The organism is Vibrio lentus (genome assembly GCF_002875945.1).
Lineage (GTDB): Bacteria > Pseudomonadota > Gammaproteobacteria > Enterobacterales > Vibrionaceae > Vibrio > Vibrio apostichopi.
Genome location: NZ_MCZK01000172.1, coordinates 57,672 through 145,769 on the forward strand (window position 1 = coordinate 57,672; position 88,098 = coordinate 145,769).

At 45.4% G+C, this 88,098-nt stretch carries 82 protein-coding genes and 1 pseudogene (1 of these 83 cut by a window edge); 49 read left to right on the plus strand and 34 right to left on the minus strand.

What is annotated here, in order from left to right:
• Positions 1-959, minus strand: a pseudogene (locus BCT49_RS22985) (anaerobic C4-dicarboxylate transporter) (it extends 348 nt beyond the left edge of the window).
• A 180-nt stretch (positions 960-1,139) separates the two neighbouring features.
• On the minus strand, positions 1,140-2,591 hold the full coding sequence (aspA, locus tag BCT49_RS22990) for an aspartate ammonia-lyase (RefSeq protein WP_017083812.1): 1,452 nt from the start codon (positions 2,589-2,591) through the stop codon (positions 1,140-1,142).
• 284 nt (positions 2,592-2,875) lie between these two features.
• Between aspA and BCT49_RS22995 the strand changes: the two genes are divergently transcribed.
• Positions 2,876-3,400: an FxsA family protein gene (locus BCT49_RS22995; RefSeq protein ID WP_017077583.1), complete on the plus strand. Its 525-nt coding sequence runs from the start codon at positions 2,876-2,878 to the stop codon at positions 3,398-3,400.
• A 173-nt stretch (positions 3,401-3,573) separates the two neighbouring features.
• Here BCT49_RS22995 and trmL read toward each other — a convergent pair whose 3' ends face one another.
• From trmL to BCT49_RS23015, 4 genes are all read right to left on the minus strand, one after another.
• Positions 3,574-4,053 carry a tRNA (uridine(34)/cytosine(34)/5-carboxymethylaminomethyluridine(34)-2'-O)-methyltransferase TrmL gene (gene trmL, locus BCT49_RS23000; RefSeq protein ID WP_009844716.1) on the minus strand — a complete coding sequence of 160 codons (480 nt, stop codon included), beginning with the start codon at positions 4,051-4,053 and terminating at the stop codon, positions 3,574-3,576.
• Positions 4,054-4,188: 135 nt separating this feature from the next.
• Positions 4,189-4,800 carry a superoxide dismutase gene (locus BCT49_RS23005; protein WP_102438448.1) on the minus strand — a complete coding sequence of 204 codons (612 nt, stop codon included), beginning with the start codon at positions 4,798-4,800 and terminating at the stop codon, positions 4,189-4,191.
• Between the two features lie 76 nt (positions 4,801-4,876).
• Complete coding sequence (gene cpxA, locus BCT49_RS23010) at positions 4,877-6,256, minus strand: envelope stress sensor histidine kinase CpxA (RefSeq protein WP_102438450.1); 1,380 nt, start codon at positions 6,254-6,256, stop codon at positions 4,877-4,879.
• Positions 6,256-6,945, minus strand: coding sequence for a response regulator (locus tag BCT49_RS23015; protein WP_102438452.1), 690 nt, complete (start codon positions 6,943-6,945; stop codon positions 6,256-6,258). Before BCT49_RS23015 ends, cpxA begins: the two co-directional genes overlap by 1 nt.
• Before the next feature lie 180 nt (positions 6,946-7,125).
• Between BCT49_RS23015 and BCT49_RS23020 the strand changes: the two genes are divergently transcribed.
• The 3 genes from BCT49_RS23020 to pfkA all read left to right on the plus strand — a co-directional run bounded on the left by BCT49_RS23020 (position 7,126) and on the right by pfkA (position 9,986).
• Positions 7,126-7,635 carry a CpxP family protein gene (locus tag BCT49_RS23020; protein WP_065113633.1) on the plus strand — a complete coding sequence of 170 codons (510 nt, stop codon included), beginning with the start codon at positions 7,126-7,128 and terminating at the stop codon, positions 7,633-7,635.
• Positions 7,636-7,799: 164 nt separating this feature from the next.
• Positions 7,800-8,708, plus strand: a complete 909-nt coding sequence (fieF, locus tag BCT49_RS23025; RefSeq protein ID WP_065113634.1) for a CDF family cation-efflux transporter FieF — start codon at positions 7,800-7,802, stop codon at positions 8,706-8,708.
• A 315-nt stretch (positions 8,709-9,023) separates the two neighbouring features.
• Positions 9,024-9,986 (plus strand): 6-phosphofructokinase, encoded by a 963-nt coding sequence (pfkA, locus tag BCT49_RS23030; protein ID WP_029223212.1) that lies wholly within the window; start codon positions 9,024-9,026, stop codon positions 9,984-9,986.
• A 160-nt stretch (positions 9,987-10,146) separates the two neighbouring features.
• Here pfkA and tpiA read toward each other — a convergent pair whose 3' ends face one another.
• On the minus strand, positions 10,147-10,917 hold the full coding sequence (tpiA, locus tag BCT49_RS23035; RefSeq protein ID WP_012604968.1) for a triose-phosphate isomerase: 771 nt from the start codon (positions 10,915-10,917) through the stop codon (positions 10,147-10,149).
• 249 nt (positions 10,918-11,166) lie between these two features.
• Here tpiA and BCT49_RS23040 point away from each other — a divergent pair, with 249 nt between their 5' ends.
• Both BCT49_RS23040 and BCT49_RS23045 read left to right on the plus strand, forming a co-directional pair.
• Entirely contained in the window at positions 11,167-11,514 is a 348-nt protein-coding gene (locus BCT49_RS23040) for a 5-carboxymethyl-2-hydroxymuconate Delta-isomerase (protein WP_102438454.1), read from the plus strand.
• 86 nt (positions 11,515-11,600) lie between these two features.
• Positions 11,601-12,023 (plus strand): DUF805 domain-containing protein, encoded by a 423-nt coding sequence (locus BCT49_RS23045; RefSeq protein WP_102438456.1) that lies wholly within the window; start codon positions 11,601-11,603, stop codon positions 12,021-12,023.
• A 91-nt stretch (positions 12,024-12,114) separates the two neighbouring features.
• Here BCT49_RS23045 and BCT49_RS23050 read toward each other — a convergent pair whose 3' ends face one another.
• The 3 genes from BCT49_RS23050 to glpX all read right to left on the minus strand — a co-directional run bounded on the left by BCT49_RS23050 (position 12,115) and on the right by glpX (position 14,355).
• Positions 12,115-12,462: a DUF3135 domain-containing protein gene (locus BCT49_RS23050; protein ID WP_102438458.1), complete on the minus strand. Its 348-nt coding sequence runs from the start codon at positions 12,460-12,462 to the stop codon at positions 12,115-12,117.
• Positions 12,463-12,564: 102 nt separating this feature from the next.
• On the minus strand, positions 12,565-13,185 hold the full coding sequence (locus BCT49_RS23055; RefSeq protein ID WP_102438460.1) for a helix-turn-helix transcriptional regulator: 621 nt from the start codon (positions 13,183-13,185) through the stop codon (positions 12,565-12,567).
• A gap of 162 nt (positions 13,186-13,347) precedes the next feature.
• The gene (glpX, locus tag BCT49_RS23060; protein WP_102438462.1) at positions 13,348-14,355 is read right to left on the minus strand and encodes a class II fructose-bisphosphatase; all 1,008 of its coding nucleotides are present in this window, start codon (positions 14,353-14,355) and stop codon (positions 13,348-13,350) included.
• 324 nt (positions 14,356-14,679) lie between these two features.
• On the opposite strand from glpX, the gene zapB reads away from it, so the two are divergent.
• Positions 14,680-14,922 carry a cell division protein ZapB gene (gene zapB / locus BCT49_RS23065; RefSeq protein WP_017104626.1) on the plus strand — a complete coding sequence of 81 codons (243 nt, stop codon included), beginning with the start codon at positions 14,680-14,682 and terminating at the stop codon, positions 14,920-14,922.
• A 148-nt stretch (positions 14,923-15,070) separates the two neighbouring features.
• Here zapB and rraA read toward each other — a convergent pair whose 3' ends face one another.
• From rraA to priA, 7 genes are all read right to left on the minus strand, one after another.
• Entirely contained in the window at positions 15,071-15,589 is a 519-nt protein-coding gene (rraA, locus tag BCT49_RS23070; protein WP_017108581.1) for a ribonuclease E activity regulator RraA, read from the minus strand.
• A 73-nt stretch (positions 15,590-15,662) separates the two neighbouring features.
• The gene (locus BCT49_RS23075; protein ID WP_017104628.1) at positions 15,663-16,580 is read right to left on the minus strand and encodes a 1,4-dihydroxy-2-naphthoate polyprenyltransferase; all 918 of its coding nucleotides are present in this window, start codon (positions 16,578-16,580) and stop codon (positions 15,663-15,665) included.
• A gap of 155 nt (positions 16,581-16,735) precedes the next feature.
• Positions 16,736-18,076 carry an HslU--HslV peptidase ATPase subunit gene (gene hslU / locus BCT49_RS23080; RefSeq protein WP_017104629.1) on the minus strand — a complete coding sequence of 447 codons (1,341 nt, stop codon included), beginning with the start codon at positions 18,074-18,076 and terminating at the stop codon, positions 16,736-16,738.
• A 58-nt stretch (positions 18,077-18,134) separates the two neighbouring features.
• On the minus strand, positions 18,135-18,683 hold the full coding sequence (gene hslV, locus BCT49_RS23085) for an ATP-dependent protease subunit HslV (RefSeq protein WP_004729692.1): 549 nt from the start codon (positions 18,681-18,683) through the stop codon (positions 18,135-18,137).
• A gap of 230 nt (positions 18,684-18,913) precedes the next feature.
• Positions 18,914-19,453: an SPOR domain-containing protein gene (locus BCT49_RS23090; protein ID WP_065104139.1), complete on the minus strand. Its 540-nt coding sequence runs from the start codon at positions 19,451-19,453 to the stop codon at positions 18,914-18,916.
• A 122-nt stretch (positions 19,454-19,575) separates the two neighbouring features.
• Positions 19,576-20,580, minus strand: a complete 1,005-nt coding sequence (gene cytR, locus BCT49_RS23095) for a DNA-binding transcriptional regulator CytR (protein WP_017104632.1) — start codon at positions 20,578-20,580, stop codon at positions 19,576-19,578.
• Positions 20,581-20,820: 240 nt separating this feature from the next.
• Positions 20,821-23,022: a primosomal protein N' gene (priA, locus tag BCT49_RS23100; RefSeq protein ID WP_102438464.1), complete on the minus strand. Its 2,202-nt coding sequence runs from the start codon at positions 23,020-23,022 to the stop codon at positions 20,821-20,823.
• A 331-nt stretch (positions 23,023-23,353) separates the two neighbouring features.
• Between priA and rpmE the strand changes: the two genes are divergently transcribed.
• Positions 23,354-23,572 (plus strand): 50S ribosomal protein L31, encoded by a 219-nt coding sequence (rpmE, locus tag BCT49_RS23105; RefSeq protein ID WP_017055855.1) that lies wholly within the window; start codon positions 23,354-23,356, stop codon positions 23,570-23,572.
• A gap of 334 nt (positions 23,573-23,906) precedes the next feature.
• Complete coding sequence (locus BCT49_RS23110; RefSeq protein ID WP_102438466.1) at positions 23,907-25,196, plus strand: malic enzyme-like NAD(P)-binding protein; 1,290 nt, start codon at positions 23,907-23,909, stop codon at positions 25,194-25,196.
• Positions 25,197-25,431: 235 nt separating this feature from the next.
• Here BCT49_RS23110 and metJ read toward each other — a convergent pair whose 3' ends face one another.
• Positions 25,432-25,752: a met regulon transcriptional regulator MetJ gene (metJ, locus tag BCT49_RS23115; RefSeq protein ID WP_004729686.1), complete on the minus strand. Its 321-nt coding sequence runs from the start codon at positions 25,750-25,752 to the stop codon at positions 25,432-25,434.
• Positions 25,753-25,960: 208 nt separating this feature from the next.
• Here metJ and BCT49_RS23125 point away from each other — a divergent pair, with 208 nt between their 5' ends.
• The 3 genes from BCT49_RS23125 to metF all read left to right on the plus strand — a co-directional run bounded on the left by BCT49_RS23125 (position 25,961) and on the right by metF (position 30,776).
• On the plus strand, positions 25,961-27,142 hold the full coding sequence (locus tag BCT49_RS23125; RefSeq protein ID WP_102306776.1) for an O-succinylhomoserine (thiol)-lyase: 1,182 nt from the start codon (positions 25,961-25,963) through the stop codon (positions 27,140-27,142).
• Between the two features lie 2 nt (positions 27,143-27,144).
• Complete coding sequence (locus tag BCT49_RS23130; RefSeq protein WP_102438468.1) at positions 27,145-29,556, plus strand: bifunctional aspartate kinase/homoserine dehydrogenase II; 2,412 nt, start codon at positions 27,145-27,147, stop codon at positions 29,554-29,556.
• Positions 29,557-29,876: 320 nt separating this feature from the next.
• Complete coding sequence (metF, locus tag BCT49_RS23135) at positions 29,877-30,776, plus strand: methylenetetrahydrofolate reductase (protein WP_029223209.1); 900 nt, start codon at positions 29,877-29,879, stop codon at positions 30,774-30,776.
• Positions 30,777-30,896: 120 nt separating this feature from the next.
• Here metF and BCT49_RS23140 read toward each other — a convergent pair whose 3' ends face one another.
• The 3 genes from BCT49_RS23140 to argE form a co-directional block, all read right to left on the minus strand.
• Positions 30,897-31,436 (minus strand): PadR family transcriptional regulator, encoded by a 540-nt coding sequence (locus tag BCT49_RS23140; protein ID WP_017104637.1) that lies wholly within the window; start codon positions 31,434-31,436, stop codon positions 30,897-30,899.
• Positions 31,437-31,809: 373 nt separating this feature from the next.
• Entirely contained in the window at positions 31,810-34,446 is a 2,637-nt protein-coding gene (ppc, locus tag BCT49_RS23145) for a phosphoenolpyruvate carboxylase (protein WP_198595896.1), read from the minus strand.
• Positions 34,447-34,698: 252 nt separating this feature from the next.
• On the minus strand, positions 34,699-35,835 hold the full coding sequence (gene argE, locus BCT49_RS23150) for an acetylornithine deacetylase (RefSeq protein ID WP_009848891.1): 1,137 nt from the start codon (positions 35,833-35,835) through the stop codon (positions 34,699-34,701).
• Between the two features lie 153 nt (positions 35,836-35,988).
• On the opposite strand from argE, the gene argC reads away from it, so the two are divergent.
• From argC to argH, 4 genes are all read left to right on the plus strand, one after another.
• Complete coding sequence (argC, locus tag BCT49_RS23155; RefSeq protein ID WP_017063685.1) at positions 35,989-36,993, plus strand: N-acetyl-gamma-glutamyl-phosphate reductase; 1,005 nt, start codon at positions 35,989-35,991, stop codon at positions 36,991-36,993.
• A 12-nt stretch (positions 36,994-37,005) separates the two neighbouring features.
• Entirely contained in the window at positions 37,006-37,794 is a 789-nt protein-coding gene (gene argB, locus BCT49_RS23160) for an acetylglutamate kinase (protein WP_102438470.1), read from the plus strand.
• 113 nt (positions 37,795-37,907) lie between these two features.
• Positions 37,908-39,119 (plus strand): argininosuccinate synthase, encoded by a 1,212-nt coding sequence (locus tag BCT49_RS23165; protein ID WP_102438472.1) that lies wholly within the window; start codon positions 37,908-37,910, stop codon positions 39,117-39,119.
• A 347-nt stretch (positions 39,120-39,466) separates the two neighbouring features.
• Positions 39,467-41,341, plus strand: a complete 1,875-nt coding sequence (gene argH, locus BCT49_RS23170; RefSeq protein ID WP_017086009.1) for an argininosuccinate lyase — start codon at positions 39,467-39,469, stop codon at positions 41,339-41,341.
• 253 nt (positions 41,342-41,594) lie between these two features.
• On the opposite strand, the gene BCT49_RS23175 is transcribed toward argH, so the two are convergent.
• Positions 41,595-41,843, minus strand: a complete 249-nt coding sequence (locus tag BCT49_RS23175; protein ID WP_102314086.1) for a DUF3624 domain-containing protein — start codon at positions 41,841-41,843, stop codon at positions 41,595-41,597.
• Between the two features lie 87 nt (positions 41,844-41,930).
• Here BCT49_RS23175 and BCT49_RS23180 point away from each other — a divergent pair, with 87 nt between their 5' ends.
• Complete coding sequence (locus BCT49_RS23180; RefSeq protein ID WP_004729674.1) at positions 41,931-42,278, plus strand: RidA family protein; 348 nt, start codon at positions 41,931-41,933, stop codon at positions 42,276-42,278.
• A gap of 97 nt (positions 42,279-42,375) precedes the next feature.
• Here BCT49_RS23180 and BCT49_RS23185 read toward each other — a convergent pair whose 3' ends face one another.
• Positions 42,376-43,842 carry a dihydrolipoyl dehydrogenase gene (locus BCT49_RS23185; RefSeq protein ID WP_102438474.1) on the minus strand — a complete coding sequence of 489 codons (1,467 nt, stop codon included), beginning with the start codon at positions 43,840-43,842 and terminating at the stop codon, positions 42,376-42,378.
• Between the two features lie 308 nt (positions 43,843-44,150).
• Entirely contained in the window at positions 44,151-44,879 is a 729-nt protein-coding gene (locus tag BCT49_RS23190) for a glutathione peroxidase (protein WP_017073712.1), read from the minus strand.
• A 204-nt stretch (positions 44,880-45,083) separates the two neighbouring features.
• Between BCT49_RS23190 and oxyR the strand changes: the two genes are divergently transcribed.
• Complete coding sequence (oxyR, locus tag BCT49_RS23195) at positions 45,084-45,977, plus strand: DNA-binding transcriptional regulator OxyR (RefSeq protein ID WP_017108572.1); 894 nt, start codon at positions 45,084-45,086, stop codon at positions 45,975-45,977.
• Between the two features lie 95 nt (positions 45,978-46,072).
• Here the strand turns inward: oxyR and BCT49_RS23200 are convergent, their stop codons facing one another.
• Positions 46,073-48,631 (minus strand): penicillin-binding protein 1A, encoded by a 2,559-nt coding sequence (locus BCT49_RS23200; protein WP_198595897.1) that lies wholly within the window; start codon positions 48,629-48,631, stop codon positions 46,073-46,075.
• A 151-nt stretch (positions 48,632-48,782) separates the two neighbouring features.
• Here BCT49_RS23200 and pilM point away from each other — a divergent pair, with 151 nt between their 5' ends.
• The 18 genes from pilM to BCT49_RS23290 all read left to right on the plus strand — a co-directional run bounded on the left by pilM (position 48,783) and on the right by BCT49_RS23290 (position 69,579).
• Complete coding sequence (gene pilM, locus BCT49_RS23205) at positions 48,783-49,808, plus strand: type IV pilus assembly protein PilM (protein WP_102438478.1); 1,026 nt, start codon at positions 48,783-48,785, stop codon at positions 49,806-49,808.
• On the plus strand, positions 49,792-50,406 hold the full coding sequence (locus BCT49_RS23210) for a PilN domain-containing protein (protein WP_102438480.1): 615 nt from the start codon (positions 49,792-49,794) through the stop codon (positions 50,404-50,406). Before pilM ends, BCT49_RS23210 begins: the two co-directional genes overlap by 17 nt.
• Positions 50,399-51,010, plus strand: a complete 612-nt coding sequence (locus BCT49_RS23215; protein WP_102438482.1) for a type 4a pilus biogenesis protein PilO — start codon at positions 50,399-50,401, stop codon at positions 51,008-51,010. Before BCT49_RS23210 ends, BCT49_RS23215 begins: the two co-directional genes overlap by 8 nt.
• Positions 50,997-51,515: a pilus assembly protein PilP gene (locus BCT49_RS23220; RefSeq protein ID WP_102438484.1), complete on the plus strand. Its 519-nt coding sequence runs from the start codon at positions 50,997-50,999 to the stop codon at positions 51,513-51,515. The genes BCT49_RS23215 and BCT49_RS23220 overlap by 14 nt, the downstream gene beginning before the upstream one ends.
• A gap of 59 nt (positions 51,516-51,574) precedes the next feature.
• Complete coding sequence (locus BCT49_RS23225) at positions 51,575-53,269, plus strand: type IV pilus secretin PilQ (protein WP_102438486.1); 1,695 nt, start codon at positions 51,575-51,577, stop codon at positions 53,267-53,269.
• Positions 53,270-53,445: 176 nt separating this feature from the next.
• Positions 53,446-53,964 (plus strand): shikimate kinase AroK, encoded by a 519-nt coding sequence (gene aroK / locus BCT49_RS23230; protein ID WP_004729664.1) that lies wholly within the window; start codon positions 53,446-53,448, stop codon positions 53,962-53,964.
• Positions 53,965-53,989: 25 nt separating this feature from the next.
• Positions 53,990-55,078, plus strand: coding sequence for a 3-dehydroquinate synthase (aroB, locus tag BCT49_RS23235; protein ID WP_102438487.1), 1,089 nt, complete (start codon positions 53,990-53,992; stop codon positions 55,076-55,078).
• Positions 55,079-55,157: 79 nt separating this feature from the next.
• A complete protein-coding gene (locus BCT49_RS23240) occupies positions 55,158-56,675 on the plus strand; it encodes an SPOR domain-containing protein (protein ID WP_102438489.1) in 1,518 nt (505 codons plus the stop codon).
• A gap of 69 nt (positions 56,676-56,744) precedes the next feature.
• Positions 56,745-57,593 (plus strand): Dam family site-specific DNA-(adenine-N6)-methyltransferase, encoded by an 849-nt coding sequence (locus BCT49_RS23245; RefSeq protein WP_102438491.1) that lies wholly within the window; start codon positions 56,745-56,747, stop codon positions 57,591-57,593.
• A 200-nt stretch (positions 57,594-57,793) separates the two neighbouring features.
• Positions 57,794-58,468 (plus strand): ribulose-phosphate 3-epimerase, encoded by a 675-nt coding sequence (gene rpe / locus BCT49_RS23250; RefSeq protein WP_029222055.1) that lies wholly within the window; start codon positions 57,794-57,796, stop codon positions 58,466-58,468.
• A 119-nt stretch (positions 58,469-58,587) separates the two neighbouring features.
• A complete protein-coding gene (locus BCT49_RS23255) occupies positions 58,588-59,274 on the plus strand; it encodes a phosphoglycolate phosphatase (protein ID WP_102438493.1) in 687 nt (228 codons plus the stop codon).
• A gap of 176 nt (positions 59,275-59,450) precedes the next feature.
• Positions 59,451-60,467: a tryptophan--tRNA ligase gene (gene trpS / locus BCT49_RS23260; RefSeq protein WP_017103608.1), complete on the plus strand. Its 1,017-nt coding sequence runs from the start codon at positions 59,451-59,453 to the stop codon at positions 60,465-60,467.
• A gap of 384 nt (positions 60,468-60,851) precedes the next feature.
• Entirely contained in the window at positions 60,852-63,446 is a 2,595-nt protein-coding gene (locus BCT49_RS23265; RefSeq protein ID WP_102438495.1) for an ExeM/NucH family extracellular endonuclease, read from the plus strand.
• A gap of 188 nt (positions 63,447-63,634) precedes the next feature.
• Positions 63,635-64,213: an aminodeoxychorismate/anthranilate synthase component II gene (locus tag BCT49_RS23270; protein WP_009848915.1), complete on the plus strand. Its 579-nt coding sequence runs from the start codon at positions 63,635-63,637 to the stop codon at positions 64,211-64,213.
• Positions 64,214-64,678: 465 nt separating this feature from the next.
• Positions 64,679-65,890, plus strand: a complete 1,212-nt coding sequence (locus BCT49_RS23275; protein WP_012604934.1) for an aspartate aminotransferase family protein — start codon at positions 64,679-64,681, stop codon at positions 65,888-65,890.
• A gap of 107 nt (positions 65,891-65,997) precedes the next feature.
• Positions 65,998-67,017, plus strand: a complete 1,020-nt coding sequence (gene astA, locus BCT49_RS23280) for an arginine N-succinyltransferase (RefSeq protein ID WP_009848917.1) — start codon at positions 65,998-66,000, stop codon at positions 67,015-67,017.
• 39 nt (positions 67,018-67,056) lie between these two features.
• Positions 67,057-68,514, plus strand: a complete 1,458-nt coding sequence (gene astD, locus BCT49_RS23285; RefSeq protein WP_102438497.1) for a succinylglutamate-semialdehyde dehydrogenase — start codon at positions 67,057-67,059, stop codon at positions 68,512-68,514.
• A 273-nt stretch (positions 68,515-68,787) separates the two neighbouring features.
• Entirely contained in the window at positions 68,788-69,579 is a 792-nt protein-coding gene (locus BCT49_RS23290; RefSeq protein ID WP_102438499.1) for a DUF1338 domain-containing protein, read from the plus strand.
• A gap of 184 nt (positions 69,580-69,763) precedes the next feature.
• Here BCT49_RS23290 and crp read toward each other — a convergent pair whose 3' ends face one another.
• The 6 genes from crp to BCT49_RS23320 all read right to left on the minus strand — a co-directional run bounded on the left by crp (position 69,764) and on the right by BCT49_RS23320 (position 75,494).
• A complete protein-coding gene (gene crp, locus BCT49_RS23295; RefSeq protein WP_004729651.1) occupies positions 69,764-70,396 on the minus strand; it encodes a cAMP-activated global transcriptional regulator CRP in 633 nt (210 codons plus the stop codon).
• 241 nt (positions 70,397-70,637) lie between these two features.
• Positions 70,638-71,507 carry a phosphoribulokinase gene (locus tag BCT49_RS23300; RefSeq protein ID WP_004729650.1) on the minus strand — a complete coding sequence of 290 codons (870 nt, stop codon included), beginning with the start codon at positions 71,505-71,507 and terminating at the stop codon, positions 70,638-70,640.
• A gap of 77 nt (positions 71,508-71,584) precedes the next feature.
• Positions 71,585-71,797 carry a YheU family protein gene (locus BCT49_RS23305; protein WP_102438501.1) on the minus strand — a complete coding sequence of 71 codons (213 nt, stop codon included), beginning with the start codon at positions 71,795-71,797 and terminating at the stop codon, positions 71,585-71,587.
• Positions 71,798-71,907: 110 nt separating this feature from the next.
• Positions 71,908-72,900 (minus strand): hydrolase, encoded by a 993-nt coding sequence (locus tag BCT49_RS23310; RefSeq protein WP_102438503.1) that lies wholly within the window; start codon positions 72,898-72,900, stop codon positions 71,908-71,910.
• A gap of 204 nt (positions 72,901-73,104) precedes the next feature.
• Entirely contained in the window at positions 73,105-73,575 is a 471-nt protein-coding gene (locus BCT49_RS23315) for a TIGR02444 family protein (protein ID WP_065104118.1), read from the minus strand.
• Positions 73,572-75,494, minus strand: a complete 1,923-nt coding sequence (locus BCT49_RS23320; protein ID WP_065104117.1) for an ABC transporter ATP-binding protein — start codon at positions 75,492-75,494, stop codon at positions 73,572-73,574. Before BCT49_RS23320 ends, BCT49_RS23315 begins: the two co-directional genes overlap by 4 nt.
• 173 nt (positions 75,495-75,667) lie before the next feature.
• Here BCT49_RS23320 and kefG point away from each other — a divergent pair, with 173 nt between their 5' ends.
• The 5 genes from kefG (at position 75,668) to BCT49_RS23345 (ending at position 80,274) form a co-directional block, all read left to right on the plus strand.
• Positions 75,668-76,252: a glutathione-regulated potassium-efflux system ancillary protein KefG gene (gene kefG / locus BCT49_RS23325; protein ID WP_102438505.1), complete on the plus strand. Its 585-nt coding sequence runs from the start codon at positions 75,668-75,670 to the stop codon at positions 76,250-76,252.
• On the plus strand, positions 76,239-78,035 hold the full coding sequence (gene kefB / locus BCT49_RS23330; protein WP_029225383.1) for a glutathione-regulated potassium-efflux system protein KefB: 1,797 nt from the start codon (positions 76,239-76,241) through the stop codon (positions 78,033-78,035). The genes kefG and kefB overlap by 14 nt, the downstream gene beginning before the upstream one ends.
• Before the next feature lie 146 nt (positions 78,036-78,181).
• Complete coding sequence (locus tag BCT49_RS23335) at positions 78,182-78,382, plus strand: YheV family putative zinc ribbon protein (RefSeq protein WP_020477226.1); 201 nt, start codon at positions 78,182-78,184, stop codon at positions 78,380-78,382.
• 94 nt (positions 78,383-78,476) lie between these two features.
• Positions 78,477-79,073 carry a peptidylprolyl isomerase gene (gene slyD / locus BCT49_RS23340; protein WP_017104666.1) on the plus strand — a complete coding sequence of 199 codons (597 nt, stop codon included), beginning with the start codon at positions 78,477-78,479 and terminating at the stop codon, positions 79,071-79,073.
• A 235-nt stretch (positions 79,074-79,308) separates the two neighbouring features.
• The gene (locus tag BCT49_RS23345; RefSeq protein WP_102438507.1) at positions 79,309-80,274 is read left to right on the plus strand and encodes an isoaspartyl peptidase/L-asparaginase family protein; all 966 of its coding nucleotides are present in this window, start codon (positions 79,309-79,311) and stop codon (positions 80,272-80,274) included.
• A 181-nt stretch (positions 80,275-80,455) separates the two neighbouring features.
• Here the strand turns inward: BCT49_RS23345 and BCT49_RS23350 are convergent, their stop codons facing one another.
• The gene (locus BCT49_RS23350) at positions 80,456-80,683 is read right to left on the minus strand and encodes a SlyX family protein (protein WP_004729640.1); all 228 of its coding nucleotides are present in this window, start codon (positions 80,681-80,683) and stop codon (positions 80,456-80,458) included.
• 5 nt (positions 80,684-80,688) lie between these two features.
• The gene (locus BCT49_RS23355) at positions 80,689-81,666 is read right to left on the minus strand and encodes a WD40 repeat domain-containing protein (RefSeq protein WP_029223204.1); all 978 of its coding nucleotides are present in this window, start codon (positions 81,664-81,666) and stop codon (positions 80,689-80,691) included.
• A 131-nt stretch (positions 81,667-81,797) separates the two neighbouring features.
• Between BCT49_RS23355 and fkpA the strand changes: the two genes are divergently transcribed.
• The 8 genes from fkpA (at position 81,798) to fusA (ending at position 87,930) form a co-directional block, all read left to right on the plus strand.
• Entirely contained in the window at positions 81,798-82,574 is a 777-nt protein-coding gene (gene fkpA, locus BCT49_RS23360) for an FKBP-type peptidyl-prolyl cis-trans isomerase (protein WP_102438509.1), read from the plus strand.
• Positions 82,575-82,792: 218 nt separating this feature from the next.
• On the plus strand, positions 82,793-83,518 hold the full coding sequence (locus tag BCT49_RS23365; RefSeq protein ID WP_004729851.1) for a helix-turn-helix transcriptional regulator: 726 nt from the start codon (positions 82,793-82,795) through the stop codon (positions 83,516-83,518).
• Positions 83,512-83,901, plus strand: coding sequence for a sulfurtransferase complex subunit TusD (gene tusD, locus BCT49_RS23370; protein WP_102438511.1), 390 nt, complete (start codon positions 83,512-83,514; stop codon positions 83,899-83,901). The genes BCT49_RS23365 and tusD overlap by 7 nt, the downstream gene beginning before the upstream one ends.
• Positions 83,898-84,254, plus strand: coding sequence for a sulfurtransferase complex subunit TusC (gene tusC / locus BCT49_RS23375; RefSeq protein ID WP_102438513.1), 357 nt, complete (start codon positions 83,898-83,900; stop codon positions 84,252-84,254). Before tusD ends, tusC begins: the two co-directional genes overlap by 4 nt.
• An 8-nt stretch (positions 84,255-84,262) precedes the next feature.
• Complete coding sequence (gene tusB, locus BCT49_RS23380; RefSeq protein WP_076668810.1) at positions 84,263-84,538, plus strand: sulfurtransferase complex subunit TusB; 276 nt, start codon at positions 84,263-84,265, stop codon at positions 84,536-84,538.
• Between the two features lie 181 nt (positions 84,539-84,719).
• Positions 84,720-85,094, plus strand: coding sequence for a 30S ribosomal protein S12 (rpsL, locus tag BCT49_RS23385; protein ID WP_012604917.1), 375 nt, complete (start codon positions 84,720-84,722; stop codon positions 85,092-85,094).
• Positions 85,095-85,197: 103 nt separating this feature from the next.
• The gene (gene rpsG / locus BCT49_RS23390) at positions 85,198-85,668 is read left to right on the plus strand and encodes a 30S ribosomal protein S7 (RefSeq protein WP_017073678.1); all 471 of its coding nucleotides are present in this window, start codon (positions 85,198-85,200) and stop codon (positions 85,666-85,668) included.
• Positions 85,669-85,833: 165 nt separating this feature from the next.
• A complete protein-coding gene (gene fusA, locus BCT49_RS23395) occupies positions 85,834-87,930 on the plus strand; it encodes an elongation factor G (protein WP_102438515.1) in 2,097 nt (698 codons plus the stop codon).
• Here fusA and BCT49_RS26020 read toward each other — a convergent pair.
• Positions 87,911-88,098: hypothetical protein (locus tag BCT49_RS26020; RefSeq protein ID WP_206379931.1), on the minus strand; the 188-nt coding region annotated here is incomplete at its 5' end. The genes fusA and BCT49_RS26020 overlap by 20 nt on opposite strands.

Here is an 88,098-nt window from a genome sequence, read left to right on the forward strand (position 1 = left end):
GATTTCAGCAACGTGTGCGTTTACAAACGTTGAACCTACCAAGCCACACCAAGTACACATACACACGCTGTCATACCAGAGCGGAATGTTGGCGCTGAAGAAATCTTCGCTGCATCAATCTTAGTGAACATAACGATTGCAGCCGCTGCTGCTAGCATCACAGACATGATTGCTTCGTTACGGCCCAGTGCTGGGTTTTCAATTAGGCCAACAGAGCTAGAGATAGCCGCTGCGTAACAAACCACGAAACCAATCGCCGCTAGGAAGATATACGTTGCTCTCTTCGCTGTTGGTAGAATTTCGCGCTTCTCTTCTGTTGCCAGTTTGATTAGACCTTTTTCTAGACGCTCTTGGTAAACAGGATCGTCTTTCAGTTCGCTGCCCATGTAGTTCGCGACAACTGCACCAACCATACAAGCGATGAAGGTTGTTGGGATACAAACCATCAGTAGCGTTAGGTAATCAACACCAAACGGTGCCAGCATTGCTGCGAAAGCCACAACTGCTGCCGAGATTGGCGAAGCTGTGATAGCAATTTGAGAGGCTACAACTGCGATAGACAGTGGACGAGAAGGACGCACGCCTTGGCCTTTCGCTACTTCTGCGATAACAGGAAGTGTTGAGAATGCTGTGTGGCCAGTACCCGCCATTAGTGTCATTACAAAGGTCACGATTGGCGCATAAAAGGTGATGCGTTCAGGGTGCTTACGCAAAAAGTTTTCTGCAATTTGCACCAACCAGTCCATACCGCCAGCAACCTGCATTGCTGCAATTGCGGTGATAACCGACATGATGATCAAGATTACATCGATCGGGATAAAAGATTGGCTTGTTGGAACACCAAGAATAAGTGAAAGGGCAATAACACCAGCACCACCGGCAAAACCGATGCCGATACCGCCAATTCTGGCCCCCAAAAAGATAAAGAGCAGGACGACAAATAGTTCTACTGCAATCATAAGTAACACCTCATTTAGATTTTATTATGTGAACATTCGCCGCTGGAATGTTCACATAATAGTTCTATGGTTTAGGTTCAATTAAGCAAAAACGCAACCAACGGAAATCCACAAAATAAGCAGGGTTAACCGTATTGGAGCCTAAAAAAGGGCTCCGTTTGGAGCCCTTTCTCGCTAACTTTACTCGTAGCGCTTAGCTTTATACTGAGGATGCATCAGATTTTCAACAGAGAAAATGTCATCAAGTTCTTCTTCGCTCAATAAACCGCGCTCTAGAACCACATCACGAACACTCTTACCTGTTTCTGCACAAATCTTACCAACGATGTCACCTTCGTGATGGCCAATGTATGGGTTTAGGTAAGTTACGATACCGATAGAGTTAAATACGTGAGATTCACATACTTCTTTGTTCACAGTAATGCCGTCTACACACTTGTCGCGTAGGTTCACACATGCGTTTGTTAGGATGTCTAAAGACTCAAACATGCTTTGTGCGATAACAGGTTCCATTACGTTCAATTGAAGCTGGCCGCCTTCTGCTGCGAAAGAAACCGTGTTGTCGTTACCTAGAACTTTAAAGCAAACTTGGTTTACTACTTCAGGTACAACAGGGTTTACTTTAGCAGGCATGATTGAAGAGCCCGCTTGCAGTTCAGGTAGGTTTAGCTCGTTGAAGCCAGTACGTGGACCTGAAGAAAGAAGACGTAAGTCGTTACAGATCTTAGACAGTTTAACCGCTAGACGTTTAAGTGCACCGTGCGTCATTACGTATGCGCCACAGTCAGATGTTGCTTCGATAAGATCTTCAGCCGCTACACACTCTAGGCCAGTTACTTCAGCTAAGTGTTTCACTGCTAGGCCTTGGTAACCCGGTGCTGCGTTCAGACCTGTACCGATAGCCGTTGCGCCTAGGTTAACTTCAAGCAGAAGCTTTGAAGTGTATTCTAGGTTTTTGATTTCTTCATTGATGGTCACAGCCCAAGCGTGGAACTCTTGGCCAACCGTCATAGGTACTGCATCTTGAAGTTGAGTACGACCCATCTTCAGGATTGTGTTGAATTCTTGGCTCTTAAGCTCGAATGCACCTTTTAGGTATTCGATAGCGTCAATCAGTTTACGCACGCTGTTGTACACAGAGATACGGAAACCCGTTGGGTAAGCACAGTTAGTTGATTGGCTGCGGTTTACATGGTCATTTGGGTTGATGAACTCATATTGGCCTTTTTCTTTGCCCATAAGTTCAAGTGCCACGTTTGCCACTACTTCGTTAGCATTCATGTTTACAGAAGTACCAGCACCACCTTGGAATACATCCGATGGGAACTGATCCATGCACTTGCCAGTGTCTAGAATGAGGTCACAAGCTTCGATGATGTACTTAGCCACTTCGCTTGGGATTACACCTAACTCTTTGTTTGCTAAAGCCGCTGCTTTCTTTGTCATCACCATACCGCGAACGAATTCAGGTACATCTGAGATCGTTACATTTGAGATGTTGAAGTTTTCAACTGCGCGTAGAGTGTGGATGCCGTAGTAAGCATCAGCCGGAACATGACGTTGACCTAGTAGATCTTCTTCGAGACGAGTAGCTTGAGGAGCTTCAACTTGAGCTTCTGATAGATTAGCCATAACAGGATCCTTAGAGAATTATTCTGATTATATAGTTAGTTATTAGCCTATTCTGTGTGCAAATACTCCGTTCGCTAGAATATTGGGCTGATAAATCCGTCCTGACTTATGTGGCACATGATACTGTACTTAGCGCATAAAAATATTAAGTTGATCACCTTTTTCGGTTTTGTTTCGTCAATATTTTGCAAAGTTATTCTCGGTCAATAAACACGCTTATTTACAGGATAAATTTGAGATTGGTAGGGCTTTCAGCGTAAACTGGACGTAACAAAGGAGGGCGTGTGTTTCCTATCTTATTATTACTATTTATCTTCGTACCTATCATTGAGATTGGTCTATTTATTCAAGTTGGTGGCTTCTTAGGGTTGTGGCCAACTATTGCGTTAGTTTTGATTACTGCATTTGTTGGTGCATCGCTTGTTCGTAGCCAAGGTATTCAGACACTTATGTCTGTGCAAGGTCGACTACAACAAGGTGAAATGCCAGCACAACAGATTCTTGAAGGCGTGATGCTTGCGGTTGCAGGTGTGTTGCTGCTGACTCCGGGCTTTATGACGGACGCGCTCGGTATGTTGGTATTGCTACCAGCACCAAGAGCGATGATTGCTAAGAAAATGATGGAAAAAATGGTGGTTAGCAATATGTCTGGCGGTTTTCATGCGGGTGGACAAGCTGGTTTTGGCCAGAGTCCATTTGGACAAGACCCATTCAATCGCGACCCATCTGACCAATCAAAAGACGGCAACACCTTTGAGGGTGAGTTTGAGAAGAAAGACGACGACAACGATCGTAACCGCTTAAACTAATTAATTTTTTCTCTCTTTATATAGAGGAAAAAACAGAAAAGGCTCTTACCTTTATCCTTCGCAAGAAAGTGATAATGGCAAGAGCCTTTTTTATTGTCTGTCGCCTGCTGTTACTTACTGTCTATTGATAACAGATAACAGATAACAGATAACAGATTAGTTTGAGCGTTCGGTTATACCGCGCCTTCAAAGCCCATTTGTCGCCACGCTTCGAATGCAATAATAGCAACCGCGTTAGATAGGTTTAGGCTACGCGCGTCTGGCATCATTGGAATACGAATGCGTTGCTCCATTGGCATGCTTTCGATGAACTCAGCAGGTAGGCCGCGCGTTTCTGGGCCAAACATCAACACATCACCTTGTTGGAATTTTGCATCCACGTGGTGACCCGTAGTTTTGGTCGTGCAAGCGAAGATACGGAAATCACCTTCACGTTCATTTTCTAGATACTCAAGGAAGGCTTCTAGGTTCTTGTGACGCTTTACTCGCGCTAGGTCGTGGTAATCCAAGCCAGCACGACGAACTTTCTTCTCCTCAAAATCAAAGCCAAGTGGCTCAATCAGGTGCAGGTTTGCGCCGCAGTTAGCACATAGGCGGATGATGTTACCCGTATTGGGCGCAATTTCTGGTTCGTATAGAGCGATATCAAACATGTTGGTTCACAAGAATAATCAAAGATAGCCTGAGTATACGGTGGCAAGCTGAGTGAGTACAGTTCACCACCTCTGGTTATGCGAGTGACGGTATCAAGACTCGCTACTGTCGTTAGGCTTATGTAGCCGCTGAACTTATTTAGTGAGAGCTTGCGCGTAGTTCTCAGAAACCGCATCCCAATTCACCACATTCCACCATGCATTGATGTAATCAGGGCGACGGTTTTGGTAGCTGATGTAGTAGGCGTGTTCCCAAACGTCGAGCGCAAGAATTGGCTCGCCGTTACTGGCAACCGTATCCATCCACGGATTGTCTTGATTCGAAGTCGAGATGATCTTCAGTTGTCCTTCTTCTACCACTAACCAAGCAAAGCCGGAACCGAAGGTATTGATCGCCGCTTGCGCGAACAGCTCTTGGAACGCTTTGAAATCCCCGAATGTACTTTTGATAGCCTCACCAAGTTCGCCCGTCGGTTCACCACCGCCATCTTGAGACATGCAATTCCAATACAAAATGTGGTTGTAGTAACCGCCACCATTATTACGAACCGCAGGACTATGCTGGGAGATGTTTGCGAAGATCTCGGTTAGAGATTGCTGTTCAAGTTCACTGCCAGAGACCGCTGTAACAAACTTATCGTAGTAGGTTCTATGGTGCTTGCTGTAATGCACTTCCATCGTTTTCGCATCAATGTAAGGTTCTAGAGCATCGTAAGCGTAGGGTAGAGCAGGGAAAGTGTGTGACATGGTAAATCCTCCTTAATTAGAGGATTTACCATAATGATAATAACAATCATTATCAACTGTGATCTTTGTGGGGGTATTACACCGGTAGGATAGGTAAGGTAATTTCCAGCTGTAATCCGCCTAACGTGCTGCGGCTGGCTGTGATGGTTCCGCTGTGTTGGCGAATCGCACTCTCAGTAATGGTTAACCCTAGTCCAGTGCCGCCTGAGTTACGATCTCGCGCCGTCGAAACACGATAGAACGGCCTGAAAATCGAATCGAGTTCGTCATCAGGCACACCATCGCCATTGTCATTCACGCGAATGGTCAGTTGATCGTTTAAAACGCTGAATTGCACATCGACTTGGTCTTTACCGTAATAGATGGCATTACGCGTAATATTGTCGAATGCACTCATTAAGAGTTTTGGATTACCAGAAATAGAACGATCTGGGATATCGCAGAACGTCAGCTGTTTGCCCATCTGCTCGGCTTCAAACTGTGCGTCTTTTAATATCTCTTCCCATAGGCTTGAGAGAGGTTGAACCTCACGAGTTATATGGCTGTCGACCTGCATGCGAGAGAGTGTCAGCAGTTCACTGATCATCTGTTCTAATCGCTGTGCTTCCATATCGATGCGTTCTAACTCTTGGCTTTCTCCTTGTTTTCGAATCGCAAGAGCATTGGCCATGCGCAGACGAGTCAATGGTGAGCGCAGCTCGTGTGAAATATCAGAAAGCAGGCGTTGTTGCCCTGAGATCATCTGGTTTACCGCTTCGACCATTTGGTTAAAGCTCTCACCCGCTTGTCTGAATTCTGATGTGCCTTTCTCGAGCTGAGGGTCGACCTCAAACTGACCTTTCGCTACACGTTGCGCTGCGCGTTCAAGCCTGCGAGCCGGTTGACTCAATGCCCAAGCTAACCAAAGCAAGAGCGGGGTACTCGCTAACATGACGGCAAGTAATAGCTGTAAAGGTTTATCAAACAGTCGCAGCAAAAATGGCGGTGGTTGGTTCCACTTCACTCCGGCGTACATCAACAGTTCTTCACCGGCGAGTGTAATCGGCACTGGCCCTGCCACCATGTAGTGCCCGTAGAGCTTTTGCTTCGGCATCTCAGGGTTATCAATCGAGGTAACAAAGTTACGAATCGCCTTAAGTTTATAGTCCGAATGTCTTTTCGAAGTAAGGACTGCACCCTCAAGATCGGTTAAATAGATACGAGCACGAGAATCCTTGCGGCTACGTGGTGCCTCAAGTTGGAAGACAATTTTGCCTAGATTCGGTTCTTTGGCGTAGCGCTTTTCGGTGATTTTAGCGATACGCTCTAATTTATTGAGATGATCGGCGGGCACATCTCGCGCCACTCGAGGATCGATGTGCGGCAGAGATAATACGGATAAAAGCACCAGTAACATGGTGAACCAAAAGATGGCAAAGATACGTCCATATAAGCTAGTGATTTTAGGTATACGCATTAACCTTCCTCTACCAGTAAATAGCCACGGCCACGTAAGGTTTTGATGCGAGACTTACCGTCAGTACGTTCTGGGATCTTCTTACGCAGATTAGAGATATGCATATCAATTGCACGGTCAAACGCCGCCAGCCTTTTGCCTAATACATCTAAGCTCAATGCTTCTTTGGTGATCACTTGCCCCGGATTCTGAATCAGATGGCTAAGCAGTGCGAACTCTGTGGTGGTGAGGTCGATTTGTTGGCCATTGCAGTAAGCTTCTTGCTTGCCAGGGAAGACTTCGATGTCTTGGTATTGAATGGTGTCACTGGCTGCTTTAGGTGCCGCAGCGGTTTGTGTACGACGCAGAATCGCTCGGATACGCGCAAGCAATTCTCGGTCACTGAAAGGCTTAGGTAAGTAATCATCCGCGCCAAGTTCAAGGCCAATCACACGGTCGATCTCTTCACCTTTAGCGGTCAGCATTAATACCGGTGTTTCCCAATTTTCTCTCAGCTTCTTAAGGGTTTCCATGCCATTAAGGCGTGGCATCATCACATCCAATAGGATCAAATCTATCTCATCATTGATGGCCTCAAGCCCCGCATAGCCGTCATTGGCTTCGGAGACAGTAAATCCCTCAAAGCTTAGAATGTCTTTAAGTAAGCCGGTTAGCTCGGTGTCGTCATCAATAAGAAGAATGTTCGCCATTGGGAAGCCTTAATTGGTTATTTACACGTTAATAATACTGCTAATTATTGGTCAGCTTTCACTCTTTACGATTCTTTACGCTTTCTAAACGTCACTTTACGAGGGAAAGACTAATCTATATTCAAGCGCTGAGAAACAGACGCAACACATGACTTATTATACCGAATTGAGGCAACAATTATGAAAATGACTAAGAAACTTGTACTAGCAGCTGCGGCACTTCCACTAATGTTTGGTACAGCAAGCGCGTTCGCATATGGCGGCGGCGATAAAGGCGACCATAAAGGCATGCACGGTAAATGTGGCGGCTTCGATAAGAAAGTGATGCGTCAACTAGACCTAACTGACGCACAAAAAACAGAATTGAAAGAGATGCGCGAAGCGAATCGTGCAGAGATGAAAGAAAAACACGCTGGCAACAAAGCCGACAAAATGGCAAAAATGAAAGCGCACCAAGAGAAAGTTCAAGCATTGGTACTGGCTGACAACTTCGATGAAGCAGCAGCAAACGACCTAGCAAGCCAAATGGTTGAGAAGCAAACTGAGCGTCGCGTAGCAATGCTTAAGAAACAACACCAAATGATGAGCGTATTAACAGCTGAGCAAAAGACTCAACTGAAAGAAATCCAGCAAGAGCGCATGACTAAGTGTGCTGACAAAATGGAAAAACGCATGAACAAAGACAAGTAATTCATGGCTTGAGAAAGCCGGATTGAATGAAAGTGTTTAGAAAGAAGCGGCCGCGTGCCGCTTTTTTTGATCCCTATAAATGAATGTTTTACATCCTAGCTATCATATTCAATTGATTGTTTGCAGGTTATACTTTGTGCTATCAGTCACTTTATAGCCAAATTATGAAACAAGAATACGCACGTTTAGTTACGCTCGCCGCTTGGGCAGCCACCACCATCGCCACTATCTTATTGATAGTGAAAGTCGCAGCATGGTGGGTGACAGGTTCTGTGAGTCTGTTGGCTTCCGTAGTGGATTCAATGTTGGATATTGCGGCCTCTGTCGTCAATCTTATCGTGGTTCGCTACTCTCTCCAGCCCGCCGACAAAGAACATACCTTTGGTCATGGTAAGGCTGAATCCCTTGCTGCATTAGCGCAGGCGATGTTTATTTCAGGCTCGGCTTGTTTCCTCATTCTTAACGGTATTGAGCGCTTCTTTAGACCTCACGAACTGAACTCCCCAGAAATTGGTATCTACGTCAGCTTATTCGCAATGGTGATGACCTTTGGTTTAGTTCGATTCCAAAAGCATGTTGTAAACAAAACCGGTAGCCAAGCCATTGCGGCTGATTCACTGCACTACCAAACCGATCTCTATATGAATGCCGCGATCATGCTGGCATTGGCGTTGAGCTGGTTTGGTATTGGTCAGGCAGATTCAGTGTTTGCGGTCGGTATTGGTATCTACATTCTGTACAGCGCCTACCAAATGGCGATGGAAGCGGTGCAATCTCTGCTTGATCATAAGCTGCCAGATGAAGAGCTGAAACAGATTAAAGAGACATCATTAAGCATTGAAGGCGTGTTGGGTGTACATCAGTTAAGAACGCGTCGTTCGGGGCCAATTCGTTTTATCCAACTGCATTTAGAATTGGAAGATAATATCCCACTTATTGAAGCGCATCGCATTTCTGACGAAGTAGAGGCCAAGCTTATCTCTGTGTTCCCTGATGCTGATGTATTAATTCATCAGGACCCGTATTCGGTGGTATTTGGCCCCGAGAAGCAGCAGAAATTTCATTCTTGGTAATGAGCAGGAAAAGCAGCCCGCAAATGGTAAGTGGGTAGCTTTTGAACTAAAGTGAGTAAAAATTGCTAATTCTTTGGTGATACAAAAACCACCGCATAACAATTAATGTTGATTCTGATGTGAATCAACAAAGTTACTGAGTAAAACTGTAATACTCTTACAGAAGTAGAAATGTTACATAAATTTACGCGATTTAAGTGCTATTCCTATTGAGGAAATGTAACATAAAGCACATATATAGATTTAAAATCTTGTTGATATACAATCGGCAAGCAAAAGAATTGAATAATAGATTCCCAAAAATCGAGGGTGAGCATGATTAAGAAGATCGGTGTTTTGACCAGTGGTGGTGACGCTCCAGGCATGAACGCAGCAGTACGCGGCGTAGTTCGTACCGCACTATCAGTTGGCATTGAAGTTTACGGCATTTACGATGGCTACCAAGGCCTTGTTGAAGACCGTATTGAAAAGCTTGACCGTTCAAGCGTATCTGACGTGATCAACCGCGGCGGTACTTTTTTAGGTTCTGCACGTTTCCCTGAATTCAAAGATGTTAAAGTTCGCGAGAAAGGCATCGAGAACCTTAAGAAGCACGGTATCGAAGCACTTGTTGTTATCGGTGGCGACGGTTCTTACATGGGCGCTAAGAAGCTGACAGAAATGGGTTACCCATGTATCGGTCTTCCAGGCACTATCGACAACGATATCGCAGGTACTGACTATACAATCGGCTACCTAACTGCGCTTAACACAGTTATCGATTCAATCGACCGTCTACGTGATACGTCTTCTTCTCACCAACGTATTTCTATTGTTGAAATCATGGGCCGTCACTGTGGTGACCTTACGCTTATGTCAGCAATCGCAGGCGGTTGTGAGTACATCATTACTCCTGAAACTGGTCTAGATAAAGAGCAGTTAATCAGCAATATCCAAGATGGCATTGCGAAGGGTAAGAAACACGCAATCATCGCTCTAACTGAGCTGATGATGGACGCGAACGAACTGGCTAAAGAGATCGAATCTTCAACAGGTCGTGAAACTCGTGCAACGGTTCTTGGTCACATCCAACGTGGTGGTCGTCCTACTGCGTTTGACCGTGTACTTGCTTCTCGCATGGGTAACTACGCTGTTCACCTTCTTCAGGAAGGCCACGGTGGTCGTTGTGTTGGTATCGAGAAAGAAGAGCTTGTTCACCACGACATCATCGACTGTATCGAGAACATGCAGAACCCAGACCGTTCTGAGCTGTTCCGCGTTGCAGAAGAGTTGTTCTAAGCCACGCTTAGCGTTCGCTTAAAGAATTTAAAAACCGCTGATTTATCAGCGGTTTTTTTGTGCCTGTTGTACGAGTTTGAAGCTTGAATCCTAAGCGACAGGCAATAAAAAAGGCCAACTTAAGTTGACCTTTCATTCAATTTAAACGGTGAAGTTTAAATTAAGCTTTTGCTTCAGCTGCTGCTTTAGCGATAGCTGCGAAGCTTTTCGCGTCTAGAGCTGCGCCGCCAACTAGAGCACCGTCGATGTCTGGTTGTGCGAAGTAAGCTGCTGCGTTTTCTGGCTTAACAGAACCGCCGTATTGGATAACAACTTTCTTAGCAACATCTTCAGATTTCTCAGCGATGTGTGCACGGATTTGAGCGTGGATGCGTTGTGCATCTTCAGCTGTAGCTGCTTTACCAGTACCGATAGCCCAGATTGGTTCGTAAGCGATGATAGCGCCTTCAAGAGCTTCAACACCTTGAGTGTTGATAACAGCGTCAAGTTGACGTGCACATACAGCAACAGTTTCGCCTGCTTCGTTTTGTGCTTCAGATTCACCGATACAAAGAACTGGAGTTAGGCCGTTCTCTTTTAGGAATGCGAATTTCTTAGCAACGAACTCGTCAGACTCAGCGTGGTATTCACGACGCTCAGAGTGACCGATGATGATGTGAGATGCGCCGAACTCTTTAAGCATTGCTGGAGACATGTCGCCAGTGAATGCACCGCTGTTGTTTAGGTCAGAGTTTTGAGCACCTAGGATGATTGCGCTGCCCGCTTCAGTAAGCGTACGCTCTGCAAGATCAACGAAAAGTGCTGGTGGAGCAACTGCTACGTCTACGCCTGTTACGCCTTCAAGTTCAGCGTTAAGACCGTTTAGTAGATCAACAACCATTTCTTTGCTGCCGTTTAGTTTCCAGTTACCCATAACTACAGGATGACGCATAGGAATATCTCCAAAGTATTTAAATAAATCGAATGTAAAAAAGTAAACTTTATTACGAAATAATATAACAGAATAATATCAACAGATCATGACTGTGGTCATGACTTTCTTGGATCTTACTCAATGGTCAGAGTAGATTTTGAGCAAATATCAGTGATCCGGCAGACAGAATAATAGCTAACTTCTCGGATTTTTCATCGTTAGTTGTTATTAAGGGACAAACGATTGCGTTAACAATAGGAAGTAATAATGCCGAATCTAGTTCTAGAGTACTCAAATTCAGTGGATGAGCGAGTGAATATCCAAGGTTTACTGGAAGACCTTCATCAAGTTACATTAAACTGTGGTTTGTTTGATGTACCTTCTGTGAAGTCTCGTTCACTGCGCTGTCATAACTGGTTGGTCGGTGATGAAGAGGACAATGTGGATTTTGTTCATATTAGCTTCGAGTTACTTGCAGGGCGTACCGAAGAACAGAAAAGAGAATTGTCGCGTTTGTTGATGCAAACCCTACAAGAACAGGCAAGCCATATCCGTAGCCTAACGGTCAACATACGAGATATGGATAAAAGTTGCTTTCAGAAAGTGATTAACTAGCTAAAAAGAATCAACTAACTAAAAGTGATTAACTGACTATTTGCTGCTAACTTTTTGGTAGCGCATTAATTTTTTGAGTATTTAAGATGTCGATGAAAGATTTACTGCTCTCTTTCAAGGGGAGAATTGGTCGTAAGACTTACTGGATTTGGAATATTTTCTACTATATAGCGATTACGGGTTTTGCTTCCGGTATCTCTGTTTTGTTTCCTGCGTACTCTTACATCCTGCTACCGATCTTCCTACTGATGCTGGTTATCCCAGATCTTGCGGTCACGGCTAAGCGTTGGCATGACCGTAACAAGTCGAACTACTGGCTATTGTTGAATGTGCCGCTGGTGTTAGGTCGTTTGGCTTCACCAATGGCAGCGACCACGACAGAGTCGGTATCGCCTATTCATATGGCGGCAACGGCTGCAGCATTAGTGTGTGGCTTATGGATTCTGATTGAATGTGGCTTATTGAAAGGTACTGAAGGTCGTAATGATTACGGTGAAGATCCAGTTTAAAGGTTGGATGATTCATCAGTAAAAAGGGAGCATTGTGCTCCTTTTTTTGTTTTTCAGACTGCTTACTTGTCTGCTTTAATCTGTATCCGCTTTAATACATTTTGGGTTCTGTATTGGGCCTAAAGGGCACAACATTTTCAGGTTGAGATTCTTCAAAACTACAACGACCTTGCAGCGCATCTTGGAACTTACACACTTGGCAGCTTAGTTCTTGCATCAACACGACATTGGTATGATGTGGATTTTTACAACGGCTAACCACTAAATCGATGTGGCTCTGTTGGGCGCGCAGCCTGTCTTGCATGGTTTCTGATGCTGAACAAATCATCTGTTCGCACATCTCATGTTTGAATTGATTGAATGCTTTCGGATCGCTTTTCGCGAGTTGGACAAGTTCATCAAAGGGGGGCAGTTTTTGATTTGGCTGTGGATGTCCCATCATTCCTTCCTTAGCACTAAGCATGTTTCATATGCTTTAAGCTTAAGAAAGAAATCTGTACAAATTTTGTTCTATTTTTATTTTCTCAATATTGAGACAGTATTAGTGGCTAGGCGTTAGGGTATAAGTACAACGACGTTCGCCAGTAATGATGTGCTCAGTGCGGCTCACATGACATTCATCTTTGAGTAATTCTTTGAAAACATTGAGTTCTGATTGGCAAAGGCTAGGGCAGCGAGTCGCAGCCTTACAGATAGGGCAGTGGTTTTCGATCAAGATGTAGTGATCGCCTTGATCTTGAAGTTCAGCCATATACCCTTCTTCTTCTCGAAGTTGGGTTAGCTTTTCAAGTTTACTCAGTAGATTGTCGCAGGCAGATAGGGCGGTTTGGTACTGCTTTAACGTGTGTTGTTCACGTTCAGCGGCCACTTTAGCTAGCCCCTCTTTACCAAACAGATTCTCGACAGCATCTATCACTTGAATCGTGAGTTCACCGTGTCGATCTGAAAATTGACCATGACCTTGTTGAGTCAGTGACCAATGGCGAGTTGGGCGACCTACTTTTACTTTGACGTCATGAAACGCAAGAATACCGTCATCTTCCAAACTTTGTAGGTGCTGCCTGGCACCCATTGTCGTCATGCCAAATTCTTCTGACAGTTGTTTCGCGGTTACCGCGCCTTGACGCTTAATGGTCTGTAAGATTTTGTCGCTTGTTTTCATACTATCTCTACCTAATGAACCTTACTATTATGAGGCAAGGTGTTTATAAAGCAAACCATTTACTATGGCGTAGGTGAAATGCACGGGTTATTGATGGCCAATAAAACAAAAGGCTGATACTTGGTATCAGCCTTCGCGTGTTCTGTTGAACCTAGTTTAGGTTTACAGGATGTGACCAATCACTTCTGGGTCTTTACGCTCTAGATAGTGAATAGACTTGATGCGACGAATAGTACGACAGCGGCCACGGATAAGCAGTGTTTCTGTGGTTGCGATATTGCCTGTACGAGTAATGCCTTCTAGAAGGTCACCCTTAGTAATACCCGTTGCAGAGAACACAACGTTGTCGCTACGAGCCATGTCTTCCATCTTCAACACGATACCCGCCGTTACGCCCATTTCAGCACAGCGCTCTAATTCAAGCTCACCGTGTTTGCAGTTCTCTTCTGTATCGCCTTTTACCTCATGACGAGGTAGTAGACGTGCGTGCATGTCGCCGTCGAGTGCGCGAATAACCGCAGCCGAAACAACACCTTCAGGCGCGCCGCCAATGCAGTACATTACGTCGACTTCGCTGTCTGGCATACACGTTAAGATAGAAGCAGCAACATCACCGTCTGGCACTGCGAATACACGAACGCCCATCGCCTGCATGTCGGCAATCACTTGATCATGACGTGGCTTAGCCAGTGTGGTTACGACTAGTGTATCGAGTGTTTTACCTAGTGCTTTCGCAATGTTTTCTAGGTTTTCTGTCAGTGGCAGTTCTAGGTCAATCGCGCCTTTTGCGCCAGGGCCAACAACTAATTTTTCCATGTACATGTCAGGCGCTTTAAGGAAGCTACCTTTCTCACCTGCAGCCAATACAGCCAATGCATTTGATTGGCCCATTGCTGTCATGCGTGTCCCTTCAATTGGGTCAACGGCGATATCTACAGCATCACCGCCAATACCGACGTTTTCGCCGATGTATAGCATAGGTGCATCATCGATTTCACCTTCGCCAATAACAATCTCACCGCTGATTTCGGTTTTGTTCAGTAGGCTACGCATTACTTCTACAGCAGCGCCATCTGCAGCGTTTTTATCGCCGCGGCCAAGCCACTTGTAACCAGCTAGTGCTGCACCTTCAGTGACACGAGAGAATGACATTGCTAAATCGCGTTTCATGCGGACTCCAAAATTTTCAAAGGGGGAATAGAAATTTCGCGGCGAATTTTACCATATCCCAAAGGAAACGTTTGCCTTTTTGTTTTTTGGGGATTGCTCTCGATCAATTTGCAGGTGAAAACAGGTAATATTCATCAAAATAATCAGTCTGTTGACGTGGTAGTAATAATTCACGTCAATATTCGGTAAAAAGCGCTGTTTTTTTCATCGAATGGCGTAAAATATCGAATATATAGAGTGTTTATCCTTGCTCTGCTGAGTAGAATGGGGAAATAAGTGGAGTAGACCTTCACCATCAAACGGATAACTTAAAGGTAGGCCAGAATGTCTTTTGAAGTACTAGAGCAGCTAGAAGCAAAAATTCAAACAGCAGTAGATACAATTGCACTTCTTCAAATGGAAGTGGAAGAGCTTAAAGAAGAGAAAGAAGCACTAGCAACAGAAGCTGGTGAGCTAAAAGCAAGCCGTCACGACCTAGAGCAAAAAACTCAGCAAATGCAGGAAGAGCACTCTGCATGGCAAGATCGCATCCGTAACCTTCTAGGTAAAATGGACGACGTAGAGTAATCAACTCTTCAGATTTAAAAAAACGCCCGCTACTGAGTAGCGGGCGTTTTTGTTTGTTGTTCTAATTTGCGCAGTGCTAATTTGCAACGTACTAATTTACAAAGTGTTGGTTTGCGAATGTTAGCTTGGGTGTGATTCGTTCGAATCGTTACTCTGGCTCTTCTTCTTCAACATCCAAATCAAGCTCAACATCTAAAGGCTCAGCAGAAAGGATTATGCCTGTGTTGTCTGCATAGAGGTAATCTTCCGGCAAGAAAGTTACGCTGCCAAAGTTGACCGGCACATCTAATTCGCCCACACCTTCTTGGCTCGCGCCAACGGGAATAGAGGCCAAAGCCTGAATACCAAGGTTCATGTCTTCGAGCTCATCGACTTCGCGTACGCAGCCGTAAACCACAATACCTTCCCACTCATTGTCTTCGGCAAGTAATGCTATTTCAGCATCGATCAGCGCTTTTCTCAATGAGCCGCCACCATCGATCAACAACACCCGCCCCAGACCATCTTGTTCTAATACAGACCGAATTAATGCGTTGTCTTCAAAACATTTTATCGTCGAGATCTGTCCGGCGAATGACGCTCGTCCACCGAAATTACTGAACATTGGCTCCACGACATCAACTTGATCCAAATATATGTCGCACAGTGCTGAAGTGTTGTATTCCATTAGCATACCTTTTGAACAATGAGCTTACTTTGAGTATATCGGTGCTTGATCCCTTTGCAATGATTAGTCTTAATTAACTCAATAGAGTTTGAGCTACGACAACCCCTGCAAACAGTAGATTAGTCACCAGTGAACATTTCACAATGACAGGCATCATTGGTGCAATCTGAGCCGGTTTTTCGGTTTCCCAAACGGCCTTGCCATGCTTGTACACAATAATAATGCTAAGCAAAAACGGCAGGCTAATCCAGACCGGTTTTTCTTGAATCAGTAGGTAGATTGCGAAAGACGCAAGCGCCAAACCGAGTAACGCGAAATGGTATTGCTTAGCTTTACGTTGCCCTAGGCGAACGGCCATGGTGCGCTTGCCACATTCACTGTCGTTTTCAATATCACGCATGTTGTTGATGTTGAGAACGGCAACTGCCATTAGTCCACAGCCTAGCGCTGGAAGGAATAGGCTTGGCTCTACATGGCCAGTGTGCAAGAAGTAAGTACCTGAAACCCCTAACAAGCCAAAGAAGATAAACACCGACAAGTCGCCAAGGCCAATATAACCATAAGGCTTATTACCCACGGTATAGGCAATGGCTGCGACAATCGCTAAAACACCTAACGCAATGAAAGATAAGATGCTTTCGAGTGAACTCAGTGCATGAAAAATAAGAATCAACCCTGCGATTACCGTAAATACGATATTGAGAATGATCGCTTGTTTCATGGTTTGGGCGGTGACAGCACCCGATTGCATGGCTCTCATTGGGCCTAGGCGTTTGTCGTTATCCGTGCCTTTAACCGCATCGCCATAGTCATTCGCTAAATTCGATAAAATCTGTAATAGCGTGGCGGTTAAAAATGCCAGCAGGGCTATCGACAAAGAAAACTGGTCGTTGGCAAACGCTAAACTACTTCCTGTAAGAATAGAGACAAGTGCGAGAGGCAGAGTTTTTGGTCGTGCGGCATCAAGCCAAATCAGTAGAGATTGTTTCATCGTAGGTCTAATTCTTTGTAAGTCTTCGTTTCATACTGTGTTTTGAGTATACGCCCATTTTTCGGGTAATAAAAAGCCCACTCGAAAGTGGGCCTTGAATTCGCTTATTAGCTGCTATTTCTTTGAGATAGAGCAATAAGTTGGAGTTTCCTGTGCTACAGGATGAAGCGACTTAGGTCTTCGTCTTCTACGAGCTCGCCAAGCTTAGATATTACATAAGCTTCATCAATCACCAATTTGCTGCCTGCTCGGTCTGTTGCGTCGAATGAAATCTCATCCATTAGGCGTTCCATAACTGTGTGTAGACGACGCGCACCGATGTTTTCAGTGGTTTCGTTCACACGCCATGCTGCGTCAGCAATTTGGTTGATGCCATCTTCAGTGAACTCAATGCCGACATCTTCTGTTTTCATCAGGGCAATGTACTGCTCTGTCAGTGATGCCTTTGGCTCAGTAAGAATACGTTTGAAGTCATGTGCAGAAAGAGCTTCAAGTTCAACACGGATTGGTAGACGACCTTGCAGTTCAGGGATCAGGTCTGATGGCTTAGCCACTTGGAATGCACCTGATGTGATAAACAAGATGTGGTCAGTTTTAACCATACCGTGCTTAGTCGATACTGTGCTGCCTTCGATAAGAGGAAGCAGGTCACGCTGAACACCTTCACGAGATACGTCTGGGCCTGAGCTGTCGCCACGCTTACAGATTTTGTCGATTTCATCGATGAATACGATGCCGTTGTTTTCAGCATTGAAGATCGCGCTCTCTTTTAGCTCTTCCTGGTTCACAAGCTTCGCAGCTTCTTCTTCAGTCAGTGCTTTGAATGCGTCTTTGATTTTCATCTTACGCTTTTTCTTGGTGTCGCCAGCGAGGTTTTGGAACATGCCTTGCAGCTGGTTAGTCATCTCTTCCATGCCTGGAGGTGACATGATTTCAACGCCCATTTGCGGCGCGGCTACATCAACTTCGATCTCTTTGTCGTCTAGCTTACCTTCGCGCAGTTTCTTGCGGAAAATCTGACGAGTGTTTGAAGAGGTTGTTTCTTCTGTTGATTGCTCGTTCTGACCCCAAGCATCGCGTGCTGGTGGTAGAAGGGCATCAAGAATGCGTTCTTCAGCTTGTTCTTCAGCGCGGTATTGTACTTTTTCCATCGCTTGTTGATGTGTCATCTTGATCGCAACGTCCGTTAGGTCACGGATGATGGTTTCAACTTCTTTACCTACGTAGCCCACTTCAGTGAACTTAGTCGCTTCTACCTTGATGAACGGCGCATTCGCCAGTTTCGCTAGGCGGCGAGCAATTTCAGTTTTACCGACACCGGTTGGGCCGATCATCAGAATGTTCTTTGGTGATACTTCAACACGCAAGCTTTCTTCAAGCTGCATACGACGCCAGCGGTTACGCAGTGCAATAGCAACTGAACGCTTAGCGTTATCTTGGCCGATAATGTGGCGATTGAGTTCGTGAACGATTTCGCGAGGAGTCATCTCAGACATGGTTTTTCCTTAATTCTTTAATCACTGTTGAATACAACGTTATTGATGGAAGCGGTCGCTACTCTGGCTTTGGCAGCTCAACGGTGCTCTCTAGTTCTTCAATAGTGTGGTGATGGTTGGTGAATACGCAGATATCGCCAGCAATGTTCAGCGACTTTTCTGCAATTTCACGCGCATCTAAATCTGTATTTTCTAATAGTGCAGTAGCCGCTGCTTGAGCGAAGTTACCGCCTGAACCGATAGCAATCAGGTCGTTCTCTGGTTGAACTACGTCACCGTTACCAGTGATGATCAATGAAGCGGTTTCATCCGCGACTGCTAGCAGTGCTTCTAATTTACGTAGAGCACGATCGCTACGCCAATCCTTCGCCAACTCAACGGCAGCTTTGGTTAGGTGGCCTTGGTGCATTTGCAGCTTGCTTTCAAATTTTTCGAATAGCGTGAAAGCATCAGCCGTACCGCCAGCAAAACCAGCCAGTACTTTGTTGTTGTATAGGCGACGTACTTTACGGGCATTGCCCTTCATTACAGTATTGCCTAGAGATACTTGTCCATCACCCGCGATGACGACTTTATTATTACGACGTACAGATACAATGGTAGTCACGAGTAGGGCCTCTTAATATTTCTTATCTTTGGGTATAAAAAGTATATGAGGATGGTGCTCGGATAATTCAAGGAAGGTCGAGTGATGTCGCGCAACTTATCGACGGAAGTTATAAGGAAATTTGGTTAAAGGACGAGGAGACAAAAGAAAACCTCCACAATGGGAGGCTTTCGGAGTTTGGTTTTCGGCTTTTGCTTAGATTAAGACTGCGACTATCGCTAAATCTAATTCTATTCGGTGTCTTTCCAAATAGCGCAAGGTTCGATTTTTGCGCGCTGTAGTTTATGGCGATCGCGCTCGGCGTCACGCTTAAACTTGTATGGCCCTAGAACCACACGGTACCAGCTACTGCCGTCTTTCTTACGGATTTCACTCGAGATACCTTGGAAAGCAATATCCAATTTACGCGCATCTGCCTGAGAAGCGGTTTTGTAAGCGCCACACTGCATGATGTAAGGGATCTTAGAGATCTCTTGCTCTTTGGCTTTAACTTCAATTTCACGACTTGGCAGCGTTTCAACGTAGTCCCACTTCTCTTCTGGAGGAGGTGGAATCACTTTCGCTGGTTTTGGCTTAGGTTTCGGCTTGCTCACCTCAGGCACTGGTGTTGGCGGCTCAGGATCGTTACTCAGTAAGTAAAGTCCATAACCAAAACCACCGGCAAGGAGGATCGCCAAAAGACCACTGCGCCAAGGTTTACGGCGAGGGGCTTGTTTCTTGGTCGGTTTTTTCGTGCCACGACCGCGCTTTACATAATCTCTATTAGCCACAAGACAATTCAATAGTTGATAGTTCTGCTCTCATGGTAATCCAGATTGCGCGAGGATAATAGTGCAGAAATGGAAGCGGCACATCAAAATGTGCCGCAGGTTTGTGTGGGTATTTATCTTGCCTAAATTCGAGGTGGTGCTGTACTGCCACGAACCACGAGTTTAGCTTCAAGTAGGCGTGAACCTGCTTGTACATCGTTACCTTTCAGCAGATCAAGCATCATCAGCATCGCTTGGCGTCCAATTTCGTAACGAGGTTGAGAAATCGTCGTTAGCGGTGGATCGCAGTATTGAGCGAATTGGATGTCATCAAAGCCAACAATAGATAGGTCTTGAGGAACACGTAAACCTAACTTCTTCGCTTCTTGAATCGCACCAATTGCCATCGCATCGTTGTGACAGAAAATTGCAGTTGGTTGCTCTGGAAGTGCCAATAATTGACGAACTGCTTGTGCGCCAGCTTCAAAGGTGAAGTCGCCCACAGTGCTGTAAGCTGGGTTCATTGATACTCCAGCGCGGCGCAGTGCTTGTTGGTAACCTTGTTGGCGGAACTTACACAGGGTTGCAGTGGTTGGCCCAGATATTTGAGCAATGCGCTTATGACCTAATTGAGCTAGGTAGTTCACGGCTTCAAATGCAGAGGTTAGGTTGTCGATATGTACCGTTGGTAATTCAAGCTCGGGTGCAAATTCACACGCCATTACCATAGGTGGTAGATTCTTTTGTTCAGGCTTGCTGACATCAAATGGATGATCGGTGCCTAACAGCAGCATGCCATCAGCTTGTTTGGTGAATACCAAGTTAACAAATGATGATTCGCGCTTCTTCTGTTGACCACTGTCGCCAAGCAGAACTAGGTAATCATTTTCTACTGCAGCATCTTCGATACCACGGATGATCTCAGCGAAATAAGGGTCACAGATATCAGGAACAATAGTGATGATGGTTTTTGATTCGTTGCGACGTAAGTTTCGAGCTAATGTATTGGGTGAGTATCCAGCTTCAAGTACTGCTGTCTCTACTCGTTTTCGAGTTGAAACTGAGACTTTCTCAGGGTTCATCAATGCACGTGATACCGTTGCGGTTGAGACGCCTGCTAGCTGGGCAACATCCTTCATTGTCGCCATAAATTAAACCCTCTTTTAAGTTCCTTTGCTGCCTAAGTATCTAAGGCGTGAATAATTAATACAATCGGATAGATATTGTGAAAGTGTTGCTAACACTTTTTTTATTGCAATATTTTATTCGTTTCATCCGTGTAAAGTTACGGCTAGATTAACAAAAATCACATGACTAGTGTGAAGTTGCTCACGAGAAATATGAAATATTTGTGAACAAACTTATCATTAGTTTTAACCCGAGTGGGTTTAGCTCAGATCTTGCGGCTCAATATCGAGTGACCAACGGACTTTTTTCGCAGCGGGTAACATATTAATTGCCGGCTTCGCACTCATTAATAGCTTCTGCATTAATGAACGAGTCTGTGTTTGCAAGATCAGCTGCCAGCGAGATTTACCTGCTCGTTTTGCCAATGGCGCAGGGGTTGGGCCGAGCACCATGCAATATTGGTCAAACAGTGGATGTGATTCCAATGTGTGACGAACTTGACGCAAGAACTCTTCCACTAAGCGTGTGTCGTTCGCTTCTGCTCTAAACAGAGTCATGAAGGTATAAGGCGGCAACATCGTCTGTTTGCGTTCAGCCAGAGCCGTCTGGGCAAAGTGGTTATAGTCTTTGTGCAGCAGTGCTTGTAACAAGCCATGTTCTGGATGGTGAGTTTGTAAGATAACCTCACCAGGCTTACTGGCACGTCCTGCTCGACCTGCTACTTGAGTGAACAACTGAGCCAGTCTTTCAGAGGCGCGGAAGTCACTACTATATAAAGAGGCATCAACGTCCAATAACGCCACAAGTGTCACGTCAGGGAAGTGGTGTCCTTTGGCAAGCATCTGTGTGCCGATCAGTATTTGGTATTCACCCTTACGAATCGACTCTAATGCGCTTTCTAAGCTGCCCTTACGACGGGTGCTATCGCGGTCAATACGAATGGTTTTGTATTCAGGGAACAGTTGACCAAGTTGCGTTTCAAGTTGCTCGGTGCCGACACCCACCGTCACCAAGTTCGCTGAACCACAGCCTTGGCAATTGTGCACGATATGCTGCTGCGAGCCACAATGGTGGCAGCGCATTTCATTGCTGTATTGGTGATAGGTGTAGTAAGCATCACAGCGCTTACATTCGGCTGTCCAACCACAGTCGTGACACATCAATGCTGGGGAGAAACCACGGCGATTGAGGAACAGCATCACCTGGTTGCCCGCTTTTAAGTGTCTTTGCATTTCTGCAATTAACGATGCAGATAAGCCGCTTTCTAGATATTCGCCCTTAACATCCAACACTTTATTGGTGGTCGGCAGTGCGACACCAGCGCGTGAGGTGAGGGTCAGGTAGCTGTATTTACCTATCTGAGCGTTGTGCAGTGTTTCAAAAGCTGGTGTGGCTGAACCTAGAACCACTGGGATTTGCGCTTTATGAGCACGCATTATCGCGACATCACGAGCGTGGTAGCGCAGGCTATCTTGCTGTTTATAAGAGGCGTCATGCTCTTCATCAACAATGATAATGCCCAAATCAGCAAACGGCGTGAACAGAGCCGAGCGGGTACCAATTACGATGCCTGCAATCTTATCGCGAGCTGATAGCCATGCATTCAGTCGCTCAGAATCGTTTAATCCAGAGTGAATCACTTCAACAGGTACATTGAAGCGTCGCTTAAAGCGGTTAATCGTTTGTGGAGTCAGGCCAATCTCAGGTACCAAGACTAATGCTTGCTTGCCTTGGTCGAGAATCGGTTTAATCATATTTAGGTAGACCTCGGTCTTACCTGAACCAGTGACACCCTCTAGCAAGAAGCACCCAAAATCGGTTTGGCTATTTACTGTCGCAATCGCGATGGCTTGCTCTGCATTGAGCTTAGGCTTGTCTTGGTCGTTTTCGAGTTCAATTGGCCATGGTTTACGCTTCGGCTTTTTCTCTACCGACTCAATCCAGCCTTTTTCTTCCAATGTCTTAAGTACCGCGCTGCCCACCTCTTGATCAATGAACTCTTGATGAGGAACCGCGCCGTGTTCAAGCATGTGCATTACTTTGGCTTGTTTGACCGCGCGACCAAAGCCTTGCATCAGTTGATCTCTACCTGATGGGGTCAGTTGCCATTCAACAAGCGTTGCGAAGTCGGCCGCTTTGCCTTTTCGTAAAGCGCTAGGTAGGGCATTAGCTAAGGTTTCACCCAGTGGGTACTGATAGAACTGACTGCACCACACTAATAGGGAATAGACCGATTCAGGCCAAACGGGTTGGTTATCTAATAAGGCTTTAATCGGCTTGAGCTTGTCGAGATCGAATTCAGATTCATTAACCAGAGCCGTCACGATACCTGTTAAGGTTTGTCGTCCAAAAGGCACAGAGACTCGACCGCCAATAATCGGGAATAGGTGGCTAGGAATCTTGTAATCGAACTGCTTGTCGAGTGGAACAGGCAGTGCCACGCGGGCAATCATTGGACGCATAAAGGGACGGCTTTATCTGAGTTGACGAGAGCGAACAGTCTAATGGATAAGGGAGTTAAATTCGAGGAGCAGTTTAGATGACAGAGCTTACTTGAGGCTTGAATGCTACTGGAGCCAGAAAATAACGCTTAATAGAGGGTTTAAGGACTGTGTTGGTGAAAAATGTATCAAATCAGTTGATCCTACCTCACAGATTCATTACTATACTGCGCCTTAAAGGTATGGCTTTATCGCTTTTTAGTGATGCTGCGGTGTCTTTATTTTATTTTTTAACAACGTGTGGTGTCCGGCTTAGAATCGGATGGCGACACGGCCTAATTGAGGTTATCCCATGAAAGCTGGAATCCACCCAGAATACAAAGCAGTAACAGCAACTTGTTCTTGCGGCAACACATTCGAATTCAACTCTACTCTAGGTAAAGATGGTATTCACCTAGACGTATGTGACAAATGTCACCCATTCTACACTGGTAAGCAACGTATCGTAGATACAGGCGGCCGTGTAGATCGCTTTAACAAGCGTTTCGGTGCTCTTTCTAGCAAGAAGTAATTCTCGCTATTTAGACATGAAAAAGGACACTTCGGTGTCCTTTTTTGTTGCCTGTAATTTGAGAAAACCCTGACTTTTATAACGCTCTCCGATTATCTCGACGATAGGCTGTCGATTTGAGTTTAGCTCGATCACTTTCCCCCTAATCACTCTTCCCTAGAAATCCGCTCGAAAGTTCAACAAGCGATAGTAATTTCAACTGCTCACTGGTCTTATTAGTAGTGAAATCTCGTTTTTTAATGAGACAGAGGCTTTAACCACCTAGGAACTTTGAAGTACATCTATTAACATGAACAAGATCCCCCAAATAATAATATCCTAGGAACCTACACCTATGTCTGAAGACAGCCGCCAAGACCAATCCTCTCAAGAATTATCGCCTCAAGAACGATTCCGTCAGCAAGCTCTTGATTATCATGAGTTCCCAATTCCAGGCAAAATTGCCGTAGCACTGACGAAGCCTGCAAACTCTGCAGAAGATCTAGCACTTGCATACAGCCCAGGCGTGGCTGAGCCTGTTCGTGAGATCGCACAGAACGTTGATAACGTCTATAAATACACAGGTAAGGGCAACATGGTTGCTGTTATCTCTAACGGTACTGCGATTCTTGGCCTAGGTAACCTTGGTCCTATTGCTTCTAAACCTGTAATGGAAGGTAAAGCGCTACTGTTTAAGCGTTTTGCTGGTTTAGATTCTATCGATATTGAAGTAAAACACCGCACAATCGATGAGTTCGTTGATACGGTTGCGAATATCGCAGATACATTCGGTGGTATTAACCTAGAAGACATCAAAGCTCCTGATTGTTTTGAGATTGAACGTCGCCTGATTGAGCGTTGTGATGTACCTGTATTCCACGATGACCAACACGGTACTGCGATTGTAACGGCAGCAGGTATGCTGAACGCGATTGAGCTTCAAGGTAAGAAACTGGAAGAGTGTAAGATTGTTTGTTTAGGTGCTGGCGCAGCGGCTGTAGCATGTATGGAGCTACTGATTAAGTGTGGCGCTCAGCGTGAGAAAATCTACATGCTTGACCGTAAAGGTGTGATCCACACTCGTCGTGATGACCTAAACGAATACAAAGAGCTGTTCGCAAATAACACGGATAAGCGCACGCTTGAAGATGTTATCGAAGGTGCTGACCTGTTCTTGGGCGTATCGGGTCCTAACCTGTTACCAGCAGAAGCACTAACGCTGATGGCTGATAAGCCTGTTGTGTTTGCATGTTCAAACCCAGATCCAGAGATCAAGCCTGAGCTTGCTCATGAAGTTCGTTCTGACCTAATTATGGGTACTGGCCGCAGTGATTACCCTAACCAAGTAAACAACGTACTTTGTTTCCCATTCATTTTCCGTGGTGCGCTAGATGTGCGTGCGAGCGAAATCAATGACGAAATGAAACTGGCTGCTGTTAAAGCGATTCGTGAATTGGCGAAAGAAGAAGTTCCGGCTGAAGTACTGGCTGCTGCGGGTGAGACTGCATTGGAATTCGGTAAAGGTTACATCATTCCTAAGCCAATGGACCCACGTCTACTTCCTCGCGTAGCAAAAGCTGTAGCGGAAGCGGCGGTTGAGTCTGGCGTTGCTCGTATTGAGATGCCTGCTAATTATATGGCTTAATAGCTTGTTATAGCTTGTTATAGCTTGTTATAGCTTGTTATAGCTTGTTATAGCTTGTTATAGCTTTATAGCGACTGCTTTATTGAGCGAAAAGAATAATAAAAAACCGACCCATTAGGAGTCGGTTTTTTTATGTCTATCATTCACTGCGCAGTCATAGAGGGTGCAGTGGTTGATGTTACAAATAGGGTTCAGTTATCGCTAATCAATATTGAAGGCAGTGACTGAGTTGTTTTTATTCTTCGTCAAACGCTTCGAATTCGATACCCATCTCTGTCATCAGTTTTTTCACTTCAGTCGGAATATCGTCTGGACGGTCTTTACGAAGGTCTTCATCCGTTGGTAGTGGTTGGCCTGTGTACGCATGTAGAAAGGCTTCGCACAGTAGCTCACTGTTTGTTGCATGGCGTAGGTTATTAATCTGGCGGCGGGTACGCTCGTCAGTAAGAACCTTTAACACTTTTAGAGGGATAGAAACTGTAATTTTCTTTACTTGTTCGCTTTTCTTTCCATGCTCAGCATATGGGCTTATGTATTCACCATTCCAGTCGGCCATTGCGTACCTTCATCACTTTAGTTGTTAGAATAAATTAATAGTGGTGATTTTAGCGGGATTTACTGCCATAAGCAAAGACATATGGACGTCTAGAAGTGTTGACGTCTCACGTTTATGAAAGTAAAGTGAATAACATATATCTAACACAGCCGCAAAATGCCGACAAGCAGCTGTGATTCTCAGACGCAAAACTTGTAAGGAAGCACCTATGAGCAGCCGGAAGCCAGCAACCATCGCAGTACGTACTGGTATCGAGTCAGACACGCAACACCATGCCGTTGTCCCACCTATTTATCTTTCGACTAACTATGGGTTTCCCGCTTTTGGTGAAGTGCCAAAGTATGATTATACCCGTTCTGGTAACCCAAACCGTGGTTTATTAGAAACGGCACTGTTCGAGCTTGAATCGGGCAAAGGTGCGGTTGTTACTAACTGCGGTACTTCGGCGCTTAACTTATGGGTTTCGGCTTTCTTAGGTGGTGATGATCTTATTATTGCACCACACGACTGCTACGGCGGCACTTACCGTCTGTTTAACACACGCTCACTCAAAGGTGACTTCAAAGTTCTGTTTGTTGATCAATCGGATCAAGCAGCGCTGGATGCGGCGATCGCGCTTAAGCCAAAGTTGATCTTAATTGAAACACCATCGAACCCATTGGTTCGTGTGGTTGATATTGCAGAAACTTGCCGCAAAGCGAAAGAAGTGGGTGCACTGGTTGCTGTCGACAACACGTTTTTGACTCCTGTGTTCCAAAAGCCTTTAGAGCTGGGTGCTGATTTTGTTATCCACTCAACCACTAAATATATCAACGGACACTCGGATGTTATTGGTGGCGTTGTGGTTACCAAAACTGAAGAGCACGCTGAAGAGTTAGCATGGTGGGGCAACTGTATTGGTGCGACCGGCACACCATTTGATAGCTACATGACGCTACGTGGTATTCGTACGCTAGGTGCGCGTATGCGTGTTCACGAAGAGAGCTCACGTGAAATTCTGACGGCTCTGCAACAACAAGACCTGGTTGGTACGATTTACCACCCAAGCCTGCCTGAACATCCGGGTCACGAGATCGCGAAGAAACAGCAGTTGGGCTTTGGTTCCATGCTGAGCTTTGAGTTTGCGGGCTCTTTTGAAGCGCTTAAATATTTTGTCGATAAGTTAGAGCTATTTTCTTTGGCTGAATCACTGGGTGGTGTTGAAAGCCTGATTTGTCACCCTGCGTCGATGACTCACCGTGCGATGGGCGAAGAAGCTCTAGCAGAAGCGGGTGTTTCTCAACAACTACTGCGTCTTTCTGTTGGCCTTGAAGATGCAGAAGACCTAATCGACGATCTCAAGCAAGCTTTCGAAAGAACACAAGGCTTTATCGCTGAAGGGGAGGGTTAATAATGGCAACCTTTCGCCAGCTACATAAATTTGGTGGCAGCAGTTTAGCGAACCCTGAATGTTACCAACGCGTGGTCAACATTCTTAGAGAATACTCATCAGCAACGGATTTAGTCGTTGTATCGGCGGCAGGTAAAACGACCAACCGTTTGATTGAGTTTGTTGAAGCGCTCGATAAAGATGGTCGTATTGCGCATGAATGCCTACAAACCCTTCGTCAGTTCCAGCTTGAACTGATTGAAGCATTGCTTGAAGGTGAAGCCGCTTCTCAACTAACGGCAACCATTCAACAAGAATTTACCGCTTTGGGTGAGCTCACCGCTCCCTTAAGCGAAGCACAAAAAGCGCAAGTGCTTGGTCATGGTGAGGTTTGGTCTTCACGTTTGTTGGCGACGTTGTTGTGCCAGCATGACTTACAAGCGGTTGCTCAAGACGCACGTGCCTTTTTACGTGCAGAAGCGGGTGCTCAACCTGAAGTCGACCGCGCACGCTCTTATCCTCTGATTAAAGAAGCTTTAGCGCAGCATGCGCATTGTCGCGTGGTGATTACGGGCTTTATGGCTCAGAACTGCGAAGGTGAAACGGTACTGCTTGGTCGTAACGGTTCGGATTACTCAGCAACCGTGATTGGTGCTTTGGCTGAAGTTGAACGCGTGACAATTTGGAGTGACGTAGCTGGTGTATACAGCGCTGATCCTCGTTTGGTTTCGGATGCGTGTTTACTGCCTCTGCTTCGCCTTGATGAAGCGAGTGAGTTAGCTCGTTTAGCGGCTCCAGTGCTTCATAGCCGAACGTTACAGCCTGTCGCTCAAAGTGCTATGGATTTAAGCTTACGCTGCAGCTATCAGCCAGAAGCGGGCTCTACACAGATAGAGCGTGTACTGGCATCGGGTCGTGGTGCAAAAATTATTACCTCTTTGGATGAAGTTCTTATCGTGCAGCTGACTTTTGGTCACGGCCATGACTTTGACCGTCTAGAGAGTGAAGTCCTTGAAGGGCTTAAGCGCGCTCAATTAGAGCCGCTTGCTTACGAGCTTGAACCGGATCAGCACTGTCTGCGCCTTGCTTACACAGAAGAGATCGCTGGTGGCGCTCTGGAATATCTACAAGACCACGCGATTGAAGCTGAGATTAAGCTCAAAGAAGGTTTCTCTCTGATTGCGGCGGTAGGTGCGGGTGTGACTAAAAACCCGAACCATTGCTACGGTTTCTACCAGCAGCTCAAGAGCTCGCCAGTTGAATTCATTTCAGAAGCGAACTCTGGCTTGAGCTTAGTGGCTGTGATTCGTAAGAGTGAGACATCAAGCCTAGTGAAAGGCATTCACTCTCAACTGTTCCAAGCGCAGAAGCGTGTTGCGATTGCTTTATGTGGTAAGGGCAACATTGGTTCAAGTTGGTTAAGCCTGTTTGCTGAGCAAAAAGCGGAACTTGAAAAGCGTCGTGGAATGAACTTTGAATTAGTTGCGGTAGTTGATAGCCAAACCTATTGGTTCGACGACCAAGGCATTGATGCGACTTCAGTTGGTAAACGCTTTGACGACGAAGCAATTGCCAACAACGGCAACGACTGGCTAGAACGTTTAGGTTCTATTCAGGGCTACGATGAAGCGGTTGTTTTAGATGTTACGGCGAGCCCTGTGCTTGCAGCAAAATACCTGCAAGTCGCACAACAAGGTATTCACCTGATCTCGGCTAACAAGGTGGCAGGTTCTGCATCAAGCGAGTATTACCATCAAGTGCAAGATGCTTTCGCTAAGATCAGCCGTCATTGGTTGTACAACGCGACAGTAGGTGCTGGCTTACCGATTAACCACACGGTACGTGACTTGCGTGAAAGTGGCGATGACATCATTGCGTTGTCTGGCATTTTCTCGGGCACGTTGTCGTGGTTGTTCCAACAGTTTGATGGCACAGTGCCGTTCAGTGAGTTGGTCGACTTAGCATGGCAACAAGGCCTGACTGAACCAGACCCTCGTGCTGATCTAGATGGTTCAGACGTAATGCGTAAACTGGTGATTCTGGCGCGTGAATCGGGCTTAGACATCGAGCCTGAAAACGTAAAAGTGGAATCACTGGTACCTGAAGAGCTGCAAGACCTGTCGGTGGATGACTTCTTTGATAAGGCTTCAGTGTTGAGCGAAGAGTTGGCTGAACGCTTAGAGAAAGCGCACTCTCAACAGAAGGTTCTGCGTTACGTAGCGCGTTTAGAGAAGAATGGTAAGGCAACGGTAGGTGTTGAAGCTCTATCTAAAGAACACGCTCTGGCGAACTTACTGCCTTGCGACAACATCTTTGCGATTGAGAGTAAATGGTATAAAGATAATCCATTGGTTATTCGTGGCCCAGGTGCAGGTCGTGAAGTGACGGCTGGTGCGATTCAGTCGGATCTAAACAGAATGTCTAGCCTGTTTTAATACTTAGAGCGGTTGGCTTAATAGTCAGATCAATTGCTTTAATACTCAGATAAATTGTTTTAGCACGTAAATAGCATACTATTCACTAAGATAAATAAGGCTGAAAGCACGATGTGTTTTTCAGCCTTTTTTCTACATTATTTCTGCTTTGCGACCCATCTAACGACTTGAGTTTTCCTCACGATCTACTTGAGAAAAATTCATAATCGATCTGTTGACATTAAATCGTATTCAATACATTCTACAGACATATAGACGTCTAAACGGCGTTCGAAGGATTTAAGATTTTTAGTGGTTGCTTTTGCCACAGGGAGAGTAAGATGGGATACACACACGCAGGCCATATCGACGCTTTGAATCAGAATATCGCTGAGCTTTCTGACAACATTAACGTGTCATTTGAATTCTTTCCACCAAGCAGCGAGAAGATGGAAGAAACACTGTGGAACTCTGTTCACCGTCTTAAAACACTTCAACCAAAATTTGTATCGGTAACCTATGGTGCAAACTCGGGCGAACGTGATCGTACCCACTCAATCATTAAAGAAATCAAAAACCAAACTGGCCTAGTGGCAGCACCACACTTAACGTGTATCGATGCGAGCCGTGAAGAGCTGATTCAAATTGCCGACGATTACTGGGCAAATGGGATTGAAAGCATTGTTGCGCTGCGTGGTGATATTCCTGCTGGCGGCGGTGCTCCAGAGATGTATGCCTCTGATCTCGTTGAACTGCTTAAATCGCGCCATGATTTTGATATCTCGGTAGCGGCATTCCCTGAGGTTCACCCTGAAGCAAAAAGTGCTCAATCTGACCTTATCAACCTAAAACGTAAAGTGGATGCGGGCGCAAACCGTGCTATTACGCAGTTCTTCTTCGATGTAGAGAGCTACCTACGTTTCCGTGATCGTTGTGTGGCGGCAGGTGTTGATGTTGAGATTGTACCGGGCATCTTACCGGTGTCTAACTTCAAGCAAGCGTCTCGCTTTGCAGCAATGAACAACGTTAAAGTACCAGGTTGGATGGCGAAGCAATTTGAAGGCTTGGATGATGATCCAACGACTCGTCAGTTAGTAGGCGCGAGCCAAGCGATTGATATGGTTCGTACTCTGAGCCGTGAAGGTGTGAAGGACTTCCACTTCTACACGTTAAACCGTGCTGAAATGACTTACGCGCTTTGCCATACGCTAGGCGTTCGTCCACAAATTGCTGCGCTGTAGTTAAAGCGTTTGTAAAAAGCCTCTGGTTGTAAAATTTCAAATCCTACAGATACAAAAAAGGCTTGGACTCTAAGAGTTCAAGCCTTTTGCTTTTCTAGCTTCTAGCTTCTAGCTTCTAGCTTATGCGATAGCACCAAGTTCAAGCAGTACTTCTTCAGCCCATACAATCCATGCTTCACGGATCAGTAGGTTGCGACGAAGTGTTAGACGCTCAAGGCGCGCTTGCTTGTCTAGCGTTGATGGTGTTGCGTAGTAAGCCGCTTCAATCTCTTTGTAGTGAGAAACCAGCTTGCGAGACTCTTCTACTAGCTCAGCAAGTTGTACACGGTATGGGTCAGATGCTTGAACAGCACAAGCCATTAGCTTAGCTGAGAATTCATCACGAACCGTTGGGTGTGCAGTCGGTTGTTCAAACCATTCACCTAGAGCGCCACGACCAGCGTCGGTGATAGAGTAAACTTTACGATCAGGTTTGCCTTCTTGAGGTTCAAGCACGCAAGTTACTTGATCGTTCTGAGCCATTTTATTTAGCTCGCGGTAAACTTGTTGGTGGCTAGCTTTCCAGAAGTAACCAATGCTTGCTGAGAATTCTTTTGTGATATCGTAACCAGTAGCATCGCGTGTACTTAAAACGGTTAGAATTACGTGTGGTAATGACATGTCTGAAATCCAAATGGTAAACAGTAAACAAATACTTAAACAACAAGTGTGCTTCTTGTGGCACGTTATATTGGTTATGTTTAAGTAGCACCAACTGGGTCGTTGGTTATGTCACCTTATAAAGCCGTTTATCACCTAGGTTGACCGATTTCTTGGTCAAACTGCTGCAGATTATTTTATTGGAGTGTTTCCGCAGCGGAGCAGTAGTATATCTAAATAATAAGCATAAAGTAGAATACATGGACAAAATAACCCAAAAAACTGACAAAAAACTCAATAGTCGTTATTTTTTGAAATAAAAAGGTCACACAAGGCGACCTTTTGTTCTTTTTTTAGATGTAAATGCTGATTAGGTTATAGTAGGGATCACTAATTAACCGGTGTTTCGCATGCCTGCTGCAATGCCCGCAATCGTCACCATTAGCGCTTCTTCTAGCTCTGCTGGTGGTGTTTCACACTTACGAGTACGGTAAAGCAACTCAGCTTGAAGCATGTTTAGTGGCTCAACGTAGATGTTACGTAGGCGAATCGATTCAAGTCCCCAAGGGTCACTCTGCATCAGGTTCTCGTTGTTTTCTACATTCAGCACAGCTTTGATGTCTTTCTGCAGTTGTTCACGCAGTAATTCACCTAACGGCAGCAGTTCTTTATCAACAAGACGTTGATCGTAGTACTTAGCGATTTCCATGTTGCACTTCGAGTACACCATTTCCAACATGCCCAGACGAGTCGAGAAGAATGGCCACTCGCGACACATCTCTTCAAGCAGTGCTTGATGACCTTGGTCAACGGAATATTGAATCGCTTCACCAGCGCCCAACCATGCTGGAAGAACCAAGCGGTTTTGGCTCCAAGAGAAGATCCATGGAATCGCACGTAGGCTTTCTACGCCGCCGTTCGGATTACGTTTTGCAGGACGAGAACCAAGAGGCAGTTTGCCCAGCTCGAGTTCAGGCGTTGCTTGACGGAAATAAGGGACAAATTTCTCTTCGCCACGAACCACGTTACGGTAAGCCTCACAAGATACTTGGGATAGCACTTCCATTAGGTCGCGCCACTCTTGTTTAGGCTCTGGTGGCGGCAGAAGGTTCGCTTCTAGAATCGCACTTGCGTAAAGGTTGAAGCTGTTTACGGCAACATCTGGTAAGCCAAGCTTAAAGCGGATCATTTCGCCTTGCTCAGTAACACGTAAACCGCCTTTCAAGCTCTTAGGTGGCTGAGAAAGAAGAGCAGCGTGCGCTGGCGCACCACCACGACCAACTGTTCCGCCACGGCCGTGGAATAGAGTCAGTTCGATGCCTTCTTCATCACAAACCTTAACCAACTTGTCCATCGCATCGTATTGAGCCCAACCTGCAGACATTACGCCGGCATCTTTTGCAGAGTCAGAATACCCAATCATCACCATTTGGTGGTTTTGGATAAAGCCACGGTACAAATCGATGCTCATTAGCTGTTTCATTACCGCTTCTGAGTTGTTCAAGTCGTCTAGCGTTTCGAACAGTGGACATACGTCCATGCGGTACGGACAACCACATTCTTGCAGAAGCAAGTGAACAGCCAGTACATCCGATGCAGTGCGAGCCATTGAGATCACGTAAGCACCAAATGCTTCACGAGGTTGGGCCGCAACCACCTTACAGGTGTCCAAAACCTCTTTGACCTGTTCAGAGGGCTCCCAATCGCGTGGTAGCAGTGGGCGTTTTGAGCTTAATTCATTGGTTAAGAAAGCAACCTTGTCTTGCTCGCTCCACTGGTCGTAATCGCCAATGCCTAGGTAGCGAGTCAGTTCAGACAGCACATCTGAGTGACGTGTACTTTCTTGACGAACATCGAGACGAACCAAGTGCACACCGAATGCTTTCAGGCGACGCAGGGTATCAAGCAGAGAACCGTCCGCGATGACGCCCATGCCACATTCGTGCAGTGATTGGTAACACGCGTAAAGCGGTGTCCAAAGTTGGTCGATGTTCTGTAGTGTTTCTTTCTTCGGTACTTCAGCGTCGTGCAGTTTTGCATCAAGCACTTCTAGCGTGTTGCTCAGCAGAGTACGTAAGCTCTTCAGGATGGCACGGTAAGCTTCGTGCTCATCGCCAGCCAGCTCACGAACGGCATCATTACACTTGGTCATCGACAGTTCGGTAATCAGCTCGTTCACGTCACCTAGGTAAAGATCAGCGGCTTTCCAGCGAGATAGGCGCAGTACTTCTTTGGTGATGGTGTGCGTTACGAATGGGTTACCATCGCGGTCGCCACCCATCCAAGATGAGAAGTGTACTGGGCGAGCATCGATTGGTAAGCCTTCACCAAGGTAACCTTTTAGTCGGCCATCCATATCACGTAGGAAATCAGGCACGGCTTCCCAAAGAGAGTTTTCTACAACCGCAAAGCCCCACTTAGCTTCATCAAGTGGTGTTGGGCGTTGTTGACGAATCACATCAGAGTGCCAACCTTGAGCAATAAGCTGCTCTAGGCGACGTTCGGTTTTCACACGCTCTTTGTGTGATAGGTCGCTTAATTCTAATTTAGACAGACACTCGTTGATTTTAACCAACTTGTTGATCATGGTGCGACGAGTGATTTCTGTTGGGTGAGCAGTCAAAACGAGTTCGATGTTCAGGTCGCGAACAGCTTGAGCCGCATCTAGCTTGCTGATGTCGTTTTGGTTTAATTTGGAAAATAGAGATTGCAGCACATCTGGTTCACAAACATGCTCCTCACAGTGGCGAGAGATCGTGTGGTATTGCTCTGCCATGTTGGTGAGGTTGAGAAATTGGTTAAATGCACGAGCAACAGGAGTGAGTTGTTCGTTCGGCAGGTTTTTGATTTCTTCAACTAGGCTGTCACGGTCAGCTTTGTTGCCTGCGCGGGCGGATTTGGAAAGTTTACGGATAGTTTCCACTTTCTCTAAGATAACGTCACCATGTGCATCTTGGATTGTGTTACCTAGCAAGCGTCCCAGCATGCTTACGTTACTCTTGAGAGCGGCGTATTTCTCGTTCATTGTCATCCTGCCTCGTAAAAAAATTACATCCATTGTTCCTTGTTAAGTACACAATCTAGCGAAAAGTGCTGTATCTAGTCAAATAAAGCATTCTAAGTTTGCAATTATTAGGTTTAAAAATGCGGGAGAAGTAAATTTTTCAAAACTTAGGGAAAAAGTGAAATTTAATTACAAGATTGCGGCTATATCAGGGATGGCAGAATAAAAGCCACTTTTTAGGGTGGCTTTTATGTGAATGTTCGGATTGAGAAGTAATAACTAGAAACAATATTTACGGATGGATTTACTCAGAACATCAATTGTTGGGTCAATAAAATCGAAGCTTAAGAACTCATCCGGTTGGTGAGCTTGGTCAATTGAGCCTGGACCTAACACCAGTGTTGGACATAATTCTTGAAGGAAAGGTGCTTCAGTACAGTAGTTCACGGTTTGAGATTCAGTTTCACACACTGATTCCATGCCACCGATAAATGGATGATCGTGCTGACACTCGTAACCCGGAATAGGTTCGTGCAGTGGAGTAATCTCAATTCTGCCCGGCCATTTTGCTTCTACTTCTTTCAGTGCGCTACGCAGCATGTTATCCAAACCATCTAAGCTGATGCCCGGTAAGGGACGAACATCATAGTGCAGTTCACAACAACCACAGATACGGTTCGCGCTGTCGCCACCGTGGATATGACCAAGGTTTAGAGTAGGGCTTGGAATCGCAAAACCTGGGTGATGGTACTCCTTGACTAACTTGTCACGCAGCTGCATTAAAGCAAACAACACTTCATGCATGATCTCGATAGCGTTGACGCCTAAAGCGGGATCTGAAGAGTGACCTGATTTACCCGTTACTCGTACAGCATTGGCAACATGACCTTTATGACCACGAATCGGCACAAGGCTGGTTGGCTCACCAATAATGCAGTAGTCCGGTTTAAACGGCGCATTTTCAGTGAAATGACGTGCTCCCAGCATAGTGGTTTCTTCGTCACAGGTTGCTAGTACATAAAGTGGCTTGGTCTGCTTGCTCCAATCCATCTTCTTTGCAGCTTCATAAACGAAAGCGAAAAAGCCTTTCATATCGGCGGTGCCCAATCCGTAGAAGCGGTTATTGTGCTCTGTCAGTGCGTGAGGGTCGAAGTTCCAACGTCCTTCGTCGAATGGCACGGTATCACTGTGTCCTGCAAGCAATAAGCCCCCTTCACCAGAACCCATCTTTGCGACCATATTATGCTTGCCGGGTTCGACCTCTACCACCTCAACGCTAAAGCCTACGTCTTTAAACCATTGAGCCATTTTTTCGATCACTTTCTCGTTGCCATGATCCCAGCTTGGATCGGTCGAGCTAATGGAGTCGGTGGAAATCAGGCCTTTATAGACCTCAAGAAAACTCGGTAATTGCATAATAACTTCACTTCTACTATTGACAGGAAAACCATAAGTCGGTAAAACACATATTAAATCATATTTAATGCATAAGAAATCAAATAAAGCTAAAAATTAAGTATGAATAGTCAAATTTGAAATGTAACTTACCTCAAGAATGGATGTGTTGAGATGTTGAAAACCACGATCATTGGCGCAAGCGGCTACACCGGAGCAGAACTGGCTCTAATGATAAACAGACACCCTGAGCTCACGCTATCAGGTTTATATGTCTCAGCCAATAGTGTAGACGCAGGTAAACCTATTGCGGCACTGCACGGTAAGTTAGCTGGCTTGATTGATATGCCAGTACAACCATTAACGAATCCAGAAGAAGTGGCAAAGCAGTCTGATGTGATTTTCTTAGCTACTGCACATGAGGTAAGTCACGACCTGGCGCCAATCTTTCTAGAGAACGATTGCCAAGTGTTCGACCTATCAGGTGCATTCAGAGTTAAAGGCGAAAACTTCTATCAAGAGTTTTACGGTTTTGAACATCAACACGAACAATGGCTAGACAAAGCGGCTTACGGTTTAGCTGAATGGAACGAACAAGAAATTAAAGAAGCTCAGCTTGTTGCTGTCGCGGGTTGTTATCCAACGGCATCACAATTGGCGATTAAGCCTTTAGTTGAAGCAAAGTTACTGGATGAGAATCAATGGCCAGTGATTAACGCGACTAGTGGTGTTACTGGAGCTGGTCGTAAGGCGACTATGGTCAACAGCTTCTGCGAAGTGAGCTTGCAAGCTTATGGCGTATTCAATCACCGTCATCAACCTGAAATGGCTGCACATTTAGGATGTGATGTGATTTTCACCCCGCACCTCGGCAACTTTAAGCGTGGCATTTTAGCAACCATCACCATGAAACTGGCTGAAGGTGTGACAGAACAACAGATACAAGATGCCTTTGAGCAAGCTTATCAAGGTAAGCCAGCAGTGAGATTACTCGAAGAGACATTGCCAAGAATTCAAGATGTAGAACAAACACCTTTCTGCGACTTAGGTTGGAAGGTTCAAGGTCAACACATCATCGTTGTTTCAGCGATTGATAACTTATTAAAGGGTGCATCTAGCCAAGCGATGCAGTGTTTGAATTTACGTTATGGTTTTGCGCCATTAACTGCGTTAGTGTAAGGAAATCTAGATATGAGCCTTAATAATCAACCATTAATCATAAAGTTAGGTGGCGCTGCGCTATCTTGTGGTGAAACACTTAGCAAGTTATTTGGTGCTATCTCTGCTTACCAACAGCAGGCACAGCGACCAATCGTGATCGTTCACGGTGGTGGTTACCTTGTTGATGACCTGATGAATAAATTGAACCTTGAAACCGTTAAGAAAGAAGGGTTACGTGTTACCCCTTATGATCAGATCCCAGTGATTGCTGGTGCGCTAGCGGGCACAGCCAATAAATTACTTCAGGGTCAGGCGATTAAAGACGGTATCAATGCCGTTGGTTTGAGCCTAGCAGACGGTGGCTTATGTAAAGTCAGCGAGCTGAACCTTGAATTGGGTGCAGTAGGTAAAGCTGAGCCGGGCGACTCAACCGTCCTGCAAGCCATCCTTAATACTGGTGCATTGCCAATCATTAGTTCTATTGGTCTGACTGATCAAGGGCAACTGATGAACGTTAATGCCGATCAAGCCGCGGTTGCCGTTGCAGGCGCACTTGATGCTGAACTGGTACTGCTTTCTGATGTAAGTGGCGTGTTGGATGGTAAAGGGCACCTGATTCCAAGCCTTAATCAGCAACAAGCCGATGACCTCATCACAGGAAAAGTCATTACTGACGGCATGATCGTTAAGGTTAAAGCTGCACTAGAAGCCGCTAACGACCTCGGACGACCAATCGAAGTCGCCACTTGGCGATACCCAGACAAACTGACACAACTTTTTTCAGGTAAGAGCATCGGAACACAGTTTTTACCTCAGTAGGCCTCACTACGAGTCACTACTTAAAGAATTTAGACAAACTAAATAAACATATAATTATGAAGTCATTTCCAACGCTGACCGCCATGTGCAGTATGGAAATTAGGAGAAAGAAAATGAGCAAAGTTAACGTAAAGAAAGTTGTAGTAGCCTACTCTGGCGGTCTAGACACATCAGTAATCATTCCATGGTTGAAAGAGAACTATGACTGCGAAGTTATCGCATTTGTTGCTGATGTAGGCCAAGGCGATGAAGAGCTGATTGGTATTGAAGAGAAAGCAAAAGCTTCTGGTGCTTCTGAGTGTTACATCGCTGACCTTAAAGAAGAGATGGTGGCAGATTACATCTACCCAACGCTAAAAACAGGCGCTTACTACGAAGGTAAATACCTACTAGGTACTTCAATGGCTCGTCCAATCATTGCGAAAGCTCAGGTTGAAGTTGCACGTAAAGTCGGTGCGGACGCGTTATGCCACGGTTGTACTGGTAAGGGTAATGACCAAGTTCGTTTTGAAGGCGCATTTGCTGCTCTAGCACCGGATCTACACGTAATTGCACCTTGGCGTGAGTGGGATCTAGTGAGCCGTGAAGAGTGTCTAGATTACCTAGCAGAGCGTAATATCCCTTGTACGGCTTCTCTTACTAAGATTTACTCGCGTGATGCAAACGCATGGCACATCTCTACAGAAGGTGGCGTTCTAGAAAATACATGGAACGCACCTGATGAAGATTGCTGGGCTTGGACTGTAGACCCAGAGCAAGCGCCAAACGAATCTGAAACTGTGACGCTTAAAGTTGAAAAAGGCGAAGTGGTAGCGGTTGATGGTGAAACAATGACGCCATACAACGCACTGGTTTATCTAAATGAGAAGGGTGCTAAGCACGGTGTTGGTCGTATCGATATCGTAGAAAACCGTCTTGTTGGTATGAAGTCTCGTGGTTGTTACGAAACTCCAGGTGGCACAATCATGATGGAAGCACTGCGTGCAGTAGAACAGCTGGTTCTTGATAAAGCGGCATTCGAATTCCGTGAAGAGCTAGGTGTTAAAGCTTCTCACCTTGTATACGACGGTCGTTGGTTCACTCCGCTATGTAAGTCAATTCTTGCAGCAACAGATGAGCTAGCACAAGAAGTGAATGGTGAAGTGGTTATCAAACTTTACAAAGGCCATGCAACGGTGACTCAGAAGCGTTCTGATAACAGCCTATACTCAGAAGAGTTTGCAACCTTTGGTGAAGATGAAGTTTACGACCAAAGCCACGCTGAAGGCTTCATCCGTCTTTACTCGCTATCAAGCCGTATCCGTGCTTTGAATAGCCAAAAGTAATCCTAACAATGAGTTAGCGAGCTAGCCTTTAGCGGAAGATTAAAGGCCAGTAAACTGACATTATTATGCAAAGCCCATTTACTACTAAACAGTGAATGGGCTTTTTGTTTTCTATTCGCTTAATAAATCAGCTTCAGCTTTTACCGTTGAATGGCATATAATTCGCGCTCCACGCTGAAAATAATCAATGGAATGATCTTTTGGTGAATAAATATGTGAAAATAATGAATTAATACTTTATTTTCATTTTGAATTGCCGTAAGTTTAAACCATCAGAAAAATACTGAATCTTAATCAGAATTATCATTTGCAAAAACAGTGAGCACTGTGCAATTAGGAGATACACAATGGCATTATGGGGCGGTAGATTTACCCAAGCAGCAGACACGCGGTTCAAAGATTTTAACGATTCTCTTCGTTTTGATTACCGATTGGCTGAGCAAGACATTGTGGGCTCTATTGCCTGGTCAAAGGCTCTACAATCGGTCAATGTTCTAACAGAAGAAGAACAGCAAAGACTAGAGCTTGCACTGAACGAGCTAAAACTCGAAGTGATGGAAGACCCTGAACAGATCTTACGTTCTGATGCAGAAGATATTCACAGCTGGGTTGAGCAACAACTTATCGGCAAAGTCGGTGATTTGGGAAAAAAACTTCACACTGGCCGTTCTCGTAATGACCAAGTAGCGACTGACCTTAAACTTTGGTGTCGTCAGCAAGGTAATCAACTGCTACTCGCGCTTGATCGTCTACAAAGCCAAATGGTGAATGTTGCTTCTCAGCATCAAGAAACCGTGCTTCCTGGCTACACTCACTTACAACGTGCTCAGCCGGTAACTTTTGCTCACTGGTGCTTGGCTTACGTTGAAATGCTTGAGCGTGATTATTCTCGTTTGAATGATGCGATTAAGCGTCTAGATACATGTCCGCTGGGTTCTGGTGCCCTCGCAGGAACCGCTTACCCGATGGACCGTGAAGAGTTAGCTCACAACTTAGGTTTCCGTCGTGCAACGCGTAACTCTCTAGATTCAGTTTCTGACCGTGACCATGTGATGGAGCTGATGTCGATTGCATCTATCTCAATGCTTCACCTTTCACGTCTTGCAGAAGATATGATCTTCTACAACTCAGGTGAATCAAACTTCATCGAGTTAGCTGATACCGTGACTTCAGGTTCATCTCTGATGCCACAAAAGAAAAACCCTGATGCGCTAGAGCTTATCCGTGGCAAAACTGGCCGTGTATACGGTTCATTAGCCGCAATGATGATGACAGTGAAAGCACTGCCTTTGGCTTACAACAAAGACATGCAAGAAGATAAAGAAGGTCTGTTTGACGCTTTAGACACTTGGAATGATTGTATGGAAATGGCTGCTCTTTGTTTTGACGGCATTAAAGTGAACGGTGAACGTACGCTTGAAGCGGCGAAGCAAGGTTATGCAAACTCAACAGAACTGGCTGATTACCTAGTCGCGAAAGGCATTCCTTTCCGTGAAGCTCACCATATTGTTGGTGTGACGGTAGTTGCTGCTATTGCTAAAGGTTGTGCATTAGAAGAATTAACCATCGCAGAGATGAAAGAGTTCTCTGAGGTGATTGAAGATGATGTGTATGACATCTTGACCATTGAATCGTGCCTTGAGAAACGTAGCGCGCTAGGTGGTGTATCACCGAAGCAAGTCGCTTACGCGGTTGATCAAGCTGAGAAGCGTTTGTCACAGCGTGATACTTCCATTGTTAAAGTTCGTCCGGCTCGTTTGACCGATATCGAATCATTGGAAGGCATGGTGGCCTATTGGGCCAACCTCGGTGAAAACCTACCTCGTTCTCGTAATGAACTGGTGCGTGATATTGGCTCGTTTGCGGTCGCTGAGCATCATGGCGAAGTAACAGGTTGTGCATCACTCTATGTGTATGACTCTGGTTTAGCGGAAATTCGTTCGTTGGGTGTTGAAGCTGGTTGGCAAGGTCAAGGGCAGGGGACTGCAATCGTGCAACACCTTGTTGAGAAGGCTCGCCAAATGGCAATCAAGAAGGTGTTCGTACTGACTCGTACTCCTGAGTTCTTTATGAAGCATGACTTCTTACCGACATCGAAATCTCTGCTACCTGAAAAGGTATTGAAAGATTGTGATCAGTGTCCTCGTCAACATGCATGTGATGAAGTGGCGTTGGAAGTGAACTTGGTAGAGCAGATTATCGCTAAGGTGAATGTTGCATAAAGCATTGATTTTATAGCTCCTAAAAAAAAGATCAAAAATCTGATCTTTTTTGGGAACAAACTAAGAAAAGTCCGGTCTATTAAAGTACCACTGCTTTTTCTTAGAATTTTCTAAGAAAGCCCTAGAATCGATTGGTTCTGGGGCTTTTTTCTATCTGCTGTTTGGGAAATGAGGATGGGAAGCTAAATCGAGGCACTATTGGGTCATTGAATCGAACATCTAGCTATTATCGTTTACCTAACAAAGCCCTCTGCTAACGCTTCTTTTTCCTTAGAGGAAGCACCAAAAATTTCATTATCCAATGCAGTGACAGCAAACTACTGAATGCCAACGCAGCCATCATCAAGGCGATTGCATTGATGGTTTTCGGGTCTTCTCTGAAAAATAACCACCATGCTCCCCAACTTACTAGCGACAATACCATCAGTTGGTTCATACAACGTTGGCAGCGACCGAGTTTGTTGAAGATTTTTTCATTTTTATTGCAATGAACACATGTCATCTTAGGCTTAATTCGCGTTATGCTTGTTGCCTTGATAATACCACGTCACAAGATATTGGATCACGGTGACATAGAGAGAGAAGATCGATGATTGAGCGCCAAGAAACTAAGCAACGCATGAGCCGTATTGTTAAACACAACGGTACTATCTACCTATGTGGCCAAGTTTGTGCTGATGCAACCAAAGACATCACAGAACAAACACAGACAATGTTAGATAAAGTTGAGGCCCTACTTGAGCAAGCAGGCAGCGACAAAGAGCACATGCTGTCAGCAACGATTTACTTGAAAGATATGAAAGACTTCCAAGAAATGAACGCAGTATGGGACGCATGGGTTCCTGAAGGTCACGCTCCAGCTCGCGCATGTGTTACTGGCGACATGGCTCGCGAAGCGCTACTGGTTGAGATCTCTGTGATTGCTGCTGAGAAGTAATTCTCTAGTCTTTAGATACAAGCAAAAACAAAAAGGAAAGCCAGTGGCTTTCCTTTTTAGTATCTAGCGTTTGCTCATTGCTAACGATAGTCTGAGATTAACAACCAGGACCGCAATCTAGACAGTGTTTCACCATCTCTGGACCTAGGTGCAGTTTCGCATTGAGGTCACGTAGCGCTGTTCGTACACCCTCTTCAATTACTGGGTGGTAGAACGGCATATCTAGCATTTCAGAAACTGTCATCTTGTTTTGGTGTGCCCATGCTAACAAGTGAGCCAAGTGTTCTGCGTTTGGTCCCATCATTTCAGCACCAAGGAAACGACCTGTACCTTGCTCGCCGTAAACGTGCAGAATACCTTTGTTGCGTAGCATCACTCGTGAACGACCTTGGTTCTCGAAAGACACTTCACCGGTTGCGAAACAACCACATGTGCCTAAGCGGGTGGTGATTTCTTTGTACGTTTCACCAACCATTGCGATTTGCGGGTCAGAGAATACCGCTGAGATTTTAGAGCGGCGTAAACCAGCACGAATCTCAGGGAAGCGACCTGCGTTGTCACCTGCAATGCGTGCTTGATCTGCTGCTTCATGTAGCAGAGGCAGTTGGTTACTTGCGTCTCCAGCAATAAAAACTGATGGTAGCGATGTTTGTAGCGTGTAGTGGTCGGCGATTGGCACACCACGTTCATCAAGCTCTAGAGAGGTATTCTCTAGGCCAAGTTTATCTGTGTTTGGACGACGACCTGTTGCTGCTAATACGTACTCAACGATGTTAGTCTCTAGTTCACCTTGCTTATTGATGAACTGGATTTCGACGCGCGCTTCACCTGATTCAATGGTAATACGCTTCATGCTTTCGATTTTTACGTCGGCATCTAGGTAGAACTCTTCATTGAAGGCTTTGTCTGCGTAAGCCATGATCTCTGGGTCGGTTACTGGGCCAACTTGACCACCTAAACCGAACAGTTTTGTTTTCACACCCAAGCGGTGTAGTGATTGACCAAGCTCTAGGCCAATAACACCTGGGCCAAATACCGCAACCGACTCTGGTAAATCATCCCAGCTGAATACGTCATCGTTAATGATCAGACGGTCACCCAGTTCATTCCAAACTGCAGGGTATGCAGGGCGCGAACCTGTCGCGATAACGATGCGCTTAGCGGTCACAACCGTGTGGTCATCAATTTGTAGCGTGTTGTCGTCCAAGAATTTTGCGTAGCCAGAGATCTTGTCTTGCTCTGGGATTTCATCAACGCCTTCTAAAACAAAACCAACAAAACGGTCACGTTCAAACTTCACTCGGTCCATCACTTCACGGCCGTTAATCACGATATCACCTTGTGGGTGAACGCCAAAAGCCGGAGCTTTCTCGATGTGATGTACGCTTTCTGCAGCTGCAATAAGCAGTTTAGATGGCATACAACCAACACGAGCACAGGTTGTACCGTAAGGGCCGCCTTCAATCATCACGACACTGTCAGTGTGTGCTTTTGCAGCGCGGTAAGAACCTAGACCTGCCGTACCGCCCCCGATAACTGCTACATCTACATTGACTTGTTTCATAATAATTTTCTCGCAATGGCTAAATTTAGTGTGAACGGACCCCTCCAACTCTGGTGATTTTTTGAGAGTTAGGATTGCGGGTCAGTTTTGTGATTCTGTTTTATTAGGTTTAGCTTGTGATTCAGCTTTTTGTTACTAACTGCTTCTTGTTACTAACTATAGGATAGTTAAAAGTTAGCGAGTCAGAAGCTGCATCTTTTTCCAAAGCTCAGATAAGAGTGGTTTGGAATAGCTAACCCACAAGAGGGTGGGTTAGCTGGTATTACTTAGGTTATTTAATTGCTAAGCGTTTATTAGCGACTAAGTGATTAACCTAGGAAAGCTTCTAGTTCTTCGCTACCACCGATGTGTTTGCCACCGATGAATACTTGAGGAACTGTTGTGCGACCAGAGATTGCACGTAGGCTTACTGTTGTTGCGTCTTTACCTAGAACCACTTCTTCGTAGTTTAGACCTTTGTCGATTAGGTTTTGTTTCGCTTTCATACAGAAAGGACAGCCTGGCTTAGTGAATACTGTGATTGACTCTTGCTCTTTGTGTTCAGGAGCAAGGTAGTTAAGCATAGTATCAGCATCAGAAACCTTGAACGGGTCGCCTGGTACGTCTTCTTCGATGAACATTTTTTCTACCACGCCGTTTTTAACCAGCATGCTGTAGCGCCATGAACGCTTGCCGAAGCCGATGTCGTTCTTCTCAACTAGCATACCCATGCCGTCTGTGAAGTCACCGTTGCCATCTGGGATGAATGTGATTTTTTCAGCTTCTTGGTCAGCTTTCCATGCGTTCATTACGAACGTGTCGTTTACAGAAACACAAAGGATGTCATCAACGCCGTTTTCTTTGAACACTGAGTGCAGTTCGTTGTAACGAGGTAGGTGGCTTGAAGAACATGTTGGTGTAAACGCACCTGGTAGGCTGAATACGATAACTGTCTTGTCTTTGAATAGCTCTTCCGTCGTTACGTTAACCCATGCATCGCCTTGGCGAGTTGGGAATGTTACTTGAGGGATTGATTGACCTTCTTTAGATGCAAACATATTGATTTCCTTAAATAGTATTTTTAATTTTGTTCTATCAGAGCTTAACGTTTTTCTTTGCTCTGTTTCGTTTCGTTGAGCCCATTATTAGATAAATCCTTTGATAGCTCTAATCGTTTGATGTTATGGTTTTGATAGGTAAATTCTATCAAGAGCGTTTTATTGTAAAATGTCTCGATTAAGACTTTAGATAAGAGACTGATCATGAACATTCGTGACTTTGAATATTTGGTGGCGCTCGCAGAGCATAAGCACTTTAGAAAAGCGGCAGAGGCGTGCTTCGTCAGTCAACCTACTTTGAGTGGGCAGATACGCAAACTCGAAGATGAAATCGGTCTTCAGTTAACCGAGCGTAGTCCAAGAAAGGTAATATTTACAGAATCAGGCTTACAACTTGTTGAGCAAGCCAAACGCATTCTCAACGAGGTGAAGACCTTTAAAGATATGGCGAGTGGACACGGTGAAGCGATGACGGGGCCAATGCACATTGGTTTTATCCCGACCGTTGGCCCATACATCTTGCCAAAAATCATTCCTCATCTGAAAGAGAGCTTTCCCGATCTTGAGCTTTACCTGCACGAAGCTCAGACTCATCAATTGGTGAGTCAGTTGGAAGATGGCAAACTCGATTGCTTGGTATTGGCTGCGGTTGATGAAACGGCGGCGTTCAAAGAAATTGATGTTTATGACGAGCCATTAAGTGTTGCTGTACCGTGCGGTCATGAGTGGGCTCAGCAGGACACTGTCGATATGCTGCAATTAAATGGACAAACCGTACTTGCACTAGGTGATGGTCACTGCTTACGAGACCAAGCCTTGGGCTTCTGTTTTGCTGCGGGTGCAAAAGATGATGAACGTTTTAAAGCGACCAGCTTAGAAACGCTACGCAATATGGTCGCGGCAGGGGCGGGTATTACTTTATTACCTCAGCTATCGGTACCAAAAGAAAAGCAGAAAGATGGCGTGTGTTATGTGCCTGCAGTCAATCCAACGCCTTCACGTCGTATTGTTGTTGCTTATAGACCGGGCTCTCCGTTAAAAGGGCGCTTTGAGCAACTGGCTGAGGCTATCCGAACTCAATTAGATAAAGCTGTTTAGCCATTTAATTTAAATCGTAGATAGATCGGATTATAGATATAAAAAAGGGTTGATATGAATGCATATCAACCCTTTTTTGTTGGTTCAGCTGTCGATTAGAACAGCTCTTCTACCGCTTCGCCTGATGACGTTGAGTAGATGTCGTCATTGAAACGTTCAGTGATGTACTCGGTTGGCTCAGTGCCTTTCTCGAAGTACTCGAACATTGATGAGCTATCGAATTTGTTGGTCAGCAAGCCAGTTTCACGGTCGATACGAACTCGGACGATGTTTTCTGGCAGTTCTTTACGCTGTGCAGGGACACCTGCTAACGCCGTTCCCATGAAATCAACCCATGCAGGTTCTGCTGTTTTCGCGCCAGCTTCTGCACCAGTAATCTGGTTCTTACCAAGGTTAGAGTTCGCTTTAGTGCGACCTAGGTTACGGTTGTGGTTATCAAAACCAACCCATACCGTTGCAACCATGCCAGGGCCGTAGCCGCTGTACCAAGTATCTTTCGAATCATTGGTTGTACCGGTTTTGCCGCCAATGTCACGACGCTTCAACGGTTGAGCTCGCCAGCCTGTACCATTCCAACCTGTACCTTGGCTCCAGTCACCGCCACCCCAAATGTTGCTGTACATCATTTCACGAACAAGGAATGCGTTTTGTGCAGAGATAACCTGAGGTGCGTATTGCACCTTAGCGTCAACATCATGTTCAGCAAACTCGTCTGCCATTGGGTCAGTGGTGATTTGCTCTTGGCAATCATCTTTACACACCACTTTTGGCGTTGCTTCAAATTCAGTCTCACCAAATGGTGTATCAATGTGGCTGATGTAGAAAGGTTCAACGTAGTAACCGCCATTAGCGAATACTGAGTAACCTTGCGCTACCTTCATTGGCGTTAAGCTACCCGCACCTAGAGCAATGGTTTCAGAGCGAGGTACTTCGTCAATATCAAAGCCAAAGCGTGTTAGGTAGTTACGTGTGTCATCTAAGCCCACTTCACGCAGTACGCGCACGGCCATTACGTTTTTAGATTGAGCTAAGCCAATACGTAAACGAGTTGGACCCACGTAAGTCGGTGGTGAGTTCTTTGGTCGCCATGCTGTACCTTGGCTCTTATCCCATTGGTTGATAGGCGCATCGTTGATCAGTGATGCCAACGTTAGGCCTTTATCAATCGCCGCTGAGTAGATAAATGGTTTGATACCCGAACCAACCTGACGAATAGATTGCGTCGCGCGGTTGAATTTGTTGTGAACAAAGTTAAAGCCACCCACCATCGACAGTACTGCGCCGTTGTTCGGGTTCATTGCAACAAAAGCTGTGTTCGCATTGGGTACTTGGCTTAGTCGCCATACAACCGGTGTTTCAGTTTCCGTCGTTGCTTCTTCTGTTGGCTCTTCAGAGACTTCGTCACCGGTTACCGCTTCATGGCGAACCCAGATCTGTTCACCAACCGCCAGAATCTCTTTTGCTTGAGATGGGGCAGGGCCTTGGCGATTATCCGTTAGGAATTTACGCGCCCAGTTCATGCCTTGCCATTCGATAGAGCCTTCGCCTTGGTTCTTAACCCAAATCTGTGCACTTTTCGAATCAACGTCCGTCACAACGGCAGGGACAAGGTCACCGTAGGTTGGTTGAGACTTAAGGTGCTTAACGATTTGTTCATGATCCCAAGCTGATTGCTCGGTTTGCCACAATACTTTTTCAGCACCACGGTAGCCGTGACGTTCATCGTAGCCAAGTAGGTTTTTAATCGCGGCTTGGTTAGCGGCTTTTTGCAGTTTTGAATCAACGGTCGTGTAGACCTTCATGCCTGACGTATAAGCAGCTTCGCCGTAGCGTTCCACCATCCAAGCACGTGCCACTTCAGCAACATACGGCGCACTGAGTTCAATCTCAGCACCGTGGTATTTGGATATAAGTACTTCATTACGCGCTTCATCGTACTCTTCTTGAGTGATGTATTGTTCGTCTAACATACGACGTAATACCACGTTACGACGGTTTGTCGCGCGCTCAAGAGAGTAGATAGGGTTCATGGTTGATGGTGCTTTTGGCATACCAGCAAGCGTAGCGATTTCACTCAGAGTCAGTTCAGGGAGGTTTTTACCAAAGTAAACGCGTGCAGCAGCGCCAAAACCATATGAACGGTGGCCTAGGAAGATCTTGTTTACGTACAGCTCCATGATCTCTTCTTTGCTAAGCAATTGTTCAATGTGGATCGCAATGAAGATCTCTTTGATCTTACGCATAATCTTTTTCTCATTAGATAAGAAGAAGTTACGCGCTAGTTGCTGAGTAATAGTACTCGCACCTTGCTTTGCAGATCCTGACATCGCAACCACGATCGCAGCACGAGTAATACCAATTGGGTCAATACCTGGGTGCTCGTAGAAACGACTGTCTTCGGTAGCAATTAATGCTTCAACCAGGTGGCGAGGAATCTCGTCATAAGTCACTGGGTTGCGACGCTTTTCACCAAATTGAGAGATCAATTTTCCGTCTTGACTGAAGACTTGCATCGGGGTTTGGAGTTCTACGTCACGCAAAGTGGCAACATCAGGCAACTCTGGTTTTACGTAATAATAAAACCCGAAAATTGTACTGACTCCAAGAATCATGCAAATCAATGTAAATATGAATAATCGCTTTATGAACTTCACCGGATAATCCCTGATTAGTTAAGGCTGATAAGCAGCAAACCCTTGTACTCTAGGTTAAAAACTTAGCTTTCGTTTATTAACGCTTATTTAACTAATAATCACAACCCCTAGATAATCAACGAAATGCTTGGCACTTCAGGAGCTAGGTCACATGGGTTCATCATTAATTACAGGTATAGATATAAATCATCACAGCATCAAAGCTGTGGTCCTAAAACCCGTTGGGGAGTTGTATGCCTTAGTGGGATACAAAGAGCTGCCGATTTCGGACGACATTTTTACAGCTAACCATACTCTGGAGTATCAGAAAACTGTTAAGAAACTCAAAGAACTTAGGAAAGGTCTGCCTTTTGGCTGTCGCAACGTCGCCATTTCGGTACCTGATAACACGGTGATCAGCAAAGTACTGCAAATAGAGAGTGAATTAGAAGACAGAGAAAAAGAGTTTTCGATCTATCAAACCTTTGCTCACCAATCTCCCTTTCCTGTTGAGGAGCTGAGTTTAGATTTTGTAAAGCTGGAAGACAAACGATTTGGTAAAGGATCGACAAGCAGTTATCAGGTGTACGCCACTCGCAAAGAGGTGGTGGAGAGTCGGGCGGATGCTTTAAATAAAGCCGGTTTTAAACCTGTCGTCGTCGACACCCAAGCACATGGCCTGCTCAATATTTGGCAGCTAGCTTCTCGACTGTACCCAGAAAAAAAGAATTGGCTATTGGTCGATATCGGAATCGATCAAACCTCGCTCGGGGTTATCCCGCAGGATTCGGCACCTTTCTATAAAGACATCGCTTTTGGTACTCAAGATCTTCGCGCTGCTGACAACTCGAGTGATATAGAGGGCGTGTTCGGCACGGCTGAGGATACCCATCGGTTTATTGTTAATTTGATCGAAAAGCTGAAGCGTCAGTTGCAACTCTACTCCTCAGTGAATGCGCTTCAGCCGATATCTGGGATTTGGTTGATGGGCGAGGGAGCCAGTACGCCAATGCTGACGGAAGAGTTACAAAGACATTTTCAGTTAAGTTGTGAATCGCTGAATCCTTTGTCGTTGTTTGAAAATAAGATCGCCAAGAAACGTCGTTTACCCATGGACTGGCAACACTTTGGGATTGCCGCGGGTATGGCGATGAGCGGACTCAAATGGCAAGGAGGAAAGCATGTTGCATCAAATTAACCTGCTGCCTTGGCGCGATGAGATTCGAGCTCAGCATAAGAAGCGTTTTATCCATCTCATAGTACTCGGAGGCATTCTTGCGCTTGCAGGGCAATGGGCCGTTGGTACCTATTTTCATGACCAACAAGACAAGCAGCAAGCTCGTCTTACTTACCTAAAGCAATACATAGCCCAGCTCGACCGACAAATCCAATCACTGAAAGTCGCGGAGCAAGAACATAAAGCGATCCTGACTCGGCTCGACGTCGTGGAATCCTTACAGCTTGGTCGTAACAAGACCACCGACTTTATGAACCTGATGCCAGAGCTGATTCCTGAGGGTGTCTATGTCGACAAGATAAAGATGAATGGTCAAGAGATTGAAATGTCGGGCATCAGCGACAGCACCGCTCGCCTTGCCACTATGTTGGATAATTTAGAGCGATCCGAGTCACTTGAAAGTGTCGAGATGCATTCTATTGTTCATAACCGCAAGCGCTTCAATAAGGAGTTCCAGACCTTCAAGGTCTCTTTTGTGTTCAGCCCTGTTTCTTTAGACAACACAACCGCAGAGAGCACAACCGCGAAGATAAAAGCGAAGGGGACGAACCATGGCTAGTTTTCAAAATATGGTCAGTTTGCAAGACCTTGATGTCGATGAGATTACTGAATGGCCGTTACTGCCTCAATTGGCGGTGGTTCTGTTACTGATGATATTGATTCAGGGCGTTGGCGTTTGGCTTTACATCATGCCAATGGATGATGAACTGCAACAATTGAAGCAGCAAGAGCAGACCTTGAAAGCCACTTTAAGGATAAAAGCCAATAAGGTCGCCGCTCTACCGAAACTTCAGAGCCAGTTGGATGAACTGACTAGTCGCTACGATTATCTGTTAGAGCAATTACCCGTGCAAAAAGAGCTCGCCAGTATGTTGGCTTCCGTCAATGAGCTTGGTTTGGATAATGCGTTGACCTTTACTCGAATTGATTGGGGACAAAAGCAGAACAAAGAGTTTCTTTATCGCTTACCGCTCAATATCGAGCTAACCGGTGATTACCACGAGATTGGTGACTTCTCGGCTGCCATCGCCAAGCTACCGCGCATCATCAGCTTTGATGATGTGAATTGGCAGCGAGTCAGCCAAGAAAGCAGCACATTGCACTTCCGAGTTCGTGCTTATACCTACCAGTTTAAACCGGAGGTAGATGATGAAATCCAATAGAGCGTTGTATTCAACCTTGTTACTGCTCGCGCTGACGGGCTGTAAAGCCAATCAAGATTCGTTAGAAGATTTTGTGGTGCAAGTTGAAGCCAAAGCAAAAAAAGAGGTTGAGCAACTTGTCCCAGCAACGGAATTTACAGCCGCTAACTATCAGCGGAGAGCATTTCGTCCCCCCTTTGAACTTCCCAAAGAAGCCATTGTGCAAAACCAACCTCTGGTTAAGAAAGACTGTTGGCAACCGAGCGCACGCTCTCGCAATGGCAAGCTAGAGAAGTACCCGCTGAGTAAGCTGCGTTTAAGAGGCGTGATGGGTAGTGGCTCAAGTGTGTTTGGTTTAGTGCAAACACCAAGGGGCAACGTGGTGAATGTGAAGAAGGGCCAGTTTATCGGCCTCAACAATGGCCGAGTGACTAAGGTGACGAGCCAGTACGTTCAGATTAATGAAACTCTTCCAGATGGCTTAGGTTGTTGGCATAAGCGCAACGTTAGGCTGGATCTGAAGTAAACCAATACCACACGATGTGGATATGAGATGTAACTATGATTAAAGGAATAAGCGAGATAATGAACAAAGGGCTACAGGGTGCACTGCTGTCTATAATGTTGTTTTTTAGCGTGATGAGTTACGCAGAGACATCACCCAATAATTTGGACAACATCGATTTCAGGGTCAACAAGAACAAAGATGCGGTCATCATTATTGAATTGGCAACCAGCACTGCGGTGGTCGATGTTCAAAGAGTTCAAGAAGGGCTGAGCATTGAACTGCTCAATACTAAGGTTGATGACGACAAGCTCTATTTGTTAGATGTAAAAGACTTTGCCACCTTAGTTGAAGGGGTTGAGGTCTTCAGAGAAACGCCGAGTACCCGACTGTTAGCCACGATCGCCGATGATTACCAATACGAGTACAACCTGAAAGGCCGTTTTATCGAGGTCATCGTGAGTAAGCCGCTGTTTAAAGAGAGCGCCGCTGAGAAGAGTGTGTTGGAGAAAGAGGGCAAACTCATCTCAATTAACTTCCAAGACATTCCTGTTCGTAATGTTCTTCAGCTCATTGCCGACTACAACGATTTCAACCTCGTGGTGTCTGATTCGGTTTCAGGGAATCTCACTTTGCGGTTAGATGGCGTACCTTGGCAGCAAGTTCTCGACATTATCTTGCAAGTTAAAGGCTTGGATAAACGTGTTGATGGTAACGTCATCTTGGTTGCGCCAAAAGCTGAACTTGACCTTCGAGAACAGCAAGCCTTAGAAAAATCTCGTTTGGAAGAAGAGTTGGGCGAGCTTAAATCGGAAATCATCAAGATTAACTTTGCTAAAGCGACCGACATCGCCGATATGATTGGTGGGGAAGGGGCGGTGAGTATGCTGTCTGACCGCGGCTCGATTACCATTGATGAGAGAACCAACTCACTGCTCATTCGTGAATTGGAAGAAAACATTGCGGTGATACGAGGCATCATTGAATCGCTAGACATTCCCGTGAAGCAAGTACAGATAGAAGCGCGTATTGTCACTGTGACCGAGGGTAACCTTGATGAGCTTGGGGTGCGCTGGGGCGTTTCTTCGACCAACGGAAGCTTCAAAGTCGGCGGCTCGATAGAAGGTAACCATCCATCACAAATTGCGCCGTATGACGATAATGGAGGGGGTAGTGCGATTGACGATTACCTCAACGTTAATCTAGGGGCGACATCGCCTAATGCATCAAGCATTGCGTTTCAGGTGGCCAAGCTGGGTTCAGATACCTTGCTTGATCTTGAATTGTCGGCGCTGCAACAAGAATCAAAAGCTGAGATTATTTCTAGCCCACGCTTAATCACCACCAATAAAAAGCCCGCTTACATTGAGCAAGGTACTGAAATCCCTTACTTAGAATCCTCTTCCAGTGGTGCAACTTCGGTCGCATTTAAAAAAGCGGTCTTGAGTCTTAAGGTCACACCGCAGATAACCCCTGATAATCGTCTGGTATTAGATTTGAGTGTCACTCAGGACAGACCGGGGCAGGTTGTGAAAACAGGAACCGGTGAGGCTGTGGCAATCGATACTCAAAGAATTGGAACGCAAGTACTTGTTAATAATGGTGAAACTGTTGTTCTTGGTGGGATATTTCAACACAGTGTTAGCAGCACAGTCGACAAAGTTCCTCTGTTGGGAGACCTGCCAGTTTTGGGGGCATTGTTCCGTCGCAGCTATGAAAATGTGGGTAAAAGTGAACTACTTATTTTTGTTACACCCAAAGTTGTGATTCAGTAATGAACAATTAGATTAAAAATAAAGTTGCATTAGTGGCACCTAACCTTGATAATTTCGGGTCTTATCACGAATTATCTGTGAGGAATCGGTGCCACGGGCCTTTTAATTTCAGTACTTGTACTGACCTACCTTGTGGCGATGTCATTGAATTAACGTTGTAAATTACTGCTAAAAACATGGCTGAGAAACGCAATATTTTTCTTGTTGGCCCAATGGGCGCCGGCAAAAGTACAATTGGTAGACACCTAGCTTCCCAACTTCATATGGAGTTTTTAGACTCTGACACTGTGATCGAAGAGCGCACTGGCGCAGACATCGCATGGGTTTTTGATGTTGAGGGCGAAGATGGTTTCCGTAAGCGCGAAGAATCTGTAATCAACGATCTGACAGAAGAACAAGGTATTGTTCTTGCGACAGGTGGTGGTTCAGTACTGAGCAAAGAAAACCGTAACCGTCTATCTGCACGAGGCATTGTTGTATACCTAGAGACAACAATTGAAAAGCAACTTGCTCGCACTAACCGCGACAAGAAACGCCCTCTACTTCAAACAGACAACCCGCGTGATGTGCTAGAAGATCTAGCTGTATCTCGCAACGCACTATACGACGAAGTGGCGGACTACACAGTTCGTACTGACGACCAAAGTGCAAAAGTGGTAGCCAACCAGATCGTAAAAATGCTAGAAGAACGTTAAGTTCATTTTTTCGGAGAGCAAACCCATGGAACGGATTACGGTCAATCTAGCTGAGCGTAGCTACCCTATCTCTATTGGCGCCGGGTTATTTGAAGACCCGGCGTACCTTTCTTTTTTATCAGGCAAACAGAAAGTTGTTGTTATCAGTAATGTGACAGTAGCGTCTCTTTATGCCGATAAAATTTTATCGCTATTGGATCAAGTAGGCTGTCAAACTTCTCTTTTAGAGTTGCCAGACGGTGAGCAGTACAAAACACTTGAAACGTTCAACTCAGTGATGAGCTACATGCTTGAAGGAAATTACAGCCGCGATGTGGTGGTGATTGCTTTAGGTGGTGGTGTTATCGGTGATTTGGTCGGTTTTGCTGCCTCTTGTTACCAACGCGGTATTGATTTCATTCAGATCCCGACGACACTTCTTTCTCAAGTGGATTCCTCTGTAGGTGGTAAAACCGCAGTGAACCATCCCCTTGGCAAGAATATGATCGGCGCTTTCTATCAACCAAAATCTGTCATCATCGATACAAACTGTTTATCAACGCTCCCTGAGCGTGAGTTTGCAGCGGGTATTGCTGAGGTCATCAAATACGGCATCATCTATGATGAAACCTTCTTTGATTGGTTGGAACTGAATCTAGAGAAACTTTATCAACTTGATGAACAAGCACTGATCACCGCAATTGCTCGTTGTTGTGCAATTAAGGCTGAAGTGGTTGCTATCGATGAAAAAGAGTCAGGAATCAGAGCGTTATTGAACCTAGGTCATACATTTGGTCATGCGATTGAAGCAGAACTAGGCTATGGTAATTGGCTACATGGTGAAGCTGTGTCTTCAGGCACTGTAATGGCAGCCAAAACGGCTCAATTACAGGGACTGATCTCTCAGCAGCAGCTTGAGCGAATTATTTCTATACTCAAGAATGCGAAACTGCCAATCCATACGCCAGAAAGCATGTCTTTTGAAGACTTTATGAAGCACATGATGCGCGATAAAAAAGTGCTGTCTGGTCAGTTGCGTTTGGTATTGCCAACAAGTATTGGTACTGCTGAAGTGGTCGCTGATGTGCCTCAAGACATCATTAAACAAGCGATTGATTTCTGCCGTACTCTTTAAATTTGGTTGTGATGTTGCCTAGTTAACCGCTAGGCAACTGAAGCGTTTTACTGATCGATCTTATCAGTAGGGATCCCCAATGAGTTTGGCTCATGAATTAAGAGTATTAGAGTTAGAATCTCAAGTTGAGCTATTAGAACGCTTGCAGCTTTTGACTAACTTTGGCTCAAACCTAGTCACGGTCGCTGGTAAAACTGGCTCTGGCCGTTCATGGTTAGCTCAGCGTTATCTAGAGGCGTGGTCGACAGAAAAGAATCAGTGTTTACTGCTTTGTCACCCAAGCCAAGATGATCAGCAACACCGAGCTCTTATTCTTAGTCAGATCGTTTCTGATCCACTCTTTAATCAACATGACTCTTTATCAGATAGCCTTGCACGGTTGCTGGATGGAGATTCGTGTCACGTGGTTATCGTTATCGATGATGCCCACCGACTCTCAGAGCTCTTAGTATCCGAACTATGGATGCTGGTACTTGAGGCTCAATCTAATCCTCAATGGACGATCAATATCGTTCTCTTCTCGGAACCTGGCCATTTAGACCCGCTGTTAACACGTCTGAGTTACGGTCAACAACACAAGCCTATCGATCTAGAAATCGATAATCTATCCCAACCCGAAGCTGAACATTTCTTTGAATCACTGGTGATTCGATATGTTGATGATGAGTCTGAAACTCGCGTGCGACGTGCGTTTAATAAAGCGCAACCTTTGCCCGGTGAGTTAATGGCCTTAGGAGAATTGAAAGTGGAAAAAAGGATTATTATTCGCTCAATTATTGGTTCACCTATCAATATCGCGATTGTGATGGCGTTGTTGTTGGTTGTTATCGGCGGCGGTTACTGGTGGATGTTCAGTCAGCCAACCCCTGATGACAAAGCGCAATCTCTCATTGCACCGATTGAACAGACCGTTATCCCGACGGTTGAAGTGGAAAGTGGCACAGAACAAACAGGAATCGATGGTTCGGTTGATTCTGAAGCTGAAACCGACATGAGTTATCAAGGAGCTGACGATGACAGTTCATCTTTACCACCGGTTGTGGTGGAAGGTACAGCCAGTGTTGGCGAGGTGAAACAAGAGCAGCAGCGTGTGGTGATTACTTCTGATGTGGTTGATGCGTTGCTGGATGACAAGCCGAAAAGTGCCGATACCAGTACGATTGATGCTGTCGTTGAAGAAAACACAGGAGCCGCGGTTAGCTCTCAGCCTGATGCGGCGAAAAATGAGTCACAAGTTTCGGTTGATGAAGAAGCTGACCTAACGGAATCAACCCCGCCGACCAAAAAGATCACCTTCTCATTTGCTCGCGAAGAGTTACAAGCTATCTCGCCACGTGCGTATACTTTACAGTTGAGCGCGATGACGTCATTAGAAGATGTTCAGTCTTTTATTGAAGAATATGACGTCGAAGACAAGGTTCGTATTTACCCAACACTTCGTAATGACACCAAGTGGTTTATCATCACTTATCAAGATTACCCAACGATTCAAGTGGCGCGAGACGCGGTAAGTGCATTATCAAAACCACTTCAACAGTTGGAACCTTGGGCAAAATCGATGAATCAAGTGCATCGAGAGATAGAACGTGCGAAATAACCCTGAGCTTAGCCTCAAAATATGTTACATTCCGCAGCCTTATTTTTGAGTTGATAGATAGAGCAGTAAATGAAAAAGCAGCGTGCCTTTCTAAAATGGGCTGGTGGTAAATATGGCCTAGTTGAAGACATCCAACGTCACCTGCCACCTGCTCGAAAATTGGTAGAACCTTTTGTCGGTGCCGGCTCAGTATTTCTGAATACTGATTTTGAACAGTACCTGCTTGCGGATATCAATCCCGATCTTATCAACTTGTACAACCTTCTTAAAACTGACCCTGAAACCTACATTTCTGAAGCGAAGCGCTGGTTCTGTCCTGAGAATAATCGCAAAGAAGTCTTTTTAGATATTCGAGCTGAGTTCAATGGTACCGACAATGTCATGTATCGCTCGCTTGCTTTCTTGTATATGAACCGATTTGGCTTCAATGGCCTGTGTCGATACAACAAGAAAGGTGGTTTTAACGTTCCGTTTGGTTCATACAAAAAACCTTACTTCCCAGAAGCTGAGCTTGAGTTTTTCTCTGAGAAAGCGAAAAAAGCGACGTTTGTTTGTGAAGGCTACAGTGAGACCTTTAGCCGCGCCCGTAAAGGCTGTGTGGTTTATTGTGATCCTCCTTATGCGCCCTTGTCTAGCACCGCTAACTTTACCTCTTATGCGGGTAATGGCTTCAGCTTAGATGACCAAGCGGCCTTAGCTGATGTTGCAGAAAGAGCGGCAATGGAACGAGGCATCCCTGTCTTGATTTCAAACCATGACACCACCTTAACGCGCCGTTTATACCATGGTGCGGAACTGAACGTGGTCAAGGTTAAGCGCACCATTAGCCGTAATGGCGCAGGGCGCAATAAAGTCGATGAGTTACTGGCACTTTTTCATAAAGAGAAAAACCAGCAACACGCTTCAGAAGAATTGTAGCGACCAACATAACCCTCGAACTCATTAAATTGAGTGACCTACGGGTACTTTCATAAACTAATCTTTCGAACTGCTAGGATCTGCTTAGGTGCTTAGGTAGAATTGCACACCAAATAGTCTTGGAATTGAGTCTTGTATTTGTATATGAGATGTCACAAGGCGGTGATATTCGCAATTTACTCACTCTTAAGAGGTTTGGTATGAAAGATTTTCTAATCGCTCCATCGATTTTGTCTGCAGATTTTGCTCGTCTTGGTGAAGACGTAGAGAAAGTACTCGCAGCCGGTGCTGATGTTGTGCACTTCGATGTGATGGACAACCACTACGTACCTAACCTGACTTTTGGCGCACCTATCTGTAAAGCGCTGCGCGACTACGGTATTACTGCTCCTATCGATGTTCACCTAATGGTTAAGCCTGTAGATAGCATCGTGCCTGAGTTTGCTAAAGCTGGCGCATCAATGATTACCTTCCATGTTGAAGCCTCTGAGCACGTTGATCGTACTCTACAGCTAATCAAAGAACACGGCTGTAAAGCGGGTGTCGTACTTAACCCAGCAACGCCACTTTCTTGCCTTGATTACATCCTAGACAAAGTCGATATGATTCTACTGATGTCAGTGAACCCTGGCTTTGGCGGTCAATCTTTCATTCCTCACACACTTGATAAGCTGCGCGCTGTTCGTAAACTTATTGACGAATCTGGCCGTGATATCCGCCTTGAGATTGATGGTGGCGTGAAGGTTGATAACATCCGTGAAATCGCAGAAGCGGGCGCAGATATGTTCGTTGCCGGTTCAGCTATCTTCAATCAACCGGACTACAAAGAAGTGATTGATGAGATGCGTGCAGAGCTTGCAAAAGTTAACGCATAAAAGTAGAACTAAGGTCTGTTGACCTAAAATCAAAAAATTTAGATTAAGGGGCTCATTGGCCCCTTTTTTACGTCTTATAGCTCAACTCATAAGACGACAATTATAAATAGGAAAGTAAGATGTCATTAAGCTCAATAAAACTGATCGCCTTTGATTTGGATGGAACCTTGTTAGATAGCGTGCCTGATTTGGCTGTCGCCGCTGACCAAGCTTGTCAGGAACTGGGTTTTTCTTCAGTAAGCGAAGAACAAGTTCGTGACTATGTGGGTAATGGTGCTGACGTTCTTATCGGACGCTCATTGAGCCGCAACCTTACGGTAGATCCAAGTCTAGAGCCTGAGTTGCTAAAGAAAGCGCGCATCCTGTTTGATGATTTCTATGAGCAGGGCGGCCACAAGTTAAGCCACCTTTACCCATCAGTTAAAGAGACGCTAGCAGAGCTAGACAAAGCGGGCTTCACCATGGCGCTTGTGACCAACAAACCATCGAAATTTGTACCAGACGTTCTGGCGCAGCACGGTATCGATAAGTACTTTGTTGATGTGTTGGGTGGCGACTCTTTCCCAGAGAAAAAGCCGAACCCAGTGGCGCTGAATTGGTTGCTAGAAAAGCACAATGTGAAGGCTGACGAGATGCTAATGGTTGGCGATTCAAGTAACGACATCAAAGCCGCTAAGAATGCAGGCTGTCACTCGTTTGGTCTGACTTACGGTTACAATCATGGCGAACCGATTTCAGTATCAAACCCTGACTATGTCGCAGACAACATTGCGCAATTACTAGATGTCGTTCTAGTTTCAGCATAAAGCGGACAAAAGTTAGCGAACCTACTAGCAAAATACTTGTCAATGAGTAAACTGGATGAGCCGCACAGAAGAGCTGTGCGGCTTTTCTATTTTAAAGTTAAGAAGCTAAGTTTTTCAGATACTACGTTAAGAAACTAAGTTAACGAGCTTAGCGAACAAGCAAAGGAATTAAAACCATGAGCAAGCCCATCGTATTGAGTGGTGTTCAACCATCTGGTGAACTAAGTATCGGTAACTACTTGGGTGCTCTACGTCAATGGCAACAGATGCAAGATGATTACGATTGCCAATACTGTGTTGTAGACCTTCACGCAATTACGGTTCGCCAAGACCCGAAAGCACTGCATGAAGCGACTCTAGACGCATTAGCAATCTGTCTTGCTGTCGGTGTTGATCCAAAGAAGAGCACGCTATTTGTTCAGTCACACGTACCAGAGCATGCTCAACTTGGTTGGCTTCTTAACTGTTACACACAAATGGGTGAACTGAGCCGTATGACTCAGTTTAAAGATAAGTCTGCACGTCACTCAAATGACGTAAACGTAGGCCTATACGATTACCCAGTGTTGATGGCTGCAGACATCCTGCTTTACGGTGCTCACCAAGTGCCAGTAGGTAGCGACCAGAAACAACACCTAGAGCTAGCGCGTGATATCGCAAATCGCTTTAACAACATCTACGGCCCTGAAACACCAATCTTCCAAGTACCAGAACCTTACATTCCAACAGTGAATGCACGAGTGATGAGCCTGCAAGATGCGACTAAGAAGATGTCTAAGTCGGATGATAACCGTAAGAACGTAATTACTCTGCTAGAAGAGCCTAAGTCGATCATCAAGAAGATCAACAAAGCGCAAACGGATGCAGAAACGCCACCACGTATTGCTCACGATTGGGAAAACAAAGCGGGTATTTCTAACCTAATGGGTCTGTACTCTGCGGCGACGGGTAAAACGTTTGAAGAGATCGAAGCTCAATACCAAGGCGTTGAAATGTACGGTCCATTTAAGAAAGATGTCGGTGCAGCGTTGGTTGAGATGCTTGAGCCGATTCAATCTGAATACCACCGTATCCGTGCTGATCGTGCTTACATGGACGCAGTAATGAAAGCGGGTGCTGAAAAAGCGTCTGAGCGTGCTGCTGTGACTCTGAAAAAAGCATACGAAGCGGTAGGTTTTGTTACTCGCCCATAGAGTAAACTAAACAACTCGTTTGAGAATTTGAGCCCAAAGTAGACTTTGTTTACTTTGGGCTTTTTATTGCCCGCTCTATTTACCTTCCCAGTAAATCTCTTGTTTGAATTGATAATTCATACATTGTCTGGCTAACATATTCACCTTGTTGATGCTGTGTTATGGGTCTTATTCATAGCTCTCAAGGTTTATAAAATTTCACTCGTTTCTATATATGTTGGAAATATATAACGTGCCAAACAATTGATGATTCCAAAGTGATAAGTTCCTCATTTTCTTGCCAACTGACTTATTCCTTTCATAAATAAACCTGATAGTTACCACAAAATACATGACTGCCCATAGATGGCAGTAACTATAAATCAATGAACTCAGGTGAAACGGATGGCTCTTTTACACAAACCTTCATTGCTAGCAGTGGCAATTGGTAGCTTGCTAACGGCAAGTGCACACGCTGATTTGTTTATTTCACAATATGTGGAAGGCGGCAGCTATAACAAAGCGGTTGAGATTGCCAATAACGGCGATAGCAGCATGAATTTAGATGGTTATTCACTGGCTAAATCAGCAAACGGCAACGGATCATGGGGCGCCACTTTACCTTTAGATGGCCACGTTTTAGCGCCCGGTGAAGTACTTGTGGTCGCGCATTCTAGTGCGAGTGATGAGATTAAAGCTCAAGCTGACATCATTAATGCTTCTATCGCTAATCATAACGGTGACGACCCACTGGCTATCTTGAATTCAGATGGTTCGGTACATGATGTTGTGGGTTTGATGGGCGATGTGGATTGGGGTAAAGATGTTACTTTGGTTCGTGCAACACAAACACCTTCTGCGACTTTTGATGCTTCGCAATGGGTATCACTACCAAAAGACAGCATTGAAGGGCTAGGTTCACTAGACAGTGTTGAACTACCAGAAGCGTTCACTTGTACACAAGATGGCTCTTACCCAGTATTCACAACCATTCAAGAGATCCAAGGTGAGGGTGCAACATCACCGTTCATTGATGGCTACCCGTACATCACCGACGATGAGTACTTTGTAAAAGGTGTTGTGAGTGCGGTGACAACAGGCATAACCAAAGGCTTCTACCTGCAAGCACTTGAGGATGACTTCAATTCAAGCACTTCTGAAGGCCTATTTATTCACACCAATCAATCGAGCTCAGAACTGGCTGCGGGCGATGTAGTGTGTGTGAAAGGTAAGGTTCAAGAATACTACAGCCATACTCAGCTTAAAGTTGAAAACAACCAATGGCTAAAACAGGGTGAACAACAAGCGCCTGAAGCAACGGCAATTGAAGCGCTAGATAGTGATGAAAACTTCGCTGCAACGCTTGAACGCTATGAAGGCATGTTGGTGAAAACAACACAAGCGCTTGATATGCGTGTCACCCGTACCTTTGGTTATGACTACGCAGGTCGTCGTAACAACATGGTACTGGCGCATGAGCGTATTAACATGCAGCCGAACCAGCTGTTCGCAGCCGGTTCTGAAGAGGCGAAACAACAAACGGAAGATAACGCAGACCGTCGTCTTTTCGTTGAAACCGATCAAAAAGCGGGTGACGGACAGGTTCCTTTCTACCCAGACTTTGGTCGTACTGATATTGACCAAGATGGCTCGACGGAAGACTACATCCGTATCGATGACACCATTGTTGGCCTAGAAGGCGTGCTGACTTACAGCTACGGCGAGTATCGCTTAGTAACAACTAACCAGATCTCGGCTGAAAACTTTGTACGTAATGACCCACGTACCGACAAGCCTGATATGGATGAAGGCGACCTACGTATCGCGACCTTCAATGTCTTGAACTACTTCAATTCTCCGTTTGGTGGCGACGCGAATCAACATGGTAACAACCGTGGCGCGAACACCATGACTGAGTTTGAGATGCAGCAAGAGAAGATTGTGAACGCGATTCTTCGTCTAGACGCTGACATCATTGGTTTGATGGAAATTGAGAACAACGGCTTTGGTGAAGGCTCTGCCATTCAGCAGCTTGTTAACCAACTGAATGACCGCATTGAGCGTAAGAAAGACCGCTATACCTTTGTCGCTGTCGATTCAAATGAAGATGGCGTAACCGACGAGATGGACTCGATTGGTACCGACGTTATTACAACAGGCGTTATCTACCGTAAGAAAGTAGTTAAGCTTAAAGACAGCCGTGTTATCGCGATGCCAAGCCAACAGGCACCAGAAGTGTTAGACGATTCTGGCAAGGTGATTGAAGACGGTAAGAACTACCAGCGTGACTCGTTAGCGCCCACCTTCAAAGTTAAGGGTACTAAAGAGAAACTCACTGTAGCGATCAACCACTTTAAATCGAAAGGTTCTAAGTGTTGGGAAGATGCAGCACCGGTTGAGCAGGGCGGTCAAGGTGGCGTTGATGCCGATAAGCAAGGTTCATGTGAGAACTTCCGTGTTGCTGCGGCGGTTGCACTGGGTGAGGCGCTAGACGGCATCAAAGGCCATAAAGTGATTCTGGGTGATATGAACTCATACGGCATGGAAGATCCAATGCTGGTGCTGACGGATTACTCTGAAGAGAAATACGGCAAGCAAATCAAAGCGGCGCGTAACACTTACATTGACGGCGTTGAGCAGTTTGGTGACAGCGGTGCGGTGATTACTAAGAACTACGGCTACATTAATGCAGTGGCTCAAAAGCACCCAGACAGCTGGAGCTACTCATACAATGACGAAGTGGGCGCACTGGATCATCTGTTGATAAGCGACAGCCTGAAAGACATGGTGGTGGATGCAACTGACTGGCACATTAATGGTGGTGAGTCGACGTTGTTTGACTATAACGAAGAGTTCAAAGGTGACCTACCTAAGTACCAAGATCACTTCCGTTCATCGGATCATGATCCTGCGGTTCTTGAACTGCGAGTAGGTGGTTCATTTGGCTTCGGTGCACTGATGTCATTGTTTGGCTTAGCAATGTGGCGTCGTCGCAAGTAGCGACATCGTTAACCATGCAAGCCTCCTGATTCAGGTAACTGAAAGTTATCTGTAAACAATTAAGGTCAACCTAGGTTGGCCTTAATTATTGGCGAAATGCAGTTTCCACTTGCCTTTCGCCATGGGTATTGCACAATACCGCCCCTATATCTCCCAATCCTTTAGTATTTAGCAAACGATTTCGACCCATGTTACTTATCATCGATAACTACGACTCTTTTACTTATAACTTGTATCAGTATTTCTGTGAGTTAGGGGTCACTGTGAAAGTTGTTCGTAACGATGAGATTGATATTGCGGGTATTGAAGCGCTGAATCCTAGCCATCTTGTTATCTCGCCAGGCCCTTGTACGCCTGATGATGCTGGAATCTCTCTGCAAGTCATTGAACACTTCGTGGGTAAACTGCCTATCTTAGGTGTGTGTCTTGGCCATCAAGCCATTGCTCAAGTCTTTGGTGGTGAAGTGGTGCGAGCCAGACAAGTGATGCACGGTAAAACCTCTCCAATCCGCCATAATGGCAAGAGCGTTTTTCAAGGGCTCAACAACCCTCTAACAGTGACACGTTACCATTCTCTAGTGGTGAAAAATGGCACGCTACCTGACTGCTTTGAACTGACGTCTTGGACGGAATTCGAAGATGGCAGCATGGATGAGATCATGGGTTATCAACACAAAACCTTGCCAATTGATGCGGTGCAATTTCACCCTGAGTCGATTAAAACAGAGCAAGGACACCAGCTTCTCGCTAACTTCCTAGCACGCTGAGTGTTTAAATTTGACTCTTTCTCCATCTAAATAAGCCAGTTAAACCTGTTAGCCCATTCGTTAAGCGTTTAAATTCGGGCGCTACGCGTCTCTTACTCCTCTGACGCCGATCACTTTTTATAACATTTCTCTCTCTTCAGGCTAAGTTTTTAGCCTATGCAAAATTATTCGCCTTATTTCGTCTCGAACCCTATATACCGCAATGCCAGTAAGGCTTTGCTATTACTGGTTATGCGTTTAGGTAAAAAAAGCTTCATAAAACAGATTAATTGATGCATAAATAGTCATAGGTAGTGACGTTTAGCTGGCTGTTAGGGATGGCTAAAGAATAATCTACTATTGAAAACGTTAATTAAATGTAAATATAATGCTGCAGCGGGATTATGGCGAGAGAAAATATCTTTGTCTCACTTATGAACCAGTACGCTTATTTGCGAAGCTTGCGGTATCGAGAAGGAATGTACGATGACAGTGGAAAAAAAAGTAGAACGTAGTCTGTTTAATGAGGTGATGGTGCCTTGTTATAACCCAATGGAAATGATCCCAGTAAAAGGGGAAGGCGCACGCGTTTGGGACCAACAAGGCCGAGAGTATATCGACTTTGCTGGTGGTATCGCTGTGAGCTGTTTGGGTCACTGTCACCCAGCAATGGTTAACGCAGTTACTGAGCAAGCAAACAAGATTTGGCATTTAAGTAATGTAATGACCAATGAACCTGCATTGCGTCTAGCGAAGAAGCTAACAGACGTATGTTTTGCAGAAAAAGTATTCTTTGCAAACTCTGGTGCAGAAGCAAACGAAGCAGCATTGAAGCTAGCTCGTCGTTGGGCAGCAGATGTTCACGGTCCTGAGAAATCTGAAATCATTGCATTCAAACAAGGTTTCCACGGTCGTACTTTCTTTACCGTAACGGTCGGTGGTCAAGAAGCTTACTCTGATGGCTTCGGTCCTAAACCGGGCGATGTAACTCACCTGCCTTACAACGATATTGCAGCACTAGAAGCGCACATCTCAGATCGCACATGTGCAATCATGATGGAACCTCTGCAAGGCGAGGGCGGTATCATATCTCCAACATCTGAGTTCGTGAACACGGTTCGTGAACTGTGTGACAAACACAATGCGCTGCTTATCTTTGATGAAGTGCAAACAGGTAATGGCCGTACGGGTAACTTTTACGCTTACCAAGGCTTAGGTGTGACACCTGATATCCTAAGCACAGCGAAATCACTAGGTGGCGGCTTCCCAATCGGCGCAATGCTAACAACGTCTGAACTTGCGACACACCTAAAAGTGGGTACGCACGGTTCTACTTACGGTGGTAACCCACTGGCGTGTGCCGTTGCTGAAGCAGTTGTTGACGTAGTAAGCCAACCTGAAACTTTGGCTGGCGTGAAAGAACGCGAAGCACTATTCCGTGATGGTTTAGCTAAGATTAACGACAAATACCAAATATTCAGTGAAGTTCGCGGTAAAGGCTTATTGCTAGGCGCTGCGCTTAATGAAGCATGGCAAGGTCGTGCTCGTGATGTATTAGTGGCAGCAGGCGAACAAGGCTTGATGGTACTGGTTGCGGGTGCAAACGTGGTTCGTTTCACACCATCACTGGTTATCACTACACAAGAAATTGAAGAAGGTTTATCAAAACTAGACAAAGCAATCGCTACGCTAGTTTAGCCTGAGCGGCGTCATAGGAATGATCGCCATTAGAGCGATCCCATGACGTACTGCTAAAGGCCCAAGCTTCTGGTTTTGGGCCTGTTTTGCATCTGGAGGGAATATTGATGCTAGTTGTTCGCCCAATAAAATTATCTGATTACGATGCGCTGCATACCTGCGCGGTTGAATCTGGTCACGGATTCACATCTCTTCCGGTTAACGAAGAACTGTTAACTAACCGAATTACTCATTCTGAATACAGTTTTGCTAAACAAGACGTGACTGAACCCGGTGATGAAGGCTACCTAATGGTTGGCTTCGACACTGAAACGGGAGAAGTCGCCGGTACTACAGGCATCGAAGCTTCAATTGGCTGGGATGTTCCGTTTTACTCTTACCACATCAGCAAAGTGGTTCACTCATCGCAAAAGCTTGGCGTGAATAACGTCGTGAAGTTGCTGACTTTCGGCAATAACTACACAGGATGCAGTGAGATCTGCACACTGTTCTTGCGCCCAGCTTTCCGTGGTGGATTGAATGGTCGTTTGATGTCGAAATGTCGCTTCCTGATCATGTCTGAGCACCCAGAGCGTTTCTCGAAAACGATTTTTGCTGAGATGCGTGGTGTATCCGATGCGGAAGGTAACTCACCTTTCTGGCAATGGCTGCAAGAGCACTTCTTCTCAATTGATTTCACGCTTGCCGATTACCTAACTGGTATTGGTAAGAAAGGCTTCATTGCTGACCTAATGCCGAAGCTGCCTATCTACGTGAACCTACTGAGCAAAGAGGCTCAGGCGGTGATTGGAGAGGTACATGATAATACACGCCCAGCACTTAAGTTGCTGGAACGTGAAGGTTTCACTAACCGTGGTTATGTCGACATCTTTGATGCAGGCCCAACGGTTGAGTGTGATTTAAGAAACATTGAATCCGTGCGTCATGCGATTCGAGCGCAGGTTCAAATTGCAGAGCACTCCAGCTCTAAAGACTTCCTAATTGGTAATACCTCGTTTGAGAACTTCCGCGCAGTAGCCGCGAAAGGCGCGTATGACCAAGCAAGCGACACAGTGATTTTATCATCTGAAGTAGCAAGCGCTCTTGAAGTAAAAGAAGGCGAATTCGTTCGCATGTTGGCTCAATAAGAGCGGCGATTATCTGTCGAAGATTTTAAGGATAGAAGTATGACTCAGTGGATAGCAGGACAGTGGGTGGCAGGTCAAGGCGACGCCATGACATCAGTAAGCCCATACAACAATGAAGTGGTGTGGCAAGGCGATAGTGCAACACCAGCGCAGGTTGAATCTGCAGTAGCAGCGGCTCGTGACGCGTTCTTAGTTTGGAAAAAACTGAGCTTTGCCGAGCGTGAAGCGATCGTGTTGAACTTTGCTGAGAAGGTAAAAGAGAACAGCGAAGAGATTGCACAGATTATTGCAAAAGAGACGGGTAAACCGATTTGGGAAACTCGCACTGAAGCGGGTGCAATGGCGGGCAAAATCGCTATCTCAATCCGTGCTTACCACGAACGTACGGGTGAAGCTTCGCGTGAAGCAGCAGGCAACCAAATCGTACTGCGTCATCGTCCATTAGGCGTAATGGCGGTATTTGGCCCTTACAACTTCCCAGGTCACTTACCTAACGGTCATATTGTTCCAGCACTGCTATCGGGTAATACCGTGGTATTTAAGCCGTCAGAGCAGACACCTTGGACAGGTGAATTTGCGATGAAGCTATGGCAAGAAGCTGGCCTTCCTGCTGGCGTGATTAACCTAGTGCAAGGCGCTAAAGAGACAGGCATCGCTTTGGCGGATGCTAAAGGTCTTGATGGCGTGCTATTCACAGGTAGTGCGAATACTGGTCATATCCTTCACCGTCAATTCGCGGGTCAACCGGGTAAGATGCTGGCACTAGAGATGGGCGGTAACAACCCTATGGTGATCAGTGACCAATTTGGTGATGCTGACGCGACGGTTTATACCATTATCCAATCGGCTTTCATCAGTGCAGGCCAACGTTGTACATGTGCTCGTCGCTTGTATGTTCCTGTTGGAGAGAAGGGCGATCAACTGCTTGATAAGCTCGTTACGGCTACCTTGAAGATTCGTGTCGATCAGCCATTCGCTGAGCCAGCACCTTTCATGGGGCCACAGATCTCTGAAGCGGCGGCTAAGTTCATTCTGGACGCGCAAGCTAATCTGCAATCGCTAGGTGGTGTAAGTCTAGTAGAAGCAAAAGCGGGCGAAGCGGCGTTTGTTTCTCCGGGTATTATCGATGCAACCAACATTGCTGAGTTGCCAGATGAAGAGTACTTCGGCCCATTGCTGCAAGTGGTTCGTTACCAATCGCTAGAGCAAGCGGTTGAGCTAGCTAACGACACTCGTTTTGGTTTGTCTGCGGGTCTTGTATCAACAGATGATTCTGAATGGGAATACTTCGTTGACCATATCCGTGCGGGTATTGTTAACCGTAACCGTCAGCTAACAGGCGCAAGTGGTGATGCACCATTTGGTGGCCCGGGTGCTTCAGGCAACCTACGCCCAAGTGCTTACTACGCGGCTGACTACTGTGCTTACCCAATGGCGTCAATGGAAGGTGGTGAAACTCAACTGCCAGCGACATTTAGCCCAGGTATTGAGCTTTAGTTTTAGCGCTTAAGCTATAGATTAATGAATAAAGAGCTTATAAATCAAAAGATTATAAGATCTAGACTCATGAATAACAGATTCATTGGTTAATTGTGTAATAAGGAAGCGGTGTTATCGCTTCCTCTTTTCACCCACGTCCGACACCTCGATTGGGCGGTAGATAATAATAGAACAAGTATGTCACAGGCTGATGGCTGCTGACTCTATGTCCAGCCTCTCCCTTTCTAATCCAAATTACTAGCTTGCTAGAACCTCTGACAAGGAGTCACCATGACGCCCGATCTACTCTTTAAATCATTATGGGACGATTACATTCACAGGCTTTGTCCATCGGCTGAGAAAGTACATCACTTGCTGAAAGAAGACGAAGCTCTGATTAATGATCATATTGCACTACGTACTTTTAATGTTGCACCGCTAGGTATTGAAACATTGGCCAAGCCTTTCCTTGAGCTGGGTTACAAGGCGTGTGGCGATTACTTGTTTGAGAGTAAGAAGCTAGTGGCTAAGCATTACGAGCACCCAGATCCAAATCAACCGAAAGTGTTCATTAGTGAGTTGAAGGTAGAAGAGTGTTCAAGTGACTTGCAACAGATCGTTGCTAAGTTGGTTAAGCAAGTCGACGCAAGCAAGCTTCAAGGTCATGAGTTCTTGTTTGGTGGTCGCCTTTGGGATCTGAGTTTCGCGGATTTCCAAGTGCTGGCAAAAGAGAGTGAATACGCTTCTTGGCTCGCAGCTCATGGTTACGGTGCAAACCACTTCACGGTGAGCGTGAATCAACTTGACGCTTTTGATGAAGTGCAGGCAGTGAATGATTACCTGAGCGAATCAGGCTTCACTATCAATGCATCTGGTGGTGAGGTTAAAGGCTCTCCAGAGGTCTTATTAGAGCAATCATCAACAATGGCAGACAAAGTCCAAGTTTCATTTGTTGAAGGCAATGAGATGATTCCTGGTGGCTTCTATGAGTTCGCTAAGCGTTATGCGATGGCCAATGGTGAGCTTTATACAGGATTCGTTGCAGCATCAGCGGATAAGATCTTCGAAAGCACCAACGGTTAAAAAAAGATACGAGCACGGGCTTTGCCCTAGAGATGCAGTTACGCTTCGCTTCGAGAGTGTTTGCGTTTGGAAGTTGTTAGTGTCCCATTCGCATCTCGCATCTGCTCTCTAGATCTTTAGAAAACAAAAAAGCCACCAAATTTGCATTTGGTGGCTTTCAAATTTTTGGCTCAGTTAATCGAGATTAACGAGTGCCGTATACCACGATAGTCTTACCGTGTGCAGAAATTAGGTTCTGCTCTTCAAGCATCTTCAAGATACGACCTACTGTCTCACGAGAACAACCAACGATCTGGCCAATCTCTTGACGAGTGATCTTGATTTGCATGCCGTCAGGGTGAGTCATTGCATCTGGCTGTTTCGCTAGGTTAAGTAGCGTTTGAGCGATACGACCGGTAACGTCAAGGAACGCTAAGTCACCAACTTTTTGGCTAGTTACTTGTAGACGGTTTGCCATTTGCGCTGAAAGGCGCATCAGGATATCTGGGTTCACTTGGATAAGTTGACGGAATTTCTTGAAAGAAATTTCAGCTACTTCACAAGGAGATTTAGCACGAACCCACGCAGTACGCTCTTGGTCTTCTTCGAAAAGTCCAAGTTCACCGATGAAGTCGCCTTGGTTTAGGTAAGAAAGAATCATTTCCTTACCTTCTTCGTCTTTGATAAGAACAGCCACAGAACCTTTAACGATGTAGTACAAGGTTTCTGCCTTTTCACCAGCATGAATCAAAGTACTTTTTGAAGGGTACTTATGAATATGACAGTGTGAAAGGAACCACTCTAATGTTGGATCGGTTTGAGGTTTACCTAGAACCATAATATCTCACTTCCTCTGCAGGGTATGCTTGCCGCTTTCCGTATTTTAGCTAAGCCTGAATTGACTCAGTTAGGATAAGAGCACTCGTTGAGTGCTGCAAGCTATCTTGTGTTTCGTTTAAGAATAGTATCCTTTTTCAGGTACTATTTCTTGATTTTAATCGTGACCAAGCTACGATTTTTTACGCAAAATTGTGCACATGATCACGGTATGAAAAGTAATCAACCAGAACGTCGTTTTGTTAACCTATTTTTCCGGTTTCGATTAGTTGTTGTAGGATTGGCCTTACAATGAGCTCCATAGCAAAACTCATTTTGCCTCCTGGCACCACAAGCGTGTTATGACGTGACATAAATGAGCCATCAATCATTGCCAAAAGGTAAGGGAAGTCGACGTTTTTGATGCCACGCAAACGTATAACAACGAAGCTTTCGTCTAAACTTGGAATCCCTTTGGCGTTCAGTGGATTCGATGTATCTACGGTTGGGACACGCTGAAAGTTGATATGAGTGCGCGAAAACTGCGGGGTAATGTAGTTAAGGTAATCATCCATTGAGCGAACAATCGAGTCCATCACCGCTTCGCGAGAGTGTCCACGATCACGTGTGTCACGAACGAATTTCTGGATCCACTCCAAGTTTACGATAGGTACCATGCCTATAAGCAGGTCGACGTGTTGCGAGACGTTAATATCGCCATCGACTACGCCACCATGAAGGCCTTCGTAGAACATCACATCCGAATTTTCTGGGATCTCTTGCCATGGCGTAAAGGTGCCGGGCATTTGGTTGTAAGGAACGGCTTCATCGAAGGTATGTAGATAGCTGCGGACTTTGCCCGTGCCTTCATTACCGTATTGACGGAAGAACTCTTCTAATGCGCCAAAATCGTTAGCTTGTGGACCAAAGTAGCTGATGTGCTTACCTTGCTCGCGCGCCTTACGGATCTCGACATCCATCTCTGGTCGAGTGAAGCGATGGAAACTATCCCCTTCAACCCAAGCTGCCTTCACGTCCATCATATTGAACATTTTACGGAAGGCTTCTGAGGTAGTGGTGGTGCCGGCTCCAGATGAACCCGTCACCGCAATAATTGGATGTTTAGCGGACATGACAACCCTTGTCTTTTGAGTAACTTACTTGTTAGCAATCGTTTACCACTATAACACGGCTCCTTTATGAGCGCAGCTTAGAAGCGTTTTGTGACCTGAATATCAACGGTTTCATGCAGCTCAGAAAACACGATGCTGATTTCTTTTGAGGCTAATTGATGTTTCACTTGGTCAATCTTGTTTTGCAGTGAAACCTCTACGTCACCGTAGTCTGTACCTTCACGTAGCACGAATTCTTTAATGAGGTTTTCCAGCGTTTCTGGTGCGATGTCTTGCCATGGGATGATCATAAATACTTCTCTCTTTTATGTTCATGGGTATGTTCATTAATAGTTTATTGATGTGTTAATCGGTGTGTCTAGTGACGTCAACCATTCAGCCCTTAACAAAGGCTCGGCCATTATGCCGAATCTTGAATACTTTCATAGTAGGCGGGTAATGCTTCTTCTAACCAAAACCTTGGTTTGAGCGTGCTACCGGTAATGAATCCCACATGGCCGCCTTTTTGAAACAGACGATAATCGATGTTGTCGGGTAGAACGAATTTTGGAATCACATCATCGGTCATGAAAGGATCGTCTTTCGCATGAATGATCTGTGTGGGCAGTTTAATCCGATTCAATTTAGGCAATGCAGAACATTGGGCATAGTAGTCTTGTGCATTCTTGAACCCGTGCAGAGGCGCAGTGATTCGCTCATCAAACTCGTACAGCTTGTCGATCTTCTTGATGCTTTCAGCAGAGATACCAATCTTCTCTTGCAGCAGCTTATGTTTCTTCAATGCATTCGATTTCAAAGAATTGAGCAGGTACTTTTTATAGATCTTAGAGAAGCCTTGTTCAATACGACTTGAGCAACACGCAAGGTCAAAGGGTGCAGAGACAATCGTCGCCGCTGAGATCAACGGATCATCTGCGTAGTCGGCGAGATAATTAGCCAACATGTTACCGCCTAGCGAGATGCCAACCGCAACCTTAGGGTTATTGGGAAACCTTGAATGCAGATGCCTTAAAAAGAAGCGAGCGTCTTCGACCTCTCCAGAGTGGTAAGCTCGAGCCAAGCGATTCGCTTTTCCGCTGCAACCTCTGAAGTGCATCATCACGGACAACCAACCATCCTTAGCAAACGCGTTCATCAGTCCATTGGCGTATGGGCTCTCAAAGCTGCCTTCCAAACCGTGGAACAGCACGAATATCGGCTTGTTCTTTATATCGTCACTATTTGGATTGTCGCCATCTGGTGATTCGCTCCATGCAAGGTCGAGAAAGTCACCATCGGGTGTTTCTAAGGTTTGCCATTGCGGAGCAAACAACGCCTGCTTTCTAATAAACCGAGGCACCAAGGTTTGTAGGTGAGGATTTGATAAACCAGCAGCAGCGGTAAATATTGTCATAAAACAGTCCATGCTTATTTGTGGGCTTTGAAAAGTGTTGAGCTTTTAGCGAAACGCCCACGTTTTTATTTGAGCTTGGTTGATTCTCGGCATAAGCGCAAGGGTTTCACAGAGACTGGCTACAAAAATACCCCATGAGTAACTGATTGAATAATATCGAGGTTAAGCTTGGATCTAGACGGAATAAAAGGGAAAGGCAACGAGTTAAGGCTGAGGGGCTGGTTCAGAAAAAGCATCATAGAGATTTTCTGCGCCGAGTAGCCGACAATATTCAAACGCGAGTGGCGATTGTTGATTGCAGGAGAGATGTAGAGAGTTGATACAGTCGACGAGATCAGATTGTTGTTGCTTCTCTAGCTGCAGCTCAAATTGGAGTGCTTCGCGGTAGAGAGAATCGACGACTTGAGGTTTGAGATGCTTACGCAGCTCTCGATAGCTGTGAAGAAGAGTTTCAGAGCGGCTTAAGCACTGCTGAACTTTGTGCCACTCTTCTTCGGCAAAAGACAATTGCTGCTCATCAAGCCATTTGAGAAGCAGCAGTAGATTGACGTTGCCGTGGAACTGGTTTTGCAAAGCTAAGCACGCATCCTTTACACCGCGCACACTGTAATACTGAAGGCTAAATTGCCATAGTCGTTCCAGTGTTAGTGATATCGGGGCGTGCTCTGGGCTCATAAGCTATCCATTTCCTGTTCCATTTGCTCAAGCTCTTCTTGAGTGGACATCCAATCCATTTCAACTTCTTCTAGCTGTGATTTACTGCTCGCTTGCAGAGCGAGTACTTTATTTAGTCTAGCCTTATTTTCAGCTTCATAAAGTGAAGTGTCAGATAATTGCTGTTCAGCCTCTTCAAGATCAAGCGTCAACTTATCCATTTTCTTTTCAAACTGAGTCAATTGTTTGCGAATAGGCGCGGTCAGTTTTCTGAACTCGGCTTCTTTACGCTTTTGTTCTTTCTTCGATGCCGCACTGTTTGCGCTATCTTTAGCCGGAGCTAACGCTTGCGCTTCTTTACGTTCAATTTTTTGTTGTTCAGTCAGCCATTTGTAGTAATCGTCAAGATCACCATCAAACGGCGCAACCTGACGGTCATGTACTAGGTACAAATCATCGGTGGTTGCACGCAGTAAGTAACGGTCGTGCGATACGATAACCATCGCACCTTCAAACGTTTGTAGCGCGAAGGTCAGCGCCTGACGCATGTCGAGATCCAAGTGGTTGGTTGGTTCATCGAGTAACAATAGATTTGGTTTTTGCCATACCAGCAGAGCCAGTACCAATCGTGCTTTTTCACCACCCGAAAACGGAGCCACTTTATCCAGCGCTTTTTCACCTTGGAAGCCAAAGCTACCGAGGTAATCTCGCAATTGTTGCTCAGTGTGTTTAGGCGCAATCTGCATCATGTGTTGCAGTGGCGTTTCTTCTGGGTGCAGCGTCTCTAATTGATGCTGAGCGAAGTAACCCATCTTAACGCCTTGCGAATAGCTCAGCTCACCACCTTGCTGTTTCAGTTCGCCTGAAAGCAGTTTGATTAGGGTTGATTTACCCGCACCGTTTCGGCCCAGCAAACCGATACGGCTACCCGGAACAAGGTTAAGGCGAATCTTTTCTAGAATCAGGTTGTCATCGTAGCCTGCCGATACTTCATCCATCATCATGATTGGGTTAGGCAGCGCGTCTGGCTCTCTAAATTCAAAGCTGAATGGGTTATCAAATTGAGCGGGTAGCACTTGTTCCATTTTCTCAAGCGCTTTAATACGGCTTTGCGCTTGGCGAGCCTTTGAAGCTTTGTAGCGGAAACGGTCAATGTAGCTCTGCATGTGAGACATTTGTTTCTGCTGTTTCTGGAACATCGCTTGTTGCAGAATCAGTTTTTGAGCACGTTGAGTCTCAAAAGACGAGTAGTTACCGGTGTATTCGTTCAGCTGCTGGTTTTCAACATGCACGATGCGGTTGACGATAGGGTCTAAGAAGTCTCTATCGTGCGAGATAAGAACCAATGTGCCTGGGTAGTTTTGTAGCCAGCGCTCTAACCACATCACAGCATCTAAGTCTAAGTGGTTGGTTGGTTCATCGAGTAGCAGTAAATCACTGCGGCATAGAAGGGCTTGCGCTAAGTTCAAACGCATACGCCAACCACCCGAAAATTGGGTCAGGTTCCATGTCATTTGTTCTTGGCGAAAACCAAGGCCATCAAGTAATTCGGCTGCTCGTGAATTGATGGTGTAACCACCAATGGTTTCAATCTTGCCGTGTATCTCTGCTACCAGTGTACCGTTGTCGGCTTGTTCTGCTTTCGCCAACTGCTCTTCAAGGCCTCGATATTCTCTGTCACCATCAATCACATATTCAATGGCTTTTCTTTCTAATGCAGGGGTTTCTTGTGCAACCCAAGCCATTTCCCAGTGAGCGGGTTTACTGAATGAACCGGCATCAATCGATAGCTCGTCTTTAATTAAGGCGAACAGCGTAGATTTACCACAGCCATTTTTACCCACCAAACCGACTTTATCGCCAGGGTGAAGGGTTGCAGATGCTTGGTCGAGAAGTGGCTTACCGCCGCGTAGCAATTGAATATCAGAGAAAGTAATCATATAGAGGTAGCATAGAAATTAGAGGTGAACAGACGCCTGCATAGTAGGCTGAATCCAGATAAAAGTCGATCACAATGCAATTTGCGTTATGATGCCAATAACATATTAATAACTTTTGCTTAAATTCTTGTGGCCTTGCCACCGTTTAGCTCTAAAAGGAATGTTTCAAAGGAATGAGTAATACTCCCTCGACACAAAAAGCTGTGCCAAAGGTGCTAGTGATCTACGCACATCCTGAGCCACAAACCTCTATTGCCAATCAAATGATGGTTAAAAAGATAGAGTCGCTTGGGCATGTCAAAATCCATGATCTCTACGCGACGTATCCTGATTTCTTTATTGATGTGCCTTATGAGCATGAGCTACTGCTTCAGTATGATGTGATTGTCTTCCAACACCCTTTGTTTATGTATTCATGCCCATCGCTACTGAAAGAGTGGTTTGACCGAGTATTAGGTAAAGGTTTTGCGTTTGGTGAGCATAGTGCGCTTAAGGGTAAACACTGGCGTAGCGTTATCACAACAGGTGGTAAAGAAGAGGCGTTTGGAGAGGCAGGCTATAATAAATATCCATTACAAGAGATTTTGCAGCCATTCGAGTTAACCGCCGCTTTGTGTCAGATGCACTGGATGTCACCTTTAGTTCTACACTGGGCAAGAAACGTCTCGGATATGACGCGTTACCAACACGCGGAAGCGTATCGAAACTGGTTGCGAGACCCGCTACAAGATATAGGAGCGAATGATGGCTCTGACTAACGATTTTCTACAAAGTAGCGTTATTTTTTTAGCGGCTGCTGTGGTCGCGGTTCCTATCGCACAGCGCGCTGGCTTAGGCTCAGTACTCGGCTATCTATTAGCTGGCGTAGCGATTGGTCCTTGGGGGCTTGGCTTAATCAGTGATGTCGAAGCGATTCTGCATTTCTCCGAGTTCGGGGTGGTACTGCTCCTCTTTCTCATCGGTTTAGAACTTAACCCTAAAAAATTGTGGCAGATGAGAGCGCCTATTCTCGGATTGGGTGGCGCACAAGTGTTGATCACCACTCTGATTATTACCGCCATCGCCTGTATGTTCGGATTAACTTGGCAAACCAGCCTAGTAATAGGTATGGGTTTAGCGCTGTCTTCCACGGCAATCGCCTTGCGCGTTATTGAAGAGCGAGAACTCGGTGGTAAAGAAGCGGGGCAGTCAGGCTTTGCAGTCTTACTCTTTCAGGATATTGCCGTAATCCCTATGTTGGCGATGCTGCCTTTGCTCGCTGGTAATACGGGTGGCAGTTGGGCTGACATGCTGTGGATGCTGGGCGGTGTGATTGGCTTGCTTGTTGGTGGTCACTTCTTGTTGAGACCACTATTCCGATATGTAGTCATGAGCGGTGTGCGTGAGTTGTTCACGGTCGCAGCGCTGTTATTGGTGATTGGTATTGCCGTCATCATGCAGCAGATTGGTTTGTCGATGGCTCTGGGTACTTTCTTAGCGGGCGTACTTCTGGCTGAAAGTGAGTATCGACACGAGCTAGAAATCGCGATTGACCCATTCAAAGGGTTACTGCTTGGTCTGTTCTTTATCTCTGTGGGTATGGCGGTAAACCTAGGTTTATTGGCAGAAAGCCCATTCGCAATACTTATCGCAGTGTCGTCTCTGGTCGTATTGAAAGGTTTGGTGCTGTATGCGCTGGCTCGTATCTTCGGCACTCAAGCTAAAGCGCGTAGCCGAATGGCGATGATTCTCAGCCAAGGTGGTGAGTTTGCTTTCGTTATTTTTACCGCGGCGAGTGCACAAGGCATCTTAAGCGGCGACCAAGTGTCGTTCTTACTGGTTGTTGTGAGCCTTTCTATGGTGACCACGCCATTGATGCTTAAACTGCAAGACCGATTCTTTGCTCGCCAACTTAATCAAATCAGTGAAAGCGCGATGTCTTCAGATGTGGTTGATCGCAGCCCTCGAGTAATTATTGCGGGCTTTGGTCGTTTCGGTCAGATCATTGGTCGTTTGATGTATGCCAACAAGATTCGTATCACCGTCCTTGAAAGTGATGCCAGCCAAATACATATCCTTAGGAAGTTCGGCTACAAGGTATTTTACGGTGACTCTACTCACCTTGAACTATTACGAGCTGCGGGAGCTGACAAGGCAGAAGCCATTGTGTTGTGTACCGATTCTCCTGATGAAATCATGAAGACCGTCGATTTGTGTAAGCAGCACTTCCCACAGTTGAAGATTTTAGCGCGTGCACGAAGCCGTGTTGAAGCGTATCAATTACTTAACCATGGTGTGAGCAACTACTCGCGTGAAACCTTCCTTGGGGCATTAGATTTAGGTCGTCAAACATTGACCGAACTTGGCATGCATCCATATAAAGCGAAGCGAGCAGAAGCACACTTTAGGAAATTGGATAATGGTATGCTGAAAGAGTTACTTCCTCAGCATAACGAAGATGCCGAGTTAGCCCAGCGAGCGAAAGAGGCTCGTAAAGAGCTCGAAGAGATTTTTGGACACGAGATGGAAAACGATCACCAATCTCGAAATTACTGGCAATAGTCTGGAGTGAATAGCTCTTCAGAACTTATAACCCAGATATTATAACCAACAACAATACACCCTAATAATAAACGCGGTCTCTACAGAGTCTTTAACTCAGAGACGAATAGAAGAACTGCGAATCCAGAGTAGTAAAGGATATGAACGTGAAACAGAAAAAACGCTTTATCGCTGGGGCGAGCTGCCCAAGCTGCAGTACTCAAGACACACTCCGCTGGTGGGTTGAAAATAATATCGAGCTGGTGGAATGCGTCGATTGCGACTTCACCGAGCAGCGTAAACCAAAAACTGTAGAGAAATCTGAACACGCGAATCAAGAAATGATCGGTATTTTTAAGCCAGAATGATTGAGTTTCGTTAATTGATCCCCATAATATCCCGGTACAGAATTTTTCCTAAGCTCAACTGTTCGAGCTTAGTCCAAACCTCCTTGGAGCTCTCATGAAAATTGAAAAGAACGTAGTAGTTAGTGTTGCATATCAAGTGAAACTTGAAGATGGCGTAGTAGTTGACCAATCAACTGCAGAAGCTCCACTAGATTACCTTCACGGTCACAACAACCTAATTACAGGTCTTGAAAAAGAGCTTGAAGGCAAAGTAGCTGGCGACAAGTTCTCAGCAACTGTTACTCCAGAAGACGCATACGGCGATCACAACGATGACCTAGTTCAACGTGTTCCTGCTGACGTGTTCCAAGGTGTTGAGCAAATCGAAGTTGGCATGCGTTTTCTAGCGGATACTGACCAAGGTCCAATCCCAGTTGAAGTGACTGAAGTAGACGGCGACGAAGTTGTTGTTGACGGTAACCACATGCTTGCTGGTCAAACTCTAACGTTTGACGTTGAAGTTGTAGCTGTTCGTGAAGCGACTGAAGAAGAAGTTCAGCACGGTCACGTACACCAAGAAGGCGGCTGTGGCAGCCACGGTCACGACCATGATCACGACCACGAAGGCGGTTGTTGTGGTGGCGAAGGCCATGACCACGGTGAAGAGAAAAAAGACGGCTGCTGCGGCGGCGGTAGCTGTGGTTCTCACTAATACCGAATTAACGGTTTAGTTTAAGAATACTGAAAGCCTCCCTTGCGGAGGCTTTTGTCGTTTAGGAGTCGAGTTTTCTGAGCTGGCTTTTAATCTACCGAGCTAAGTGTCTGCAAATCTAAGTGTCCGCAAATCTAAGCATTCGTAAAAAGTTTGGTTTTCGCTATCAGACATCAAACCATGAATGTGGTATTGATAGCACAACATTATAAGACGACGTCAGTGGAGAGTTCGCATGTCACAGCCTTTTTCAATTGCTATTCATGGTGGTGCAGGCACCATCTTACGAGAGCAAATGAGCGATGAATTAAAAACGGGTATTACCGAGGCTTTGGAAAAGTCAGTTTTAGCTGGCTATCAAGTACTGCAATCGGGAGGTGATGCTCTGGATGCGGTGGTGGCATCGGTTAAAGTGATGGAAGACAGCCCACACTTTAATGCTGGTAAAGGTTCGGTTCTGACTCATGATGAATTTGTTGAGATGGATGCTTCTGTTATGCATGGTCGCGAAATGGATGCAGGGGCTATTGCAGGCGTCCGTCATATTAAAAATCCGATAGAACTAGCACGTGATGTGATGCTTAAAAGCGACCACGTACTGCTGATTGGCGAAGGCGCAGAGAGGTTTGCGTTTGAGCATGAGTACACCTTCACTGAGCAAGATTACTTTTTTACTGAGCGTCGTTATGACCAACTTCAGTCGATGAAAGAGAAAGGCATCTTTGCTCTGTCTGAAGCGAAATATGATGAACAACAAGCTCAGAAATACCCTGACGATAAAAAGTACGGCACGGTTGGTGCGGTGGCGTTAGACCAAGCCGGTAACTTAGCGGCCGCAACCAGCACCGGAGGCGTAACTAATAAAAAATACGGCCGTGTGGGGGATTCTCCAATCATCGGAGCAGGCACTGTTGCTGAAAATGGTAACGTGGCCGTATCAACAACAGGCATGGGTGAGTTCTTCCTTAGAAAGATGGTTGCCAGTGATGTGGCAGCACGGATGCGTTATCTCAAAGAAGATGTGCATACGGCTTGTGAACACATCATTCAAGGTGAGCTGAAAACCATGGGCGGCGAAGGTGGCTTGATCGCTATCGATGGCCAAGGTGATATTCACTTCGGTATGAACAGTTCCGGAATGTATCGCGCGAGTGTTGATACTAACGGCTGTGTGGAAGTGAAGATTTATGCCGATGACTAAGCTTGTATTGGCTTAACTCGCTTTAGTTGAATTAGTGCAGATTAAACAAACAAAAGGGCGACAGATAAGCATCTGTCGCCCTTTTAGTTATCTATGTCCCGTCCTGAAATGTGTTTACACATCGAGGACGAGAGACTAGCGATATGCGTCACTAGAACCAATTCGTTATTTGGAACCGCACTTAATAGTGGGGAGGTGGCGTCTCTTCTGATGCGTCAGCGAGGTTTGAGCCATCCATATTTTTCACTTTACCCACCACGAACTTCATTTGATCTTGCATTCTCGTGATCAACATCTGTTGTTGGCTAAGCGCTTCATTGAGTTCTTCAATGGTTTGTTCTTGGAAAGCCAACTGACATTCTAGGTCATTCACGCGGCTTTCTAGTTGTTCAATTCGCTTTTCTGTCATCGTTCTTAATCCACATTCCAAGCTTGGGCTATGCCCGCAGAGGTGCCCGATATCACACGGTTCTTTTCATCAAAGGCTGCATCATACACTACCGCACGGGGAGGGCGAGCATCTTTTAATGGCTCAGCATCGTGGCGAGAAATTCGTTTTCCATCTTGAGTATTCCACACGCTTACTTGGCTTGATGGCGTCCCCGTCACCAACATACTGCCGTCGTCAGAAAAGCGAGCACTAGAGAATATCAGCTGTCGAGACCAGCTCTGCAATTGCGCTTGAGGTTCACCTGTTTCTAGATCCCAAATCATCGCTTGGTTGCCGCCATCGGAAGTAAAAGCCAATTCTCCATCCCGTTGTAGTGCAACTCGTACTACTCTTTGTTCATGCTCGAAAGTACGTAACACCAAGCCTGATTCGGTATCCCAAAGGTAAGCTTTGTAGTCGTTACCACCTGATAACGCGTAGCGCCCATTCGAAGATAGGGAGACGGAATTAACTTTTTCTCGGTGAGCGAGGAACTCCAGACGGCGTCCGGTGACTAAGTCCACATAGATAGCTTTGCCGTTAGACAGGCCAAGTAAGACTTTTTCACCATTGCTGGATATGTCGACATCGCGAATCAAGCCATCGGAAATAGACCAAAGCCCTTCAGCTTGAGTCCAAGATAGGTCCCAAACGGCGAAATTCATCTGACTTGCGGTAATCGCAAAGCGACCATTGTCAGAGATGCGAATGCGCGATATTTGGTTTTCGGATTGGTCTTGCGGGCCGAGTTGAGCGAGCTCTTTGTTTTGGTCTAAGTCCCAGAGCAGTAAGTGTTTTTGCTGAGAGTAGAGTAGAGCGAAGCGTCCATCTCTGCTTAGGGCAAAGCTGGTGGCACCATTGGGTTCAATTTCCCAACGTTGCTCATCATCTTGGAAGAAAAAACATCCATTTAACAAGGTGATGACAATTGCACATAGCAATGAATGGAAAAATATTTGCATCACGTCTAATAATCCGGTTTTTGTCGAAAGACATATGACTAGTATATTGTTATAACTAACGTATTCACACCAATCTAATCATTAGATTTGTGCACAATAACCAATGGCTTGGCCATTAATTGGAGAATTCAATGAAATCAGTTTTAAAAGTATCACTGCTTGCCGCAACGGTTATGCTAGCAGTTGGTTGTCAGAAAGAAGAACCAAAGGCAGAAGCTCCACAGGTAGAAGAAGTTAAAGTTGAAGCAGTAAACTTTAAAACAGAAGACGACAAAGCGGCATACGCAATCGGTGTATCTTTCGCTAACTACCTAAGCACAAGCATTGATAAGCCAAGCGAGCTAGGCATCAACCTAGACAAAGATATGGTTCTTCAAGGTATCGAAGACGTATTTGCAGAGAAAACTGCACTGAACGAAGAAGAGACTCGCGCTGCACTTGAAGCTCTAGACAAGCGTGTTGCTGAAACAATGCAAGCCCAAGCGGCAGAGAAATCAGCAGAAGTGAAGAAAGCGGGTGATGATTTCCGCGCTGAGTTCGCTAAGACTGAAGGCGTGAAGCAAACTGAATCTGGCCTACTTTACCAAGTAATGACAGCTGGCGAAGGCGCATCTCCAAAAGACACTGATACGGTTCAAGTACACTACAAAGGTACGCTAACAGACGGTACTCAGTTCGATAGCTCTTACGATCGTGGCGAACCAGCAACATTCCCACCAAACCGCGTAATCCCAGGCTGGACTGAAGGCGTACAACTGATGCAAGTTGGTTCTAAGTACAAATTCGTAATCCCGCCAGAGCTAGCATACGGTGAGCAAGACACACCGACTATCCCAGCTAACTCAACACTAGTATTTGAAGTTGAGCTACTGAAAATCGATAACGCTGAAGCAGCTCCTGCTCAGTAATATCGAACAAAAGTATCGAATGAATCTCTCGTATTAAAATACGAAGATTGAATAAAAAGCCTAACGTTGAGTTGGGCTTTTTTTTTGCTTTTTAAATGAGTATTTGATTTTTAAAGTTGTTCTAAATCACTAGTTGCAATGTTAGCTAGGTGTGCAATTAAAATTTTCTGATAAACTTACATAAATTTGTTGATTTTTCACACGAAGGTAAGGAATAAGTGACTACTACAGAAACAGTCAATGCGGATGTGTTACTTGAAATGGAATCAGTCCACGTCATGCCATTCAGTGAACACGATAAAATTATCTTAAGATCTTATGAGGCCGTGGTTGACGGTATTGCGAGTCTTATCGGTCCGTTTTGTGAAATCGTTTTACACTCTTTAGAAGACCTCAATACTTCTGCGATTAAAATTGCCAACGGCGAAAATACAGGTCGTCAGGTTGGTTCGCCGATCACCGATCTTGCATTAAAGATGCTGAAAGATATTGAAGGTTCTAAGCGTAACTTCTCACGTTCATACTTTACTCGCGCTAAAGGCGGAGTATTGATGAAGTCGATCACGGTTGCTATCCGCAATGGTGAAGACCGAGTGATTGGCTTGCTGTGTATTAACGTCAACCTAGATGCGCCATTCTCACAAGTACTGCAATCTTTCATGCCTACGCAAGATGCGGACGAAGCTGCATCATCAGTAAACTTTGCCAGTGATGTCGAAGAGCTTGTCGACCAAACGGTTGAACGCACCATTGAAGAAATCAATGCAGACAAATCAGTATCGAATAATACTAAGAACCGTCAAATCGTGATGGAGCTTTACGACAAAGGTATTTTCGATATTAAAGACGCGATTAACCGTGTAGCTGAGCGATTGAATATCTCTAAGCACACCGTTTACTTATACATCCGTCAACGCAAAACAGAGGATGAAGAGGGTTGTTAAGCTACACACTCCTAGTTAATGGGCCGGTTTACGGCTCACAATCTGCAAGAAGTGCTTATCAGTTTGCCGTGGCTCTATTGAAACAGGGCCACAAACTCCACAGTGTGTTCTTCTATCAAGATGGTGTCAGTAATGGCTCTGGCATTACTGTGCCCGCTAATGATGAATTCGACTTGGCATCCGCTTGGCAAAAACTGGCGGATGAGCACAATGTTAGCCTCGAGACATGTGTTGCTGCTGCGCTCAGACGCGGAGTGATCAGCACTGAAGAAGCAACGCAACATCAATTGAGCGCCTCTAACTTGGCGGCTGGTTTTACCCAAGCTGGGTTAGGGAGCTTATCTGAAGCACTTTTGACGCAAGATAGGGTTGTGCAGTTTTGAGTAAATTGGCCTTTATATTTAATACTTTTCCTCATACGACGGCTGCGGGTAGAGAAGGGCTAGATGCGCTGCTAGCGGCTTCAGCCTATAGTGAAGACATTACCGTATTCTTTGTTGGTGATGGCGTTACACAGCTTCTCAAGGCTCAACAGCCAGATGAATCCCTATCACGTGACTATATTTCTGCATTCAAGCTCATGGATCTCTACGACATCGAGCAGGTTTACGTGTGTCAACATAGCCTCAATCAGTTCGGCCTCTCGACAGATAACTTGTTGATCGATGTGACTGCGCTAGAAGTGAGTGAGTTGACGCAGAAGTTAGCTCAGAGCCAAAAAATACTGACTTTCTAGGGAACGTTATGCTTCATATTGTAAAATCAGTAGACAAACTCAAGCTTGCATTGGCGTACTCACAACAACAGGATCACATCCTTTTGCTGGAAGATGCGGTGTATGTTTGCCTGCCAAATCATGAGTTATTCAATCAAATCTCAACCGTTGAACATGTGTCGGTATTAAAAACAGATCTAGATAGCCGAGGTTTACAACAACTTGCTTCAAGCACTCTGAATCAAGTGGACTTCGATGGATTCGTCAAACTGACGGTTTTGAACGACAAATCAGTGACTTGGTAGCCGTGTTTTATCAGTGTGGTTAAAAAAAGACCATCCTGAGCTCTAGACGGCTAAAAAAGATCTGTATATTTCTTGACACACATCCCACTGCTGAATAGAATTTTGCGTCCCTATTTACACTATGTGTAATAGGGCTAGATTTTTCATCAAGCTTACTTTCAAGTAAATCAGGAGCTAGTTAATGGCAACTATTAACCAGTTGGTACGTACTCCTCGTGTAAAGCAGGTTGTTAAAAGCAACGTGCCTGCACTAGAAGCGTGCCCACAAAAACGTGGTGTATGTACTCGCGTATATACTACTACTCCAAAAAAACCGAACTCAGCACTACGTAAAGTATGTCGTGTTCGTCTAACTAACGGCTTTGAAGTTACTTCATACATCGGCGGCGAAGGTCATAACCTTCAAGAACACAGTGTTGTTCTTATCCGTGGTGGTCGTGTTAAAGATTTACCAGGTGTGCGTTACCACACTGTTCGCGGTGCACTTGACTGTGCAGGCGTTAACGACCGTAAGAAAGGTCGTTCTAAGTATGGTGTGAAACGTCCTAAGTCTTAATGCGTCTTTTTTTAAAAGAAAGCGTTAAGTAAGGCCAAACACTATTTATTTATTATTCTGAAAAGTTTTGGAAAAAACCTGAAGAAGACAACGGAGAAATTCCATGCCACGTCGTCGCGTAATAGGCCAGCGTAAGATCCTTCCAGATCCTAAGTTCAAATCTGAACTGCTGGCAAAATTCGTTAACATCCTTATGGTTGACGGAAAAAAATCTACTGCAGAGAAGATTGTTTACACTGCACTAGAAACTATGGCTGAGAAATCTGGTAAAGATCACTTAGCTGTATTTGAAGAAGCTCTTGAAAATGTTCGCCCAGCGGTAGAAGTTAAATCTCGCCGTGTGGGTGGTTCAACTTACCAAGTACCTGTAGAAGTTCGTCCGGTTCGCCGTAACGCTCTTGCTATGCGTTGGGTAGTTGAAGCTGCGCGTAAGCGTGGTGAAAAATCTATGGCTCAACGCCTAGCTGCTGAAATGCTAGACGCGTCTGAGAACAAAGGTACTGCGGTTAAGAAACGTGAAGACGTTCACCGCATGGCTGACGCAAACAAAGCGTTCGCACATTACCGCTGGTAATACCTTTTCAGTGCTGCAAGGTTCCTTGCAGCACTTCTTTAGTTCCTATGCTTATGCTAGGAACTATTGCTATTTCTAGGGCAAAGCTTTTTAGCGAAGCATCGCTTTTAACGCACAATCTAGACATAGCAATAGTCCCTAAGTCTCTAATAAGAGGATTCAACCGTGGCTCGTAAAACTCCTATTGAGCAGTACCGTAATATCGGTATCGTTGCTCACGTAGATGCAGGTAAAACAACCACAAGTGAACGTATTCTGTTCTATACCGGTCTTTCTCACAAAATCGGCGAAGTTCACGATGGTGCAGCAACCATGGACTGGATGGAGCAAGAGCAAGAGCGCGGTATTACGATCACTTCAGCAGCAACCACTACGTTTTGGCGTGGTATGGAAGCTCAGTATTCTGACCACCGCATCAACATCATCGACACTCCTGGACACGTTGACTTCACTATCGAAGTAGAACGTTCTCTGCGTGTACTTGATGGTGCAGTTGTTGTTTTCTGTGGCTCATCTGGTGTTGAACCTCAGTCAGAGACAGTATGGCGTCAAGCTGATAAGTACCAAGTTCCACGTATGGTTTTCGTTAACAAAATGGACCGTACAGGCGCAGACTTCTTGCGCGTAGTTGAACAGATTAAGGACCGCCTAGGCGCGACTCCTGTGCCCATTCAACTTAACATTGGTGCTGAAGAAAACTTCCAGGGTGTTGTCGATCTTATCAAGATGAAGGCAATCAACTGGAACGAAGCTGACCAAGGCATGACTTTTACGTACGAAGACATTCCAGCAGACATGCAAGAAATGGCTGAAGAATATCGTATAGAACTTGTTGAAGCTGCTGCAGAAGCAAATGAAGAGCTGATGGATAAGTACCTTGAAGAAGGTGAATTGACAGAAGCTGAAATCAAACAAGGTCTTCGTACTCGTACCCTTAACAATGAAATCGTACTTGCAACTTGCGGTAGTGCTTTCAAAAACAAAGGCGTACAAGCTGTTCTAGATGCAGTTGTTGATTTCCTTCCTTCTCCAGTCGATGTACCTGCAATTAAGGGTATCGATGATGACGAGAATGAAATTGAGCGTCACGCGGACGACAAAGAACCGTTCTCAGCGCTAGCATTTAAAATCGCAACAGACCCATTTGTTGGTACTTTAACTTTCATCCGTGTTTACTCTGGTGTTGTTGAAAGCGGTAAAACAGCTTACAACTCTGTGAAGAAACAACGTGAACGTTTAGGGCGCATTGTTCAAATGCACTCAAACAAACGTGAAGAAGTAAAAGAAGTACGAGCAGGTGACATCGCAGCCATTATCGGCCTGAAAGATGTGACTACTGGTGAAACTCTATGTGACCAGAACCATAAAATTGTTCTTGAGCGTATGGAATTCCCAGATCCCGTTATTCAGATCGTTGTAGAGCCTCGCTCTCAAGCTGATCAAGATAAAATGACTATCGCGTTAGGTAAGCTAGCGGCAGAAGATCCATCGTTCCGTGTTGAAACGGATGACGAAACTGGCCAGACACTAATCTCTGGCATGGGTGAACTGCACTTAGATATCATCGTTGACCGCATGAAACGTGAATTCAGCGTGAACTGCAACGTTGGTAATCCGCAAGTTGCTTATCGTGAAACCATTCGTGGTACAGCGAAAGCTGAAGGTAAATTTATCCGCGAACATGGTGGTAAAGGACAGTACGGTCACGTGTGGCTGAAACTGGAACCATCAGAAGCCGGTGAAGGCTTTGTCTTCGTAGATGAAATTGCCAATGGTATCGTGCCAAAAGAGTTCATTACCTCTGTCGCTAAAGGCGTTGAAGAGCAAATGAATAATGGTGTATTAGCGGGCTATCCAGTTTTGGATATCAAAGCTACACTATATGATGGTTCTTACCATGAAGTAGATTCAAGTGAGATGGCGTTTACAATCGCTGCCTCTATGGCTTTCAGAACAGGTGCACTAGAAGCGCAACCAGTTTTGCTTGAGCCTATGATGAAAGTTGAAGTAACTACTCCAGAAGACTGGATGGGTGACGTTGTTGGCGATATTAACCGTCGTCGCGGCATCATCGAAGGTATGGACGAGGGGACAGCTGGCCTGAAGATAATTCGTGCACAAGTTCCGTTGTCTGTCATGTTCGGTTACGCAACTGATTTGCGTTCTGCGACACAAGGTCGTGCTTCTTACTCTATGGAGTTTAGTGAGTACGCTGAAGTGCCAAAAAATGTTGCTAATGCAATCATTGCAGAGCGTGGTTAAACAAAAGGGATGCATTTTTTTCATTTTTTGAAAGATCAATGCGTCCAAATATTGCGCTAACGAGAGTTGGCGCATAAAATAGCAATTTCTGGCGCGTCTCGCTCAATAATGAACGTGGCGAATCATAACTAGGAAGGAACACGATTGTGTCTAAAGAAAAATTTGAAC

Coding starts and splice junctions, on each gene's coding strand:
- aspA (WP_017083812.1), bottom strand. CDS start 2,591: ATGGCTAATCTATCAGAAGCTCAAGTTGAAGCTCCTCAAGCTACTCGT.
- trmL (WP_009844716.1), bottom strand. CDS start 4,053: ATGTTTGATATCGCTCTATACGAACCAGAAATTGCGCCCAATACGGGT.
- BCT49_RS23005 (WP_102438448.1), bottom strand. CDS start 4,800: ATGTCACACACTTTCCCTGCTCTACCCTACGCTTACGATGCTCTAGAA.
- cpxA (WP_102438450.1), bottom strand. CDS start 6,256: ATGCGTATACCTAAAATCACTAGCTTATATGGACGTATCTTTGCCATC.
- BCT49_RS23015 (WP_102438452.1), bottom strand. CDS start 6,945: ATGGCGAACATTCTTCTTATTGATGACGACACCGAGCTAACCGGCTTA.
- BCT49_RS23020 (WP_065113633.1), top strand. CDS start 7,126: ATGAAAATGACTAAGAAACTTGTACTAGCAGCTGCGGCACTTCCACTA.
- fieF (WP_065113634.1), top strand. CDS start 7,800: ATGAAACAAGAATACGCACGTTTAGTTACGCTCGCCGCTTGGGCAGCC.
- pfkA (WP_029223212.1), top strand. CDS start 9,024: ATGATTAAGAAGATCGGTGTTTTGACCAGTGGTGGTGACGCTCCAGGC.
- tpiA (WP_012604968.1), bottom strand. CDS start 10,917: ATGCGTCATCCTGTAGTTATGGGTAACTGGAAACTAAACGGCAGCAAA.
- BCT49_RS23040 (WP_102438454.1), top strand. CDS start 11,167: ATGCCGAATCTAGTTCTAGAGTACTCAAATTCAGTGGATGAGCGAGTG.
- BCT49_RS23045 (WP_102438456.1), top strand. CDS start 11,601: ATGTCGATGAAAGATTTACTGCTCTCTTTCAAGGGGAGAATTGGTCGT.
- BCT49_RS23050 (WP_102438458.1), bottom strand. CDS start 12,462: ATGGGACATCCACAGCCAAATCAAAAACTGCCCCCCTTTGATGAACTT.
- BCT49_RS23055 (WP_102438460.1), bottom strand. CDS start 13,185: ATGAAAACAAGCGACAAAATCTTACAGACCATTAAGCGTCAAGGCGCG.
- glpX (WP_102438462.1), bottom strand. CDS start 14,355: ATGAAACGCGATTTAGCAATGTCATTCTCTCGTGTCACTGAAGGTGCA.
- zapB (WP_017104626.1), top strand. CDS start 14,680: ATGTCTTTTGAAGTACTAGAGCAGCTAGAAGCAAAAATTCAAACAGCA.
- rraA (WP_017108581.1), bottom strand. CDS start 15,589: ATGGAATACAACACTTCAGCACTGTGCGACATATATTTGGATCAAGTT.
- BCT49_RS23075 (WP_017104628.1), bottom strand. CDS start 16,580: ATGAAACAATCTCTACTGATTTGGCTTGATGCCGCACGACCAAAAACT.
- hslU (WP_017104629.1), bottom strand. CDS start 18,076: ATGTCTGAGATGACTCCTCGCGAAATCGTTCACGAACTCAATCGCCAC.
- cytR (WP_017104632.1), bottom strand. CDS start 20,580: ATGGCGACAATGAAGGATGTTGCCCAGCTAGCAGGCGTCTCAACCGCA.
- priA (WP_102438464.1), bottom strand. CDS start 23,022: ATGCGTCCAATGATTGCCCGCGTGGCACTGCCTGTTCCACTCGACAAG.
- rpmE (WP_017055855.1), top strand. CDS start 23,354: ATGAAAGCTGGAATCCACCCAGAATACAAAGCAGTAACAGCAACTTGT.
- BCT49_RS23110 (WP_102438466.1), top strand. CDS start 23,907: ATGTCTGAAGACAGCCGCCAAGACCAATCCTCTCAAGAATTATCGCCT.
- metJ (WP_004729686.1), bottom strand. CDS start 25,752: ATGGCCGACTGGAATGGTGAATACATAAGCCCATATGCTGAGCATGGA.
- BCT49_RS23125 (WP_102306776.1), top strand. CDS start 25,961: ATGAGCAGCCGGAAGCCAGCAACCATCGCAGTACGTACTGGTATCGAG.
- BCT49_RS23130 (WP_102438468.1), top strand. CDS start 27,145: ATGGCAACCTTTCGCCAGCTACATAAATTTGGTGGCAGCAGTTTAGCG.
- metF (WP_029223209.1), top strand. CDS start 29,877: ATGGGATACACACACGCAGGCCATATCGACGCTTTGAATCAGAATATC.
- BCT49_RS23140 (WP_017104637.1), bottom strand. CDS start 31,436: ATGTCATTACCACACGTAATTCTAACCGTTTTAAGTACACGCGATGCT.
- ppc (WP_198595896.1), bottom strand. CDS start 34,446: ATGACAATGAACGAGAAATACGCCGCTCTCAAGAGTAACGTAAGCATG.
- argE (WP_009848891.1), bottom strand. CDS start 35,835: ATGCAATTACCGAGTTTTCTTGAGGTCTATAAAGGCCTGATTTCCACC.
- argC (WP_017063685.1), top strand. CDS start 35,989: ATGTTGAAAACCACGATCATTGGCGCAAGCGGCTACACCGGAGCAGAA.
- argB (WP_102438470.1), top strand. CDS start 37,006: ATGAGCCTTAATAATCAACCATTAATCATAAAGTTAGGTGGCGCTGCG.
- BCT49_RS23165 (WP_102438472.1), top strand. CDS start 37,908: ATGAGCAAAGTTAACGTAAAGAAAGTTGTAGTAGCCTACTCTGGCGGT.
- argH (WP_017086009.1), top strand. CDS start 39,467: ATGGCATTATGGGGCGGTAGATTTACCCAAGCAGCAGACACGCGGTTC.
- BCT49_RS23175 (WP_102314086.1), bottom strand. CDS start 41,843: ATGACATGTGTTCATTGCAATAAAAATGAAAAAATCTTCAACAAACTC.
- BCT49_RS23180 (WP_004729674.1), top strand. CDS start 41,931: ATGATTGAGCGCCAAGAAACTAAGCAACGCATGAGCCGTATTGTTAAA.
- BCT49_RS23185 (WP_102438474.1), bottom strand. CDS start 43,842: ATGAAACAAGTCAATGTAGATGTAGCAGTTATCGGGGGCGGTACGGCA.
- BCT49_RS23190 (WP_017073712.1), bottom strand. CDS start 44,879: ATGTTTGCATCTAAAGAAGGTCAATCAATCCCTCAAGTAACATTCCCA.
- oxyR (WP_017108572.1), top strand. CDS start 45,084: ATGAACATTCGTGACTTTGAATATTTGGTGGCGCTCGCAGAGCATAAG.
- pilM (WP_102438478.1), top strand. CDS start 48,783: ATGGGTTCATCATTAATTACAGGTATAGATATAAATCATCACAGCATC.
- BCT49_RS23210 (WP_102438480.1), top strand. CDS start 49,792: ATGTTGCATCAAATTAACCTGCTGCCTTGGCGCGATGAGATTCGAGCT.
- BCT49_RS23215 (WP_102438482.1), top strand. CDS start 50,399: ATGGCTAGTTTTCAAAATATGGTCAGTTTGCAAGACCTTGATGTCGAT.
- BCT49_RS23220 (WP_102438484.1), top strand. CDS start 50,997: ATGAAATCCAATAGAGCGTTGTATTCAACCTTGTTACTGCTCGCGCTG.
- BCT49_RS23225 (WP_102438486.1), top strand. CDS start 51,575: ATGAACAAAGGGCTACAGGGTGCACTGCTGTCTATAATGTTGTTTTTT.
- aroK (WP_004729664.1), top strand. CDS start 53,446: ATGGCTGAGAAACGCAATATTTTTCTTGTTGGCCCAATGGGCGCCGGC.
- aroB (WP_102438487.1), top strand. CDS start 53,990: ATGGAACGGATTACGGTCAATCTAGCTGAGCGTAGCTACCCTATCTCT.
- BCT49_RS23240 (WP_102438489.1), top strand. CDS start 55,158: ATGAGTTTGGCTCATGAATTAAGAGTATTAGAGTTAGAATCTCAAGTT.
- BCT49_RS23245 (WP_102438491.1), top strand. CDS start 56,745: ATGAAAAAGCAGCGTGCCTTTCTAAAATGGGCTGGTGGTAAATATGGC.
- rpe (WP_029222055.1), top strand. CDS start 57,794: ATGAAAGATTTTCTAATCGCTCCATCGATTTTGTCTGCAGATTTTGCT.
- BCT49_RS23255 (WP_102438493.1), top strand. CDS start 58,588: ATGTCATTAAGCTCAATAAAACTGATCGCCTTTGATTTGGATGGAACC.
- trpS (WP_017103608.1), top strand. CDS start 59,451: ATGAGCAAGCCCATCGTATTGAGTGGTGTTCAACCATCTGGTGAACTA.
- BCT49_RS23265 (WP_102438495.1), top strand. CDS start 60,852: ATGGCTCTTTTACACAAACCTTCATTGCTAGCAGTGGCAATTGGTAGC.
- BCT49_RS23270 (WP_009848915.1), top strand. CDS start 63,635: ATGTTACTTATCATCGATAACTACGACTCTTTTACTTATAACTTGTAT.
- BCT49_RS23275 (WP_012604934.1), top strand. CDS start 64,679: ATGACAGTGGAAAAAAAAGTAGAACGTAGTCTGTTTAATGAGGTGATG.
- astA (WP_009848917.1), top strand. CDS start 65,998: ATGCTAGTTGTTCGCCCAATAAAATTATCTGATTACGATGCGCTGCAT.
- astD (WP_102438497.1), top strand. CDS start 67,057: ATGACTCAGTGGATAGCAGGACAGTGGGTGGCAGGTCAAGGCGACGCC.
- BCT49_RS23290 (WP_102438499.1), top strand. CDS start 68,788: ATGACGCCCGATCTACTCTTTAAATCATTATGGGACGATTACATTCAC.
- crp (WP_004729651.1), bottom strand. CDS start 70,396: ATGGTTCTAGGTAAACCTCAAACCGATCCAACATTAGAGTGGTTCCTT.
- BCT49_RS23300 (WP_004729650.1), bottom strand. CDS start 71,507: ATGTCCGCTAAACATCCAATTATTGCGGTGACGGGTTCATCTGGAGCC.
- BCT49_RS23305 (WP_102438501.1), bottom strand. CDS start 71,797: ATGATCATCCCATGGCAAGACATCGCACCAGAAACGCTGGAAAACCTC.
- BCT49_RS23310 (WP_102438503.1), bottom strand. CDS start 72,900: ATGACAATATTTACCGCTGCTGCTGGTTTATCAAATCCTCACCTACAA.
- BCT49_RS23315 (WP_065104118.1), bottom strand. CDS start 73,575: ATGAGCCCAGAGCACGCCCCGATATCACTAACACTGGAACGACTATGG.
- BCT49_RS23320 (WP_065104117.1), bottom strand. CDS start 75,494: ATGATTACTTTCTCTGATATTCAATTGCTACGCGGCGGTAAGCCACTT.
- kefG (WP_102438505.1), top strand. CDS start 75,668: ATGAGTAATACTCCCTCGACACAAAAAGCTGTGCCAAAGGTGCTAGTG.
- kefB (WP_029225383.1), top strand. CDS start 76,239: ATGGCTCTGACTAACGATTTTCTACAAAGTAGCGTTATTTTTTTAGCG.
- slyD (WP_017104666.1), top strand. CDS start 78,477: ATGAAAATTGAAAAGAACGTAGTAGTTAGTGTTGCATATCAAGTGAAA.
- BCT49_RS23345 (WP_102438507.1), top strand. CDS start 79,309: ATGTCACAGCCTTTTTCAATTGCTATTCATGGTGGTGCAGGCACCATC.
- BCT49_RS23350 (WP_004729640.1), bottom strand. CDS start 80,683: ATGACAGAAAAGCGAATTGAACAACTAGAAAGCCGCGTGAATGACCTA.
- BCT49_RS23355 (WP_029223204.1), bottom strand. CDS start 81,666: ATGCAAATATTTTTCCATTCATTGCTATGTGCAATTGTCATCACCTTG.
- fkpA (WP_102438509.1), top strand. CDS start 81,798: ATGAAATCAGTTTTAAAAGTATCACTGCTTGCCGCAACGGTTATGCTA.
- tusB (WP_076668810.1), top strand. CDS start 84,263: ATGCTTCATATTGTAAAATCAGTAGACAAACTCAAGCTTGCATTGGCG.
- rpsL (WP_012604917.1), top strand. CDS start 84,720: ATGGCAACTATTAACCAGTTGGTACGTACTCCTCGTGTAAAGCAGGTT.
- rpsG (WP_017073678.1), top strand. CDS start 85,198: ATGCCACGTCGTCGCGTAATAGGCCAGCGTAAGATCCTTCCAGATCCT.